The 115,343-nt window shown below is 35.9% G+C and carries 103 protein-coding genes, 1 tRNA gene and 1 other RNA gene (2 of these 105 cut by a window edge); 45 read left to right on the forward strand and 60 right to left on the reverse strand.

The genetic code is table 11. The annotated features are described in order from the left end of the window. The 11 genes from phrB to IE155_RS03500 all read right to left on the reverse strand — a co-directional run. A protein-coding gene (gene phrB, locus IE155_RS03450) for a deoxyribodipyrimidine photo-lyase (RefSeq protein WP_189376707.1) crosses the window boundary here: on the reverse strand, window positions 1–1,156 show its 5' portion. The gene continues 218 nt to the left of window position 1, outside the view; 1,156 of the gene's 1,374 nt are visible here — the first part of the coding sequence; it begins with the start codon at window positions 1,154–1,156; its stop codon lies off the left edge, out of view. A gap of 98 nt (window positions 1,157–1,254) precedes the next feature. Then, window positions 1,255–2,214 (reverse strand): YbgA family protein, encoded by a 960-nt coding sequence (locus tag IE155_RS03455; protein ID WP_189376708.1) that lies wholly within the window; start codon window positions 2,212–2,214, stop codon window positions 1,255–1,257. A 35-nt stretch (window positions 2,215–2,249) separates the two neighbouring features. Then, entirely contained in the window at window positions 2,250–2,948 is a 699-nt protein-coding gene (locus IE155_RS03460; RefSeq protein WP_189376709.1) for a ChrR family anti-sigma-E factor, read from the reverse strand. Next, entirely contained in the window at window positions 2,941–3,558 is a 618-nt protein-coding gene (locus IE155_RS03465) for a sigma-70 family RNA polymerase sigma factor (protein ID WP_189376710.1), read from the reverse strand. Before IE155_RS03465 ends, IE155_RS03460 begins: the two co-directional genes overlap by 8 nt. Before the next feature lie 95 nt (window positions 3,559–3,653). Continuing rightward, window positions 3,654–4,253 (reverse strand): LON peptidase substrate-binding domain-containing protein, encoded by a 600-nt coding sequence (locus tag IE155_RS03470; RefSeq protein WP_189376711.1) that lies wholly within the window; start codon window positions 4,251–4,253, stop codon window positions 3,654–3,656. A 36-nt stretch (window positions 4,254–4,289) separates the two neighbouring features. Beyond that, window positions 4,290–4,844, reverse strand: a complete 555-nt coding sequence (locus IE155_RS03475; RefSeq protein WP_189376712.1) for a DUF3833 domain-containing protein — start codon at window positions 4,842–4,844, stop codon at window positions 4,290–4,292. Continuing rightward, window positions 4,837–5,391 carry a chalcone isomerase family protein gene (locus tag IE155_RS03480; RefSeq protein WP_189376713.1) on the reverse strand — a complete coding sequence of 185 codons (555 nt, stop codon included), beginning with the start codon at window positions 5,389–5,391 and terminating at the stop codon, window positions 4,837–4,839. Before IE155_RS03480 ends, IE155_RS03475 begins: the two co-directional genes overlap by 8 nt. Beyond that, the gene (locus tag IE155_RS03485; protein ID WP_189376714.1) at window positions 5,384–5,878 is read right to left on the reverse strand and encodes a DUF2878 domain-containing protein; all 495 of its coding nucleotides are present in this window, start codon (window positions 5,876–5,878) and stop codon (window positions 5,384–5,386) included. Before IE155_RS03485 ends, IE155_RS03480 begins: the two co-directional genes overlap by 8 nt. Before the next feature lie 144 nt (window positions 5,879–6,022). Next, window positions 6,023–6,589, reverse strand: coding sequence for a CBU_0592 family membrane protein (locus IE155_RS03490; protein ID WP_189376715.1), 567 nt, complete (start codon window positions 6,587–6,589; stop codon window positions 6,023–6,025). Beyond that, window positions 6,586–7,569 carry a substrate-binding periplasmic protein gene (locus tag IE155_RS03495; protein ID WP_189376716.1) on the reverse strand — a complete coding sequence of 328 codons (984 nt, stop codon included), beginning with the start codon at window positions 7,567–7,569 and terminating at the stop codon, window positions 6,586–6,588. Before IE155_RS03495 ends, IE155_RS03490 begins: the two co-directional genes overlap by 4 nt. Window positions 7,570–7,571: 2 nt before the next feature. After that, on the reverse strand, window positions 7,572–8,885 hold the full coding sequence (locus IE155_RS03500) for a hypothetical protein (protein WP_189376717.1): 1,314 nt from the start codon (window positions 8,883–8,885) through the stop codon (window positions 7,572–7,574). Window positions 8,886–9,173: 288 nt separating this feature from the next. Between IE155_RS03500 and ettA the strand changes: the two genes are divergently transcribed. From ettA to IE155_RS03530, 6 genes are all read left to right on the forward strand, one after another. Then, complete coding sequence (gene ettA / locus IE155_RS03505) at window positions 9,174–10,850, forward strand: energy-dependent translational throttle protein EttA (protein WP_189376718.1); 1,677 nt, start codon at window positions 9,174–9,176, stop codon at window positions 10,848–10,850. Between the two features lie 136 nt (window positions 10,851–10,986). Then, window positions 10,987–11,349: a PilZ domain-containing protein gene (locus IE155_RS03510; protein WP_189376719.1), complete on the forward strand. Its 363-nt coding sequence runs from the start codon at window positions 10,987–10,989 to the stop codon at window positions 11,347–11,349. Window positions 11,350–11,417: 68 nt separating this feature from the next. Further along, window positions 11,418–11,915 (forward strand): glycine cleavage system transcriptional repressor, encoded by a 498-nt coding sequence (locus IE155_RS03515; RefSeq protein WP_189376720.1) that lies wholly within the window; start codon window positions 11,418–11,420, stop codon window positions 11,913–11,915. A 104-nt stretch (window positions 11,916–12,019) separates the two neighbouring features. Further along, entirely contained in the window at window positions 12,020–14,140 is a 2,121-nt protein-coding gene (ppk1, locus tag IE155_RS03520) for a polyphosphate kinase 1 (protein WP_189376721.1), read from the forward strand. A 4-nt stretch (window positions 14,141–14,144) separates the two neighbouring features. After that, a complete protein-coding gene (locus tag IE155_RS03525) occupies window positions 14,145–15,668 on the forward strand; it encodes a Ppx/GppA phosphatase family protein (RefSeq protein ID WP_189376722.1) in 1,524 nt (507 codons plus the stop codon). A 173-nt stretch (window positions 15,669–15,841) separates the two neighbouring features. Then, window positions 15,842–16,984 carry an HDOD domain-containing protein gene (locus IE155_RS03530; protein WP_189376723.1) on the forward strand — a complete coding sequence of 381 codons (1,143 nt, stop codon included), beginning with the start codon at window positions 15,842–15,844 and terminating at the stop codon, window positions 16,982–16,984. A gap of 84 nt (window positions 16,985–17,068) precedes the next feature. Here the strand turns inward: IE155_RS03530 and IE155_RS03535 are convergent, their stop codons facing one another. The 4 genes from IE155_RS03535 to IE155_RS03550 form a co-directional block, all read right to left on the reverse strand. Then, complete coding sequence (locus tag IE155_RS03535) at window positions 17,069–18,034, reverse strand: PstS family phosphate ABC transporter substrate-binding protein (protein ID WP_189376724.1); 966 nt, start codon at window positions 18,032–18,034, stop codon at window positions 17,069–17,071. Window positions 18,035–18,280: 246 nt separating this feature from the next. After that, the gene (gene phoR, locus IE155_RS03540) at window positions 18,281–19,585 is read right to left on the reverse strand and encodes a phosphate regulon sensor histidine kinase PhoR (RefSeq protein ID WP_189376725.1); all 1,305 of its coding nucleotides are present in this window, start codon (window positions 19,583–19,585) and stop codon (window positions 18,281–18,283) included. Window positions 19,586–19,660: 75 nt separating this feature from the next. Continuing rightward, window positions 19,661–20,362, reverse strand: coding sequence for a phosphate regulon transcriptional regulator PhoB (gene phoB, locus IE155_RS03545; RefSeq protein ID WP_189376726.1), 702 nt, complete (start codon window positions 20,360–20,362; stop codon window positions 19,661–19,663). Between the two features lie 178 nt (window positions 20,363–20,540). Beyond that, window positions 20,541–21,458: a porin gene (locus tag IE155_RS03550; protein WP_189376727.1), complete on the reverse strand. Its 918-nt coding sequence runs from the start codon at window positions 21,456–21,458 to the stop codon at window positions 20,541–20,543. Between the two features lie 299 nt (window positions 21,459–21,757). Between IE155_RS03550 and IE155_RS03555 the strand changes: the two genes are divergently transcribed. Further along, window positions 21,758–23,494 (forward strand): sensor histidine kinase, encoded by a 1,737-nt coding sequence (locus IE155_RS03555; RefSeq protein ID WP_189376728.1) that lies wholly within the window; start codon window positions 21,758–21,760, stop codon window positions 23,492–23,494. An 87-nt stretch (window positions 23,495–23,581) separates the two neighbouring features. After that, the gene (gene rdgC, locus IE155_RS03560; protein ID WP_189376729.1) at window positions 23,582–24,502 is read left to right on the forward strand and encodes a recombination-associated protein RdgC; all 921 of its coding nucleotides are present in this window, start codon (window positions 23,582–23,584) and stop codon (window positions 24,500–24,502) included. 71 nt (window positions 24,503–24,573) lie between these two features. Here rdgC and rraB read toward each other — a convergent pair whose 3' ends face one another. Further along, window positions 24,574–24,924 (reverse strand): ribonuclease E inhibitor RraB, encoded by a 351-nt coding sequence (gene rraB, locus IE155_RS03565; protein ID WP_189376730.1) that lies wholly within the window; start codon window positions 24,922–24,924, stop codon window positions 24,574–24,576. Window positions 24,925–24,941: 17 nt separating this feature from the next. Further along, a complete protein-coding gene (locus tag IE155_RS03570; protein WP_189376731.1) occupies window positions 24,942–25,655 on the reverse strand; it encodes a 1-acylglycerol-3-phosphate O-acyltransferase in 714 nt (237 codons plus the stop codon). Between the two features lie 253 nt (window positions 25,656–25,908). Here IE155_RS03570 and IE155_RS03575 point away from each other — a divergent pair, with 253 nt between their 5' ends. After that, the gene (locus IE155_RS03575) at window positions 25,909–26,658 is read left to right on the forward strand and encodes a MipA/OmpV family protein (RefSeq protein WP_189376732.1); all 750 of its coding nucleotides are present in this window, start codon (window positions 25,909–25,911) and stop codon (window positions 26,656–26,658) included. On the opposite strand, the gene IE155_RS03580 is transcribed toward IE155_RS03575, so the two are convergent. Both IE155_RS03580 and IE155_RS03585 read right to left on the reverse strand, forming a co-directional pair. Next, a complete protein-coding gene (locus IE155_RS03580; protein ID WP_189376733.1) occupies window positions 26,659–27,246 on the reverse strand; it encodes a glutathione S-transferase family protein in 588 nt (195 codons plus the stop codon). It abuts the gene before it with no gap. Window positions 27,247–27,339: 93 nt separating this feature from the next. Beyond that, on the reverse strand, window positions 27,340–29,121 hold the full coding sequence (locus tag IE155_RS03585) for an acyl-CoA dehydrogenase C-terminal domain-containing protein (protein WP_189376734.1): 1,782 nt from the start codon (window positions 29,119–29,121) through the stop codon (window positions 27,340–27,342). A gap of 229 nt (window positions 29,122–29,350) precedes the next feature. Here IE155_RS03585 and IE155_RS03590 point away from each other — a divergent pair, with 229 nt between their 5' ends. From IE155_RS03590 to IE155_RS03600, 3 genes are read left to right on the forward strand one after another with little or no spacing between them, the layout of a single operon-like run. Next, window positions 29,351–30,817, forward strand: coding sequence for a methyl-accepting chemotaxis protein (locus IE155_RS03590; protein WP_189376735.1), 1,467 nt, complete (start codon window positions 29,351–29,353; stop codon window positions 30,815–30,817). A gap of 9 nt (window positions 30,818–30,826) precedes the next feature. Beyond that, window positions 30,827–31,348, forward strand: a complete 522-nt coding sequence (locus IE155_RS03595) for a DUF6436 domain-containing protein (RefSeq protein ID WP_189376736.1) — start codon at window positions 30,827–30,829, stop codon at window positions 31,346–31,348. A 57-nt stretch (window positions 31,349–31,405) separates the two neighbouring features. Continuing rightward, entirely contained in the window at window positions 31,406–32,362 is a 957-nt protein-coding gene (locus IE155_RS03600) for a hypothetical protein (RefSeq protein ID WP_189376737.1), read from the forward strand. Between the two features lie 55 nt (window positions 32,363–32,417). Here the strand turns inward: IE155_RS03600 and IE155_RS03605 are convergent, their stop codons facing one another. Both IE155_RS03605 and IE155_RS03610 read right to left on the reverse strand, forming a co-directional pair. Next, window positions 32,418–35,693 carry an ATP-binding protein gene (locus IE155_RS03605; protein ID WP_189376738.1) on the reverse strand — a complete coding sequence of 1,092 codons (3,276 nt, stop codon included), beginning with the start codon at window positions 35,691–35,693 and terminating at the stop codon, window positions 32,418–32,420. 163 nt (window positions 35,694–35,856) lie between these two features. Continuing rightward, window positions 35,857–36,882: an NAD(P)/FAD-dependent oxidoreductase gene (locus IE155_RS03610; protein WP_189376739.1), complete on the reverse strand. Its 1,026-nt coding sequence runs from the start codon at window positions 36,880–36,882 to the stop codon at window positions 35,857–35,859. A 153-nt stretch (window positions 36,883–37,035) separates the two neighbouring features. On the opposite strand from IE155_RS03610, the gene IE155_RS03615 reads away from it, so the two are divergent. Together IE155_RS03615 and IE155_RS03620 are read left to right on the forward strand one after the other, a co-directional pair. Further along, entirely contained in the window at window positions 37,036–37,470 is a 435-nt protein-coding gene (locus IE155_RS03615) for an RrF2 family transcriptional regulator (RefSeq protein ID WP_189376740.1), read from the forward strand. Window positions 37,471–37,516: 46 nt separating this feature from the next. Beyond that, window positions 37,517–37,756, forward strand: coding sequence for a hypothetical protein (locus tag IE155_RS03620; protein WP_189376741.1), 240 nt, complete (start codon window positions 37,517–37,519; stop codon window positions 37,754–37,756). Between the two features lie 97 nt (window positions 37,757–37,853). Here the strand turns inward: IE155_RS03620 and IE155_RS03625 are convergent, their stop codons facing one another. Beyond that, entirely contained in the window at window positions 37,854–39,233 is a 1,380-nt protein-coding gene (locus IE155_RS03625; protein WP_189376742.1) for a PhoH family protein, read from the reverse strand. A gap of 450 nt (window positions 39,234–39,683) precedes the next feature. On the opposite strand from IE155_RS03625, the gene rapA reads away from it, so the two are divergent. Both rapA and rluA read left to right on the forward strand, forming a co-directional pair. Beyond that, complete coding sequence (gene rapA / locus IE155_RS03630) at window positions 39,684–42,575, forward strand: RNA polymerase-associated protein RapA (RefSeq protein WP_189376743.1); 2,892 nt, start codon at window positions 39,684–39,686, stop codon at window positions 42,573–42,575. Window positions 42,576–42,604: 29 nt separating this feature from the next. Beyond that, window positions 42,605–43,273, forward strand: coding sequence for a bifunctional tRNA pseudouridine(32) synthase/23S rRNA pseudouridine(746) synthase RluA (gene rluA / locus IE155_RS03635; RefSeq protein WP_189376744.1), 669 nt, complete (start codon window positions 42,605–42,607; stop codon window positions 43,271–43,273). An 8-nt stretch (window positions 43,274–43,281) separates the two neighbouring features. Here the strand turns inward: rluA and IE155_RS03640 are convergent, their stop codons facing one another. Continuing rightward, on the reverse strand, window positions 43,282–43,689 hold the full coding sequence (locus IE155_RS03640; protein WP_189376745.1) for a hypothetical protein: 408 nt from the start codon (window positions 43,687–43,689) through the stop codon (window positions 43,282–43,284). 333 nt (window positions 43,690–44,022) lie between these two features. Between IE155_RS03640 and IE155_RS03645 the strand changes: the two genes are divergently transcribed. The 4 genes from IE155_RS03645 (at window position 44,023) to IE155_RS03660 (ending at window position 47,203) form a co-directional block, all read left to right on the forward strand. Further along, window positions 44,023–44,763 (forward strand): AsmA family protein, encoded by a 741-nt coding sequence (locus IE155_RS03645; protein ID WP_189376746.1) that lies wholly within the window; start codon window positions 44,023–44,025, stop codon window positions 44,761–44,763. Between the two features lie 83 nt (window positions 44,764–44,846). Next, window positions 44,847–45,443, forward strand: coding sequence for an outer membrane beta-barrel protein (locus IE155_RS03650; RefSeq protein ID WP_189376747.1), 597 nt, complete (start codon window positions 44,847–44,849; stop codon window positions 45,441–45,443). Window positions 45,444–45,503: 60 nt separating this feature from the next. After that, on the forward strand, window positions 45,504–47,018 hold the full coding sequence (locus tag IE155_RS03655; protein WP_189376748.1) for a methyl-accepting chemotaxis protein: 1,515 nt from the start codon (window positions 45,504–45,506) through the stop codon (window positions 47,016–47,018). Between the two features lie 23 nt (window positions 47,019–47,041). Further along, window positions 47,042–47,203, forward strand: coding sequence for a DUF3012 domain-containing protein (locus tag IE155_RS03660; protein WP_189376749.1), 162 nt, complete (start codon window positions 47,042–47,044; stop codon window positions 47,201–47,203). 39 nt (window positions 47,204–47,242) lie between these two features. Here IE155_RS03660 and IE155_RS03665 read toward each other — a convergent pair whose 3' ends face one another. The 4 genes from IE155_RS03665 to acs form a co-directional block, all read right to left on the reverse strand. Next, entirely contained in the window at window positions 47,243–47,731 is a 489-nt protein-coding gene (locus IE155_RS03665; RefSeq protein ID WP_189376750.1) for a thioredoxin family protein, read from the reverse strand. Between the two features lie 91 nt (window positions 47,732–47,822). Continuing rightward, entirely contained in the window at window positions 47,823–48,959 is a 1,137-nt protein-coding gene (gene tyrA / locus IE155_RS03670) for a bifunctional chorismate mutase/prephenate dehydrogenase (RefSeq protein ID WP_189376751.1), read from the reverse strand. Between the two features lie 18 nt (window positions 48,960–48,977). Beyond that, window positions 48,978–50,078 (reverse strand): 3-deoxy-7-phosphoheptulonate synthase, encoded by a 1,101-nt coding sequence (locus tag IE155_RS03675; protein WP_189376752.1) that lies wholly within the window; start codon window positions 50,076–50,078, stop codon window positions 48,978–48,980. A 250-nt stretch (window positions 50,079–50,328) separates the two neighbouring features. Continuing rightward, window positions 50,329–52,272, reverse strand: coding sequence for an acetate--CoA ligase (gene acs, locus IE155_RS03680; protein ID WP_189376753.1), 1,944 nt, complete (start codon window positions 52,270–52,272; stop codon window positions 50,329–50,331). Between the two features lie 541 nt (window positions 52,273–52,813). On the opposite strand from acs, the gene IE155_RS03685 reads away from it, so the two are divergent. Next, window positions 52,814–54,391, forward strand: a complete 1,578-nt coding sequence (locus IE155_RS03685; protein ID WP_229816999.1) for a methyl-accepting chemotaxis protein — start codon at window positions 52,814–52,816, stop codon at window positions 54,389–54,391. 167 nt (window positions 54,392–54,558) lie between these two features. After that, window positions 54,559–54,969, forward strand: coding sequence for a type 2 periplasmic-binding domain-containing protein (locus tag IE155_RS03690; RefSeq protein ID WP_189376755.1), 411 nt, complete (start codon window positions 54,559–54,561; stop codon window positions 54,967–54,969). Window positions 54,970–55,074: 105 nt separating this feature from the next. On the opposite strand, the gene rplS is transcribed toward IE155_RS03690, so the two are convergent. The 5 genes from rplS to ffh all read right to left on the reverse strand — a co-directional run bounded on the left by rplS (window position 55,075) and on the right by ffh (window position 58,719). After that, the gene (gene rplS / locus IE155_RS03695) at window positions 55,075–55,428 is read right to left on the reverse strand and encodes a 50S ribosomal protein L19 (protein WP_189376756.1); all 354 of its coding nucleotides are present in this window, start codon (window positions 55,426–55,428) and stop codon (window positions 55,075–55,077) included. A 13-nt stretch (window positions 55,429–55,441) separates the two neighbouring features. Then, window positions 55,442–56,224 carry a tRNA (guanosine(37)-N1)-methyltransferase TrmD gene (gene trmD, locus IE155_RS03700; protein WP_189376819.1) on the reverse strand — a complete coding sequence of 261 codons (783 nt, stop codon included), beginning with the start codon at window positions 56,222–56,224 and terminating at the stop codon, window positions 55,442–55,444. A 30-nt stretch (window positions 56,225–56,254) separates the two neighbouring features. Further along, entirely contained in the window at window positions 56,255–56,785 is a 531-nt protein-coding gene (rimM, locus tag IE155_RS03705) for a ribosome maturation factor RimM (protein WP_373295351.1), read from the reverse strand. A 24-nt stretch (window positions 56,786–56,809) separates the two neighbouring features. Further along, window positions 56,810–57,058: a 30S ribosomal protein S16 gene (gene rpsP / locus IE155_RS03710; protein ID WP_189376758.1), complete on the reverse strand. Its 249-nt coding sequence runs from the start codon at window positions 57,056–57,058 to the stop codon at window positions 56,810–56,812. Between the two features lie 272 nt (window positions 57,059–57,330). Beyond that, window positions 57,331–58,719 (reverse strand): signal recognition particle protein, encoded by a 1,389-nt coding sequence (gene ffh, locus IE155_RS03715; RefSeq protein WP_189376759.1) that lies wholly within the window; start codon window positions 58,717–58,719, stop codon window positions 57,331–57,333. A 215-nt stretch (window positions 58,720–58,934) separates the two neighbouring features. On the opposite strand from ffh, the gene IE155_RS03720 reads away from it, so the two are divergent. The 3 genes from IE155_RS03720 (at window position 58,935) to IE155_RS03730 (ending at window position 62,206) form a co-directional block, all read left to right on the forward strand. After that, window positions 58,935–59,999, forward strand: coding sequence for an SO_0444 family Cu/Zn efflux transporter (locus IE155_RS03720; protein WP_189376760.1), 1,065 nt, complete (start codon window positions 58,935–58,937; stop codon window positions 59,997–59,999). A 66-nt stretch (window positions 60,000–60,065) separates the two neighbouring features. Next, complete coding sequence (locus IE155_RS03725) at window positions 60,066–60,866, forward strand: cytochrome C assembly family protein (protein WP_229817001.1); 801 nt, start codon at window positions 60,066–60,068, stop codon at window positions 60,864–60,866. A gap of 65 nt (window positions 60,867–60,931) precedes the next feature. Then, complete coding sequence (locus IE155_RS03730; RefSeq protein ID WP_189376761.1) at window positions 60,932–62,206, forward strand: HlyC/CorC family transporter; 1,275 nt, start codon at window positions 60,932–60,934, stop codon at window positions 62,204–62,206. Window positions 62,207–62,730: 524 nt separating this feature from the next. On the opposite strand, the gene IE155_RS03735 is transcribed toward IE155_RS03730, so the two are convergent. Together IE155_RS03735 and gshA are read right to left on the reverse strand one after the other, a co-directional pair. Further along, complete coding sequence (locus tag IE155_RS03735; protein WP_189376762.1) at window positions 62,731–63,351, reverse strand: transglycosylase SLT domain-containing protein; 621 nt, start codon at window positions 63,349–63,351, stop codon at window positions 62,731–62,733. Between the two features lie 604 nt (window positions 63,352–63,955). Further along, window positions 63,956–65,533: a glutamate--cysteine ligase gene (gene gshA / locus IE155_RS03740; RefSeq protein ID WP_373295352.1), complete on the reverse strand. Its 1,578-nt coding sequence runs from the start codon at window positions 65,531–65,533 to the stop codon at window positions 63,956–63,958. A gap of 287 nt (window positions 65,534–65,820) precedes the next feature. On the opposite strand from gshA, the gene IE155_RS03745 reads away from it, so the two are divergent. Further along, complete coding sequence (locus IE155_RS03745) at window positions 65,821–66,525, forward strand: TIGR01621 family pseudouridine synthase (protein ID WP_189376764.1); 705 nt, start codon at window positions 65,821–65,823, stop codon at window positions 66,523–66,525. A gap of 54 nt (window positions 66,526–66,579) precedes the next feature. Here the strand turns inward: IE155_RS03745 and IE155_RS03750 are convergent, their stop codons facing one another. The 3 genes from IE155_RS03750 to IE155_RS03760 form a co-directional block, all read right to left on the reverse strand. After that, window positions 66,580–67,926, reverse strand: a complete 1,347-nt coding sequence (locus IE155_RS03750; protein WP_189376765.1) for a sodium-dependent transporter — start codon at window positions 67,924–67,926, stop codon at window positions 66,580–66,582. 456 nt (window positions 67,927–68,382) lie between these two features. Continuing rightward, window positions 68,383–68,922, reverse strand: a complete 540-nt coding sequence (locus IE155_RS03755; protein WP_189376766.1) for a response regulator transcription factor — start codon at window positions 68,920–68,922, stop codon at window positions 68,383–68,385. Between the two features lie 37 nt (window positions 68,923–68,959). Then, entirely contained in the window at window positions 68,960–70,186 is a 1,227-nt protein-coding gene (locus IE155_RS03760) for an ATP-binding protein (protein WP_189376767.1), read from the reverse strand. Between the two features lie 181 nt (window positions 70,187–70,367). Here IE155_RS03760 and msrA point away from each other — a divergent pair, with 181 nt between their 5' ends. Continuing rightward, on the forward strand, window positions 70,368–70,904 hold the full coding sequence (msrA, locus tag IE155_RS03765; RefSeq protein ID WP_189376768.1) for a peptide-methionine (S)-S-oxide reductase MsrA: 537 nt from the start codon (window positions 70,368–70,370) through the stop codon (window positions 70,902–70,904). Between the two features lie 24 nt (window positions 70,905–70,928). Here msrA and IE155_RS03770 read toward each other — a convergent pair whose 3' ends face one another. After that, on the reverse strand, window positions 70,929–71,777 hold the full coding sequence (locus IE155_RS03770) for a tetratricopeptide repeat protein (RefSeq protein ID WP_229817003.1): 849 nt from the start codon (window positions 71,775–71,777) through the stop codon (window positions 70,929–70,931). A gap of 280 nt (window positions 71,778–72,057) precedes the next feature. On the opposite strand from IE155_RS03770, the gene IE155_RS03775 reads away from it, so the two are divergent. Further along, on the forward strand, window positions 72,058–73,452 hold the full coding sequence (locus IE155_RS03775) for a diguanylate cyclase (protein ID WP_189376770.1): 1,395 nt from the start codon (window positions 72,058–72,060) through the stop codon (window positions 73,450–73,452). 49 nt (window positions 73,453–73,501) lie between these two features. On the opposite strand, the gene IE155_RS03780 is transcribed toward IE155_RS03775, so the two are convergent. From IE155_RS03780 to folB, 4 genes are all read right to left on the reverse strand, one after another. Next, window positions 73,502–74,659 carry an acyl-CoA dehydrogenase family protein gene (locus IE155_RS03780; RefSeq protein ID WP_189376771.1) on the reverse strand — a complete coding sequence of 386 codons (1,158 nt, stop codon included), beginning with the start codon at window positions 74,657–74,659 and terminating at the stop codon, window positions 73,502–73,504. A 186-nt stretch (window positions 74,660–74,845) separates the two neighbouring features. Further along, window positions 74,846–75,658, reverse strand: coding sequence for an undecaprenyl-diphosphate phosphatase (locus IE155_RS03785; protein ID WP_189376772.1), 813 nt, complete (start codon window positions 75,656–75,658; stop codon window positions 74,846–74,848). Next, entirely contained in the window at window positions 75,655–76,167 is a 513-nt protein-coding gene (gene folK, locus IE155_RS03790; RefSeq protein ID WP_189376773.1) for a 2-amino-4-hydroxy-6-hydroxymethyldihydropteridine diphosphokinase, read from the reverse strand. The genes IE155_RS03785 and folK overlap by 4 nt, the downstream gene beginning before the upstream one ends. Before the next feature lie 2 nt (window positions 76,168–76,169). Continuing rightward, window positions 76,170–76,523: a dihydroneopterin aldolase gene (folB, locus tag IE155_RS03795; RefSeq protein ID WP_189376774.1), complete on the reverse strand. Its 354-nt coding sequence runs from the start codon at window positions 76,521–76,523 to the stop codon at window positions 76,170–76,172. A gap of 214 nt (window positions 76,524–76,737) precedes the next feature. Between folB and plsY the strand changes: the two genes are divergently transcribed. Then, complete coding sequence (plsY, locus tag IE155_RS03800; RefSeq protein ID WP_189376775.1) at window positions 76,738–77,328, forward strand: glycerol-3-phosphate 1-O-acyltransferase PlsY; 591 nt, start codon at window positions 76,738–76,740, stop codon at window positions 77,326–77,328. Here the strand turns inward: plsY and tsaD are convergent. Then, window positions 77,325–78,338, reverse strand: a complete 1,014-nt coding sequence (gene tsaD, locus IE155_RS03805) for a tRNA (adenosine(37)-N6)-threonylcarbamoyltransferase complex transferase subunit TsaD (RefSeq protein WP_189376776.1) — start codon at window positions 78,336–78,338, stop codon at window positions 77,325–77,327. The genes plsY and tsaD overlap by 4 nt on opposite strands. A 217-nt stretch (window positions 78,339–78,555) precedes the next feature. On the opposite strand from tsaD, the gene rpsU reads away from it, so the two are divergent. From rpsU to IE155_RS03830, 5 genes are all read left to right on the forward strand, one after another. After that, the gene (rpsU, locus tag IE155_RS03810; protein WP_184420901.1) at window positions 78,556–78,771 is read left to right on the forward strand and encodes a 30S ribosomal protein S21; all 216 of its coding nucleotides are present in this window, start codon (window positions 78,556–78,558) and stop codon (window positions 78,769–78,771) included. A gap of 40 nt (window positions 78,772–78,811) precedes the next feature. Further along, a complete protein-coding gene (locus IE155_RS03815; protein WP_189376777.1) occupies window positions 78,812–79,258 on the forward strand; it encodes a GatB/YqeY domain-containing protein in 447 nt (148 codons plus the stop codon). Between the two features lie 191 nt (window positions 79,259–79,449). Continuing rightward, window positions 79,450–81,207, forward strand: a complete 1,758-nt coding sequence (dnaG, locus tag IE155_RS03820) for a DNA primase (protein WP_189376778.1) — start codon at window positions 79,450–79,452, stop codon at window positions 81,205–81,207. 130 nt (window positions 81,208–81,337) lie between these two features. Further along, window positions 81,338–83,185 carry an RNA polymerase sigma factor RpoD gene (rpoD, locus tag IE155_RS03825; protein ID WP_189376779.1) on the forward strand — a complete coding sequence of 616 codons (1,848 nt, stop codon included), beginning with the start codon at window positions 81,338–81,340 and terminating at the stop codon, window positions 83,183–83,185. 349 nt (window positions 83,186–83,534) lie between these two features. Then, window positions 83,535–83,611, forward strand: a tRNA-Ile gene (locus IE155_RS03830). A 206-nt stretch (window positions 83,612–83,817) separates the two neighbouring features. On the opposite strand, the gene IE155_RS03835 is transcribed toward IE155_RS03830, so the two are convergent. Continuing rightward, window positions 83,818–84,120: a hypothetical protein gene (locus IE155_RS03835; protein ID WP_189376780.1), complete on the reverse strand. Its 303-nt coding sequence runs from the start codon at window positions 84,118–84,120 to the stop codon at window positions 83,818–83,820. Window positions 84,121–84,208: 88 nt separating this feature from the next. Further along, a complete protein-coding gene (locus IE155_RS03840; protein ID WP_189376781.1) occupies window positions 84,209–85,348 on the reverse strand; it encodes a transporter substrate-binding domain-containing protein in 1,140 nt (379 codons plus the stop codon). 115 nt (window positions 85,349–85,463) lie between these two features. Between IE155_RS03840 and IE155_RS03845 the strand changes: the two genes are divergently transcribed. From IE155_RS03845 to IE155_RS03855, 3 genes are all read left to right on the forward strand, one after another. After that, complete coding sequence (locus IE155_RS03845) at window positions 85,464–86,873, forward strand: class II fumarate hydratase (RefSeq protein WP_189376782.1); 1,410 nt, start codon at window positions 85,464–85,466, stop codon at window positions 86,871–86,873. Window positions 86,874–87,039: 166 nt separating this feature from the next. Next, on the forward strand, window positions 87,040–89,124 hold the full coding sequence (locus IE155_RS03850; protein ID WP_189376783.1) for a TonB-dependent receptor family protein: 2,085 nt from the start codon (window positions 87,040–87,042) through the stop codon (window positions 89,122–89,124). A 26-nt stretch (window positions 89,125–89,150) separates the two neighbouring features. Beyond that, window positions 89,151–90,602 carry a PepSY-associated TM helix domain-containing protein gene (locus tag IE155_RS03855; RefSeq protein ID WP_229817006.1) on the forward strand — a complete coding sequence of 484 codons (1,452 nt, stop codon included), beginning with the start codon at window positions 89,151–89,153 and terminating at the stop codon, window positions 90,600–90,602. An 83-nt stretch (window positions 90,603–90,685) separates the two neighbouring features. On the opposite strand, the gene IE155_RS03860 is transcribed toward IE155_RS03855, so the two are convergent. The 4 genes from IE155_RS03860 to IE155_RS03875 form a co-directional block, all read right to left on the reverse strand. Further along, window positions 90,686–91,249 carry a PEP-CTERM sorting domain-containing protein gene (locus IE155_RS03860; RefSeq protein WP_189376784.1) on the reverse strand — a complete coding sequence of 188 codons (564 nt, stop codon included), beginning with the start codon at window positions 91,247–91,249 and terminating at the stop codon, window positions 90,686–90,688. 95 nt (window positions 91,250–91,344) lie between these two features. Next, window positions 91,345–94,983, reverse strand: coding sequence for a PKD domain-containing protein (locus IE155_RS03865; protein WP_189376785.1), 3,639 nt, complete (start codon window positions 94,981–94,983; stop codon window positions 91,345–91,347). Window positions 94,984–95,351: 368 nt separating this feature from the next. Then, on the reverse strand, window positions 95,352–96,608 hold the full coding sequence (locus tag IE155_RS03870; protein ID WP_189376786.1) for an NRAMP family divalent metal transporter: 1,257 nt from the start codon (window positions 96,606–96,608) through the stop codon (window positions 95,352–95,354). A 187-nt stretch (window positions 96,609–96,795) separates the two neighbouring features. Then, window positions 96,796–98,091, reverse strand: coding sequence for an amidohydrolase (locus tag IE155_RS03875; RefSeq protein ID WP_189376787.1), 1,296 nt, complete (start codon window positions 98,089–98,091; stop codon window positions 96,796–96,798). A 192-nt stretch (window positions 98,092–98,283) separates the two neighbouring features. On the opposite strand from IE155_RS03875, the gene IE155_RS03880 reads away from it, so the two are divergent. Continuing rightward, a complete protein-coding gene (locus IE155_RS03880; RefSeq protein ID WP_229817008.1) occupies window positions 98,284–99,720 on the forward strand; it encodes a M28 family metallopeptidase in 1,437 nt (478 codons plus the stop codon). 30 nt (window positions 99,721–99,750) lie between these two features. Beyond that, window positions 99,751–101,454 carry a M28 family metallopeptidase gene (locus IE155_RS03885; RefSeq protein ID WP_229817010.1) on the forward strand — a complete coding sequence of 568 codons (1,704 nt, stop codon included), beginning with the start codon at window positions 99,751–99,753 and terminating at the stop codon, window positions 101,452–101,454. Window positions 101,455–101,521: 67 nt separating this feature from the next. On the opposite strand, the gene IE155_RS03890 is transcribed toward IE155_RS03885, so the two are convergent. Together IE155_RS03890 and IE155_RS03895 are read right to left on the reverse strand one after the other, a co-directional pair. Next, window positions 101,522–102,730: an IS256 family transposase gene (locus IE155_RS03890; protein ID WP_189376788.1), complete on the reverse strand. Its 1,209-nt coding sequence runs from the start codon at window positions 102,728–102,730 to the stop codon at window positions 101,522–101,524. A gap of 98 nt (window positions 102,731–102,828) precedes the next feature. Continuing rightward, entirely contained in the window at window positions 102,829–103,692 is an 864-nt protein-coding gene (locus IE155_RS03895) for a PA4780 family RIO1-like protein kinase (protein WP_189376789.1), read from the reverse strand. Between the two features lie 337 nt (window positions 103,693–104,029). Here IE155_RS03895 and IE155_RS03900 point away from each other — a divergent pair, with 337 nt between their 5' ends. After that, window positions 104,030–104,809, forward strand: coding sequence for a transporter substrate-binding domain-containing protein (locus IE155_RS03900; RefSeq protein ID WP_189376790.1), 780 nt, complete (start codon window positions 104,030–104,032; stop codon window positions 104,807–104,809). Between the two features lie 49 nt (window positions 104,810–104,858). Here IE155_RS03900 and IE155_RS03905 read toward each other — a convergent pair whose 3' ends face one another. Both IE155_RS03905 and rnpB read right to left on the reverse strand, forming a co-directional pair. Beyond that, window positions 104,859–105,002: a DUF2149 domain-containing protein gene (locus IE155_RS03905; RefSeq protein ID WP_189376791.1), complete on the reverse strand. Its 144-nt coding sequence runs from the start codon at window positions 105,000–105,002 to the stop codon at window positions 104,859–104,861. A gap of 455 nt (window positions 105,003–105,457) precedes the next feature. Then, an RNA gene (rnpB, locus tag IE155_RS03910) (RNase P RNA component class A) lies at window positions 105,458–105,877 on the reverse strand. Window positions 105,878–106,006: 129 nt separating this feature from the next. On the opposite strand from rnpB, the gene IE155_RS03915 reads away from it, so the two are divergent. Continuing rightward, window positions 106,007–106,660 (forward strand): glutathione S-transferase family protein, encoded by a 654-nt coding sequence (locus IE155_RS03915; RefSeq protein WP_189376792.1) that lies wholly within the window; start codon window positions 106,007–106,009, stop codon window positions 106,658–106,660. Window positions 106,661–106,696: 36 nt separating this feature from the next. On the opposite strand, the gene rsmI is transcribed toward IE155_RS03915, so the two are convergent. Next, the gene (gene rsmI / locus IE155_RS03920) at window positions 106,697–107,548 is read right to left on the reverse strand and encodes a 16S rRNA (cytidine(1402)-2'-O)-methyltransferase (RefSeq protein WP_189376793.1); all 852 of its coding nucleotides are present in this window, start codon (window positions 107,546–107,548) and stop codon (window positions 106,697–106,699) included. Between the two features lie 91 nt (window positions 107,549–107,639). On the opposite strand from rsmI, the gene IE155_RS03925 reads away from it, so the two are divergent. From IE155_RS03925 to dolP, 4 genes are read left to right on the forward strand one after another with little or no spacing between them, the layout of a single operon-like run. Beyond that, the gene (locus tag IE155_RS03925; protein WP_189376794.1) at window positions 107,640–109,496 is read left to right on the forward strand and encodes a penicillin-binding protein activator; all 1,857 of its coding nucleotides are present in this window, start codon (window positions 107,640–107,642) and stop codon (window positions 109,494–109,496) included. Further along, on the forward strand, window positions 109,480–109,875 hold the full coding sequence (locus IE155_RS03930; protein ID WP_229817011.1) for a YraN family protein: 396 nt from the start codon (window positions 109,480–109,482) through the stop codon (window positions 109,873–109,875). The genes IE155_RS03925 and IE155_RS03930 overlap by 17 nt, the downstream gene beginning before the upstream one ends. A gap of 11 nt (window positions 109,876–109,886) precedes the next feature. After that, window positions 109,887–110,477: a phosphoheptose isomerase gene (locus IE155_RS03935; RefSeq protein ID WP_189376795.1), complete on the forward strand. Its 591-nt coding sequence runs from the start codon at window positions 109,887–109,889 to the stop codon at window positions 110,475–110,477. Window position 110,478: 1 nt separating this feature from the next. Beyond that, on the forward strand, window positions 110,479–111,054 hold the full coding sequence (gene dolP / locus IE155_RS03940; protein ID WP_189376796.1) for a division/outer membrane stress-associated lipid-binding lipoprotein: 576 nt from the start codon (window positions 110,479–110,481) through the stop codon (window positions 111,052–111,054). 103 nt (window positions 111,055–111,157) lie between these two features. Here the strand turns inward: dolP and IE155_RS03945 are convergent, their stop codons facing one another. From IE155_RS03945 to rpsI, 6 genes are all read right to left on the reverse strand, one after another. Then, on the reverse strand, window positions 111,158–111,619 hold the full coding sequence (locus IE155_RS03945; RefSeq protein WP_189376797.1) for a ClpXP protease specificity-enhancing factor: 462 nt from the start codon (window positions 111,617–111,619) through the stop codon (window positions 111,158–111,160). Further along, window positions 111,619–112,260, reverse strand: coding sequence for a stringent starvation protein SspA (gene sspA, locus IE155_RS03950; protein ID WP_189376798.1), 642 nt, complete (start codon window positions 112,258–112,260; stop codon window positions 111,619–111,621). Before sspA ends, IE155_RS03945 begins: the two co-directional genes overlap by 1 nt. 101 nt (window positions 112,261–112,361) lie before the next feature. Continuing rightward, a complete protein-coding gene (locus IE155_RS03955; protein WP_189376799.1) occupies window positions 112,362–113,060 on the reverse strand; it encodes a cytochrome c1 in 699 nt (232 codons plus the stop codon). Next, on the reverse strand, window positions 113,060–114,322 hold the full coding sequence (locus IE155_RS03960; protein WP_189376800.1) for a cytochrome b: 1,263 nt from the start codon (window positions 114,320–114,322) through the stop codon (window positions 113,060–113,062). The genes IE155_RS03955 and IE155_RS03960 overlap by 1 nt, the downstream gene beginning before the upstream one ends. Then, window positions 114,322–114,912: a ubiquinol-cytochrome c reductase iron-sulfur subunit gene (petA, locus tag IE155_RS03965; RefSeq protein WP_189376801.1), complete on the reverse strand. Its 591-nt coding sequence runs from the start codon at window positions 114,910–114,912 to the stop codon at window positions 114,322–114,324. Before petA ends, IE155_RS03960 begins: the two co-directional genes overlap by 1 nt. Window positions 114,913–115,223: 311 nt before the next feature. Beyond that, window positions 115,224–115,343, reverse strand: partial view of a 30S ribosomal protein S9 gene (rpsI, locus tag IE155_RS03970; protein WP_189376802.1) — the final stretch only. The gene runs 273 nt beyond the window's last position; the window shows 120 of its 393 coding nt (coding positions 274–393); its start codon lies beyond the right edge, outside the window — the gene reads right to left on this strand; it ends in the stop codon at window positions 115,224–115,226.

A 115,343-nucleotide genomic window follows, 5' to 3' on the forward strand; every position in this document is an offset into this window, starting at 1 on the left:
GAGCATCGCATCCAGTGCTTGCCGCCCATTGCCAGCCGCCATTATTAGATGCTAAATCACCATCAATTAAGTGTTCCATAAAATATTTCTCACCTAATCGCCAATCAATTAATAAGTGCTTAGTTAAAAAGCTAGCAACCACCATTCTTAACCGATTATGCATCCAACCCGTTTGATTTAATTGTCGCATAGCAGCATCAACTAACGGGTAACCCGTTGTGCCTTCACACCATGCTTTAAAAAGTATTGGATCATTGTGCCAATGTATTGCTTGGTATTTTTCATTAAAACATTGGTGCTTACATAATCGTTGTTCATGAAAAAGTAAATGACGATAAAATTCTCGCCATATTATTTCATTTAGCCAAGAAAATTCGGGGCTGTCAGTGGCCAGTAAAAGGTCTGGATAACGATTAAGTAAAGAGAACAAAACAAAGCGAGGGCTAATAACGCCAGCAGCTAAATACGGTGAAATTCCCGAAGTGCCTTTAATTGACGGAATATCTCGATTTGATGAATACGCTGAAATTTTCTCCCCTAAAAAGCGAGACAAAGCATTTGTTTCATATTTTGTCGCTAATGGCCATGCACTAGAACAACTTACACCTTCATCGTTAATAGAAGAATGACCTATATTGCTATGTCGGGCTTTACCTAGATAGTCAAAACCATGTTGACGAACATACTGTAACCACGCTTTTTTAAAGGGGGTGAACACTTTAAACATTTTTCCCGCTTGGTTGAGCACTTTCCCCTTAGGGACAATGACATCAGCTTCAAACAGTGTTAGCGGTATGCCTTGTGATATACATGTTTCATCGCGTTGCCTTTCATTAAGCTCAACTTCACTATTGGCAATGACAGCAGCAATGTTATGTTGTTGGCAGTAATGTTTAAGATAAGCTATTTGAGCGGAAAAATCATCGACAGTAACTAACTCAAGTTCAATATTGTGTGTGGCGAGTTCATGCACAAGAGCTTTAGCATGGCGCATGATAAAATCAATTTTTATCGGTGACCAATCATGTATTTTCCACTGTTTTTCAGAAACAAAAAAAAATGCCTTATTCGATTTTCCTGAATCTCTATTAGCCAAAAAATAGTGTAATGCAGGGTTATCATGTGTTCTTAAGTCATTACGAAACCAAAGTATCAAAATTAATCCTCAATCAACTGCTATAGTTGTTATGTCAATAAAACCACTGAACATTCAAGACAAATAAATATTATTAAAACTGTATTAACCTAATTGCTTTAATAAGCATATCTGAGCTTTAGCTCATCTGGATAAGGAGATAAATATGACTGTTTTGTTAAGTAATCCTTGGGGTACTGCAATAAGTAATGTTTAATTAACGTTAACGGGGCAACTAATGGCACAAGACCTTCACGATAAGCATTAATTTGCTCACAAAGTTCTTGGCGTTCATTAGCTTGTAAATGTTTAGAGAAATAACCTTGAATATGCGCTAACGTATTTGCATGTTTTTTCCGAGTTGCTATAACTTTTAGTGCTGTCATCAAACCCAAAATATATTGCGCTGACATTTCAGCTAATGGTAGATCAGCTCTCGCTAATAACTGCCCTAACTTTTTATATGCAACTAAGTCATGACTCATTACCGTATACTTATATTGGCTATGAAAGGTTGTTAATTTATGCTTTGTTAAACCTGATGCTTTTAAGTTTTGCCAATGTTTGTATGCATATACCCGAGCAACAAAGTTTTCACGAATTAATGCGTCATTTAAGCGACCATTTTCCTCACATGGAAGTAATGGATTAGCTTCCATTATTTCTTTAGTAAACGTCCCTATACCTGTTGAAGGTAAAGCATTGCCCTCTGGCGAATACACTTTTACTCTTTCCATTCCGCAACTTGGACTTTTAGCGCAAAAGACATAACCACTTAATTCTTCACTTATTTTGGCAATTTTTTGCCCATATGCTTTAAGAGCCTCAGTTACATCACCACTACCATCAGGCCTAGAGACACTGATAACATCACCTTTCTTTATTTGACGAATTGTTGGCCTTGGGATAGGTAAGCCTATAGCCACTTCAGGGCAATAGGATTTATACGTAACATGCTTACCTAACTCATGAATACAGAAATTTGACGGTTTATTACTGGCATCAAAGCGCACTTTTTCCCCAATCAAACAAGCACTAATGCCGATCAACAGATCTTTTTTTTCGACAACATGGATCATAATATTTCCTTAATAGCTCACTAATCATCAAAGCATTAGTAAATAAAAGCACCAATAGGATTCAGTAATTTATTTATACCTTGTGTAAAGTGTAGTGCATCATTGGCAACCGTGTAACACAAACACCCTTGTATTGATATTGGATGATGTTGGTGGGATGAATCCAGCATTATAAAGTCGCCTTTAACGTATTCGCCTTGTTCATCATGAAATGAACCATCAAGTAAAACTGTTAATTCGAATCCCTTGTGCGTATGTTCAGGTACACCCCCACCAGGAGAAATATGTAAAAGAGTGGTGTGAATCTCTCCCTCATCAAGTTGAACACGAGCACGAGAAAGCTTACCAATTTGAGCTGTTTTACCTAATTTCATACTATGTAATGCTGATGGAAGTTGATACGTCTTCTCTCTAAAGTTAATGGTTTTCTCAACTTTTGTTTTGGCTACAGCGATTTCTTCAGACGAGGTAATATTGTCTATCATATCGGTAAACTTAAGATCATTATTACTCATGTTGTTATCATCAAAGTCGCTCATATCATCGACAATAAAACGATCCAGGAAGGTTTCTTCAAAACTATTCTCAGCAACCTGTTCTGTTAATTGTGAAATTATTTGTTGGCATTTAGGGCACATGTCAGCATGAATAGCGATACCAGCAGATAAAGATGCGGGTAAATCACCATTTACAAATGATTGAATTAATTCAAATGATGGATGATGCTTAATCATTATTGTCTCCTAACTGCACTTTGAGTTTAGCTAACGCTAAACGCAAACGAGATTTTATTGTACCCAAGGGTAAATTTAGATGTGTTGCAAGCTGCTCTTGTGACATTTCCATGAAGTAGAACCCTTTAACAATTTGCTTTTGTGCTTCTGGTAATGTGTCAATTACACTTAATAATTGTGAGTTTTCAAGGTGATCATCAAAGCACTCTTCATTGCTAATGGACTGTTCTGCTAATGGCCAAATATCATCACTTAAATTATCTTCTCTATTGCCTTTGATTTTACGCAACATATCAAAAGTGACATTACGCATTACGGTATACACCCACGTTGTTGCCGCCCCTTTACTGGCATCAAAAAGGTGCGCCTTTCGCCAAACATTGCTCATTGTTTCTTGTACAACTTCACAGGCTTGTGTTTCATTTTGAAACTTACCATAAGCTATACGCTGAATTTTAGGGGCAAAAAACTGAAAGAGTTGAGTGAATGCTTTTTTATCTCTAGTGGTAGCAACATCGTCTAACCACTGACAAAGCTGGGGGTGATCTATTTTATCTGTCATAAGTGTAGATTTAGCACTTGTCACGTTGCTTAGCAAGTTTGTTTGCATTACTGAACACCACATAAATTTTATTTCTAGGGTGTTATACGAGTGAAAAAAAGTTATAGATCACTCAATGAGTGTTTATTTGAAATTATTTTCGTCTATTTAGCTAATGAAGGGCTATTTAAAAAAATTGATTCAACAAAACCTCTTGCAGCTTCATAATTTTGACTGGTGACAAAAGAGTTTTTTATTTCACTACTCACTGGCAATAACTCTAACCACCGAGCGACTACCCAAACTTCATTATCAATATTTTTTTTAGGGTATAAGGCATCTAATAATGGATTATTATTAAATAAAGACTCTAATGACGTTGACAACTCGCCCAACGGGTAGGGGCTTTTAGTCTGTGACCAATGAGGTAGCTGAATCACGTCACCAAACATTAAATTATCATCATCAACGGTCGTTGATAATATTTCGACTAAAGATTTACACTTAACATCCACTTCTAACACACCATCTTTTGATTGATCGAAGTTGATAATTTCAACGCAACTTCCCCAAAATAAGTTGGATTTATTTGCTGCATCAATATTTTTATCTATGGCAGAAAAAATGACAAAACCTTGCCCTTTTGTCGCTATTTTGATCATTTTCAAATACCGTTGTTCAAAAATACGAAGGCGTGTAATACCTTCCGGTAGAAGATAAACAGGTAAAGGAAAAATAGGTAAATTTACTACAGCTTTAGTCATTAATTGTTCACCTCGTCAATATTTAATATTCTTAACTTAAACAGAGCAAGATGTTGCTGGTAATTCTTTATCAAAGAACAGCGTTATCTCAGCGACTTTAATACCAAACTTCGACATGCTTGTTTTATTTATCACTCGATACTGATCAAGTTGGTACATCCAATCGTCCATAGTCATCTCATAGGTTTTGCCCTCGAGCGATAATTCTAATTGGTACTGAAATTGGAACGCAAATCCCTGATGTTTACCGATAGCCATACCAGAGACATCTTCTGCTGTGCCAAGATAATGGCCTTCAGGTTGTTGAATTAACTGCCAATTTCGATAACTAATTTCACCATCATCAAAATAAAATGTTTCTGCTAATGTGCCTTTATTACCTTGCCATGAACCTATAATTTCAACACAAAAACGTCTTTCAACTTTATTTGTATAACTTTGAATCATACCCCAAGCGGTAACTTCGCCATTAAAATACTTTTTAATATCAAAAGGTTTTTCTACTCTCTCATAGTCTGATAATTCTGTAGAGCAACTAGAGATTGCAAGGTTTAACAACAAAATGCAGAATCTTCTGATAAATTTATCCATAATTATTTCCTAACAGATCTCGCCTTAATAACGGTTGACTCGTTTCTTCAGACAGCCAAATGTCAAGAAATAGCTGTCCAAACTTAGGTGAATCTATAACCCCAATATATGCATCATTAAAATAAAAAACGCTTTTTGCTTCTAAAAGCAAAAGTGCTAACTTGTCTCCTTTTTCTATATCTGGCCATATTCGTTTTAAGTCTGCTAAATACTCTTGATATTGAATTTTAGGTACATTTAAATGCTGCCATTGCTCTACCGTACGTTTAATAAGATCATCGCTGGAGATATTAGCTAAATAGTGAATTTCATAAATTAGCTGTTCTTTTTTATTATCAATTGGATACTTTCCTGTAGTAGTTGAAAGCTTACTTTTATATAAATCCCAGAATAAAATTGAGAAGGTTGCTTTACCAAGATAAACAAACTCACCGTTTTTTATCACCTGTTTCAAATCATGTTGTGTATCAAAAGGTACTGTTCTAGATTTTGACAACACCTCAAATGGAGTAACACTCAATATAATAACAATGATAAATTTAAACATGGCATCCCTCTTCTTGCGTAAAATTTGCTTTTAGATAGAAAAATAAGAGAAACAAGCCTGCCCAAACGACACTTAAGACAATGTAAGTCACTAAAAGTGATTGGCCAAAATCAATAACATTTAGCTTGTAACCCGCTAAATAACTTAAGGGGGCGAATAAAGCACCGACTAACATTTGATATAACTTTGACAAAGTGAGCACTTTCAAACTATGACAAATAGTAGCAGCAAAACATGGCCACAATGTCATTAACCAAAAAGGAAGATGATGATTACTTTCGAATATGAATAGTTGAAAAAACTGTAATAACGAATCGCAAATTATCCCAACAACACTAATACAAACGATCAGCCATATTTCATTTTTAACTTTTGAGATAATAGTGATATGAAAGTATAACGCGATTAATGCCAAAGGAATAAAGCTATCCCCCAAAAGCACCAATCCAAACCAAATTATGTTAAGTCCGACGATATTAAGTATCATTTAATTCAAGTTTATAAACGTTAATATATCAATATACGAAGGAAGGCGGCGTTTGGATTAGTTAATCTATATTATTGATAAAAAATGAAGTATTTCCGCTTCTTATATTGGTAAAAATTATGATTGTTGAATAGGCCGATTAACTTAGTCAATTAGATGAACTTTTTCTATTCTTGAATATAATCCATATACAGAAATTACTGCCCAACAAACCTCAAGGCTAAATACAGGCCAATTACCTTGGCTCCATAAAATAGGTAAAAGTGCGGTAGCAGCATAAGCATTAAAAAGTAAATATTTAATATCGTTTAATTTTTTACTACAAAATAAAAAATAAGATAAGCAGAAAACATAGCTAGAAGACCACCCTAAAACAGTATAAAAATTAATAGATGTTACACTATATTCAAATCCTATATAGGCTGCCCAAGCCAAAATAAATATTAACCCTAAATAAAAAACTCGTTTAGAGAAAGGTATTTTAGCAACCTCAAACTTTACAATTAACAATATTGATATAAAAGCCCAAAATCCATTGATAACAACGGCTTGAGAAGAGAATATCATCAGAGAACTTATCACTAATGACAATGCAGCAATTAAATTACCACCATAATAAATGTTAGGATTCCATTGTTTTACGCTGGATATATATCCATGATTAATAAGGTAAAGTATTGAACCTATCCATCCTAAAATTGCCGCTATCATTGAATTTCTAAATGCATATTTTTAATATAAAGCTCTTTACCCACATGTGGGCCATTAAGCACGACAACATGACTAAGATCAATCATGCTTTTATATAGACGATCCGTACTTGAAGGCTTAAGAATTTTATCACTCCAGCTTAATATAAGCACTTGAGTTCCTTGAGGTAATGTATAGTACTGCGTAATATTACTTAATGAACTTTGACCAACAATAGCAGGATACCCCTCTGCTGTAATTAACTTGGCTATATCTTTAGGTATAAAACGTTCTACAGGGCCAGGTTGTAAACTTTTCACATCTTTTACTTGTTTTAACAATTGATTAACTCTGCTTATTAACAGAGTTCCATCATCTGTTTTAGGGGCAATTAAATGAAGAGTATCATGTTCAACTATTGCTTCAATTTTTTTGATAAGTAATGCTTGATCTCGATAAGTATGATTAAGCAGGGTATTCATCACACTTTCAGTCATGGGTAAAAAGTCTATCTCATTTTTAAATAAGCTTTCTAAGGCATCTATTTCATTAGGATAAATAACAGCATCGGTAAGATAAGCATCAATAACCTCCCCATAACTGTATCCAGAAACGCGTCCAAACTTATGCTTATTTAACTGAGTCAAATCAAAATCATTTTGGCGTTGTCGATTATAGTAAATACTGCTTGTAACACTGAATATTGGTCGAGAAAATAATACAAGTTCCTCTCTTTCAGGTGTTTTAAAATAAGGAAATGCAGCTTCTTGTTTACCTTCACTCACTAACTTTAGCGCTAAATCATAGTTTTGATAATGCCACTGTATACTAATGAACTCTTGTCCCATGACTTGTTGAAGTATATCTGCAGCAGTACCTAGAGGTTGATGTTCAGCATGAATATAAGGAGCCCATTTATTAGTCGACACTGAAATAGAGTTTGCCAATGAACAAAATGGAATAAGTACTAAGGTTAACAGTAATATAATTAATTTTTGCATTGTTAATTTCGCTTTATATAACGGTAAGCAATGATAAGTATCAAAGTTAAGCCAAAACCAAAAGAAAACATTATATCAGCATCTATTTCGGCAATAATCCCCAAGAAAAATGAGCTTTTATTGTCATTATAATCTAGTGCTGGGCGACTCATCATTTCCCGACTAAATTCAGTTAGATAAAGCGAGAGTTCGAATACAGCAAAAAAACTGAGTGTTACAAGCAAAAAGTCCGTCATTACTGTACTGCGTTCGCGCTTTTTATTATCTTCTTCTTGCAAACGCGCATTACACACTTCTATCATCCGCTCTGAATTTTCAACAAGTTGATCAAACTTCCATCCATTTAAGATGCTTTCAAGTAGTGCCCTGCTGGGTCGATTTAAAAATTTAATATTTTCAAAATAGACAATTTGATTAAGCCGACAAGCGGTTCGAGTGTTGGCTAGTAACTTATCTATCCGCTTTTTAGTGCCACGCGAATAAGCTGATTCAATTGCGCCTCGCAATGCATTATTGCAATTTTCTTGAGCCATATAATAATATTGAGATAACACCATTATTTGTAGTCGAGGATCTTCACCAACGGCCTTAACATTTTTAACCGCATAGTTTAACCATGTCATAGCATAGTCTTTTTGATTATTGATCATATCAGCTGCATCTTCAGGCCGACTGGTTTTTTTTAGCCATGAGGTTAATATGCGTTGAATTTTGCTCTGAGTCAGTTGCTCATCATCAATGATCATTGTCCGTGCCACCCAATTAACCTTACTCGCATTAATGTTCTGAGAAAACACAAAGTCATCGCTCAAGTATAATGTTAGTTGCTGTAAGTCTTGGCAAAAATCATTAAAATGCCCCTCTATAACCTCTTCACCTAATTGCTGAACTTTATTTTCAAGAAACTTTACAAGTTCATCGCAAGAATCATTCGGTGTTTCCATATCTGAAAAATCAATTGTTATCTCAACTTCTGCAATTGCAATATGATTTGTAAAAACATGAAACATCACCTGAGTATTGAAAGTTTGATCTTTATCCTCAGCATTTGGCGACCAACACATAAGTCGCATGTCTTTGGAGTTTTGCCCTGTTGATTGATATTGACGGCCTTCGTTTTGAATTCCGCCTAAATTCAATAATTTACCCTGCCAATTTAATTCTGTTACTTTGTCATTAGCTCCATTGAAAGAAACTAAATTAATTTCTTTCAACGATTTAATAAAGTGTTTAGAAAATTGATCAACCCCAAGATGTAAACTTAAAGGCGAATATATAGGTGCAATAGCACGAAATGTTAATTGAGAATCAGACATAACTTATAGAGTTTAATTATCATTATAACAACCATACCAGTTCCATCATGAAATAACCATCAATCTAAAGCTATATAACCAATTGTTTTATATGCTTATATTTTAATCCTACTAAATCGAGATTATTGTACTCATTACAGTAAACATCGTTAAAAAACTTCTAAATTTTCAGTCCATTTTCTTATTATTTTTATTTACTGCAAATGCACAATGTCATTTGCTTGCCCTGCACCTTTAAACTAAAATACTAACAATTTAATTTTCCTGTAAAAATAAGAAGGTTCTTCCATGGCTTTGCCAGATAAATTTATCTATTCAATGAATCGTGTCAGTAAAGTTGTGCCACCAAAACGCACAATTTTAAAGGACATTTCACTTTCTTTTTTTCCTGGCGCTAAAATTGGTGTGTTAGGTTTAAATGGTGCAGGTAAGTCAACCCTTTTACGCATTATGGCAGGAGTGGACACTGAATTTGAAGGTGAAGCTCACGCATTAGCAGGGACGAATATTGGTTACTTACCACAAGAACCTCAGCTTGACGAAAGTAAAACCGTTCGTGAAGTGGTAGAAAGTGCAGTTTCTGTAGTAAAAGATGCAATGGCTCGTCTTGATCAAGTTTACATGGAATATGCTGAAGAAGGTGCTGACTTCGACGCGTTAGCGAAAGAACAAGGCCAACTTGAAGATATTATTAATAGTAATGATGGCCATAATATAGAGAATGCTTTAGAGCGTGCTGCCGATGCTTTACGCCTGCCACCTTGGGATCAAAAAATTGCTGTGTTAAGTGGTGGTGAACGCCGTCGTGTAGCGTTATGCCATTTACTACTACAAAAACCTGACATGTTATTATTAGATGAACCTACTAACCATTTAGATGCAGAATCTGTTGCCTGGTTAGAACGTTTTCTTCATGATTACAGCGGTACTGTAGTTGCTATTACCCATGATAGGTATTTCTTAGATAATGTAGCTGGTTGGATACTTGAACTAGACCGAGGCTACGGGATACCTTGGGAAGGTAATTACTCATCTTGGTTAGAACAAAAAGATGCTCGATTAGAACAAGAATCTAAAAGTGAAAGTGCTTTACAAAAAACCATTAAACAAGAACTTGAATGGGTACGCCAAAACCCTAAAGCACGCCAATCTAAAAATAAAGCGAGAATGGCACGGTTTGAAGAGCTTAATAATCAGGAACATCAAAAGCGTAACGAAACCAATGAGCTTTATATTCCACCTGGACCTCGTTTAGGTGACAAAGTATTAGAAGTGAACAACTTAACTAAATCATTTGGCGATAGAGTACTCATTGATAACTTATCTTTTAGCATACCTAAGGGAGCTATTGTGGGAATTATCGGTGCTAATGGCGCGGGTAAGTCAACCCTATTCAAAATGTTATCTGGTGCTGAAAAACCTGACTCTGGTACCGTTGAATTAGGTGAAACGGTTAAGTTAGCGAGTGTTGATCAATTTAGAGATGATATGGTTGATAGTAACACTGTCTATCAAGAAATATCTCAAGGCCATGAAATATTAGAAATTGGTAACTATCAAATACCGAGTCGCGCATACTGTAGCCGTTTTAACTTTAAAGGTAATGATCAACAGAAGTTTATTGGTGACTTGTCAGGCGGTGAAAGAAACCGAGTTCACTTAGCCAAATTAGTACAAACTGGCGGTAACTTATTACTACTTGATGAGCCAACCAATGATCTTGATGTAGAAACATTACGAGCCCTTGAAGAAGCCTTATTAGAGTTCCCAGGCTGTGCTATGGTTATCTCGCATGACCGTTGGTTCTTAGATAGAATTGCCACCCATATCCTTGATTACCGTGATGAAGGGCAAGTTAACTTCTTCGAAGGCAACTTTACTGATTACAATGACTGGCTGAAGAAAACGCTTGGCGCTGCAGCTACAGAACCTCATCGTATTAAGTACAAAAGAATGACTAAATAAATCTAGTGATGACAATCAAAGGCACCCATACCAATTTATACCCTATTAATATTAAAAGGATTAGTGGTAATTAGGGTGTCTTTTTTTTTAAATACAGCTATGCTAAATATACCCGTAGCTAATTTATACCTATATTATGGAAAATAGACGTCAATTTACTCGAATATTATTTTCAATTAATGCCTCTTTAGAAGTGGAAGAGCAGCATTATCCCGTAAAAATTCATGATATATCGCTAAATGGCGCTTTAGTCAGCCGCCCTGAAACAGAAAATACCTTACTCAAAAAATTAGGTGTACTTCGCTTTGTGCTATCTGAAAGCGAGGTTGATGTAGAAATGCACATTGCCGTTGTTCACCAAGAAGGTGATGAAATTGGCTTACGCTGCAATGCCATTGATATCGACAGCATTAGTTACTTAAAAAGGCTTATTGAACTTAACCTTGGTGACGAAAGTCAATTAAATAAGGAGCTTTCACAATTAACTAAAGCGGTGTAAATTATCCTACAGCTAAACACTCACTTTATTTAGGTAATTCATATTAATTTTCCCAATAAGGACACCTCATGAACCATCTCATTATTTCGTTTACCAGTCCAGACAAGCCCGGCTTAGTCGATAAACTTTCTAAAGTGATTAAACTTAATCACGGTAATTGGCAAACCAGCAGCTTGCACCATTTATCTGGCTTTTTTGCCGGTATTATTGAAGTAGCTGTTACATCAGAACAAACAGATCTACTTATTAATGCACTGAAAAGCATACCAGAATTTAGTTTAAATATTGAAGTAGCGAACGTAGTTTCACCTAAAGTACCTGCAAACTTAGTATTAGAACTAACGGCAAATGACCGTGCAGGCATAATCCAAGAGATTAGCTCGGTCATTCATCAACAAGGCGGTAACTTATTAAAATTAGTCAGCAGTCAAGAAAGCGCCGCACATTCAGGGCAAGACTTATTTAAAGCTAAAGCAACCATTGCTATCGACAAGAGTGCTATAGAGTCTTTGATCACTGAAATTGAAAGTTTAGCCGATGACCTTATGGTTGATATTTCTCGATAATAACGACCTTATTTATGACATATTAAAGCGTTTTGTCTTAAAAATGTCATATTTTTTATATACACTTATTTTATCTAGCTGGATAAAAAAGTGTATATAAGTCAATGTTTGAAGGACAAAGTTTATTTGAAAAAGAACTCAGTTGGCTATCATTTAATGAAAGAGTTCTACAAGAAGCTAATGATGAATCTGTCCCATTAATTGAACGAATCAGATTTTTAGGTATTTACTCATCAAATTTGGATGAATTCTTTCGAGTACGTGTCGCAGGAATACGACGCCGTGCCATACTTGAAACCGCTCAAGGTGAACCTTCAGGCAAATGGAGTCATCTGCAATTTGCAGTCACCGATAAAGTAGAAATACTAACCGCTCAGTTTCAAAAAACATCAACACATGTATTTTCACTATTACAAGCGCAAGGTATCCATACACTATACGATGCGCCCGATGCCTTAAAGTTTGATAAATATCTAACACCCACACAAATTTCTTGGTTAGAACAGGTATTTGACAATAGAATAATCCGTCATATAACGCCGATCGTTATTCACTCTAAAACACAACTCACCCAATGCATTGATGATGATGGCATATACTTCTTAGTTGCTTTAAACAAAGGGATGTCAAAACAGTTTTGCCTAGTAGAAATACCTAGGGTCGACATAGAGCGCTTTATTATTGTACCAACCAATAATGGAGATAATCCTAAATACATTGTAATTTTAGATGACGTTGTTGAATTTTTTATCGACAAACTGTTTGCCGGTATGTTTGATTATGATCACATTGATGCCTACTCACTTAAACTTACTCGTGATGCTGAATATAATTTAACAGATGACTTAGATGAAAGTCTGCTAGACCAAATGTCAAAGGGAATAAAGCAGCGCTTAAAAGCAGATATGGTGAGATTAGTTCACGACCGAAAAATGCCCAAGTATATGCTCAGTTATTTACGAAAGTCATTAAAAATACGTGAGCATGAAAGCCTTTCACCTAGTGTTAGGTATCGTCATTTTAAAGATTTTATGAAATTTCCCAGCTTAAATGAAAAGTGCAGTCAAACAGCTGAAATAAAAGCACTAGAATCTATTAGGTTTAATGCCTTTAACTCGGTTTTTGATGCTATTTCGTATCAAGATATCTTACTTTATTATCCTTATCATAAGTTTAAACATTTTACAGAATTTGTACGTCAAGCTTCATATGACCCTTTAGTTAAGCATATAAAAATTAATATTTATCGTGTTGCAAAAAACTCTCGAATTATTCAATCACTTGTTGAAGCTGTGAAAAATGGAAAACGCGTCAGTGTCGTTGTTGAATTACGTGCCCGTTTCGATGAACAAGCCAACATTGAATGGGCTAAAACAATGAAAGATGCAGGTATCGATGTAGAGTTTGGTATAGAAAGTCTAAAAGTTCACGCTAAATTGTGTGTGGTGACACGACTAGAAAATGAAAAAATGGTCCGATATACCCATATAGGCACAGGAAACTTTCATGAAGCAAATGCGCGTGTTTATACCGACTTTGCTTTATTTACAAAACATAAAGAAATATCACAAGAAGTTGACAATGTGTTTGATTTTATTGAACACAGTTATAAGCGTTTTCGTTTTAACCACTTAATTGTTTCTCCTTTAACTTCTCGCAGACGTATATATCAACTAATAGATAACGAAACAAATGCCGCAGAACAAGGCCAAACAGCAGAAATAAGCATAAAACTCAATAATTTAGTTGATCCTGGAATTATCAATAAACTTTATCAAGCAAGTAATGCTGGGGTAAAAATAAGAATAATTGTTCGGGGGATGTGTGCACTCATCCCAGGAGTGAAAGAATACAGCAAAAATATTAAAGTTATTTCAATTGTAGATAGGTATTTGGAGCACCCACGCATTATGTTTTTTCATAACGCAGGAAATGAGCAGTTATTTATCAGTTCAGCCGACTGGATGGAGCGAAACCTAGATGAAAGAGTAGAAGTCGCCTGCCCAATTTATGATCTCACAATTAAAACCCGAATAATTGAAATATTTAATTTGCAATTTAATGATAATGTTAAAGCTCGCATTATAAATAAAGAGCAAAACAATTTATATGTTAAACAAGGTTCAAACCCACCTATTCGCTCACAAATAGAGATCTATCATTATTTGGTAGAAAAGGAAAAAGAAGATAGTCTATTACTATTAGAAAAGTTGAACGAACAGTAAGTGAATGCAAACCAACACAACAAACTCTGCTCTTGGTAATGATACCTGTGAATATTTAGCCGCCCTCGATATAGGCTCAAACAGTTTTCATTTCGTACTTGCTCGTAATGTAGAACAGCACCTACAAATTGTACACTCAGAGAAGTATCGAGTACAATTAGCACAAGGACTTGACTCAAAGAATAAACTGGATCAAGTAGCCATTGACCGTGGCATTGCCGTATTAGCAAATTTAGCTGCTACCACCAAAGAGCTCGCTCCACAAAACTTTCGAGCGGTCGCAACTTACACTTTAAGGCAAGCGAAAAACGCTGAAGACTTCCTTCATGCAGCAAAAAGAGTATTCCCTTTTGATATAGAGATAATATCTGGTCACGAAGAAGCTAGACTTATTTATCAAGGTGTTGCATTTAACCAAAACAGTAATGAGCAACGTCTTATTATCGATATTGGTGGTGGTAGCACAGAATGCATAATTGGCATCAATCACAAAATAAAAACCTTAGATAGCTTGAATATGGGATGTGTAAGCTACCAAAAACAATTCTTCCCAAATGGAACGATCAACCCAAAAGCATTTGATAAGGCAATCAAGTCTGCAACACATCAAGTAAAATCGATAGCAAAACGCTTTAAAAAAACAAGTTGGGAAAGCACTATAGGGACATCTGGTACCATTAAAAGTATATATTCAGTTATTAATTTTAATGAACCAATCCCACAGCGTGTTTCACTTGAGAAAATTTTGTTGTTAAAGAAAAAGCTGCTTAATTTCCAACATATTGATGATATTACTATTGAAGGACTTAAAGACAGTCGTCGGTCTGTTTTTTGTGCCGGTATATCAATTCTTATTGCAGTAATGGACACCCTAAATATTTCAGAGATAGATTTCTGCCAATATTCACTAAGGGAAGGCGTACTTTTTGAACAACTAAACGACTTTAAAACAGTTAATGTTCGCCAACGCACCGTCAATAGTTTAATTGAACGTTTTAATGTAGATACAAGCCAAGCATTACAAGTAATGCAGCTTTGTCAGAACTGGTTCGAGCAAGTAAAGCACTCTTGGCAACTAGAGCAACCAATATATTTTGAATTACTAATGGCTGCGGCAAAGTTGCATGAAGTGGGGTTTGATATAAACTCATCGGGTTACCATAAGCACGGACATTATATTTTATCACAAGCAGACTTAGCGGGGTTTAACCAAGAGCAACAAACCGCCTTAGCTTGGCTTGTTGGCAATCAACGTAAAAAGATCACCCCATTAACAACTCAACAATGTTATTTACTTAACCGTAAGCAATTGAATCAATTATGTGCGTTATTAAGACTTGCAATTTTATTATGTCAACAACGACAAAATGACAGCAATTTCTCTGAAACAATCACTGTCAAAGATAATATGCTGACACTCTCTTTAGATCCCAATTGGTTATTAGATAGACCTATTGTTGACTCCGAGCTTTCATACGAGCAACATTATCTGCAAACACTAGGTTTAACACTTTCCATTCAAAATTAATATAACGCTTACCCGATGGTAATTTTTAGTCCGCTAAGCCAGTATGATGAATTTATTCATATTTTTAATCGTCATGATTAATTTCAAACGGCTCGTTATACTTTGACATATGTTCAATTAATTGGTTACTATAATTTTTACAGCATAAAAGCGTTTTTAATAAGGATATTTAAATGTTAGTGGAAGTACTATTGTCTATTACTGTTTTTGGTATTTTCGCACTCATTCTGTGGCGACTTAAGAAAATAAGTACCCCAAAAAGAAAGCGTTATGCATATACAGCTCACCACTTAAATAATCAAAAGCAAAACGTTTCTTTCAATTACACTCCCTTATCACGTGAATTAACTGATAATAGTGCTAAAGAGTTTAATGTTGACGACATTGTGCTACCTGAAGAATTTATCGCCCTAAAGCTATTAACTTCTGAAATAAATAATACTGAACAACAACAAACTATTGAGCAAATTTGTCAAAGCTTTCGGAAACCACATCCATTATTGTTACCATTAACACAAAAAGCATTTGAACCAAATGAACTCTTCGAACTGATCAGAACTGATCCACAAATAACAGCAAAAGTAATTAACCGTGTTAACTCTTCCGCCTTTGCTTTAACACAACCGATCACTAGTATTAATCATGCGATTAACTATCTAGGTATTGGCACTGTTAAAAATATTGCTATGCATTTTGCGATGGAAAACGATGATAAATTTGAAACACAACAACAACAGCAAGCTTATCAAAAACTATGGCATGCTAGTTATTTAGCAAGTAGTTTAGGCTTATTGTTTGCAAAAGAATTATTAATGGAAGATGCCTCTGATATTTCTACACGGTGCTTGTTAAATTATCTGGGCGATATGGCGATCTTATCTACTTATCCCGACATGAGTAAAGTCTATCAAGAACAGAAATCACTTTATCAACGTGTCATATATTGCCAAACACAGTTGTCTATTAATACACAAATTATTGGCAGTAGTCTTGCGCGATATTGGCAATTACCTCGAAGCTTAGTTCGTAGTATCGAAAATAATTTATCTTTATTAATAGTTAAAAATGATCTCTCGGAAATTGATAAAAATGAAATGCTTAAATATCAAATTTGCTATACAGCGTGTCGAATAGCTGACTTAGCGATTATTAACGAACAGCCTTGTATTGAAACAATGAGAGACGACCTGACCCAGCAACTTGATTTTTACTCTTTATTTAAAAACGATTTGCATCCTAAAATCAAAAAACTATTTAACTTATTTCATGATGTTAGTTTTAGTAAAAAAATGAATGGACTGTTACTAGTCAAATAATTGCCTGGCTAATATTGGGCACAAATAAAAATCCCGAGAACTTGCGAATCTCGGGATTTAACTAGCATCTGCTAAATTATTAACTTATAGACTAAGACCTAACTTCTTATATTCTCTTTCTACTACTGAATTAGGCACTGGAATATATCCATCTTTTTCTACAATTTTCTGGCCTGATTTTGACAGTATCATTTTTAAGAATTCTGCTTCCATTGGCGCTAATGGCTTATTAGGATGCTTGTTAACGTAAACATACAAGAAGCGAGATAATGGATATTTATTCGAAACAGCATTCTCCATTGTTGCTTCAACGAATTTATCCCCTTTTTTAGACAAAGGTAATGCTCTCACACCTGATGTTTTATAACCAATGCCAGAATAACCAATACCATTTAATGAAGCTGATACAGATTGAACTACAGAAGCTGATCCAGGTTGCTCATTCACATTATTTTTAAAATCGCCTTTACACAGGCCTTTACTTTTAAAGTAACCGTAAGTGCCTGATACAGAATTACGACCATATAACTGAATATCTTTACCTGTCCATTCGCCTGTTAAACCTAGATCTCCCCAACGATCAATATCATCAACTAGGCCACATTTGCGATTATTAGAAAAAATTGCATCAACTTGATCAATACGCAAACCTTCAAGCGGGTTATCTTTATGAACAAAAACAGCTAACGCATCAATAGCGACTCTTACGGCTGTTGGCTTATAACCATAACGCTTTTCAAACGCCTCAATTTCGCGAGATTTCATTTTACGGCTCATAGGGCCTAAGTTTGAAGTCGCTTCAGTTAACGCTGGTGGCGCTGTAGAAGATCCCGCCGCTTGTATTTGTATATTTACATTAGGGTAAGTACGCTTAAATTCTTCTGCCCAAAAAGTCATCATGTTTGCCAATGTATCAGAGCCAACTGATGATATATTTCCAGATATACCACTGACTTTATTATACTCAGGTAAGTCTTGATCAATAGCAGCAGCTGATAAGCTCACCATACTTGTTAAACTGATCACGCTTAATAAACGTTTCAAACTCATAATATTCTCCAATGAGAGTTGTAATGCCACTGCCATTTGTTTAAATAATTTACGTATTAACGGCAAAAGCTAAATGATTTATGAACACTATAAAAACTTTATGTGACAATTATATTTAAACTTTATGACACTTATATGACAGAAAGGTAATTAAATATTGGTTGCTACTGAGTATTTATGCGTCAGAAATTAAATACCACGAGGAGATTCTTCGACAAAAATAGGTGTTAAAAAGCGCAAGTTAGCTTAATTACATAATTGTTGAGGCTTAAGTTCAAAAAAAATTACAAACTCACTGCCTTCACCTAATTGACTATTAATTGATAATTTAGCATTGTGATGATTGAGGACATGTTTAACTATAGCTAGACCTAAACCAGAGCCTCCTGTATCACGGGAGCGTGATTTATCTACACGGAAGAATCTTTCTGTTAGGCGATGAAGATCTTCAGGACCTATGCCTGCGCCATTATCTTTTACAGAAAACTTTGCTTTAGCATCGACTTGTTTCCAGCTGATCTCGATTTTTCCATTTGCAGGAGTATAGGCAATGGCATTAGCGATAAGGTTCGAAAATGCACTTTTTAACTCACTTTCAATACCATTTAAATTTAATGACTCATCGATATCAGCAGTGATTTGATGCTGCTTGTCCTGATTCAGCCAATGCGCATCTTCTAATAAGCCATTAAGTAATTTAGGTATATTAACACTTTGTTTATCTTCTTCATCTGCTTGTATTTCTACTCGAGAAAGCACTAAAAGTTGCTGTACTAAGCGATCCATACGAGTTACTTGACTTTCTATGGTAGAAAAAGCCTTACTCCACTGAGGATCGAGAACATTCTCTGTTGATTGCACCATTTCAACATATCCACGAACAACAGTCAGTGGCGTTTTTAATTCATGAGAAACATTAGCAACAAAGTCTCTACGCATTTCTTCCAGTCGAAATATTTTACTGACATCTCTTGCCAATAATAATATTTGATCGGTTCCATAGGCCATTAGCCTTAATTCTATTCTTAACTCGTTGTTATGAGGTGAGGGAATATGGCATGGGTGTTCAAATTGGTTTGCTTCAAGGTACTGGGTAAACTCAGGAAATCGTAGCAAATTATCTATTCTTTGCCCCATATCGCTTGGCCAACGAACACCAAGAATTTGTTGCGCTTTTTTATTTCCCCATAAAATAGTTAGATCATTCGAAAGTACTAATGCAGCATCAGGTAAAGCTTCTGCTCCATCTCTAAATTGCCGTACTTTACTATTTAATTGCTTAAGCTTTTTACGGTGTTGTTTTTTTTGTCGATAAAGTCCGTCATAAATACGCCCCCAAACCCCACTAGCTTGAGGAGGGAAAATCGTTTTACTGCGCCAAAGCCATTTAATTAGCCTAAGTAGTTGGTAATAATTCCAAAATAAATAAGCAAGTGCACAAAGGCACAACATTAAAAATGTTATGCCTAAAAAATACCCAAAAATACCACTTATTAATAAAGCGATTGCCAGCTGAGAAAAAATTTCTTTTGCCGATAAACTGAAATGCATTGGTGTTAGTTAACCTAATTTAGAGCTTATAAATTTACACGAACTATAATATAACTCAGCTATAATGGATCAATACTATGCGCTTGATTTAATTTTTCCTGAAAATCGGTAACCTGAACCACGAACTGTCTGTATGAAATCTTCATGTCCTTCGCCGGAAATCGCTTTTCGTAAACGTCGAATGTGAACGTCTACTGTTCGATCTTCAACATAAACATTCGTTCCCCAGACATTATCCAATAATTGCTCTCGACTATACACTCGTTCAGTATGTGCCATAAAGAAATGTAATAATCTAAATTCTGTTGGGCCTAAATCTAGGTTTTTATTATTAATTGAGACTCTGTGTGCGACAGGATCAAGTTTCATTCCATGAAACTCGATTGATTCTTCTAAAGCTGTTGGCGATACTCGTCTTATAACAGCTTTAATACGTGCTATGAGTTCTTTAGGTGAAAAAGGCTTAGTTACATAATCATCTACGCCAACATCAAAGCCTTTAACTTTGTCTTCTTCATCGGCTCTTGCAGTAAGCATAATAATGGGTATATTACGTGTGTATTCATTTTGCTTAATAGTTTTTGCTAATTTAACACCCGTTCCACCAGGTAACATCCAATCTAATAAAATAAGATCAGGATAAGGCTCAACTATTTTTGCTTTCGCCTGTTCAAAATCTTCAGCTTCGATTGTATTAAAACCATTTTGTTCTAATACAAACGTAATCATTTCACGAATTGGTGCTTCATCCTCAACTACCAAAATTTGTCTATTCATCTCAACTTCCTGATTCAACCCTAGATTAACTAATGAATATTGTGATAACTTTTTATGACAATTTTATGAAACACCATTCATTTAATTTTAAAAATACAAAATAAAAGCTAAACCATTAAAAAAATGAATAAAATTTAGCATTACATTTTTTGATACTATATATAAAACAAGCCCTCAGTTAAAACTGATAGTCGATTCCTACCCCTAGGTAATCTTGATCAGAGCTACTATCCATATCAAATGTAGTATAAAATCCGTAAAGTTTTGTACTATTTGATAACTTATAGTCAGCTCCTGCAGTAAAGCCCGATTTATCATCACCATCATCATAATTAGCCGTTTGGAATTGTCCCTTCAACGACAAGTTATCAATAACATATTTAGCTGAAACTAAAGCCCCATCCATTTCAGCACTACCATCAATTTTCTCTTGTGATTGCACCATGGCACCCAAAATAAAACCAGCAACTTTACTTTGCATGGTAACTCGCATGGTATCATATCCATTGACTTCTGAATCCATAGCAATAGCAGCATAAACCTTGGCTTTTTTAAGATTTTTATCACCATATGATAAAGCCAGTGAATAAGCATCTTCAGCATCAACACTATCGGCAACAATATAAGTTATTCCCGCTTGAAATCCTGAAAACTTTGGCGATTTATAAGTAATGGTATCGCTCATACGGTTTTCACCCTTCCATAAGGTTTTAATATCACCGTTTAGATCGTTAAATAAATCAACTTTACCTTGAGATTGCTTTAATACCGTGTCATTTTTGCCCAATAAAACCTGTCCAAAAACGCCTTGTAAACCAATATATTGATTGCGTTGGCTAAATGTATCACCATCTCCGTCTATATCAACTTGAAACTCGGCTTGATAAATAACTTCTAACTCATCTGATAAAGTATGTGTACCTTTAAAACCAATACGTGACGAATTACTTTTTATTTCAGTATATGAACCTTCACCATCATCGGAAGACTGTGCAGATACATTTGCTTTACCATAAAATGAGACATCAGCAGCTAATACATTTAATGATAATGCTGAAAATAAAGCGATATTTACTATGCTTTTTGATAGTTTCATTATTATACCCTTGTTAATCATTTGGTTGATAAATTGCCGCGCATTGTGCACTCATTAGATGACACTTTTGTGACAAAAAAGACATTAGTTTGCATTTTTATGACAGAAAAAAGTAATTATGATTAATTTTATAGGTCATTTTTATGACATAAGTTTAACGGGTTTTCTTTAAAATTATAGACAACAATTAAATTTTTTTAAAAAATGATTAAAAATTCATGCCTTATATGAAAAAAAGCTTTTATCAATGAGCAAAAACGATAGAATCAAAGTACGTAAAATAATCAAAGAAGCGTTAAATGAAGGCCACTAATCTCTCCCGTACTTTACTCACTCGCGTATTATCTTTTTATTTTGTACTCACTTTTTTGGTCACTTGCGTGCAAATAGGCGCAGAATATGTCAACACTAAAGACAATATTAAAAAAGAATTATTAACCATTGAAAGAACCTTTAGTAGTAGTTTGACACGCGCGGTTTGGGAGCTTAATACCCAGCAAGCCGTTGATATTGCACAAGGGCTAGTTGATATCCCTACAATTAAAGGCATTAGAGTCACCGACGAAAATAATCAAGTAATTACACAGTTAGGTGAAGTTAGTAACTCAACAGAATATCAATTACTTAATGAAAACGATGGCTACCTGCACATAAATTCCACATCTGATGGCTTATTTGGCCATAGTTTCTCTCTAATTTTTGAGTTTTCAGGTAGAACAACCAAAGTAGGCTCTGTAACCTTACTCTCAAGTAATCAAGTTATTTTTGACCGTATTGAAGTGGGTATTTATTTCTTAATTGGTAACGCAATGGTTAAAACGGCAGCGTTAGTATTTTTATTTACCATTGCTTTCAATAAATTACTCACAAATCCACTTAATGAGCTTACTGAACAAATTAATCAATTTGATGTTGACGATCCAGAAGCATCAAAATTACATATTATTAACTATGAAAACAATGAATTAAGTGTCTTACAAGACTCCTATAATAATTTAATCTCCGAGTTAGTCCGGCATAAAGAAGAGCTTGCGAGTGCCCAACTCGAAGTTATGTCGACCAACAATAAGCTCGATGAGCAAAACTTAATACTCGAACAAGAGGTTGCACGTAAGACATCATCACTGAGTAATACAATGTTGAAAATGGAAACTCAACAACGTGAATTATTAGAGCAACAAACTCAATTAAAAGCTGAAAACTTGAGACGCAGTAATACGGAGAAAACACTTACACAAACTAATAAAGAGCTTAAAAATTCAATTACTGAATTGAATAAAGCACAGGAGCGATTATTAGAGGCAGAAAAAATGGCACTTTTAGGTAGCTTATCTGCGGAAGTTACCCATGAAGTCAATACACCTATTGGAGTTTCTATTACATCTACAAGTTACCTATCTGACTTATTAAGTTTTCTTAAAAATGATATACAAGAGAATAAATTAAGTAAAAAAGGACTAGAAAGCTTCGTAGAAAAAGCAGAGCAAAGTTTGGAATTACAACTTAATAACTTAAATAGAGCCTCTGATTTAATTTCAAGTTACAAACAAGTGGCCGTTGATCAAACTAGCGATAAAATTAGACAAATTGATTTAGTAAAATATACTCACGAGATCGTTAACTCGTTAACGCCAAAAATTAAGAAAACCAACCATGTGATCAATATTAATTGTGCTGAAGCTGTAGAAGTATACTGTCACGCTGGCGCGATATCACAAATATTTACTAATCTTATTATCAACTCACTTAAACATGGTTTAGAGAATGTTGACCACGGTGAAATAAATATTGAGATATCCAAACAGAATAACACAATACATATCCGCTTTTCAGATAATGGCATTGGTGTCCCTGAGGAGCAATTAGATCATATTTTTGAACCTTTCTATACCACTAAAAGTGGTGAGGGCGGCACAGGGTTAGGTACTCATATTATACATGGTTTAGTTGTTGATACGCTTAATGGAAAAATAGAAGCATCTTCACCAGAAGGACAAGGACTTACTTTTGATATTAGTTTTGACAATATGCAATGACATTATTGATGATCATCACGACTAATTACGTTAATATGACGACCCTTTTGTATTTCAGCCCTTAATTTTGGGCAAAGGATTATTTTCATGTGGTTTAAAAACCTATACTTTTTTGCCTTTACTCGTCCTTTTGAATGGTCCGAACAAGATTTAGAAAAGAACTTATCAGAACATTTATTTACGCCTTGTGGCTCAACCGAAATGTCACATTTTGGTTGGGTAAATGCGCTAGGCAAACATGGGCATTCTACTGTTCATGCTGTAAACGGTAATTTTTTGTTATGCGCTCGTAAAGAAGAAAAGATACTTCCCGCTCCTGTCATCAAAGATATGATTGAAGAAAAAGTAGCGCATTTAGAAAATGAGCAAGGTCGCTCCGCAACTAAAAAAGAAAAGGAACAATTTAAAGAGGATATTATTTTTGAATTACTTCCTCGTGCTTTTTCTCGTGTAACCGATACTCATGCCTATATCAATGCAGAAGAAAATATCATTGTGGTGAATACCAGTAGTAGAGGCAAAGCTGAAGACTTCCTTGCTTTATTACGTAAGGTCTTAGGCACACTGCCAGTGACCAGTTTATCGCCTGAACGTGCACCAGATGAAATTATGACGGATTGGTTAACAGAACAAAGCTTAACCGAACCTTTTCAATTAGGTATGGAGGCAGAGTTTCACGCTTTAGGTGACGATGGCGCTGTTGTACGTGTTAAAAATCAAGATTTAACTAGTGATGAAATAAAAGCGCACTTAGATGCTGATAAATTCGTTGTCAAAACAGCTTTAGAGTGGGATGACGCAATCTCATTTATTCTATGCGACGACCTTGCTATTAAACGCCTTAAGTTTTTTGATGTTTTACAAGAGCAAAATGAAGACATCGATAAAGATGATATGGTAGCTAGGCTCGATGCAGACTTTTCGTTAATGGCGGGAGAGTTAAACCGATTAATTAAGGATCTTTTAGCGCAGTTCTCATTAAAATCAATAGACTGCCTAGAAAAATAATTTCTTTGTTGAATATAAATATCTAAAAAGGCGCTAATTAAGCGCCTTTTTATTGTAAGTAGTGACTAACATTACTCTTCGAAGTATGTTCCCCAGCCATCATAATCAACGTTGTTTTGTTTGGCTAATTCAAACATATTTTTGGTTTCATCAGCGATAATATCAAAGTCTAACGGTTGCTCGGTAATAATATCAAAAGCAAAAACTTTTTCTCCAGTTTCAAGTTCAGCTTCCTCTGGCTCTTCTATTTCAAGGCCCATCTTAAATGCAGCAATTGCCGCTTTTTCTAATAAATTAAAATCAGCACTAGAAAAGTGATGCTCAATGGTATGATGTACTTCTTCATTAGTACCATCTTCAATTAAAGCGTTAATTAAATTTTCTGTGTGTTCTAACCACTGCGTTAAATCTTCATCATTCATAGCCAGTCTCTTCTTCTCTATTTAACTTCTGCACTAATTGCTTCGATCTTTTCCGCCATTAAATCGCGTGTTTGATTTGCTATTGATCTAATGTTTTCACTACTAGAATCATCTAAAAAAATAGGATCTAAATATTCAATAATTAACTTACCATTATTCCATCGGTTTAAATGAATTTTATTATGTAAGTTACTCGTACAAATAGGCACTATTGGTACATTTGCTTGCATTGCAGTTCTAAAGGCTCCAGTTTTAAAAGCTAATAAACCACGGCCATTACTACGAGTACCTTCAGGAAATAGCCATACTGATAATTGTTTTTCGCGAATTTTATTTGCCGTTAAGGCAATAGTATTCATTGCTTTATTTTTATTATTACGGTCAATTAAAATATTACCTGTCAGCCAATACATTTGACCAAAAAAAGGGATCCATTTTAAGCTTTTCTTCCCTACACTTACTGTACCTGGCCTAACAGCATTACTCACAGTAAAAATATCGTAGCTATTTTGATGATTACAAATATACACTACTGGTGAAAGGTTTTTCACTGACTCGGGGATCCTCACTTCCACTGTTAATCCAAGAAGTTTCGAGATCTTGCCCATAACCTTAGCTGTATGGAAAACATTGTTTCGATGAAATGGTCTTAATAAACTATAACAACATGAGAAAATTGAAATAATAACAATGGCTAACGCCATTAAAATAATGCGAACTAAAGCTAACAACGCAAGTTCCTAATGAAAAATAAGAGCGCAAGTATACCTTAATGTTATGAATGCTAAAACAATCGTGAGAGTAAAACACTTAACCATCTGATAAAAATAACTTTAAAGTGTATAAAACATACCTAAAGGAAATACAAATTGATGTAAAAAGCACAAAAAGGCTTTACTTAACATTTAATTATTAATTTTTATCTCCAATCATTTTATTTTAGCTATAGTTAATAAGAAGCCAATTTTTTTAGGAGAGATAATTATGTACTATTTGTTGCTAGCAATTCTTGTATTTACATTATCTTTTCCTGCAATCTCAAATACCCAATTAATAAATTTTGATAAAATTAAGAAAACGAAAGTAACCAATTTCTCCCAACAACTAGGGATGGCCGCTATTACTATCCCTGCTCGAGTATCAGGCCAACACGAAAAATTTTTATCGAATATTTATGAAGTAAATGATGAAGCCCTAACTCATTATAACCGAGCAGGGAATTGGTTTTATCAAAGCCCAAAAGCTAATGTTTGGTTCGGACGGTTATCACCTGCAACTATTAATGTAACTAAAGAAATTTCAAACAATGAACGACCGAATACCCAAGGCCTAAATGCAGCAATTAATTATGGTCGATTTAGTATGGAAACAGCCCTTATCACTGAAAATAGTAATATTAAAGATAGCGGTACTTTTTACTTACAAGGCGCATACACCTTGCTAGAAAAATCACCATTTAATATTGCTATCACAGCCAAAGTAGAAACATTGAGTGAACATAACGTGAACTATTATTTTGGCGATAACAATCAACTAGAACAAGGCCAATCTTTAATTGATTATCAAGCCAAAAACACCACTTGGGGTTTAATTGGTACTTATGAAGTCACACCTAAGTGGACGGTGATCGGCGCATTCACTTCAACTATACTTGATAAAGATATAATGCAAAGTCCTCTTGTTAGTGACAGCAATATTAATATGGCGTTAATTGGCACTAGCTATTCATTTTAACTAAATTCGAGGGACAGTTTCTTTAATTCCTTTCTGATATTTTGCTTTCTCAAAAAAGTTTAAAAGCGAGTTATGATCTTGCCAAAAATAAATTTCTCTAAATGATAGCCAATCGAGTAAACAATACAGAGAAATAGCAACATAATCCCATTGCTTAATGACATCATCAGCAACGGCTTCATTCAAACTATCGAGTATTTTGCCAACACGCTCTTTTTGCAAATTAAAAAATAAAGCATCTTGTTTAACATCAATGCCTGATCGCATCAGTAGTAGCATTGAGACCATTGAGTCATTCGCAGCGTCAATTTCTGTTAACAAGTTCTCTTGCTGCCAAGTAAGTGCTGGCTGATTAAATTTTTGCGCTAAGTATCGATAAATCACACCCGAGTCATTTATAACATTATCATCATCAATTAATACTGGAATTTTTTGAGCAGGATTATTTTGAGTTAAAAATGCACGATCTTGAGTATCAAAAATATCTAAGTTAATAAATTCACATGCAGTCTCAGTAACTTCGATATTAATTAAATAAAGTCTGATACGACGTACAAATGGTGAAGTGGTAGAGCCTAAAAGTTTCATATTAAGTGTAAAGTCTCTTCAAAAATTAAAAACTGAAGAGACCTTACCTAGACTACCATTAAATTACTAGAGGTATGTTACTAAAGTCACAGATCAAAATAATGCATCATCAATAGCAAACATTGGTTCAGGACCCGCTTTAATCGTGGCAATTAATGAAAGTCTGCGTGGTAATAAACGAGCAAAGTAATACTTAGCAGTTAAAATTTTACTTTGATAATAAGGATCATCAGAAGGTTGCTTTTCTAATGCCACCTGTGCCATTTTCGCCCACACATAAGCCATTGCTGTATAACCAAATAAATGCAAGTAATCATTAGCGGAAGTACCTAACTCTTCTACATTAGAATTTGCTTGTATTAAAATATGTTGAGTTATGCTCTCCAAGTCTGACACAGCTTCAGCTAATGGTGTAATAAACTCTTCCATATTTTCTGCTGAAGTGTCAGCAATATATTGCTTCACTTCATCCGTAAATACTTGCAACATAGCACCTTTCGAACCAGCAACTTTTCTAGCCAGTAAATCCATAGCTTGAATACCATTAGTGCCTTCATAAATTTGTGCTATTCGTGTATCTCGAACCAGTTGTTCTTGTCCCCACTCCCGAATAAAACCATGCCCACCAAATACCTGTTGGCCAGCAACAGCTGACTCAAAACCTAAATCAGTAAAAAATGCTTTGGCAATAGGCGTCAATAAAGCAACCAATTGGTCGGCTTTTTTCTGAGACTCACCTTCACCATAGGTTGCAATATCTAGCTGCATCGCAATATAAGTAGAAAGAGCTCGTGAACCTTCATTTTTAGCTTTCATATCTAATAGCATGCGACGAACATCGCCATGAACCATTATTGAATCAGCCGCTTTATCTGGTGACTTAACACCTGATAATGAACGACTTTGCACACGATCTTTTGCATATTCTAATGCATTTTGGTAAGAACGTTCTGCTGCACCTAAGCCTTGAATACCAACACCAACTCTCTCAAAGTTCATCATAGTAAACATACATGCTAGGCCTTTGTTTAGTTCACCAACTAAATAACCTTTGGCACCATCAAAGTTAATGACACAAGTTGCGGACGCGTGAATACCCATTTTGTGCTCAATAGAGCCACACGATACTTGATTAAATTGACCTATAGAACCGTCATCATTAACTTGATATTTAGGTACTAAGAAAAGAGAAATTCCCCTAGGGCCTGCAGGTGCATCTGGTAATTTAGCTAATACTAAATGAAGAATATTTTCAGTTAAATCATGCTCTCCACCCGTAATAAATATTTTATTACCTGTAACTAAGTAGCTTCCATCATCTTGTGGTATAGCTTTGGTACGAATCATTCCCAAGTCTGTTCCCGCATGAGATTCTGTTAAACACATTGTTGCTGACCAATCTCCAGCATACATACGAGTAAGGTAACGTTGCTTTAATTCTTCACTTGCATGTTTTGCGATAGAAAGAGCTGCACCGGCAGTTAGACCTGGATACAAGCTAAATGAGATATCTGCCGAGCAGAGCATTTCTTCATGAAATGCCGTGATCACTTTAGGCATTCCCATACCACCATAATTTGGATCACCACCAAGTGACGTCCAACCACCTTCTACATAGGTATTAAATGCTTCTTTATAACCAGGGGCTGTTGTGACCTTACCATTATCAAAGCTAACACCAACTTCATCACCTTGACGAGAAATGGGTGCAATAACTTGCTCTGCTATTTTGGAGCACTCTTGCAAAATTGCATCTGCCGTTTCTACATCAACGTGCTCAGAAAGCTTAGGTAGGTTTTGCCATAAGTTTCCTACATTAAACACGTCGTGCAATAAGAAATTCATATCTTTTAACGGAACACGATATTCGGCCATAAAATTCTCCAACTTGAAATAGCTTTAAACAACTAATTTAAACAACTGTTTGAATATAACGAAATATAAGAAAATGTAAAGGATTAAAAATTTAATTCCATAGTTTAAATTCACTTCCTTTAGAGCCTTTTATTGCTATAATAAATTTATAGATTATTTTTTTTCATGTATAAAATGGCATAGCTAGTACAAGGACATTGAGGGCTATAGCAGAGCAGGTTGAGGTTATATGAATAAAAACAACACTTTATTTACCTATCTTTTTAGCGTCTTATTTGCTGAATGTATCCTATTAGGTTTTATTTATGACACTTTGTTATCAGGTATTGTAATAGGTTTACCAGCCTTAATTATTCCCTTATATTTTTATAAAACAGCCCCTCAAGCAGCAATAACAAAGCATGTATCAGCACTTGCTTCTATGATATTTGCTGCGTTACATATCCATCAAGCACATGGGCTTATTGAAGTTCATTTTGAAATATTTATCTTGATGGCTGTTTTAATTATATTTCAAGATTGGCGAGTATTTATTACGGCTATTTTAGTGGTTGCTGTTCATCATTTGTCTTTTTATTTCTTACAAGTAAATAATACAGGCGTCTACATTTTTGATGCCAATAGACTCGCTTTCACCACAGTACTAATCCACGCGATTTATGCCATTGCAGAAGCCATTATTACTGGGCTTATCGCAAAATCAATGAAAAAAAGAAGTGAAGCAGGTAAAGAGCTTTCAATTGTTGCTGAAGCATTAACCGCTGATAAAAACTCTATCGATTTAAGCATTAGAACATCCGCAGAACAAAATAAAACATTACTGTCATTCAATGAACTATTAATACTTTTAAATACTATTATTCAAAGCGTTAAAAATGAAGTCATAGAGTTAAATAACAATGCAACTAACCTAATAAACACTAAAGTTGATTTAGAAGAGTCATCAGCACAGCGACAACAAGAGACGGACAGTATTGCCAGCGCAGCAGAAGAGATGGCAACAACAGTCGCTTCGATTGCTGAAGAAACTAATCAACTAAGCACTCAAATGCAAGAAGCAAGTCAATTCACACAAGCTACAAATTTAGATATTTTAACGATTAATCAACAAAATGAAGCCTTAACTTTAGCATTGACCAAAACTAGTGAACAAGTCAACGAATTAGCCAACTCAACTGATGCTATCTCTACCCTATTGTCCGACATAAGCAGTATTGCCGAGCAAACAAATCTGTTAGCCTTAAATGCTGCTATTGAAGCGGCAAGAGCCGGTGAACAAGGTAGAGGATTTGCTGTAGTAGCAGATGAAGTTAGAGCGTTAGCTAATCGTTCTAAAGAAAGCACCGATAAAATAGGAAAAACGCTCTCACTATTAAATAGTTATTCAAAATCAACCACAGAGTCAATGACTCAAAGTATTGATATAGTTCAATCTGTCATAGTTAGTGCAAATAAAGCACAAGAGCAAATTAATCAGGCGTCAGATCTCGTTGAGCAAGCCAGTGCCGTTTCTATTAATTTAGCTGCTGCGTTAGAACAGCAATCAATCACTACAGATAGTATCGCAAAAAGTTCTGAAACTCTAAGGGCGACAATGCTAACTGACATTGAGAAGGTAGAAGTCCTTGGCCGCGAAGCAAACAGAGTAAGCCATGCTGCTAGCGAAATGGCAAGTAATATTACTCGTTTTAAATAACTTAAACTCGTGAAAAGTAACATTACAATTAAACGTCAGTATCTCATTTTATCTCTCTGGATAATCTTTACAATATTGGCGTTTAGCTATTTTATTAATGCCCAACTTATTAATTTTGATGCAAATAAAAAATTAGACAATATTAACCACAATGAACTAAGCACTTATTTCTCTGCGTACATAGACGATAAAGAAATCGGGGGTAAACAGACGATCATACATTTTTCAAAACCTAATTGTTCATGTCAGCAATATAGTAAACAACATATGAAAGATATTGATAAACTTGCATTTGAAAATGACTTTAATATTAAAAATATTATAATCAATAAAGACACTATAATTCCATCGACCCCTTCAGTCGCTATCATTAATAAGATAGGCGAAGTGATGTACTTTGGTCCCTATGGTCAAGGTATTGCTTGCTCCCAAACTTCAGGTTACGCACAAACCATACTTAATAATCATCTCAAAGGGTATACGGCCAATATTATCATTAAAGAAGCTAAAGGTTGTTATTGTGCGGTATAAAAGGCAGGATATATTCTATAATTATATTTTTCTTTGACGGAACTCAATACTAACTAAATGAAATTTAATGACATATTATTTATTAGTACTTTTTCAATATTAACCATCATCAGCAAATACTCTGTTGCTGAGCAGCTTTCTTTTCATAAATCCAAACGTGATGACAATTATTTATTTGAGTATAGTTGGCGCGATATTAATCACCAAAAACAATCCATAGAATTTTTATTACCTAAAAAAAGCTTATTTACACGTTTTCGTACTTTCAAAACTTATAAAAAGGCTATGGCATCTGAGTTCGTAAAACTATCATTAAAAAAACATCTGCGCGATCAGCCTATAGATAAAGTGCAAATAGAATTTTCAGATCAAAGCGCAGAACTACAAATAAAAGTATCGGGTGAAAGTAATATAGAGGTTAATAACGCCTATCAAAAAATAGAAAAGCTTCAACAAGAATATATGCAGACGTATTTAACCGATAACTATTATCACTTATTTACCATGAATAATGGTATACAAGGTATAAAACCTGATCATACAAGAATTGCGAATGAGTCAGTAGATGACTTAAAAACAGTAAAGCCAGTTATTCTAGAAAAAGTTACCGTTAAAAACATCCGGAAAGTTACTAATTATATACTCGGGTTTATTCAAACGATTCCTTATGAAACATTACAATCTAGAGCCACATCCTCAGGATCCGGCTTTAACACCCCCTTACGACTATTATGGGAAAACAAAGGTGACTGCGACAGCAAAGTTACTCTAACTGTCGCACTGTTACGTGCCTTAATGCCCCGCATAAAAATAGCATTAATATTTATCGATAATCATGCAATTTTTGGTATTGATATACCTGCTGAAAATAATGAAACTACATTGTTATTTGGCGGAACAACATACGTTCTTGCTGACCCTACAGGCCCTCGACTAATGAATGTAGGACAGTTAAGTAATGAAACTAAAAATATTGTGTTAAGTGGCCTATATAGCATTGAAGTTTTTGAATAAAGACTTCTCAAAAGTTACCCTTAGCCAAGGGAAGCGTATAGCTAACACTCTATTCTCAGAAAAAAGATAAAATACTATTAAGTAATATTTCAGCTTTAACGGGTTTCGCAATATGCATATTCATACCTGCCTCCATACTTTGTTTTCGATCGTCTTCTCGGGCGTGGGCTGTCATTGTAATAATCGGTGTATTTACATATTTAGAATGTTTACGAATCTCACGAGCCGTAGTTAACCCATCCATTACAGGCATCTGGATATCCATTAAAATGAGCGAGATATTTTGCTCCGTTGATAATATTTCAAGCGCTACTTGCCCATTTTCAGCAATAATAACCTCTGCTTGCATACTAATGAGTAGTTCCTTGGCAACCAGCTGATTAACTAAGTTATCTTCAACTAATAAAATAGTTAAACCCAATAAATTAGCTTTATCTGCGTTTGCAGTAACTTCTACACTTGAAGTTATATCAGGAGGCGTTAGCGCAATAGTGTGATTCTTATCTCGTAGTAAATCAAAAATATGCAATAAACAATAGCGATACAATGGTTGTTCACATACTACATAAGGTAAATTATTTTCATCAAACCATGCTAAAGCGTTATTATTTTGAACTTGATATGAGTTTTGAAATAACACAAATAAGTCAATATTAATGGCATTATTAAATGTCAGTTGCGTAATAAGTTTATAGGCGCTTTCTGTAATACGTTCACTATCTAGAAAAATGACTAATGGGGATGATTGCTCGCATTCTGGCAGCATTGGTATTTCACTTAACTGTTCGACACAAGTATATAAATGCTCATTCGCTTTTATACTTTCAGGAAAACATTCAGGTAGATCTACAGCAAAATTAACAAAAACGAAATGCTCATCAAGTTGAAAACGATCTGTATGGGATAGATCAACAGCAAGCGGCAATACAAAACAAAATTCAGCACCCTCATCTATATTACTAACAATCTTAATGTCTCCATCCAACAAATTAACAATATGTTTGCAAATAGACAGTCCTAAACCTGAGCCTCCATATTGTCTAGTCATTGACTCATCCGCTTGATGGAATGCTTCAAACAAGTTGTGCTGTTTATCTTTAGGAATCCCAATCCCAGTATCTTTAACGGTAAATTTAATCAGCGCATTATTTTTTTCTGATACGGTATTTTCAATAATAATGTTAATTTGTCCTTGGTGAGTAAATTTAACGGCATTACTAAGTAAATTTGACAGTACTTGTACAAGACGCATCTCATCCGTGATCACTTGCTGAGGCACGTTTGACTTAATATCCACATTAATCTGCAAACCTTTATGCAGGGCAATTCCTATGTTTAATTTAACCGCCTGATGGATAATGCGATCTATACTGCAACTTGCTTTAATAATTGACATATTACCTGATTCAATTTTAGCTAAATCAAGTAACTCATCGACTAAATGTAGTAATGCTGTAGATGCGATCTGAGCATTATCTATATGTATCTTTTGTCCGCTTGATAAGCCTGACTGCATTAGTAGAAAATGCATCCCTTGAATAGCATTAATAGGTGTTCTAATCTCATGACTCATGTTTGCTAAGAATTGGCTTTTCGCAAGGTTGGCTTTTTCTGCTTGAATTTTAGCCTGCTCTAGTGCAGAAGTAATTGCTGTTTGTTCCGTTACATCACGAATAATAATAATCGTTCCAAGTGACTCTTTTTCGCTATTGTAAAATTTTTCTATAAATACCTCATAAGTATTCTCTAGTGTTTCAACTACATTAAGAGTCCCTTTGTCTTGTACTGTATTATAAGGATTTGCATTAAGTAACTGACTTAATTCTTTAGGAAGTAAATCACTTGCTCTATTACCAATAATTTGACTTTCATTAGCCCCTATAAATTTTTCAAAGGCTAAATTACAACCAATAACTTGATGATTCAGATCATTAAAAATTAAGTAATCGGGGATTGCATCCATCACAGAACGTAGAATGCCGTAGTCACGTTGATGTTGATTACTTTTTTCCAAAAGTGCTTGGGTTTTTTCATTTACTCTGATGTCGAGCAATGTATTTTGATCTTTTAATTGCTGTAGTAAACTTCTGTTTTGACTAAAAATATTTTCAACTAATTGAAACCAATGCTCCCAACCTTTAGGCGGTTTAACTTTTCCGTGATCTCCTTTAGCGCTATATGCTATATGTGAAATAAACTGTTGTGTAGGTTTAATAAATGTTCTACGAGTGACCATATATATTAAAGCTAATAAAGCCAGTAAGGCTAAAATAGATAAAATTAAACTCGTAATAAAACGTCCCGTCACATTACTAACAACATCTGTATAAGGTTGATAACTTAGAATAACCCAATCGTTGACAGGCACACGCTTATGTTGAATAAAATAATGCCCAACCCGCTCACCTTGATTATCATTATATAAAGCCTGATAAGTTAATCCTGTTAACTCCTGCGGTAAGTTCTTATGTTTACTCACATTGCCTTTAATTTTTTTATTTTCTATTGTTTTATGAACTAATATATTGTCATTCTTATCGATAATCGCGAGACCATGATCGAAAAGTTCTATTGTGGCTAATTTTTCATGGATTTTACCCAAGCTAATATCAATAACTACAGCCCCAACGGCCTTTTGATCACGAAACACTGCGGCAGCAACAGCGGTATTAAGACCTTTTTCGGCTGCATCCTCATAAGGGAAGGACCAAAATAACTCTTTATTACCTTCTTTTGCTTTTTTAACTCTTTGAATATGAGGATTCTCTATGGTACGCGCGGAATACTGCCATGTTTCACGACTAATCCACGGATATAAGCTTATAAATTTAGAAAAAGACACATAGTAAAACCAATTCGCATCACTATTAGCCTTTTCAGCGGCTGCAAATGCTGGGGTAAGTGCATTAGCCATAGTCAGCTCTTCTTTAACGTGATCTGACAATGTTGCTAACTGCCCTATTCCAGTTATGTTTACACTTAAAGGCTGGCGATAATCAATAACGTCATGCGAGGGTTTTTCTAAATAAAATCGTTCGTTATCTTGAAGTAAACGAGGGAAAGTTGCTGATAGTTCTGTCGGATTATCTAGGTAGTAATTAGCAAAATCACGCATGCCTGAAAGCGCATTAACTGACTGAGACAATATGTTATTGAGAAAAACAGTTTCTTTACTGAGTGTTTGAAATTGCGTTTTTTTATAATTTTCTAGTTCACCTAAATATTTAATTCCCGCCAATATAAATGCAGTGACAACTAGCACGAAAAACACAAAAATTATTGAAGTATGATAACTAGAAACTAGATTGTTTTTAGATTTTAAAATTGCCATAGAACTTAATATAATCCTTTTCTTAAGTTTTACACTATGCCATATTCGAGAATAAAAACACCACTTTTGACTTTTTAAAAAGCCTTATTTGATATCTTTATCGCTATAAATATTTCATTACCTCGTGAATCACTTAATATTCAAAGCAGTTGATGACATTAAATTATGTTTCGGTATTAATTAACTTATGAAGCACTGGGCTTGTAGTTGTATAAAGTGTCGCTACTCGTTTGGTTGTATCCATTGCTTGTTTAATCGCAAACGCAGCAAGTGCTGCTTCATGAAAACCACTTAATATAAGCTTTCTTTTACCTGGATAATCATTTATATCACCAACGGCATAAATTCCTGGAATAGATGTTTCAAATTTTTCTGTATCGACACAAATTTGATGATGATTCATTTCTAAATTCCAATTAGCAATGGCTCCTACCTTGGGAGATAAACCAAAAAACACAAGTAAATGATCAAGGTCGACGCTTCTTTTAATACCTGCTGATTGCACAATAACTTTGCTAAGCAAGCCTTCTTTTTGTTGATAATCGACAACTTGACCACATAAAAATTGCATTTGATAGTTGTCACAAAGTTGTTCCATTTTAGCAACGCTCGCTTGAGATGCTCTAAAGTTACTACTTCTATGAATGAGTAATACACTTTGCGCTATTGGCTGTAAATTCAACGCCCAATCAAAGGCGCTGTCACCGCCGCCTAAAACAACAACATTTTTGTCTTTAAATAACACTTTATCTTTAACATGATAAAAAAGTTGTTTATTTTCAAAATCTTCTATGCCTTTAACTTTTAAACGCACTGGCTCGAAAGCACCATTTCCTGCAGCTATGATTACAGCTTTACATTGAACTAATCGGTTTCTATCCGTTTTTACAGCAAAGTTCCTTTCACTTTCTTTGTTCACCTCGGTCACTTTTTCAGACATAAGGTATGTAGGCATAAATGGGGAAGCTTGTTTGGCTAGGTTATTAATGATGGATTGTGCCGATGCTACTGGGATAGCAGGAATATCATAAATAGGCTTATCAGGATAAAGCTGTGAACATTGTCCGCCTATTTCTGGAACACTATCAATAACAACAGCTTTAAGTCCTTGTAATCCTAATTCAAATATTTGAAATAGCCCAACGGGGCCTGCACCAATAATCACTACATCAGTTTCTATTATTTTCATAAATACTCCTTTGTAAATTGACTTTACCGATAATCTTATATAACAACCGATAGATACATTTTATATGCATGTTATAACATACATTTTATATGATGCATATTAAATGTATGTTATTATTTTTTAGTAGTGCCAATTAAGATTAAAGGACTTTACATGCAACTCACTCGTCACACAGATTACGGTATAAGAATTTTGATTTATCTTGCTCTTTTACCTAAAGAAGATAAAGCCAGTATAGATACAATAAGCGCCCTATACGATATATCTAGAAATAATGTGAATAAAATAGTTCATCAATTAGGTAAAGCAAAAGTTATCGAAACTAGACGAGGTAAAGGCGGCGGTTTTTTTCTAGATCAACATCCTGAAAATATCAATTTAGGTGACGTAGTCATGCTATTGGAAAATACCCTAGAAGTTATCGATTGTGAAAATCAAAAGTGTCGGATTCTGCCAGCTTGCTCATTTAAAGGCATAATTAATGAAGCGAGCACAGCTTTTATTGATGTGCTAAGAAAGTATACGCTTGATGATTTGATTAAAAGTTCTAAACAAGATTTTACTACTATTTTTAACTTATCGTTTTAAACACACTTTTTAATCTAATTAATTTACCACTAAAAAGGATTAATCCATGAACAATAAGAATCAGTCGTACTTATCAAACTCTTTGATAAAAAAGAGTCTTATTTCAACTGTAATAATGTTTTTAGCTTGTTTATCTGTTCATTTACTCACATTATTGGGGTTAGCTGGTGCTATTGCCTATATTGGGGAAATAGAGCACGCACTATTATTTTTAACGATAACCAGCTTTTGTCTTACGATTATTGTCATATATAAACATAAGAAAAATGGGAAATGTCCACATTAAAAATCACTGAATACTAAATAAGTATAGCGCTTAAATCAGCAAAGCACAGCGTTATACTGTGCTTTGCTAATGCATTAATTTCAGATACAAAAATTTATTATAAATTTTCTTCAGCAAAAGATGCTAAGCGACTTCGTACCACTCCGTTAAGGTTAATAGTCGAACTGCCGGGGAAGTCTTTAAAGCGTTCAACTATATAAGTTAAACCTGAAGTTAACGCATTTAAATAGTTACTATCAATTTGCGCAAGGTTTCCTGAACAAATAATTTTAGTACCTTCACCACAACGGGTAATTATAGTTTTTAATTGAGAGGCTGTAAGGTTTTGACACTCATCAAGTAATACAAATGCATTTTGAATACTTCGGCCTCGCATAAAGTTAACACTCTTAAATTGAATATTAGCTTTGTCCATGATGTAGTTCAAACTACCTTTCATATTTTCATCTTGTTTGTGCAGCACCTCTAAAGAATCAGTGATAGCCGCTAACCAAGGCGCCATTTTTTCCTCTTCCGTTCCAGGAAGAAAACCAATAGATTCAGCAATTTCAGGCGTGCTTCTCGTGACAATGATTTTATCGTATAACCCACGTTCAACAACCTGTTCTAGTGCTGAAGCTAATGCCAATAATGTTTTACCGCTACCTGCTGGCCCGGTTAAAATAACTAAATCAATAGCAGGATCTAGCAAAGCATCCATCGCCATGCCTTGATAAATATTTTTAGGTGATATCCCCCAAGCATTTTTTGCCATTAAACGCTCACGGCTTAGGTCTGCAAATGAGAAATTGTCTTCATCATACCCGGTAATTTTACCGGCAAAATGTTCACCTTCATCAATCAAATATTCATTCATATATACGCTTGGTAAAAGTTCTCGTTTAACATAATGGGTTGTATTTCTCCCTTCTGTTTCACTTTCACAACTTTGAACATTTTCCCAGAAATCACCATCGAACGTGTGATAGCCTTTAGTAAGAAATTGAATATCATTAATAAGTTGGTCGGTACGGTAATCTTCAACATGAAGTAAACCAGCCCCCTTAGCTTTTAGACGCATATTAATGTCTTTAGTTACTAAAACAACTTTTTTACTTTTTTGAGTATTTTGGATATGTATAGCAGTGTTAATAATACGGTTATCGTTTTCATTATATGACAAATTTCCCGTTACACGCTCCAAAGAAAAGTCATTAAAAATAGATAAACATCCACTTGCATTAGTCTCAGTACTATTCGGTAAGGGTACACCAGCAAGAACCTGCTCTGGTGTTGCATTGGCTAGCGCATCTTCAAGTGCTCTTATAGCAACTCGTGCATCACGGCTAACATCTCTTTTTCTATCTTTAATTGAATCAAGTTCTTCTAAAACGGTCATCGGCACAACAACGTCGTGCTCTTTAAAGGAAAGAAATGCAAAAGGTTCATGGAGTAAAATATTCGTATCTAAAATGTAGATTATTTTTTCTTCATTCATATAAAGATGTCCAAATTCAGTAATGAAAATTGGTCAACATTTATCTTAGATAGCGAGTTGAATAGCGCCTTCGTCTCGCTTAAAAATGTTGACATTAACTAGCCTAACAATCTGAGTCCTTGAGAGAAGATATATCCACTTTGCCACCTTATTACGACGGTGGCAAGGCTAATGCCCATAGATTTATTAAATATTTTTTTCTATTAAAAAACGCTTTTTTCACTCTACACATTATGGCAGTATGAGGGGTTAGTTCGATTTGATTTATAATGTAAAACTTTTACCTTTTACAGAAATATTCCTCCCTTTACCGTAAAAATTCAGAATTTTTTAATGATCACAACTATGATTAACGTTACCATAGCGCCCTTTTTTCGCCTTATGCTAATTAGATTAAATTATTGTCAAATTAACATCATGCACAAATGCTAGTTTTGGAGTTATTTTTTTATGTCGTTTTACCCTGGTCAACGTTGGATTAGTGATGGAGAGTCAGATCAAGGATTAGGTACTGTAACTACAGTTGAAGGTCGTTTTGTAACCATTATGTTTACAGCAACCGGCGACATTAGAAAATACGCCATAGAAAACGCCCCCTTAACACGAGTGATTTTTAATGAGGGCGATACAATTCCCAGCCATGAAGGTTGGAAGTTAACCATTGAAAATATTGATGAAGGTTCATTAATTACTTATCACGGCACACGCTCAGATACCGGCGAAAAAGTTAGCTTAAAAGAAGTGATGATAGATCACTTTATCAAATTTAATAAACCGCATGACAGATTACTTAACGGACAAGTTGATAGACTTGATTGGTACCGTTTACGTAAAGACAGTTTGCAACATCAATTTAATCAACAACAATCAGAATTAACTGGACTTACTGGTGGGCGCGTAAGTTTAATTCCCCACCAATTACATATTGCAGAAGAAGTTGGTACACGATTCGCACCACGTGTATTACTTGCCGATGAAGTTGGTTTAGGCAAAACCATTGAAGCTGGACTTATTATTCATCAACAATTGGTTACTGGGCGAGCACAACGTATTTTAATTATTGTACCTGAATCATTAATGCATCAATGGCTTGTTGAAATGCTCAGACGCTTTAACTTAAAGTTTAGTATTTTTGATGACAGTCGTTGCCAAGAAAGCGATCAAGAAAACCCATTTAGTTCAGAACAATTAGTACTGGTTAATTTAGACTTTATTACTAAAAATCCACAATGGTACGAAGCACTAATTGAAGAAGAATGGGATCTAATGGTCGTAGATGAAGCCCATCACTTAAGTTGGCAAGTTGATAATATCAGTACTGAATATTTATGTATTGAGCAACTCGCACAAACAGTTCCTGGTGTATTATTATTAACGGCAACACCCGACCAATTAGGGCATGAAGGCCACTTTGCGCGCTTACGCCTACTTGATCCTGATCGCTTTTTTGATTACCAAAAATTTATTGAAGAAGAGCAACATTATACTGAAGTTGCTGATGCAGCTAATGCCCTAGTTAGTAAGGAAACGCTTACCAACGAACAAAAACACACCTTAACGAACTTGTTAAAAGAAGGTGATATCACAAGCTTACTAGTACAATTAAATAATGCGGAGCAAAATATCCAAGAAGATGCTCGTCAGCAATTACTCAACCAGTTACTCGATCGACACGGCACAGGACGTATTCTTTTTAGAAATAGTAGAAATACCATAAAAGGCTTTCCTACAAGACAACTTAATGCGCAAGCATTAGTAATGCCTGAAGAGTACCAAGAAAAAATTGAAGACTTTTTATTAAGTGGTGACGTTAACTCTAGCAATCCTAAAGCTAAGTATATTTATACGCCTGAAATATTATATACCCTTGATAGTCATGACAATTGGTATGATATAGACCCACGAGTAAACTACTTAATTGATCTATTAAAATCGCTTAATAAAGATAAAGTTTTAGTGATTTGTTCAAACGCCCAAACGGCCATTGACTTAGAAGTTGCTTTAAGAGTTAAAGAAGGTATGCGGGCTGCTGTATTCCATGAAGGGTTATCTATTTTTGAACGAGATCGCGCAGCAGCTTACTTTGCTCAAGATGAAGATAGTGCCCAAGTACTGCTATGCTCTGAAATAGGTAGCGAAGGTCGTAATTTTCAGTTTGCACACCATTTAGTGCTATTTGATTTACCCAACAATCCTGACCTATTAGAGCAACGAATTGGCCGACTTGACCGTATTGGTCAAACCGATACTATTCAAATTCACGTGCCTTACTTTGAAAACTCTGCACAGCAAATTTTATTTGATTGGTATCAACACAGTCTGCAAGCTTTTGAACACACTTGTATTACAGGTCGTGCAGTTTATGAAGCGTTCAGTGAGCAATTATTTAAATTATCACTTGAAGCTGATCCGCAATCAGCTGAAAAAATACAACTCATTGAAGAGTGTAAAACGCTGCATTTGTCCATTAAAAAAGAACTAGAAACAGGTCGAGACAAACTATTAGAACTGAACTCTTCAGGGCAAGGCAAAGCCGCCAGCTTGGTTGAGCGTGTAGAAAAGCAAGATAACGATATTTATTTACCACAATATATGTTTCAAGTATTTGATGTATTTGGTATTGCTCAAGATGACAAGTCAGATAATGCTATTGCGTTACAGCCAACAGAGCATATGATCTGCGCTAACTTCCCATACTTACCAGAAGACGGTACAACAATAACCTTTAATAGAGATACCGCGCTAGCTTGTGAAGATTATCAATTATTAACTTGGGATCACCCCATGGTAAAAGGAGCGATGGATCTTGTTTTATCTGATGAAACAGGTAACTCAACTATAGGACTGTTAAAGAATCCCGCTCTTCCCGCAGGCACATTCTTTTTAGAGTGTTTATTCACCATCGAAGCAATGGCACCGAGTAAACTACAATTAGGTCGCTATTTACCTATCACTCCACTAAGGGTCTTAGTTGATAAATCAGGTAATAATTTAGCGGATAAAGTCAGCGAAAATGTGCTCGACCAACAACTATCTCCAGTAAAGAAACAAATTGCGTTACAATTAGTTAAGGCCTTAAAAGATCAAGTAACTCCTTTGGTTACTAAGGCAGAAAGTCATGCACAAAAATTAGTCGAAGCTATTCAAACAAAAGCCTTAACAAGCATGACAACTAAACTCAGCCAAGAGCATGAAAGATTAACAGCACTAAAAGCAATCAATCCAAATGTACGACAGGAAGAGCTAGACTTTATTAACCTTCAACAAAAAGAATTAAGCCATTACATCAACAATGCTCAATTAAAATTTGAAGCTGTGCGCTTAATTGTTGTTAGTAATTAAATGTTATACCTAAACCGTAGAGCGTACTAATGGCGGCTAACCCAGATTTTATTTATCAACCCCCAATGTCACCCTATCTTGATATTATTTATCAAGATAGCGATATTGTCGTTTTAAATAAAAGTAGTGGACTACTTACGGTACCTGGTCGACTCGACGAACATAAAGACTGCTTACAACATAGAGTTCAGCGAGTTCTTCCTACAGCAACAATTGTTCATCGTTTAGATATGGCAACTTCCGGCATTATCATCATGGCATTAAATAAACCTGCTCATGTTGAAATAAGTCGGCAATTTGAGAAAAGATTAACCGAAAAAAGTTATATTGCTCGTGTGTATGGGAAATTAAAAAATCAAACCGGCACTGTGGATAAGCCTCTTATTTGTGACTGGCCTAATCGTCCAATGCAAAAAGTGGACGAGGAACATGGTAAAAAAGCACTAACTCACTACAAAGTACTTGAGTATAGTGAAGAAAGCACTCTTGTTCAGCTCATACCTGTTACCGGACGTTCACATCAATTAAGAGTACATATGCTTTCACTTGGTCATCCCATTCTAGGCGACAGGTTATATGCCCATGAAAAAGCATTAACCATCAGTCCTCGGTTGCAGCTACACGCATACGTATTAACGTTATTACACCCTAAAAGCCAAGAAAAAATGACATTCAAAGTTGATTGTCCTTTTCATTAACCCAAAAATTAAGCTGTTTTTGAACTCTTCTTTTGTCGAGAAATTCTAAAATATACAGCCGTAAGCACTAAAATAAGAAAAGTAGGAATTGCTGCGTATAACATTGAAGGTAGTAATTCAAAAGCAGAAAATGCTGTTAAGCTAATCAGGTATATCGAAGGTAAAGCCAGCCAAAATGGGTGTTCGCTTGCACAAACATTAAAGCCTTTGGTCATTATCACAAGTAATATTCCAGAGAATAAAATGGCTAAACTCGCAGTTACACCACCAGAATAATGAGCTATAGAAAAACCTGATGGGGGGGGAATAGTATCAAAAAAAGACGTTGTACTACCGATATTCACCAACCATATGTACGATGCCGCAAATACACAACCAAACACTAAAGAACCGAACTTTTTATTCACTTTAAACAAGCCAATATTCCTTTTAATTATTGTTATTATTTGCCTCGTTTATATATTAAGTTTATTTTTCATGCAAGAAGTATGTAAATTGAGCTATTCGTTTAATTAAACAACACCCCTTAATTAAAGTAATACTTAATTCACTTAAACTTCCCAAATAAATATAGCTTCATATGCCTCAACTAAGCTAAATCCCTCTATAAATCAGCAGATAATATTAAAGTTTCTACCGAATTTTACATATGTAATAAACTCCTCAGAAAAAATAGATAAATTAAGCTAAGATTGTCATATAATTAAGGCATTATTGTCTTTAAGTTTATTAAATTAGGTTATTTAATTATGAAAATTATTGCTACATTCTTAGTTGTTATATTAATGTTATTGGGTGGTGCTTTGTGGTTTTTAGCAGACGGATCACTTAATGAATTTGTTAAATCACAAATTGAAAAAGTAGGCTTATCTGTAACAGAGCAAAAAGTCAGTGTTGATACCGTTGATATTAGGCTTACGGAAGGTGCCGGTACCATCAAAGGATTAAAGCTACCTAATCCTACCGGCTATGATTATTCAAATGCGTTTACTTTAGGTGAAACGACTTTAGACTTAAATTTAAGTAGTCTAACCAAAGAGCCCATTATTATTGACGCTGTCATTATAAAAGCGCCAGAGGCATTTGTTCAATTAAAAGCAGATGGTAGCTCTAATATTAAAGACTTAATTGATATTATGAATAAAAATATCGGTAGTAATAGTGCTGAAGTTGAAACATCAGACTCAACAGCACCTGAGCCTAAAATTGCTGTGACTAAAGTTATATTAGAAAATACCAATCTTACACTTGATTTAACGGCTTTTGGTAATAAAGCACATAAAGTCACTATGCCTAATATTTATTTAAATAACATAGGTGGTACGGCAGGATTACCTGCGAGCGAACTTGGCTCTGCGATTGTAAAAGAAGCGTTATCAGCAATTTGGAAAGAAGCCAAAAAAGAGCAAGAAGAAGCTCTTAAAGATAAAGTGAAAGAAAAATTAAAAGATAAAGCAAAAGAAGAACTAGGTAAGTTGTTTGGTAATTAATCAACAATAATAAAAGTATTTACTTGAAAAGGATAATAACCATAGTAATCTAATGGTTAAATTTGGTAAAAGGATACCTAAGTATGCCTCAGAATAAAGTTATCTTGGCACTTATATTAAGTTTATGTTTATTAAGTCTTAAATCTTTAGCAACAGACTTTGAAATAACACCCTTCGTTGGTCAAATGAAAAGTTCAGATTTAGTTATGACTTCTGTTGACAGTGATATATCACTGTCAACAGGGACAAATATTGGTCTAGGTATCGCATGGCAAGATACACCAAATGGTCAAGGACAGATTTTAATAAACTTTGTAAATCACGATTTTACCGGAAGTGTTAACCAAGAAAAACAGTCGCTTGATATTCTCTATACTCACTTTAATGGTATCGCACAATTTCGCCAGCAAAATTACTTAACAACGCTTTCTTTAGGGTTAGGGGGGGCGTATTTTCAAAGTGATCACGATGAAGAGTTATACGCTTCAGCCACTATAGCAGTTGGTACACAATATAAAATCAATGACAACTTTTCTTTTGTAACTGAGTTAAGAGGTTATGCAACACTCGTTGATAAAGAAGATGCATTATTTTGCCAAGCTGAACAATGCCATGCTCAATTTGAAGATAGTGTATTCATGGAAGCTAATATTTCTATTGGTATTGCTTATAAGTTTTAGTTTGTCACTACAAATTTTCACCAAAATTAATTTAGATTATTAATAAGAGCTTTCATAAAGATGTCAACTTTACAATTTATCTATGTAACCGATACTGCAGGCCAATACACTTACGTTAATGATAACTTTTGCAAAATGAGTCAGTATAATGAGCAAGAGTTACTATCTATGTATAGTAGTTCATTAACTCATAGCGAAATGCCGACAGCGGTTATCAGAGAAATACAAGGCACTCTATCTCAAGGCTATTCATGGCAAGGGATACTAAGAATAAAAGATAGTTCAGGCGATAGCCAGTGGCTTGATGCGTTTATCACACCACAGTATCAACAAGGTACAATTGTTGGTTATCAAACCATCTGCCAATTAGCTAGTAAAAAACGAATAGCAAAAGCACAAAAGATTTATCAAGGGCTAAATAATAATAGCTCTTGGGTTACATTCGAATTAACCAAAAATCATAAATTTATATTTTTAGTTATTCTTACTTTAATTGGTCAAGGAATTATTTTTGTCAAACTTGGTTTAGCCACATCGATTATTGTTGCTTGCAGTGCGATGGCTCCAATACTCATTTTTTGGCAAGATATAATACCGACCGCGATCAGAGCCCAAAAACTACAATCAATTTATGATTCTATATCTAGAAAGGTCTATTTTGGCTCAGGCACAGCCAGTGTATTTGATTTTAATTTTTCAATGATTAAAACTAAATTAAAAGCTATTTTAGAACGTACACTAGATGCTTCTTCACCAATTAAAAACGTATTAGCTAAAGTGTTGTCTGGTATAGACTTAACACGAAACAATTTACAGCACCAAAAAGATAAAATTGATTTACTCGGTGGTGCTATGGAGCAAATGCAAGCATCTACTACAGAAATAGCTAACAGTACGATCACTGCCGCTAATGATATAGATGACACATACAAACAATGTGAATTAGCAAAAAATGGCATTGATGATACAACAAATAAAATTAAACACTTAGCATTAGCAGTTGAAAACGCTTCAGCTTCAGCGGGTAATTTAACCGACTCAGCCAACAATGTGGGTGAATTGATGGAAGGAATTCAATCTATAGCCGACCAAACAAATTTATTAGCGTTAAACGCCGCAATTGAAGCAGCTAGAGCTGGCGAGCAAGGTAGAGGATTTGCTGTCGTTGCAGACGAAGTAAGAAGCTTATCGTCGCGCACACAAGACTCAGCTAAACAAATTCATGAACGCCTATCAATTATGTTAGCAACAATTGAAGATTGGGTTAACTTAATGAATAAAAATAAAGAAGAAGCTGAATTTTGTGTGGCAACTGCAGATGAATCGAATATAAAAATTACTCAGGTCGTAGAACAGTTAGAAAAAGTGAATAGCACAGCCAACCGCATAGCAAGATCCGCAGAAGAACAAAATGCTATTTCAAATGAAATGAATAACCATATTCTTAGCGTTAAAGAAACCATTGAACAAACTTGGTCACAGACCGATGTAGTTGCTGAGCAAATGACAACGTTAGAGCACACTGTTGATGAAATAGCCAATGTTGCCAGTACATTTATACCTAACAAACACTAAATAAGTTTACGGAGAAAGTTAAAATGAAAAAAGCGATTATGACCATTTTTTGCTGTGTTACTCTAATAGCATGTGCTCCAGAAGTTGGCACTAAAAAATGGTGTGAACAATTAAAAGAAAAGCCTAAAGGTGATTGGACAGCAACTGAAGCAAAAGATTACACTAAACATTGTCTTTTCAAGTAATATCTTTTCAGCGCGACAGATAAAAATAAAAAGAGGCTATCAAGCCTCTTTTTTAATTAAAATGTTTATATCTTCAACCAAACTCACACTAGGACGCTCTACAATTTTTCCAATAAGTTTATTATCTAGGAAAATCAAAAACGTCGGTGTAAACTGTATTTCAGCTTCAACAGCTCGCCCTAATGGCTCTGTTTTTTCATAGTCTAAGGCAATTAATTTAATTGCTACGTCATCATTCATCGCTTTTAATAATCGTGGCACTTCCCTTTCGCTATCATGGCACCAAGTACCAAAAAAAACCTCAACTCTCATATTTTTCGGCCAAGACTTAACTAAATCAGCGTCTTTATTTGATAGAGTAAACATTTCATACTCTTCATTAAATGTATGATAAGTAGAGAGCAATTGTTTTACTGTTATATCACCAGTGGCCATAGGCGGTATTACTCTCTGTTGACCGCCAAAGCATGCACAACCACTTATCGTTAAGCAAAGTACAATAAGTAAGGTTTTTATATACGTTTTCATAAAAAATAATATCTCTAAAAGGGAAATCTAACCGTAAGCTAGTCTAACAGTTAGATTATCATTGGCAAGGTTAAGAGTGACGGCTACTATACTACTTCTTAAGTTCATTTGCTTTTAACAGCATACCTTTACTTTCTTGTAAAAATAGTTCTGCATAATCACCAAACCAATCAGCTACTTGATTAAACATCGTCACAAAGGCAGCTTTATCTGACATCTCAACATCTTCAAGTAATTCTAAAAATCGATAAGCAAAGCGCTTCATCATTGCTACATTATCTTGATTAGCAAAAATAATATCTGTGTATAGAATTGGATCTTGAGCAAATAAACGCCCAACCATAATTAATTCTAAACGATATATAGGCGAGCTCATTTCAACTAGCTGAGAAATATCAGCACCTTCAGTCATTAAATGATAACCATAGGCTATTGTTGAAAAGTGTCGCATTACTTGCACCATAGACATGGCTTGATCATGTGTAACAGCTTCTACCGGATAAATTTTCGCTCCCCATACTTCAAATTGCTCTAATAACCATTGATAATTGTTAGCTTGGCGCCCATCACAAACAATAATAGTTTGTTTTATCAACCCTGACACATCAGGACCAAACATAGGGTGTAAACCTAAGACAGGTCCAGTATGTACTTTCAGCATTTCATATAAAGGCGACTCTTTAACACTTGTTATATCAGCAAGAATACAGTCTTCAGGTAAATTATCGAGTTTTTGAATTACTGTAGATGTTAAGCGAATTGGCACAGCAACTATCACTACACTAGCATCACGTAAAATTTCATCACTGTGCTGCCAATCATCTTGCTCTAATACCGCCACGGTATAATTTGAGCGCTGAAAAAGATCTACAAACACATGGCCTAATTGCCCTTTTCCTCCAATAACCACCACTTTACGACAAGCACTATTAACACAACGATAACCACTAGCATCTTGACTAACGTATGAATCTCGCATTAATCGTCGTAGCACATCTTCAATTAAATCTGGACTCAAACCAACGTCTGATGCCTGCTGTCTACGTTTAGCTATTAATTGAGCTTCTCGATCTGGTGCAAATATTGGCATCCCGACTTTTGACTTTAACTCACCTACTTTAGTCGTTACCAACCTACGTTTTGCTAATAGTTCAACCAACTGACTATCAATCTCATCTATTTCTTCTCTTAAACTTGATAGATATTGGTCAACTTCTTTTTTATCCATAAATTGTGCTCTTTTTCACTAAGCATTAATTCGTGCGGTTAAAACTTTTGATAATTTTTCACTCGCATTAGCAATCAAGGCTTCTGTTTTTGTAAAGTTGATACATGCGTCTGTCACAGAAACACCATATTTAAGTTCACTTTTAGGTAAATCTGCACTTTGATTGCCCTCGTTCAAGTGACTCTCAAGCATAATACCAATAATAGAAGTATTTCCTGCACATATTTGATCAAAAACATTGTCAGCTACTATTGGCTGACGACGATAGTCTTTATTTGAGTTTCCATGCGAGCAATCAATAACAATCCCAGGAACTAAACCTTGTTTAGCAAGTGACTCTTCACATAAAGCAACATTTTCAGCGTCATAATTTGGCTTTTTACCTCCGCGTAATATGACATGGCCATCAGGGTTTCCTGAAGTTTTTATTAAAGCTACCTGTCCCTTACGGTTAATTCCCATAAAGCGATGTGATGAGGCCGCAGACTGAAGTGCGTTTATAGCCACATCTAAACTGCCATTAGTACCATTTTTAAATCCAATTGGCATAGACAAACCGCTCGCCATTTCACGGTGGGTTTGTGACTCGGTGGTACGCGCACCGATTGCAGACCAACTAAATAATTCAGCTAAATATTGCGGGCTAATTGGGTCTAATGCCTCAGTAGCTAAAGGCAAACCTATTTCTGTTAGATATAATAACAACTCACGTGCTATTTTTAATCCAGACTCAACATCAAATGTACCGTCCATATGCGGATCATTTATTAACCCTTTCCAGCCAACTGTAGTCCTTGGCTTTTCAAAATAAACACGCATGACAATGTATAAACTATCTTGGTATTTATCATGTAGTACTTTAAGTTTTCTTGCGTACTCTTTGGCAGCTTCCAAATCATGCACAGAGCATGGACCAGCAATAATTAAAAGTCTCGGATCTTTCTTATGAATAATATTTGAGATCACCTGACGAGCGGACTCTACAAATGCTCGACCTTTAGAAGGGAGCGGCAAAGCTTCCCTTAATTGGTTGGGTGTGATTAATACTTCTTCAGCATTAACATGTATATCATTTAAGGTGCTCTTATGAGCAGATGATTGTGAGGTTATCTTTGACATATGTGTTCCAAAATTTTACAGCGAGTGTTGAATAAATATAGATTAATAAAGCTAAAAGCGCGGCTTAAAGCAGACTAACTAAAGAAAGGATAATATCGATATGGTGAATTAAACATGAGACTTTATTTTTGTAAACTTTTATTTACTTGATTTGTAATGAATATCTTACACTTAATTTTACAACTTGCAAAGACTTTAAATAAAAAATATAAAAAAAGCGCCCGAAGGCGCTTTATAGAAAGCTTTCTGTTTAACCGTGTACAATACGATTTGCAATTAAGTTATCGACAACTGCAGGATCTGCTAATGTCGAAGTATCTCCCAAAGTATCAATGTCATTTTCAGCAATTTTACGTAAAATACGACGCATTATTTTACCTGAACGCGTTTTAGGTAAGCCTGGGGCATATTGAATATAATCAGGCTTTGCAAATCGCCCAAGTTCATTAGCTACAAATTCAGTTAACTCTTTTAATAATTGCTCTGACTCTGATGCATTTGCCATTAAAGTCACATAAGCATATACACCTTGTCCTTTAATTTCATGTGGATAACCAACGACAGCCGCTTCAGCAACAGCAGGGTGAAGCACCAAGGCACTTTCTATTTCAGCTGTACCTAGGCGATGGCCTGATACGTTTAATACATCGTCAACGCGGCCTGTTATCCAATAAAATCCATCTTCATCGCGACGAGCACCGTCTCCAGTAAAATAATTTCCTGGGTACTGGCTTAGATAAGTTTCATAAAAGCGCTCATGGTTCCCATAAACACTTCTTAGTTGTCCCGGCCAGCTGCCAGTCATCACTAATAGACCTTGATTTTCACCTTCTAGAGTATTACCATCTTTATCAAAAAGGGCTGGCTGAACACCGAAGAATGGCTTACCAGCAGCTCCAGGTTTCATGTCTACAGCACCAGGTAAAGAAGTAATCAAAATACCACCAGTTTCAGTTTGCCACCACGTATCAACAATTGGGCAATTACCTTTACCTACAATTTCATAATACCAATGCCATGCTTCAGGATTAATAGGTTCACCAACAGTTCCTAAAAGTCGCAATGAAGAAAGATCCGATTGGTTAACTAATTCATCACCAACACTCATTAATGCCCGAATTGCTGTAGGAGCTGTATAGAAAATATTGACTTTGTGCTTTTCACAAACTTGCCAAAAACGTCCGGCATCGGGATAGGTTGGTACACCTTCAAAAACTAAAGTGGTAGCGCCATTAGCTAACGGACCATAAAAGATGTATGAATGACCCGTTATCCAACCAGCATCTGCAGTACACCAATATATTTCACCTTCTTTATAGTCAAATACATATTTATGGGTCATTGCTGCATATAATAGGTATCCGGCACATGTATGTAACACACCTTTAGGCGTACCTGTAGAACCAGATGTATATAAAATAAATAAAGGATCTTCAGCATCCATTTGCTCAGGTTCACAAACCGCTGGTAAGTTGGCTACTGCTTCTTCATATTTAACATCAATTTTATCATTCCAAGCAACATCGCCGCCGGTACGTTCAACTACGATTACCGTATGTACGTTTTCACAATCAGCAACCGCCGCATCAACATTTGACTTCAATGGAATAACTCTGCCACCACGTAAACTTTCATCAGCGGTAATAACAACTTGGCAATCAGCATCAATAATACGTGAACGAATTGCTTCTGTTGAAAAACCACCAAATACTACGGAATGTACTGCGCCAATTCGCGCACAAGCTAGCATTGCATAACCAACTTCAGCAATCATAGGCATATAAATGCACACACGGTCACCTTTTTTAACACCGCGTTTTTTTAATAAATTAGCAAAGCGACAAACATTATCATGTAATTCTTGATAGGTTATTTTCTTATCTTCACTCGGATCATCACCTTCCCAAATAATTGCAACGTCGTTCGCTTTTGTCGCTAAGTGTCGATCTATACAGTTATAACTTACATTTAGTTTTGCGCCGGAAAACCAATTAATCTTAGCCGCTTTTAAATCAACTTCACTTACCGTATCCCATGACTGAGACCAATCCAAAAATGCATTAGCTTGCTCAGCCCAAAATTCATCTGGTTGCTCAATTGATTTCTTGTACATGGCATCGTAAGTAGCACTGTCAATATGCGTATGAGCTTTTGCCTGCTCTAATATAGGATAACAACTCTTTAATTCTTTCATGGGAAGTCCTTCAATTTCAACTTGTTATATTTTTAGTTTTTATAAGAGCTCAAAAACAATTACGATTGATTCAAGCAAAAGAGTAAATACTCTTATTTAATATTTCAATATCATATAGCAACTAAACACATCCGCCTACTCAACTAAAGTCGAATAGTAATGCTTTTGTTGATATGAGGTGAAAAATTATTAAATTGAGATTACCATTACCCCCAACGAATGACAACGCTGTCACTTGTTGCTCAAATTATTAAGAACTTATTATTTTTAATAAGATATAATAAAAAAATGAATATATTCAGCTCGTTTTTAATCAAAAATTTAAGTATGCAAAAAAATAATCAGTGTATAGTTAACTACACAGATGCTTTGAAATAAGCCCTTCAAAGCATTAAAGTACTAAATATAATGAATAATCTCTAAACAATCGCACTATTTTTTAGACAATTAAAAAATATGTTCTATCTTTTAATTAGATACACTTTTTAGAATGAGACCTATGAATTTTTTAAACAAATTATCAATAACCAAGAAAATTTATTTGATCCCTATAATTGGCTCAATTAGTTTCATCTTTTATCTCACCTTATCAACGATTACAGCAAATAAAAACGTACAAATGCTTTCAAAAGCTAAAGATGTCCAATTTCCAGTAGTTCAATACTCGAAAGAAGTCTCTGTATCTATCGTCCGGATATCTGAAATGTTAAGTGGAGCGGTGACAACGGGTGAAATTGATACAATTGAAACGGCTAATAAACTAGCCGATGAAATTAATAATTTGATCGATAAAGTAGGAGCAATATCACCTGAATTTTCAAGCGACAAGCATAAAATGAAAACTCAGTTTGAAAACTATTACAGCCAAGCTAAGAATTTATCAGTGGGTATGATTGATGGCACCATTAATTACGAGAAGTTACCCGAAATGGGTAAAGAAATGAACGATGCATACCAATTAGTAACATCTACAGTGGAGCAATTTAATAAACAAAATGTTGAGAAATTTGAAAATGATATTTCGAACGCGAATGAATCTGCTGAAAACTTAGTGAGCACCGGCTATATTATGGGGGTTATTACTATCTCATTACTATTTGGTGCTGCCATTCCAATTGTTGCAGGCATAACATCTTCACTCGGTAATGTAATTAACTCACTCCGAGATTTAGCTGAGGGTGAGGGTGATTTAACCATAAGACTCGAAACAAAAACTGACGATGAAGTAGGTGAGCTTGTTATCTATTTCAATCGCTTTATTGAAAAATTACAAATAACTATCAAAAAAGTTGTTGATATAGCATTACCATTATCAACTATGGCGACTACGGTAAGTTCAACTGCTGAAGAAACCAATAGCATCACTATGACACAGCAGCAAGGCACACAAAATGCAAAAGCCGCTGTTGAAAGCTTAAATATTAGTGTGCACAGTGTAGCAGACAATGCTGCACAAGCTGCTTCAGCATCAACCGAAACTTCAAAAATATCGAGTCAAGGGGCAGATGTTGTTGAAAGAACCGTTTCTACTATTCACAAGCTTGCTGAGACCGTAGAACGTTCTTCTGATGTTATTGATCAACTAGATAATGACGCAAATCAAGTAGGTGTTATATTAGATGTTATTCGAGGAATTGCTGAGCAAACCAATTTGCTTGCACTGAACGCAGCTATCGAAGCTGCTCGAGCTGGTGAGCAAGGTAGAGGGTTTGCAGTTGTCGCTGATGAAGTAAGAACATTAGCATCAAGAACGCAAACCTCCACAGTTGAAATCCAAACAACAATTGAAAAATTACAAGCAGCAGCTAAAGAAGCTGTAAATGCAATGAGTAGCGGTAAAGAACTTGCCGAAGATAGTGTAGAGCAAGTAAGCGCTGCAGGAAAATCATTAGAAGATATAACAAACTCTGTCGCTCAGATTAACTCTATGACAGCAGATATCGCTAGTGCTACTGAAGCCCAATCTGATTCAGCAAAAGAGATTGTTTCACACGTTGATGATATTAGTTCGAGCACAGCAAAAACCCATCAAGCCTCAGAGGAACTAGCAAATGTTAGTGGCGAGTTAGCCCATCTAGCAAATGATCTTGAAGTGCTTGCGAAGGGATTTAAAGTTTAATTTTAGCGTTTATACAGATAACAAGAAAGCTGATGTAACAACGAAATGACAGTATTTTAACTATGAGTTGCCATATAATTCTGGTGAAACAGTTTAAATAAGGTACATTAATTATTTTTATAGAATTTATTCAGCTTATTAAAGACTTTGTATTTTAGGAGTAATAAATGAAAAAACTATTAACACATACTCTCATTGTTTTATCACTGAGTTCTTTTTATGCTTCAGCAGTATCAGTGGTCGTTCACCCATCAAATAGTGCTAGTTTAGATGAAGGTGATCTGAAAAAGATTTTTTTAGGAAAAAGCAAAACATTTCCGAATGGTTCACAAATTGTACCTATTGATTTATCGAGTGGCATTGCTAGAGATGAATTTGTTAAAAATGTTTTAGGAAGATCCGAAAGCCAAATAAAGGCTTACTGGTCAAAGCTTATTTTTACAGGTAAAGGGCAAGCTCCTAAAGCAGTAGATAGTGAAGCCGAAGTAATTAAATTAGTAAGCCAAGATCCTAATGCTATTGCTTATGTCAGTGACGGCGCAGTTACAGATGCAGTAAAAGTAGTAGCTAAGTTTTAACCCTTATTTTTTATAGTTAGATAGACTACATATTTAAAACATAAAAAAACCTACATCAAGTGCAGGTTTTTTATTTTGGAAATAAAATAATTTATAGTAACTAAATTATCTTTTTGCCAATTTTTCTTTGATACGTGCAGAACGACCTGAACGCTCACGAAGATAGTAAAGCTTAGCTTGACGAACATCACCGCGACGTTTGACTTCAATAGAGTCAACGATTGGACTATGTGTCTGGAATACACGTTCAACACCTACACCGTTCGAAATTTTACGAACAGTGAACGCTGAATTGATGCCACGGTTTTTAATAGCAATTACAACACCTTCAAATGCTTGAAGACGTGATTTATCACCTTCTGTAACTTTAACTTGTACTACAACAGTATCACCTGGAGCGAATACTGGTACATCAGTTTTTAATTGCTCTTGTTCGAGCATTTCAATAATTTTACTCATATTTACCTTCTTCCTAGGTTTCACAGTCATTAACAGTACTATGTTTCGCTTTTATTAAAGCTAACATTTTTTCCTGTTCATCTGTCAGAGCTAGGTCAGTTAAAAGTTCTGGTCGTCTAGTCCACGTTCTTTCTAGCGACTGATATTGGCGCCATTGCCGTATTTGTTCATGATCACCACTTAGTAGCACTTTAGGAACCGACTTAACGCCTCCTATTGAAGTATCGAGTACTTCTGGCCTTGTATAATGAGGGCAATCTAACAAACCATCAGAAAATGAATCCTGCTCAGCCGATAAATTATGACCCAATACACCTGGCACAATACGCGCTACGGCATCAATTACGTTCATAGCAGGTAATTCCCCACCACTTAACACGTAATCTCCGACAGACCATTCTTCGTCAATATCTGACTCGATAAGTCTTTCATCTATGCCTTCATAACGTCCTGCTATAAATATCAGTCGGTCATGTTGTGCTAATTCATGTACACCAACTTGGTCCAATTTCCGTCCCTGAGGTGATAAATAAATAACCTTAGCATTTCCACCATTTTCAATTGCCGCTTGTTTAGCTGCAACAATGGCATCACGTAACGGTTGAACCATCATTAACATCCCTGGACCACCACCGTAAGGTCTGTCGTCTACAGTGCGATGTCGATCATGAGTAAAGTCTCTTGGATTCCATTTATGAAATTCAATTAACCCATTACGAATTGCTCGGCCTGTCACCCCATACTCAGTAATAGCATCAAACATTTCTGGAAATAAACTTATAACGCCTATCCACAGTTTATGGTCAACAATGCTGTTACTCACAAGTTAGAAACCTGGATCCCAGTCAACACAAATTTGTTTATTTTCAATACTTACCGATTGAATCACTTGTTCAAAAAGATACGGTATTAAGCGCTCTTTTTTTCCAAAACCATCATTTCGGTTCGCTTTCACAACCAGTACATCATTAGCGCCTGTTTCTAATAAATCAGAAACAATCCCAAGGTCGTAACCTTCGGTAGTCATAACTTTCATTCCCATTAGATCTCGCCAGTAAAATTCACCATCAGGTAAATCAGGCAAAGCCGTTTCTTTGACTAAAATTTCTGAGCCAACCAATGCTTGCGCTTGGTCACGATCATCAATTCCACCCACTTTAACGATGAGTCCGTTGCTATGTCTACGCCAATCAGTAATTTCTACTAATTGTGTATTATTTCCTAATTTTAATGACCAAGGAAAATAGTCAAGTATGGCTTCTTGTTCATCTGTGAATGAATGAATTTTTAACCACCCTTTGATTCCGTAAACTGCGCCTACTTTACCAAGGGTAATGTCTTTAACTTCTTCCACAATGACTCCTAAAACCTACCAGATTAATTAAGCTGCCGCTTGAGCGTCTTTAACTAATTTGGCCACACGATCAGATACAGCTGCACCTTGACCAACCCAATGGTTGACACGGTCTAAGTCTAAACGTAATTTTTCCGCTTGACCTTGCGCTGTAGGGTTGAAGAAACCAACTTTCTCGATGAAACGACCATCGCGAGAGTTACGGCTATCTGCAACAACAACCTGAAAGAATGGACGCTTTTTAGCGCCACCACGAGCTAAACGAATGGTAACCATATCGTCCTCTATATAATTTAAGTGTTAAACAAAATATCCAGACACTTCCTGTACCCATAGGTAACAGAAAAGCTCGCGTATTCTACGCTTTTTCAAACGAAATGCAAGTATTACTAGGTACGATGAATAAAAAATATGCAAGTGTAAGTTGGTTATTACAAAAGAGAATGATAGATAAGGAATAGTATCTTAAGTAAACTAAAAATTAATGACTAAAAGGCAGCATACTACCTTTTAGTCTAATTTTTAGATAAGAACAATATTAATCGCGACTATCGCCCAAACATGCCACCTCCAGGGCCGCCCATGCCTCCTGGAGGCATCATACCTTTCATAGAGCGCATCATTTTCTGCATACCACCTTTCGCAGACATTTTTTTCATCATTTTCTGCATTTGAGTAAATTGTTTCAATAATTTATTAACATCTTGTATTTGTGTGCCAGAACCTGCGGCGATTCGACGCTTACGAGAGCCTTTAATGATATCAGGGCGCTGTCTTTCACCTTTAGTCATTGAATTAATAATGGCTTCCATTTGAATGGTTACTTTATCACCCATTTGATCTTTAATTTTGTCAGACATATTACCCATCCCTGGTAATTTATCCATCATTCCCATCATGCCGCCCATGCTTTTCATTTGCACCAATTGGTCACGAAAGTCCTCTAGATCAAATCCCTTTCCACTTTTAACCTTATTTGCTAATTGTGCGGCTTTTTTACGATCAACTTTTTGTTCAACTTCTTCGATAAGTGATAGTACGTCGCCCATACCAAGAATACGTGAAGCAATACGATCAGGGTGAAACGGTTCAAGGGCTTCTATTTTTTCACCTACCCCCATAAACTTAATAGGCTTACCAGTTAAATGACGAATTGACAAAGCAGCACCGCCTCGGGCATCACCGTCTGTTTTCGTTAAAATAATGCCTGTAAGTGGCAATGCATCATTAAAAGCTTTAGCTGTATTAGCTGCATCTTGACCTGTCATAGCGTCAACAGTAAACAATGTTTCAACAGGATTAATGGCAGCATGTAACTGCTGAATTTCTCCCATCATATCTGAATCTACATGTAACCTACCTGCCGTATCAACAATTAATACATCAAAAAATTGTTTCTTAGCATGAGCTATTGCCGAGGTAACTATATCTATAGGTTTTTGATTGATATCACTCGGGAAAAACTCAACGTCTACCTCTTTTGCTAATGTTTCAAGCTGTTTTATAGCCGCTGGGCGATAAACATCAGCACTAACAACTAATACTTTTTTCTTTTCTCGCTCTTTTAAGTATTTAGATAATTTAGCAACTGAGGTTGTTTTACCAGCCCCTTGCAAGCCTGCCATTAACACAACAGCAGGAGGTGTTGCTTTTAAATCTAAAGCTTCATTCACCTCCCCCATCGCTGCTTCGAGTTCTTTTTGTACAATCTTTACAAACACTTGGCCAGGAGTTAGGCTTTTAGAAACATCCTGCCCTACCGCACTTTCTTTAACTTTCGCAATAAACTCACGAATAACAGGTAAAGCAACATCAGCTTCAAGCAAAGCCATGCGAACTTCACGTAAAGTTTCTTTAATGTTGTCTTCAGTTAATCGGCCTCTGCCACTGATATTTTTAAGCGTTTTGGTTAAACGATCGGAAAGATTTTCAAACATGAATAGCTCTACGGTTGATTACAAGATAAAACAGTACTCCATTATACTCGCACGATTAATAAGCGAAAGGGGAAATTTGAATAATGCGACTTACAACAGTAATAAATAATCTAATGATGGAGTAAGTTAATGTGATATTGGTAAAAACAAGATTATCGAATAATGCATAGGTTATGGTAAACTTGTCACATTCTTAAAAAAGTGTTCTATCTATTGTGCCGCAGTTAACTTTATTTTTTGAAAACTTTCTATTTATCGCTAATGATGCCAGCCCTTGGTTGTTACTTGGATTAGTTATTGCTGGATTAATGAAATCATGGGTGCCCAGTGCAATATTAAGCAAGCATTTGGGCTCAGGAAAAATGGCAATAGTAAAAGCTGCACTTATTGGTGCGCCTTTACCTTTGTGCTCTTGTGGTGTAATTCCAGTTGCAACAGAATTAAGGAGAAGTGGTGCCTCAGCCCCAGCAACTTCTTCATTTTTAGTTGCCACGCCTGAAACTGGAGTGGATTCGGTTACCGTTTCATACGCATTACTAGGACCTATATTTGCAATATATCGCCCAATTAGTGCCATATTTTCGGCTATTATTACGGGTTTATTAGTATCAACAGTTAAAGAGCCTCTTTCTGCTAAGCAACATAATAAAGTTTCATCTTGCTGCACAAAAGAAACAAAGGTTCAAGCGGTGACAAGTAGTTGCTGTGAGGCCACGAAAGTGAGTGAACCGAGTGTATTCCAAAAAACCTTACATGGACTTCGTTATGCAGCAACTCAATTAATAGATGATTTAAAAATTTGGCTATTTATTGGTTTGCTATTTGCTACTATTGTAAAAACCTTTATACCTGAAACATTTTTATTGCAATATGGTAGTGGTGTAACCACCATGCTACTTATGGTAGCTATTTCAATTCCTATGTACATTTGCGCAACAGCTTCAACACCAGTAGCCGCAGGTTTTATAATGGCAGGAATATCTCCAGGCACAGCATTAGTTTTTATGATGGCCGGGCCTGCTACCAATATTTCAACATTAGGTGTTATAAGAAATGAAATGGGTAATGCCGTATTAATTAGGTACTTATTAGGGATTAGTTTGTGTGCCTTAGGCTTTGGATTATTTTTTGATTGGTTATTGCAATTTTTTCATATTAATATCAATGAACAAATGTCTCATAACCATGAATTATTACCCTACTGGATTGGAATTTTTTGTAGTATTTTATTTGTTTTATTATCAATTAAGCCTTTGCGCAAATTAATTATTAAAACCTAGCCTATGTGTTTTATTCTGATAAAATTAAACATTTATTAATTATTCATTTTATATACGGAGAATTGAGTGGATCTTTTCAGTATTAGTGCCATAGTTGCAGCTTTTTGCTACTTTATTTGTGTAATTGCTGTTGTCACTCGGTTGTTTACTCCTAAAGGGCCTAATTTACTACTCATATTGTCGTTCGCTGGTTTATCTATTTTGGCGCACATGGTCTCTAGTAACCAGTTAATTTTCGCCCAAAACCAAATTAATTTTGCCCTACCCAATGTTATATCACTAGTAAGTTTAGCGATTTGCCTTACTGTTAGTATTCTTGCATTACGATATAAGATTAATTTACTACTCCCTGTCACCTATTTTTTTGCCGGGTTATGGCAAGTAGCAATGCTTTTTATTCCGCATCACAGTCAAATACCCTTAGCAACTGATCAGCCAATACTATTCATTCATATCACCTTAGCACTAATTGCATATTGTGTGTTAGTCATAGCCACACTTTATGCTTTTCAAGTCGCTTATATAAATATGAAGTTAAAAAGTAAAAATCTTCAAGCTGTAAGCCACTTACCTCCTTTAATGCAGGTAGAAGGCCAACTATTTATTATACTTGCTATTGGCACTATTTGCCTATTTATGAGTCAAATTTTAGGTATCGTATTTATCGAACATTTTATTCGTAAGGATAATGCTCATAAAACGGTATTATCACTACTCGCATTATCTTTTTACCTATGGATTTTATGGGGGCATTACAAAAAAGGTTGGCGAGGACATCGTGTGTTAATTTTAACAATAGTCGCCACTTCATTGCTTACATTAGCATATTTTGGCAGTCGTTTTATCAAAGAGTTTCTCTTATACTAGCTTTTAGGGTATAAAGAGACTCTCAAGTGTAAAAACAAATTGACTAGGTAAAGTAGGAACCCTTTTTGGATAGCATTTCAACTAATATGTTGTTTGTCATTTTAGGCATACTCATATTCATTTCAGCCTATTTCTCGAGCTCAGAGACAGGCATGATGTCACTTAATCGTTATAAGTTAAGGCATTTAGAAAAAGAAAAACACAAAGGCGCACGGCGTGTAAGTAAGCTTTTAAGACAGCCTGATAAATTAATTGGATTAATTTTAATAGGGAATAATCTAGTTAATATATTTGCTTCTATCATTGCGGGTATTATTGCAGAACGTTTGTATGGTGATGCGGGGATATTTTATGCAGGATTATTACTTACCTTTGTCATACTTGTTTTTGCAGAAGTAACACCTAAAACATTAGCTGCACTATACCCAGAAAAAATAGCCTACCCAAGCTCAATCATATTAACAATATTATTAAAGTTACTGTACCCTTTAGTGGTTGGTGTGAATTGGATAACAAATGGTATTTTAATGCTTTTAGGTATTAGCCATGAACAGCGTGAACAGCATAGCTTAAGCTCAGAGGAGCTGCGTACGGTAGTTAACGAATCTGGTGTTATGTTGCCGGAACGTGATCAAAATATGCTTGTTGGCATCCTTGATCTAGAAAATGTTACTGTTGAAGATATTATGGTTCCTCGCAACGAATTAGTTGGTATCGATATCAACGAGAACTGGAAAAAAATCCAAAAGCAGCTGACCCAAGCAACACATACTCGTGTACTTCTATATAGAGATTCTATTGATGATGTTGTCGGTTATGTGCATATGCGAGATGCCTTAAAACTTTTATCAAAAAACCAATTTACAAAGGCCACCTTATTAAGAGCGGTAAGAGAGCTATATTTTATTCCTGAAGGAACGCCACTCAATGTACAACTGCTAAAATTTCAACACGCTAAAGAGCGTTTAGGGCTTGTTGTTGATGAATATGGTGATATACAAGGCCTTGTGACTCTTGAAGATATTTTAGAAGAAATTGTAGGTGACTTTACCACAACAATGACTCCTGCCCCTTCAGATGAAGTAACTAAGCAACCAGATAATAGCTATCTCGTTGATGGCAGTGCAACAGTAAGAGATATTAATAAGGAAATGAATTGGCATTTTCCTACCGATGGACCTAAAACATTAAACGGCTTAATACTTGAATATTTAGAAGATATTCCTGAAGCAAATTTAAGCGTAAGAGTTGCGGGTTACCCCGTTGAAATAATTGATGTAACCGATAATATGATAAAAACCGTTAGAGTGATTCCTGAATACTATAATAAAAACCACTAAACATCTCTCCAGGTTATACTCAAAAAAAGCTAAATGATGTCATTTAGCTTTTTCTATCTTTAATTTTATTGCTAGCATTTCTGCTAATATTTTTTGTTTTGTGGATAATTGATAACCCAAACAATATTATCAACAAAGTTATTCACAACCTATGATCGATAATTTAATTTTCCACAATTTCTGTGGATAACAAAGTCAAGACCAATGAAACAAAGCCTTCTAATTTTGCAAACTTTTTTTACCAAAAAATGACGATTTTTTTACTGTTTTTAGAAAGTATATACACCATGTGCCTTAGCGATAAATTAGAGGTAAATTTATGTTTTTGGCAAGAAATATGCAGATAATGATTTGTAGGAAACTAAAAAAAACTGGTAATAAATTCCTTTTCACATTTAAGTTTTTTTGGCATATTTATTGATTGGTAATGTTTGCACTATAGCTAAATTATCACGTAAGATAAATTCTCGCTTTAGCGCTATTATTTGACAGAAAACAAGGGAAAAAATTATTCATAAAATAAGTTATCCAAAAAATAAACGCCACAACCAGCTTTTATTTAAATCAGCTTCACAGTGTTTTAACTGACTACTATATTTTCGGGCACGGTTATCTACTTTACGTGCAACTTTAACTAACCAGCCTTTCTTTTTATAAGATTTACGCTTAAAACCACCCCAACCCTCATGGTAATTTAAGTATTGATTATAGCCATCCCATTTAGAAATTTTATTAATCTTTTGAGTTTTGAAAATAAACCATGCCATAAAATCAATAGCATCATCAAAGTCATCTCTATCGGCGCCAGAGTTACCTGTTTCTTTTATGTAGTCACTCCAAGTCATAGTCTTAGCTTGTGAATAGCCATATGCAGTACTTACTCTGCCCCAAGGAATAAAACCAAGTAAATAATCTCGTGGGGGTAGAGCATTAGCCTTAAATGAGCTTTCTTGATACATCATACTCATAGGCACATGAATAGGTACACCCCAACGTTCACGTGCGTCTTTGGCAGCAAAATACCAATCACGATGTTCAAAAAATATTTCACATAGGTTTTCAGTGTTTTTGGGAGGAGATGTAGCGCAGCCAGATAAACTAGCCGTAATAATACTTGCTAAAAGCACCACTCTTATATTTAGCATATTTTATATTGCCTAAGTAATAACAACGCTATAGGTGAAAGTTTCATGATGCCAGAAATTAATGAATAGTGCAGTATCAGAAGAATAAATTTATTTTTAAATAATTTTGAACTTATTTGATGTAACTCCGTCTTAACTTACAAGACATGATGTTATGTTTTCCCTTGAACTAATTTTTAAGCACGTTGTATACGTGCTTTTTTTTTGGGATTTTTCTTTAGGCTGAAAATTAATTAATAATTAACGGAACTTTTTGTTAATCCTATACTCTTACTTTACGAGAGCTTTATTTCCCTTAGTGTTTCATGTTTTTATAGCGCATTTTGATAATGCGCTTTTTTTTGTCTGTAAAAATTTTTATAAAAAATGGAACTTTAAAGAAAATCGACACTCTTACTTTATGAGAGCTGATTTCCCTTAGTGTTTCATGTTTTTATAGCGCATTTTGATAATGCGCTTTTTTTTTGTCTGTAAAAACTTTTATAAAAAATGGAACTTTAAGGAAAACCAATACTCTTATGTTGTGAGAGCACAAATACCTCCCTGGACTGCTTTCTTATCTTAATAGCGCGTACTTACGCGCTTTTTTTTACTTTCAAATATATTATTTAGTAAAATACTCTTTAAGAAAATCATCAAAGCTTAATACATCACTTTCTTCTATTTGCTTCTGTTGTTGAAATGATAATTGAGCTTGTTCTTTAAAATATTCATAATTAAAGAATTGATAATCTCGTGACTGTAAATCATCTTTAAATTTATGAGCATTCTCAAGAGCTAACTGAGTTAAACTTCCATCTTGATTATTCAAATAATCCAATAAAATCGCTGAAGGGGTTAAATTAGGGTTTAATATTTTTTCTTTTTCAATGGTTAAAGCCTTAAAGTATTTATCAACACCATTGGCTTTATCTAACAATTGGGCAACATAAGCCATATCTTCAAATATGCTCACTCCCCATTCTTGTACAGATTTTTCAACACCACAGTCATTCAAGCGCAATTGTGGATCCCTTCCCCTAACAACAATTTCATCCATATTACGCTGTAAAGTGTTTTGCTGATCACAGTCTAATTCTTCACTTGGTTTTAAAGCACAGTACGCTAAAAACACTTCTAAAAATAAGACTTGTTGTAATTCGATTCCTGTAGGTGAAAAAGGGTTAACATCAAGTGCTCGTACTTCAACATACTCAACTCCCCTATTCAATAATGCTTGAGAAGGCTTTTCTCCTGATTTAGCTACCTGTTTTGGTCGAACGGGAGCGTAAAGTTCATTTTCAATCTGTAAAACATTCGCATTTAGCTGTTGGTACTTACCGTCAACTTTCACACCAATTTTTGCAAATTTATCTGAAGATAAATTAATTGCTTCTTGAACACCGGCCACATAACCTTCTAAGTTGTTATAACAAATATGTAATGAAGATTGTTCACTATTGGTATAGCCTAAATCGCTCATTCGTAATGAAGTGGCATACTCCAAATATACATAACCTTTAGGTGATTTTTTAAAGGGTAAATTAGTATTTTTGCCTTTCAAAAAGGACGGGCATAATGCAGGCGAGCTTCCATATAAATAAGGAATAAGCCAACAAAAGCGTTTATAATTTCTTAATAACGCGAAATATTTGTCTGAGATATAATCTTGCAATGGTAATTCATTATTTTCAAATGATTGAAACTTCAACCAGAAATCTTGAGAAAAAGAAAAATTAAAATGAATGCCTGCAATAACTTGCATCATGCTTCCATAGCGATTCTTTAAACCTTGACGATACACGCTTTTCATTTTACCAATATTAGATTCACCATAATAAGCAAGTTCGATACTGTCTTCGCAATCGACAAAACAGGGCATGCTCATGGGCCACAACAATTCATCGTTAATTTCACTCAAAGTAAATTTTTGAATATCTTCTAACTGAGTTATCGTTTGTTCAGGTGAATGGCTCACTGGTGTTATAAACTCCAGCAAAGGTTCCGCATAATCCGTTGTAATATTTGGATGTGTCAACGAAGAACCTAATGCGCGATAATGTCGCTTATCAGAAAGCTTACCTTGCGGTAGCACTCTAAGGGTTTCACGTTCAACACCGTAGCCAAAGTTGGTTAATGCATTAATATTTTCATCCAACTCGAAAGCTGAAAGTAGTTGAGTAAATGATAGTGACAAAGTAATCCCTATAGCGTGACGCTTAGTAAGTACCCTAGATTTAAGGGTCAAATATTAAATTTCAATGGGTAACTCGAAAATGATTAAGTTATTACCGCCTGCTTAGTAGTTACTTCTATTAAAATAGAAGTAACTACATGTGTATTGAATAAGCTAACAACTAATGTTTTGACCGTAATTTAAGGCTTTTACTTTCAACTAGCCATAATTTATCTGAGACACTGCAAGTTTTACATTAATTTTAGTTCACAAAAGATATAATAACTTAGCCTATAAATATTTATTAGAACATAATGACAATCAATAATAGTCCAATTATCTTAAATGTGCTCGAAAATAATGTGAATTTTATTGTGGTTAATAAACCAGATAACTTCAATTTTCACGACGAAGCACTATTAGGTGAAGGTTTATTCAATCAAGTCAAAGAACAAATGCAACTCTCAACCCTTTATCCCGTGCATAGACTTGATAAAATGACATCAGGATTGATAATTTTTGCTAAAAATTTAGCTTGTGCACAATGGTTTCAACAGCAGTTTGAACAGCATACCATAGACAAGTACTATATTGCCTTGAGTGATAAAAAGCCTAAGAAAAAACAAGGCCAGATCAAAGGTGACATGGTGAAGTCTCGACGGGGCACATGGAAGTTAATGCGTAGCCAGAACAATCCTGCAATTACACAATTCTTTAGCTTCGGCTTAAGGAATAAAACGCGATTATTTATTTTAAAGCCTCATACAGGTAAAACCCATCAATTAAGAGTCGCTTTAAGTAGTTTAGGCTCACCGATAATAGGTGATACCTATTATCATAGTTCAGTTGCTCTCGAACGTGGGTATTTGCATGCTTATGCATTAAAATTTATTTACGATGGCGAGCAGTTTGAATTTATATCCAGACCAGAAAGTGGCGAGCTATTTAACACAACAGAATTCATCAAGATGCTTAACGAAATTGGCAAGCCATGGAGTTTAAAATGGCCGAGAATATAACGAAGAAGATGGAAGGTAATAGGTAGAAACCCATTACCTAAACACTAAAACTATCTACAATGAGTGAATGAAAACAATCGCTATTGCTGTAGGACACACAAACTTAGTATACCAAGGCCAAACCATCCAGAAAAAGCTAGTTTCGACATTGTCATTACCTTGCTTAATTTCTTGCAATATCTCATTACGATGCCAAATCCAACCGACAAACACACAACACAACATTGCAATTAGTGGTTGACCATATTCAGTTGCTAATGTTGCAACAAAATCTAGCATAACGCCTATATTGCTAATAATTCCTATACTTATCAAGAAAATAAGAATACCAATAATAGTTGTCGCTTTTTTACGTTCCACATTATGACGTTCCACAACAAAAGAGACTGGTCCTTCTAACATAGAAATTGAAGAAGTTAATGCTGCAATTGTCATTAGAATGAAAAAAGCGGTTGCAACGAACAATCCCCCTGCGCCCATAGTATCAAATAACGCTGGTAATACAGTAAAAACCAATCCTGAACCAGAAATTAAGCTGCCATTTTCAGCAAAAATCGCAACCCCTTGCGCTTGCGCAACATACATTGCAGGAATAATTAATAATCCAGCTAGAAATGCAATAGACACATCAATTAATGTCACTTGCGCGCCTATGGTCACTAAGTTTTCTTTTTTAGAGATATAAGAGCCATAAATAATCATGACACTTGTACCTAAAGACAAAGAAAAGAATGCCTGCCCTAAAGCACTAATTAATAAATTAGGTTCTAATACTCGAGAAATATCAGGATTTAAATAAGCCAACAAGCCTTCGCTTGCTCCTTCTAAAGTAAAGACATAGCCAATTAAAAGCACGAGTATTGTAATGAGCATTGGCATTAAACGTTTTGACCATTTCTCGATACCATCTTCAACACCACGGCGAATGATAAAAATGGTTAAAAACATAAAGAGCCCTGTAAATAACACATTTCGTGATGTTGATTGAGTCACAACCCATTCAGCTGTATTACTAACGCCTGCGATATTTAATACTGGCTCAAGAGCGTATGACATCATCCATCCAGCTATAATGCCATAAAAACTCAAAATTAAGGCGGCGCAAATAATACCAGAAAAGCCTACAAGAAAAGCAAAGCGTTTATGAAACGCTGTCCGAGACATTTTTTGTAGAGATGTTACCGCATTAGCTTGACCATAGCGGCCGATCAATAACTCTGCCATAAATGCAGGATAGGCTAAAGTAAACGCCAATACTAAATAGACAAGTACAAAAGCCGCGCCTCCATTACTTGCTGTTTGTGTTGGAAACCCCCAAATATTACCTAAACCAACTGCAGAACCAGCCGCAGCCATGATAAAACCTAAACGAGAGCTAAACTCCCCTCTTGAAACAGACATTCATTACCATCTTTATTATTATAAATTCACTTTAATTTACTTAAACTAACAACAAAAAAACAGTGTTTTGTGCTAACTGGTCATTTTTATAAGGTGAAGTATTTCATTTTTTGTAAAGAAGATGTTACCTAATCCGCATTTAATAGCGCTACATTATTTTATATCACTAATTTTATTTAATTAAATTTCAGTTAGTTAAAATTAGAAACTTTTGCAACCATCGATAAAAATCAATTGAAATTGATCTTACATCTCACTTTAAATGCAAATACGCTTAAAGGATAAAAAATAAGAATACTGTGGTATTTTGTCGCACTTTATGAGTTTATCCAAGATTAACTCATATTTTATGGCACACTAAATTCTAGAGACTTGATTGATGCTACACATCACTTACGGGCTCGACTCCATTCCTTAATTAAGGAATATTTGTTTTATGTTATATTTATATGCCTGCTATGCCTTTTGTGTAGCAGGTTTTTTTTGCAATTTACGCTGTAATGTTCTTCTATGCATTGATAGTTGGCGTGCAGTTGCCGAAATATTACCATTATTAACTTTCAATACCTGCTGAATATGCTGCCATTCGACTTGCTCTGCCGATAATACTGTTTCTTCAATAGCCTGCGTCTCAATGGGCATGCAATTACCATCAAGTAAAGTTGATAGTAAGGTTTGTGTATCAACAGGTTTTGCTAAATAATTATCAGCTCCAAGCTTAATTGCATCTACAGCTGTCGAGATGCTCGCAAAACCTGTCAATAATACTATTTTGGCTTCAAGTAACAGATTACGTATTGGCTTTATTAACGCTAAACCACTTTCATTTTCCAGCTTCATATCCAGTAAGACATATTCAGGCATGTAACGATGACAAGCTAATAAAGCATCACTAGCCGTAAAACAATTAAAGACTTCAAACCCATGTTTTTCCATACGCCTTTTCATTGTTTTGGCTAATGCAATATCATCTTCTACTATTAATAGTTTTCTCATGTTTCCTTCCATAACATACACATAAGAAGCTCTTTGATTATAAAACTAAAGGTAAGCTTATTGTTGCTATAGCACCTAATTCGTTGTGGTTAGTTAATACCAACTTACCACCTAACCTTTCAAAACTAGAATGACTCAAAAGCACTGCCATACCAAACCCTTGATCACTCGCAATGGGTTGAATACCTAGCTGCGCTAACTTTTCCTGAGTAAATCCTTTACCAAAATCTCTTATTTCTAACGTTAAATATTCATCATCACAAGTCGTCTTAATTTCAACTTTTTGACAATTATTCGCTTGAGTCGCTCGGATAGCATTATTTATAATATTAATTATCGCTGGCAATAAAGAGCTATTAGCTTGTACGTTTCTATCATCACCTTCGCTACATTCTACTGTAACTAACATTAACTCAGGATGATTTAGCGCAATATAATCTTTAATATCTGCACAAATTCTCGTTGCTGAAATAAGATAAGTATTTTGTTCTTTAATATCAAATACCATTTGACGAAAAGATGACAAGCTATCCGTACATCTTTTTAATTCGAATTGTAAGTCATTTATTAAATCAGAGGTGGGTGAAAGCTCTTTCAACTCATCAACCAACATACAAGCCGTTGAAATAGGAGTTGCTAATTGATGAGTAACTTGAGCAGAGGCCACCCCTAAAGAAATAACCTTTTCTTGTTTAAGTTGTTCTTCCCGGTATTGAGCGATAGCTTTATCTTTTATGCGATTATTAATTGCCATACGACCTACAACTAATGCAACAACTAACGCTGAAAATAAAAAGTTTATCCACATACCGATAAAGTGCCCTTCCATATTACCATGCATGACACTCATAGGCATTAGCCATAGCTGAACTGAATAGCTAGCAATGGCTAAACAAGCGACAAAAAATAAACGTGGCGCAGATAAAGTAACAGCGGATATAGCAATAGGAATAAGCAACAAGGAAACAAAAGCATTCGTCGCACCGCCACTATAACTAAGTAAAGCAGAAAGAAAAATAACATCAGCAATCACTTGCCAAGATAAAGACTGTTTACTCACATGTTGTTTTTTTCTAAAGTACCAATAACTGCCAAACGTAAAAATCACTTCACAACAAATAATTATTACTAATTCAAACCATGGTAAATGATAGTGAAGTACAAAATGAACAAATAATAGCAGTATAATTTGAATTACAATCGCTACCGTCCGTAACGACAACACCATAAAAATAGGGTTTAATTTAATCGAATGTGACAGCATCGTTTTACATACACTTATTAACTCAAGATAACGAACCACAAGTGTATTGATTAATACAGATAATTGGTATGACTTAGCACATAAAAATTTGATAAAACTAAAATCATGATAGACAGCCGTCTATGCGCAAAATACAATGAGCTATCATAAATAAAGTATATAAAACGTTAATAGGGTCACTATGAAAACTAATTTAATCACCTTAGGCGCTGGATGTTTTTGGTGTACAGAAACTATATTTTCAAGATTAAAAGGTGTTATTACTGTGGTTAGTGGCTATGCTGATGGCGATATAGAAAATCCGACTTATGAGCAAGTTTGCTCAGGTACCACTAATCATGCCGAAGTTATTCAAATAGAATATGATCCAAACGTTGTGTCTTTTGACCAATTATTAGATGTTTTTTTTGCTATTCATGATCCAACAACACTAAACCGTCAAGGTGATGACATAGGAACTCAGTATCGTTCCACTGTACTTTATCATAATGATGCACAGCGCGTTGCCACACTCGAAAAAATCGCACAACTCAGCCAAAGCGGGGAATATGAACAAGCTATTGTTACCAAAGTTGCCGCTTATTCAAATTTTTATAGTGCAGAAAGCTACCACCAAAATTACTTTACAAACAACACTGATAACCGATATTGCCAACTTGTTGTGGCGAAAAAAGTACAAAAATTTCTAACAACTTTTTCTCATTTATTAAAAGCATAGAACCTAGGTTCTATGCTTTAAACACTAATACATCATTGAAAATAATTTACGGCGATATTTAGACGCTAACGGATCTCCCTCTGGTAGCGCCTTTAATACATCAAGTAAAAAATGCTTACTTTCCCCTTCATCTACATTTTTTTGCACTAAAGTAAAAAGAATAGCTAGCGCTTCTTCATAGCGATTTACTTGGCTGTATTGAGCCGCTAACTTCTTTTGTAATTCTATATCATCAGGTGACTGCAATAACTCTTCTTCAAGTGCTTGTATTTCGGGAGAGTCAGCAGCTTCCATCGCTAATTCAAGTTTAGCAAGAATCGTTTGATAGTAACTATCTTGATCAACCATTTTTATGCTTGAAATTAACGACTGTGCTTCAGATAATTTACCTATTTGAATGGCGCATTCTGCCAGTAACAATTTGATATCAGCGCGATCATTGTTTAACTGGTATGCGCTACTAATACTGGTATATGCTTCGTTAATTTTCCCTTTTGAAAATTGCTCTTTAGCTATTTTTAAGAAGTTATCTTCAGCTTTAGGTAAGTATTTATCTAAAAAAGTCGCTATTGACTCATCAGTTTGTGGACCAGAAATGCCGTCAATGGGTTGCCCATCTTTTATCAATACGGCAGTAGGCAATGATTGTAAACCAAACTGAGAAGCTATTTCTTGCTGCGTTAAGCAGTCAACAGTCGTTAATAAAATTGTATCTTTGTGTTCAGCCAATTTAGTCGTCAATAAATTTTTTAACTCAACACTTTCAGGTACTTGTTCCGCCCAGAAGTCAACTAACACTAGGGTACTTTTAGACTGCTCAAGAATAATTTGTTGAAAATTCTCTAAGGTAATTGCTATTGGGTAATCTGTCACTGTTCTTTCCATTAAATAGGCGTAATAATGCAATTATTCATTTGGTTTAAAAAGCATATACCATTTGAATTTTTGTCATATTAACTTTGCTTCTGTATAACAATTAATTTGGGGCTTACTTTATTTAAACAAGGGGTTATATTAAAACTTTTATTTTTCCAATATAAGCCTATAGTTAATTTATGCATTCCATTATTCATTGAGCGAATAGTGAGTTACATACCAAAAGGTATACGTCAGGATTAAGTTAAACAATTAAATACATTGTACTGGGATACAGGTGCTAAAGCATTTACTAATAATAATCTATAGTTCTCTCATCGCATCTAGTTATGCGGAGCAGAAGTTATCTGTTAACTATTGTGTTGATCCTAATTGGGCCCCTTATGAGTCAATAGTTAAACAAAAGCATACTGGCATTTCTAAAATTTTTGTGGATCTTATCGCGGAAAAATCAAATATAAACTTTATTCTTGTACCCACGTCCTCTTGGGAAGAAAGCTTAGAATTCGTTAAATCTGGTCAATGCGATCTAATTCCACTTATTAATACTAGCGAAAAACGTCGACAATATTTATCTTTCAGTGATGATTATTTTAGAGCTCCAAATGCTATATATGCTCATTTCAAAAATCCTATCATAGGTAACTTGTCCGGCTTAACTAATCAATCAATTGCGGTGGTTAAAAGCTATCGTCTACATCACCACTTAAGTAAACACTTCCCAAATACCAATTTAGTTCCGGTAGAAAATGGATTTCTTGGATTACAAAAAGTCGAGAATAATGAAGTGGATTACTTTGTTGGTTCATTTCATGCGGCTAATCGTATTATTCAAGAAAATAATTTCAGTAATATTAGAATAGCTGGTATAGCGAACTTAGAAGATCAATTACGTATTGGAGTTGCAAAAGAAAAAGAGTATTTACTCCCTATTTTTAATCAAGCAATAGCTCAAATAACTAAAGAAGAGCGCAAGAAAGTCACACACTATCTAAAATCAATTAAAATAATTGAGCCACCTAATTATAGAATAGCTCTTCAAGTTAGCTGTTTATTTTTAATAATTGTAGTTATATTGTTGATTCGTTATTTGCAATTGAAACAACATGGTAGAGCCCTTGCAGATAAAAATATGAAACTTGAAGAACTCCATCACACGTTAGCTGAGAAAAATCTTCAATTAACAGAGTTAGCAATGAAAGATCCTTTAACCGGTCTATTTAATAGAACTCATCTTTCCAAAATTATTGAACAACAAATTAAGCTTACCGCTCGTTACCAAACACAAGTATGCATGCTCATGATAGACATTGATGACTTTAAAGCTATCAATGATAACCATGGACATACTATTGGGGATAACATTTTAAAAAATATCGCAAAAACTCTACTATCTATAGCAAGGGAAACTGATATTGTGTCACGTTGGGGAGGAGAAGAATTTGTTGTAGTTTGCCCAGAAACATCATTAGAAGAAGCATACAAACTTGCCGAACGTATCCAAAAAGGAATGACTAAAATTCATATTGATGAAATCAGTGGGGTGACTTGTAGCATTGGCATTGCCGAATTAGAAAAGGGGATTACCGCTTCAGAATGGTTTAAATATGCAGATAAAGCTATGTATCAGGCCAAATTTAAAGGTAAAGACTGTATCCAGATAATGAGTTAATAATAGCAATTAACTGGATACTTCACCCCTTTCAATCAACATAAGAGAATTAGCTGACCTGTTTTAATAACTCTCTAGCAATAATCACTTTTTGAATTTCACTAGTGCCTTCATAAATAGTCGTCACTCTGACATCTCGTGCTAATCTCTCTAGTGGATATTCTTTAATGTAGCCAGCCCCACCCATTAATTGCAGTGCATCATAGCAAGCTTTATTCGCTTTCTCTGTAGCAAAAAGCTTTGCCATTGAAGCTGCCATTCCAAAAGGCTGGCCTTGATCTTTAGTGAATGCAGCTTGCATTAACAATAATCGTGCAGCTTCTAAATCTGTGTAACGTTCTGCCAACATCCATTGTAACCCCTGAAAATTAGCTAGTGGTTGACCAAATTGTTTACGTTCCATTAAATGCTCTCTTGCATAGTCTAATGCCGCTTTACCAACACCTAACGCCAACGAACCGATACCTATTCTGCCACCCGCTAATTCACCAACAGCTACAGAAAAACCTTTGTTTTCTACCCCCATTAACGCTGTTGCAGGAATATGACAATCTTCAAAATGTACTTCATTCGTGGGCGATGCTTTTTGTCCCATTTTCTCTTCAGCTTTAGCAACCGTGATACCAGGTGTATTGGCTTCAACTAAAAAACATGAAATACCTTTACCTTTCGGTGCGTTAGGATCCGTTACCGCCCAAACAACAAATATATCCGCAAAACTTGCACTAGTAATATAAAGCTTACTACCATTTAAAATATAACCATCACCGCTTTTAACTGCGGTTGTTTTCATGCCAGCAGGATCAGACCCTGCACTTCCTTCAGTTAAACAGAATCCACCGGCTTTGTATTCACCGCCACAAAGCTTAGGTAAATAGTTCTGTTTTTGCTCTTCATTACCGACAGCTTGAATGACTTCTGCAACCATATTAGTGACCGACGTGGTCACAGCTGTTGAGGCGCAGGCTTTAGCTATTTCAGTAATTGCTAAACTAAACGCCACACTTCCGGCTTCAACACCGCCGTATTCAGCTTTAATATTAAGTCCCATAAAGCCTAATTCAGTTAATTTGGCTAAGTTTTCTAAAAATAAAGGTTGATTAGCATGTTCGTCTAACTGTGCAGCAACAGGCGCAAGTTCACTTTCAGCAAACTTACATGCCATATCCTGAATCATCATTTGTTCTTCAGTTAATGAAAGATTCATATCTGTCTCACTATCAAAAAGTAGAAATATTATGGCGCTATAGTATACAAAACCATGTTAATTTACACGCCAACTTAACGTTTACGTAAACTTAAAGCGTTCTTAAATATTTACAATAAAAAAAAGCGCCTTCAATTTTTATTAATAGGCACTTTATGCATAGGTGATTAAAATTTATTTAATTGACTAACCCAGTAAAAACCAAAGCAAGCCAAACCCTAAAATCAAGCGATAAATAACAAACGGCATCATGCCTATTTTATTGACTAATATCAGAAAATAATGAATACAGGCGTAGGCGCTAAAAAAAGCGAGCACACTTCCTAAGCCTAATACTTGCCAATCAACGGCTTCTGTTGATGAAATTAACTTATAAGTTAAATAGCCGCCTGGCATAATGATCCCAGGTATAGACAAAAGAAATGAAAAACGGGCAGCATTTTCTTTGGTTAATCCTAACATCATACCCAGTGTCATAGTTATTCCGGAACGTGAAGTACCGGGAATTAGCGCTAAGGCTTGAGACAAGCCAATAATCATTGCACCTTTAAAACCTAAATTTTCAATGCTGACATTTTCTTTCGCTTTAATATCAGCAAAACCAAGTAACAAACCAAATCCAATGGTTGTCGCTGCAATAACGGCAGCTGAACGTAAATTAGCATCTATAAAATCGTGACCAAGAAAGCCAACCAACCCCAAAGGGATTGACGCTAGTAGTATCCACCACGCTAATGTACCGTCAAAACTTTTTTTATTTTTTTCAGGCCCTATACCAATAGTGCCAAACCAAGCAACCGCCATTGAAGCGACTTCTTGACGAAAATACATTACAACAGCAAGTAAAGTTCCCACATGCAATGCAACGTCTAATACTTGCCCTTGATCTTGCCAACCTAAAACAGCAGAAGGAAGAATTAAATGTGCCGAACTTGAAATAGGAAGAAACTCTGTTAACCCTTGAATAAGGGATAAAATGAAAACTTCAAATATACTCATAATTTTACGTTACCTGTGGATGGATTCCATTGAAATGGAACTTTTTCAATTTGTTGTAAATTTTTATCGAATTCGTCCCATAACTCATTAAAACTTTGCTGTTTTTGTGGGTGTTTTAAATTACCTGCAATCTCAGCTAACGGCCACAAAACAAAAGCATTAGTCAGAATTTCATGCCGTGGAATTTGAATGGGTTCCACCAAAACAATGTTATCGAACAACAAAATATCTAAATCTAAAGTACGAGAACTAAATTTTTTTGCATCAACAGGTCGACCAAAGCGTATTTCTATAGCTCGTAATTGCTCAGCCACTTCATTAAGTGATTGCTGAGTATCTATTCCTATCACCATATTAAAAAAACTATCGCCTACAAATCCTACTGCTTGGCATTCATATAAAGAAGATAACCTTAACGTCCCGTAAACCTGATGAAGTGCATTTAGACCGTTAGCTAAGTTTACTTTCTTATTAATGTTTGAGCCGAGAGAAATATAAACCTGCGCCATTATTATTGCTTACCCCGTTCTATTTCGACCCCAACCGTAATCGCATTGTGAACAGCACCTGGCTTTCCTATTGTTAACTTTAACCAAGGTATGTGATAACTCGACATTAAATAATTCGCCAATCTTTCAGCAAGTGTTTCAATTAAATCGACAGAATTATTATTCGCAAACTCCGCCACTTTTTCTGAAATTTCAGCATAATCAAGGGTTTTAGCTAGTTCATCGTTTTCAGCGGCAAGTGCTGTATTCCATCCCATCATTAAGTCAATGACTAACGTTTGTTTAATTTCTTTTTCCCAAGGATAAAAACCTATGGTTGTTTGTATACTGAGTCCTTGAATAAATACTTTGTCCATGACTAGTCTCACTAAAATAACAGCTAAAAATATATTCCGACTTAAAATAGTAACCAAATAAGCGAATAATAGAAATAAATGGCGAGTTTACCTGCCAAGGAGTAGAAAAACTAGCAAAGTAAGGGATAGAATAAGGAAACTTTTCTATTTTATTTTTTCTGGCGGAGAAATTGATTAAAATAATGGCGTTTACTTTCAGGGATAGAAAATAATTATGTTGCTATTAACAATTATTTTGATAATTTTTGCTTATTTATTAGGTTCTATTTCTAGCGCCATTCTCATTTGCCGACTACTTAACTTACCCGATCCTAGAACTGAAGGCTCAAATAATCCAGGCGCAACAAACGTTTTAAGAATAAGTAATAAACGTACTGCGGCTACTGTATTAGCTTTTGATGTATTAAAAGGTACTATTCCTGTATGGGGCGCATACTTTTTTGGCATTGAGCCAATCTATTTAGGCGCTATCGCACTAGCCGTTTGTTTAGGGCATATGTACCCTATATTTTTTCAATTTAAAGGTGGGAAAGCCGTTGCTACAGCGTTTGGCGTTTTACTTCCTATAGGGCTAGATTTAGCCGGTTTACTGGTTTTTACATGGTACTTTGTTGCAAAAACCACTCGATACTCAAGTTTAGCAGCTATTATTACTGTAAGTTTAGCTCCCTTTTACACTTGGTTACTTAAACCCCTTTATACTTACCCTGTTATTATGTTATCAGTGCTGATTATTTTAAGGCACAGAGCAAACTTAGTACGCTTACTTAAAGGTACTGAACCTAAAATATCTAAGAAATATTAAATAGCGGCTAAGGTATCTAACGGCCAACGTGGCGTAGCTTTAAAAGACAAATCAGCAAATACGCCTGCTTTTAATCGTTGCATACCGGCATAAGCTATCATCGCGCCGTTATCTGTACAAAACTCTGGTCGAGGATAATAAACTTTGCCACCTAATTTAGCCGTAATTTGTTCAAGTTTAGCGCGCAATTCAGTATTAGCACTCACACCACCAGCAATAACTAAACGCTTAAGCTCACATTGAAGTAATGCCCTTTTGCATTTTATTGCTAAAGTATCAACTACAGCTTCTTGGAAGGCATAAGCAACATCCGCATGTGTTTGCTTATCCATTTCTTCTTTATGAATGGTATTAGCGGCAAAAGTTTTTAGACCACTAAAACTAAAATCTAAACCAGGCCTGTCAGTCATTGGGCGAGGAAATTTAAAACGCCCTTTTTTTCCTGTTTCCGCCATTTTTGCTAGCGCAGGTCCACCGGGATAATCTAAACCTAGTAGTTTTGCTGTTTTATCAAAAGCCTCGCCGGCCGCATCATCAACAGACTCACCCAGCAGCTCATATTGGCCAATACCATCGACTCGAACCAACATAGTGTGACCACCTGATACGAGTAATGCAACAAAAGGAAAGTCCGGCACATCATCCTCTAACATAGGCGCTAGTAAATGACCTTCCATATGATGTACAGGCACCGCAGGTAAATTCCAACCGTATGCCAAACTCCTTCCAATAGAACACCCTACCAGTAATGCGCCAACTAACCCAGGGCCTGCTGTATAGGCAACACCATCTAAATCTTTTGCCGTTAACTTAGCATCAGCCAGTACTTCTTTAATCAAAGGAATTGTCTTTCGTACATGATCACGTGACGCTAATTCAGGTACAACACCACCATAATCAGCATGCACTGCTATTTGGCTATAAAGGCGATGAGCTAATATCCCCTCTTTTTCATCATATATGGCAATACCAGTTTCATCACAAGAGGTTTCTATTCCTAAAATTCGCATATGGCTTCTAACTATGATCATGGTTAAATGTTAAGGGACAGCGATTTTACCTAGCATTTTGTAATTAAACTAGTCCAATTATCATTTAAAACTTTACATTAATAGGTCATTAGCCTTAGAATACGGCACCAATTTTTGATAGAGCGGGTGTAAGTTAGACTAAACGAGTCGAAACGGTCACCGATTTATATAGATATAAACTAAGGTAAGAGGCAACATGCCAGTAATTAAAGTAAGAGAAAACGAACCATTTGACGTAGCATTACGTCGTTTTAAACGTTCATGTGAAAAAGCAGGTATCCTTTCAGAAGTTCGCCGTCGCGAATCTTATGAAAAACCAACTTGGGAACGTAAACGTAAAAAAGCAGCAGCTGTTAAGCGTGCAGCTAAAAAAGTTTCTCGTGAGAATGCTCGTCGCATTCGCATGTACTAAGCCGACCTTAGTTTAGAATACTAAAATTGAGTAATAACAAGTGACATTACTTGAACAACTCAAAAATGAAATGAAAAATGCCATGCGCGCTAAAGACAAATTACGTCTTGGCGTTATTCGTATGGCATTATCTGCTATCAAGCAAGCTGAAATCGATCATAACACCGAAGCAACTGACGAGAATGTTCTTCCTGTTTTAACCAAAATGGTTAAACAGCGAAAAGAGTCAATAAAAATGTTTTCTGAAGGTGGTCGCGACGATATGGCTGAAAATGAACAAGCAGAAGTGGCTGTGTTAGAAGAGTTTCTTCCGCAACCGCTTACCCCAGAAGAAATTAATCAATTAATTAGCAATGCTATCACTGAATCCGGCGCCACTTCTATGGCTGACATGGGTAAAGTAATGGCAATTTTAAAACCTGCAATGCAAGGTAAAGCTGACTTAGGAGCCGTAAGCGGCCAAATAAGAGCAGCATTAAATAGTTAAACTAATTGTATTATTGAAAAAGCCGCATATTTACTGAATATGCGGCTTTTTATTATCATTAACTCGTTTTATTTAATATCACTGTCCCATTAATATCATTTCAATAAAGATATAAATAGAGATTGAGATCAGAATCATCTCGGGTGTAAACTACGTTCCCGATAAAATTTTTGTAGAGGTTTTTACAGTTAATGGCCGGTATGATCCCTCGACAGTTTATTGATGATTTACTAGCACGAGCAGACATAGTTGAGCTTATTGACTCACGCGTGCCATTAAAAAAAGCAGGTAAAAATTATCAAGCCTGTTGCCCTTTTCATACAGAAAAATCACCTTCATTTACCGTAAGCCAGGATAAACAGTTTTATCATTGTTTTGGCTGCGGAGAGCATGGCAATGCCATCTCATTTTTAATGGAGTTTGATCGCCTTGAATTTCCTGATGCCATTGAAGAGTTAGCCTCTCATTACAATATGGAAGTACCCAGAGAGCAGCAAAACCAAAGCCCTGCTCAGCTTAAGCAACAACAACAAGCCTACTTGCAAAAGCAAGACGACTACGAATTAATGGCGAATATTAGTCGTTTTTATCAACAACAACTCAAAGTCGCTCCCGATAAAGATATTGCTATTGACTACCTAAAGGGTCGAGGGTTAAGCGGTGAAATAGCTAAACGTTTTGGCATAGGTTATATCAGCGATAACTGGGATGGCATGATGAAACTGTTCGGCAGGAATGCCAATGTTAATCAGCAACTTATTGACTTAGGCATGGCAATTGAAGGTGATAAAAATAGACCTTATGATCGTTTCCGTGGCCGTATAATGTTCCCTATTAGTGATAAACGCGGGCGCATAGTTGGGTTTGGCGGTCGAGTACTCGGCGATGGCACGCCTAAGTATTTAAACTCTCCTGAAACTCGCATATATCATAAAGGACAAGAACTTTACGGGCTTTATGAAGCAAAACAAGCCAATAAAAACTTACAACGATTAGTTGTAGTTGAAGGATATATGGATGTGGTAGCGCTTGCTCAACATGGCGTTGATTATGCTGTTGCATCACTTGGTACAGCAACTACACCTGAACAGTTACAAACACTTTTTAGAACTGTAAAAGAAGTTATTTGTTGCTATGACGGTGATCGTGCAGGGCGAGAAGCTGCTTGGCGAGCAATGGATAACGCACTACCTCTAATACAAGATGGATATTCGCTTAAATTTGTATTTTTACCTGACGGTGAAGACCCTGACTCATTAATTCGTCAGCAAGGACAACAAGCATTTGAAGATATAATTAATCAAGCGACACCTTTATCAAAGTTTATATTTGATCATTTACTTGCTCAGGTCGACATTCAAACAGCAGAGGGTAAAGGCGCATTAATAGAATCATTCCAGCCTTATTTAACAAAACTTCCTGCCAGTACGTTAAAGGATACAATCTTAACTCAATTAGCCAATCATTTTGGCCATGGTAACGAGCAACAACTCGCGAAACTCAATAAATCATTTGCGACACAAACATCAATAAAACCAAAGACTAAGCAACAAAAAGTCACTCCTGTACGTTTAGCTATTGCATTATTACTTGAGTATCCCCATATAGTAGGATCATTACCTGAGCCGACCATGCTGCAACAAATAGATATACCGGGTCTTCCGTTATTGAATAAAATTATTGCTATATGTTTGCAAAATGAAAATATAAAAAGTGCTCAATTACTCGAACACTTTCGAGAAACAGATGAAGGTAAGCAACTTGCCAAACTAATGTGTTGGCAACATCATGTTGTAAAAGAAGCCGCAGAAGGCGTTTTTTTAGACAGTATTGAAAAAATATTAGACAGTTTTGTAGAACAAAGAACAGAACTATTATTACAAAAAGCACGCACAGGTGAAATGAATACGCAAGAAAAGCAAGAATTACAGGCGTTATTAAATGCATAAAAGCATAAATAAGCAATGAGTCTTAACTCAACTGCTATAATTTAACTACTGGTAATATATCAAGCATTTTGCTATAATTTTCAGCTTTACTGTTCGTAATTTGATAGCCATAAAAGGTGGACAATCGTCAATGGATCAAGCCCCACAATCTAGACTTAAAGAGCTCATAACCAAAGGTAAAGAGCAAGGTTACTTAACGTTTGCCGAGGTTAATGATCATCTCCCTCAGGATATTATCGATTCTGATCAGGTTGAAGATATCATTCGTATGATTAACGATATGGGTATTCAGGTATTTGAAAACGCGCCTGATAGCGATACGTTAATGATGAGCGAAGCTAATACCGACGAAGATGCCGCAGAAGCAGCCGCCCAAGCACTTGCTACTGTTGAAAGTGAAATAGGACGTACGACGGATCCTGTCCGCATGTATATGCGTGAAATGGGTACTGTTGAACTATTAACCCGTAAAGGTGAAATAGTTATTGCTAAGCGTATCGAAGAAGGGATCAAAGAAGTTCAACGTTCGGTATCAGAATACCCGCCAGCCATTAATTACTTGCTGGAACAGTGGGACAACTTTGAAGCAGAAGAAGGTCGTTTAAGCGATATCATCGTTGGCTTTTTAGACCCAGATGCTGAAGAGGAAGAGATTCCAATTGCCGCTACACACATCGGCTCTGAATTATCAGAAGAAGAACTTGATGATGAAGATGACGACAATGAAGATGGCGACGATGAAGATGAAGAAGACGTTGATACAGGGCCAGATCCTGAATTAGCACGCGAAAAATTCACATTGTTACGTGCCGCATATGAAAATGCTAATAATGTAATTGCTAGCAAAGGTCGTGGCCATGCCGAAGCGCAAAAAGCTATTGATGAACTAGCAGAAGTTTTTAAAGAATTTAGATTAGTACCAAAAGTATTTGATCGCTTAGTTAAAAATATGCGTTCAATCATGGATCGTTTACGTGTTCAAGAACGTTTAATAATGAAGCACTGTGTTGTTGGCGCTGGTATGCCAAAAACTACTTTCATTAAAATATTCCCAGGTAACGAAACCTCTAAAAACTGGTTTGAAGAGCAAAAAGCGGCTGGTGAACCTTATTCTGCAAAATTAGCGGACATTGAATTAGACGTTGAACGTTGTATCTACAAGTTAAACCAACTTGAAGAAGAAACTTTCTTAAACGTACATGGCATAAAAGACATTAACCGTCGTATGTCAATTGGTGAAGCAAAAGCTCGCCGCGCGAAAAAAGAAATGGTGGAAGCCAACTTACGTTTAGTGATTTCAATTGCGAAAAAATACACCAACCGTGGTTTACAATTTTTGGATTTAATCCAAGAAGGTAATATTGGCTTAATGAAAGCTGTTGATAAATTTGAATACCGTCGCGGTTATAAATTTTCAACGTACGCCACATGGTGGATACGCCAAGCAATAACGCGTTCAATTGCTGACCAAGCACGTACCATTCGTATTCCAGTACATATGATTGAAACGATTAACAAACTTAATCGTATTTCTCGTCAAATGTTACAAGAAATGGGCCGCGAACCAACACCAGAAGAATTAGCAGAACGCATGATCATGCCTGAAGATAAAATTCGTAAGGTATTGAAAATAGCAAAAGAACCTATTTCGATGGAAACACCAATTGGTGATGATGAAGATTCACACTTAGGTGACTTTATTGAAGATGGTAGCGGTGAATTGCCAGTTGATTCAGCAACAGCTGAAAACTTAAAACATGCTACACATGAAGTACTAGCTGGCTTAACGGCCCGTGAAGCTAAAGTACTTAGAATGCGTTTTGGTATTGACATGAATACTGACCATACGCTTGAAGAAGTAGGTAAACAATTTGATGTTACCCGTGAGCGTATTCGTCAAATAGAAGCCAAAGCATTACGTAAATTACGTCATCCTTCTCGTTCTGAGCAACTGAAAAGTTTCTTAGATGGTGAATAAGCTTATAAATAGCTAAAATTAAAAGCCCCTTAATGGGGCTTTTTTGATCTCAGAGCGACATACGATACAAAAGACATTACATTCTAGCTTATAGCTTTTGAAGAAATCCCCCTTAGAATGCCCTTAAAACTGAATGACTGCCTAACATTTAAGCTATCAGTCTTATTTTAATGACTTTTTAAACTTCTAATAGTGACAACAATTTAAAAAATGCTTATACTGCACGCCGTTTCGTAGAGAACACCTCGGAACAGAATATAACTGCTTAGCTTAGTTTGTTAGAACATTCGATTTATATCAACTGGTTTAAAGTAGTTATAGAAAAAAGTTAGTCCAAATTTGTGAAAATGGGCCCGTAGCTCAGTTGGTTAGAGCATCCGACTCATAATCGGCAGGTCCCCCGTTCAAGTCGGGGCGGGCCCACCATTTTCACGAATCATACGACTTATATAGTAGTGCCATCTAAATTAATAGTATTTTACCTAAGAAATTTCCAAGTCCTACCAACACAAATTTAAACCACACAGTTTCCTGTGTATTTTAAAAGACCAAGACACCACTAATTAAAACAAATAACCTTATAAAAAAGCTGTAATTAAGTTAGTTTGAACATAATAAGATAAATGGTGGTATTAAATTTTCTGTCTTTCGTAGGCAGGTATATCAAAGTAGCTATCATCTCTAGTTTTTAGAGCTTCTTTAAATGCTACTTTTTTATTTTTTCTCTCATTAATATTTTCACCAAAAACTTGAAAGTGAGCTTCTTCCATAATTTGAGTGGAATGTTCTCGATTGATAATAGATAAAACCTCACCTGCATGGATATAACCTTGAATACGGTTTTTCAACTCCCTATCAGGGACTCTTGTGGAAACTGATTCGAAATATTGAGTAAATAACGCACTCAGTTTATTTATATACGTATGCTCATTCATTGATTTTCAACACCCCACTCAAGTTATGATTAACCTGAAGATAGTAGTAATTATAGATAAAACAAAAAACTCATCATCAGTACTTTGATTACTTATCACCATCAAAATAACTGGCAACTCGTTCTGGCCAATCTGGTGAATTAATTCTTTTTAACAAAGACTCATTAATTGATTCACGTATAAGGCTACTATCAGGTAATGCAAATACATAATCTTGGCGGGCTAAGGTTATAGGTAAAACTTGTAATTCTCCTGCATACTCTTGCTTAATAGTCCAACGCAATAATGGTGCGTCATAAACAACTACATCAACTTTACCGTCAGCTAGTTTTTGTAATGCTTCACTTAAACTGTCATTGTTTTCAAATTTTAGTTTACGGTTTTGTAACCAACTAGCACTAGTACTGCCATTTACACTTGCTATATGCATACCGACTAAGTCATCAGCATTGTTTAATTTACTACTAAGTTGACCAATGGTAAGCGCACTTGTAATGGATGCGGTAAAGAAAGATACAATAATCAGTGCCGTTAACATCCACACCATACCGAGTAATCGGCCCCCAATAGTACGTGGCGCAACATCACCATAACCTACCGTTGTCATGGTAACCATTGCCCACCAAAAACCGGAAAACAAGCCATTGGCGCGGCTACCACCAAACTGCTCCGGATTTGCTTTTCGTTCAAGCAGCCAAGCAACAAATCCAACACCTAACAATAATAATGTCAGCATACCAATCACTTTTAGAAAAGCGGGAGATGCTAGCGCTGCCAATACGGCTAACCAACCAGATGACCATTCATTACGTACCGCAACCGATAACCCTGAACTAGTAATGGTATGTGTAAAATCCATTTTTTTTGCGCGATCTGCTGTAGCCGTAATCGCACCTAACCCGACATCAAGCTGCGCATTAGATGTTGCACTTAATAATCCATCTAAATCATATTCTTGAAACCGGTAATCCCACCCTTGTTCTTCAGCTATTTCTTTCCATAAATCTATGGCTAAGCCACTAAACGATTCGCCTTCTATTTTCGCAAAAGGCGGAGCTTCTTTTACACCTATTACTAAGGTATTGTTCGAGGTACTTTGCTCTTTAAGAATTGTTGTTGCATCAACTTCGGTCGTATTTTGTCCGTAAGCTATACTCGACATACATAACGCAATTAATGTAAGTAAGCCGCACAGCCACATTGGTTTAATTATCATTTTATTTATCATGTGGTTACTCCGTAGTGATTGAAGAGCACTTATGTTAACGTAATATTATCATCGTTGCACTTTCAATAATTTTATTCGCAAGCAAAGGTATATAAAACATTAAAGGCTACAGTTTATGAAACAAAAAAGCGTAGATAATATTCAACAAAACAACGGTACAAAAAACAGCCTTTGGGGAAAACAAACACAGTTATCTTTGCAGTACTTTACTATTGGATCGCACTGTTTCTCTATGGATTTCATTAATTCACTCATTAATATTAAAAAGGCTTGCGCACAGGTTAACTATAATGAAGGTCTTTTAGACAAAGATATCTATCAGAGTATTCTTCACGCCTGCAGCGAACTACAACTTAATGATTACTCTATACAGTTTCCTTTGAGCGTTTGGCAAACTGGATCAGGTACTCAAACTAATATGAATGTAAATGAAGTTATCGCTTCATTAGCAAATACCTTTAAAGCTAAAAAAATTACTGATGCTCAAACAAAACAACAATTAAGTAGAACAATACATCCTAATGATCATGTCAATTTATCGCAATCTTCTAATGATGTATTTCCTAGTGCGATGCACATTGTGGTTGCCGTACTAACTCATAACCGTTTATTAAAATCGCTTGCTCATTTAAAAAGTTCACTTAACGAAAAACAGCAACAATTTAAGGATGATTTTACGGTGGGTCGTACCCATCTTATGGATGCTTTACCGCTATCAGCAGGGGCTGTATTTTCGGGCTATTATGAGCAGTTATCGCAAGCAAATAATGCAATTTTAGACAGTTTACCAACGATTTATCAGCTTGCGTTAGGCGGCACAGCCGTTGGTGGTGGTGACAATGCACCTATTAATTTTGGACAAAAAGCAGCAAAAGAATTAAGCGAATTATATCAGTTACCTTTCACCGCAAGTAATAACACTTATGCTGCCGTTTCAGGTGAAGATGCTATCATTCGTTACAGTAGCGCTTTAAAGCAACTGGCAAGTGTATTGTTTAAAATGGTAAATGACTTTCGTATGCTTGGCAGTGGCCCGCGATGTGGCTTAAATGAATGGCTATTACCGGCAAATGAACCAGGGAGTTCTATTATGCCAGGTAAAGTAAATCCAACACAATGCGAAGCCTTATCTATGGTTTGTTTACAAATATTTGGAAATGAGCTAACTGTTTCACTTGCTGCCTCCAATGGGCAATTACAACTTAATACCTACCGCCCTGTTATCATTCATAATGTAATGGAAAGTATCGAATTATTAACCGATGCAATGACTTCCTTTGCGGATCACTGTGTAAGCGGCCTTGAACTGAACAAAACTCAAATCAACACTAATATGCAGCAAAACTTATCTGTTGTGACTCTGCTAGCACCAACGCTCGGTTACGATGTAGCCACTCAAATAGTGCATGTTGCAAACGATAATAATCTCTCGTTAGCACAAGCGGCTGAAAAACTTAATTTATATAGTATTACTGAATTTGAAGTTCTGTTATCTCAATCATTACACAACAAAAATACAAACTAATCACTTCGCTTAATATAAATAAAACTAAATGATTTATTTAACAAATTATGTGCATATTCGTTCAACACAAATGCGACATTTTGTCACATACCGCTGCCAAAGTTTCTCCTGTATAGTTCTGCATACTTTTGTTCATTCATAACATGTTGTAAAGCAAGGATAACTTATGCTTCTTTTTCGATATAAACCACTCTCAGCTTGTTTTAGCCTAAGTTTAGCTTTGCCATTAATTACTTTTGCAAATGAAAATAATACGGTTAACACATCAGATGAACAATTAGAAAAAATTGTGGTGTTGGGAACACAAAGTAAGTTGGAAATAGAAACAGAACAAGCGCTAACACCAGGCGGAGTTTCTATTATTGATAGTGATGAGTTCTACAAACGAAATGTTTCAACACTTGCTGATATGCTACGTTTTGTACCTGGAGTGTGGACAACTAGCGGTTCAGCTGGAGACTCAACATTTTTTTCGAGTAGAGGGTCTAACCTAGACGCCACTAACTATGACGGAAACGGAATAAAGTTATTGCAAGATGGGCTTCCCGTCACCGCGGCCGACGGCAATAATCATAACAGAATAGTAGACCCATTAAGTACGCGTTATGCCATTGTAGCTAGAGGATCAAATGCACTTACATATGGTGCTAGCACTCTTGGCGGAGCAATCAATTTTATTAGTCCTACCGCTCATGATATGGAAGCATTTCAAGTTTATCTAAATGCTGGAAGTCATGGCAAATTAGAAGGACGAGCAACAGCAGCAACTGTTAACGGCGACTTCGATGCCATAGTTACATTAGAGAAAAAACGCTTAGAGGGTTATCGAGGGCATCAAAATCAGGAACGTGATGGTTTTTATTTAAATGCTGGCTGGAAGTTTAATGAAGACGTACGAACACGTTTTTATTTTACTTACATCGATAATAACCAAGAACTCCCTGGTGGGCTTAGCCAAGAGCAGTTTGATGAAGATCCCTATCAAGGGCATAATTCGGCAATTGTTGGAAACTATCAATATGATGTAGAAATGTGGCGTATCGCTAACAATACCATATGGAACATTGACGAAAACAGTAGCCTTTCAGTGGGTATCTCTTACGAAGATCAAGCGCTTTACCATCCTATTGTCTACAACCCTTATTTCAGTTTATTAATCGATACTGATCAAAAAAACTTAGGTACGTCGTTACGCTATAACTTTACTTTAAATGAACACAATATACTCTTCGGTATAAATTACGCAGAAACAACAGTAACTGGTGGCAATTACGAACATGAGAGTGGAATACACAAAGGTATTTCAACCATTGTTGATAACAAAGCTGACAGTCTCGAAGTATTTTTAGTGGATAGGTGGCAATTTGCCCCCAATTGGAAACTTATTTATGGCATACAAGCAGTTTCAGCTAGTCGAAACGTAAAAAATACGAATGCACAAAACAATACCGTTTATAACCCTAAAGCTGATTACAATAGTATTAATCCACGTGTTGGTTTGATTTATCAATGGTCAGACAGTGTCGAGTTATTCGCAAATGTCAGTCATCTTTACGAACCGCCAACAAATTATGAATTAGAAGATGATGCAAGCCCAGATAATAAAGCACTTAAAGCCATGCAAGGGGAAGTTATTGAAATAGGTACACGCGGTAAAGAAACATTTCAAAAATCTAATTATTGGCATTGGGAATTGGCGTTTTATTATGGAAAATTGCAAGACGAAATTCTTTCAATTGACGATCCAAACGCACCTGGCACTAGTTTGTCATCAAACAATGACGATACCATTCACGCAGGTTTTGAAGCATTACTTGGGGCCAGCTTTGTGCTTGATAATAAAGAAGTACATAAGATTGAGCCCCTATTAAGTTTGACAATTAACGAATTTTCTTTCAATGATGACCCTATTTATAAGAACAACCAACTCCCAGCCGCTCCTGGTTACGCAATAAAAGGTGAAATACTTTATCGTAACGCTAATGGATTTTTTATTGGCCCAACATTCGACATTATTGACGAACGTTATGCTGACTTTAGCAATACGTATACTGTGGATAACTATACATTGATAGGCCTACGTACAGGTATTAGCGGTGAATCATGGGAGGCTTTTGCAGAAATGCGAAATATTACAGACGAAGAGTATGTTTCACTATTTAGCGTAAAAGATATCGCTAAAACCAGTGATGCTATTTTACAAGCTGGCGAACCTAGATCTATTTACATTGGGGTGAAATTCCATTTTTAGCTAAATGACCGTTTAAAGTAACTACTATGAGAAATGATATGTTAAATAATGAAGCAAATACGCCTGTTAAAACATACAACTTCTATAGTTCTGTATGGCGTTGGCACTTTTATACGGGGTTATTTGTTATCCCGTTCTTATTGATTTTATCGCTAAGTGGTTTATTAATGTTAATCACTAAGCCAGTAGAAAATTGGCTTACCCAACCCACTATTTCTATTCCTGCTGACACTACAAAGCTTTCTTCTACATCGCTACTAAACATAGTGCGTACTAACTACCCTAATACCACGGTACTCTTATTCGTTCCACCTAAAAGCAATGAAGATTATGCTCAATTTTCTCTTAAACAAGCTTCCGCACATGGGCATTCTGGTCATAACGCACCAAGTACTACCGTTCAAATAAACCCATACAGTGGCGAAATACTAGGAGAACTAGACTCAACAGCTAGTATTTACGAAAAGATAAAAACACTTCACGGCAGTCTTTTCTTGGGTTCAATTGGTGATAATTTAATTGAAATAGCTACAGGCCTTAGCATAATGATGATCCTTACAGGGCTTTATATGGCATGGCCTAAAATTAGTTGGCGAACATTAGTACCTAACTTTATATTCAAAACACAAGAAGATTGGCGTCGATTGCACAAAAGCCTTGGGGTGCTCATTGCAATTCCTTTGCTACTTTTTTTATTTTCGGGGCTTGCTTGGACCGATATTTGGGGCGGAAAATTAGTTCAACCATGGAGCTATTTGCCAGGTAGTAACTTCAAAGCACCCAAAGTGTCAGATCAAAATGTAGCTAATCAATACATTGAATCAAAAATAATTAAAGTCCAAAAAAATGAACATAATCATGAATTAATGAATCATGCGGCAGTTTATCAAGTGCCTTGGGCATTAGAAAAAATTCCTCTTCCTGAATCAATAAAAAGCAGCGACAATATTGATTTAGAAAAAGTAATTAATATTGCAAAAGAGCAAAATTTTAACCAATATCGAGTACATTTCCCCAAAGATGAAACAGGGGTATGGACTATTTCAGCAACAACCATAGCTGGCGATATTACTAACCCTAGTATGGAGCGTACCTTACATTTAGATCAATCAAATGGTGAAACATTGGCCGATTTTAAATTTGAAGATTATTCTGCTTTAGGTATGGCAATGTCGGCATTTATCCCTTTTCATCAAGGTGATCTAGGTCTTTGGAACTGGTTATTAAATGTTGCTATTGTACTGCTTGTTCTCCTGTTAATTATCAGTGGTGCAACACAATGGTGGAAACGTCGACCTAAAAACAAAAGAAAAATAGGTGCGCCTTCTGCGCCAAAAAGCGCTAATAAAATTGTTATATTAATTATGCTACTTGTATCAGTCTTTTTCCCACTTTCAGCAGCAGCATTATTATTGATCATTTCCATTGATATCTTATTTATTAGCCGATTGAAAAGCTTAAAAGCCGTACTAAAATAGTTGGATATAAAATTCTGTTATTGATTTAACAAATAAATAATCCCCTGCATTTGTCAGGGGATTATGTTATTACCAATGACTAACTACTTAACCTTACGACTTGCTGACATAACAAAAGATGCCAATGCTAGTAATGCTATGAATAACGTACTAGGCTCTGGTACTGATGTTGCTTCACTTGAAACAGTATTCCCATTACTAAAATTAACAATATAAGATGGTGTAATATTAAAGTCGGTTGCAAAACCATCAAGTCCTGAAATATCAAAAAAACTGGTTCCTACCGTTTCAGCAACTAACTCAAATGTCGCAATATTAAAATCACCTGATACTGGGGCGAACATATCAGAAAACAAAAAACCTAAACCAAAACTTTCGCTGGTGATGCCTAATCCGTCAAATAAACCTAAGCTACTATCAACCAATATTAGTTCGCTTGTTAAATTTGCAATATCGAAAGAAAATATTGAGTTATCAAAATTAAAGTCAAACCAAAACATATCACTTTCGACAAAATTTGAGCCATTTATTTCGACACTTATAGCGCTACCAACAGCAACTGTATCTGAGCTTATGTTTACTGTAATTAAACCCGCATTAGCTTTCATGCTGAACATTAATAAAATGCATATTATAAAATTTTTCATTGTTACTTCCTTAAATTTAGTAGGTTAAACGAATTTGGTTATTGTCAAATTGCTAACAAAGTACAACCAAATTCATTTATTGTTTATTAGCTAGTTTATTCCGCTAAAGTACGGCAACCTTGGGTATCAAAATCTGCCACTATTGTTGCACCTTGAACATCTCCAGTGATCTGAAGGTAACCCCAGTAATCCATAGATGAATCTAATTCGATATATAGACAAGCACTATTGCTTGCATCAACTTTTTTATCGTAAGTACTTGAACCTATCGACGGCCATGTTCCATTGTTGTAATACACTTGAAAATCACCCTCTGCAAAACCAATAGTCAACGCAAGTGTGCTATGTCGATCCATGCCAGGAATTGAGAAATCAAATCGAGTTTTATCACCAACAACACAATTAATTTCACTTGCCTCTAAAGTATTACCCTCAGCAGGTTGTTGATTTGCACAACTATTAACAAGATCGGGGAACGCCACATGAATGGTTTCACCTACCGTTGATGTAAGCCCTTTATTATTGACTAACGTCAGTGACACATCATAGCTACCAACCGTAGAAAATGTATGGCTAGGGTTTTTCTCTGTACTCGTCGTTCCGTCTGCAAAATCCCATAGATAACTATCGATGTAACTATATCTATCACTTGGATCGGCTATTGACTGTTCACTGTTAAAGGTAACTTGCTGATTGACCACAATTGATTCAGGTAGCGTTATTTTTGCTTCTGGCTGTTGAGCTTGGGGAGCAACATTCGCACAGTTGCTATAAGAACAAAGCACTCTAAAAGCTCTGACATCTCTGGTATCAATACGACCATCATTATTTAAGTCAAAGCTACTATCTAAACTATCGCCACGACGTAACGCTAAAATAAAGTGTTGTAAGTCATCTTTATCAACATCACCGTCACCATCCATATCACCTGCAGGCAATATAGTTACTTCAAAACTCGTAGAAGCTTGCGCATCATTATTATCTTTAACGGTTAAAGTAACGGTATATTTTCCATACGAATTATAGCGATGCTGCGGGTTAGCTTCCGTAGAAGTCGCGCCATCACCAAAGTTCCAAGAATAGCTAACAATATTTCCATCTGGGTCACTTGAATTATCACCGATTAAGGTTGTTAAACTTCCAGCATAATGAAGACCAGTACTTTCAATTTGAGCAATTGGTAACTGGTTAGGTAGTGAATTATCCGCATCATATCGAATATCATAATAGGCTTTAAAGGTAACCTGACTATATGCTGCAAATGCTTCTATCATGACGTTATAAACGCCACCCTCTCTAAAATGACAAACTTCAGCAGCGCCCGGCCCTTCCCACGGACGACAATCATAAACGCTTGTTGAAACCGCTTGATTTTGACTTACGTGTAAATCAGGATCGCCGTCATAGCCACCAACAATTTCAATAGCAACTAATGACGCAGCATTAGGTACAAGAAATTGATAGTCTCTTGGTGTATCACCAGCACCTGCCGATAGATCAATTTCTTCGGCTAGATAGACGCGATAACAGTTATCACATAAGGTTTCATCATCTGGATTAAGTAAGGTAATACTGGCATTTGCCGTTGTGATGGCTGAGATCCCTTGATTATCAGTAATGGTTAAGCTAACCGGATATTCACCTATCGTGTTATATACATGAACAGGATTAATTTCAGAACTTGTTTGTCCGTCACCAAAGTTCCAAAGGTACTGTTCAATGCTGCCATCGACATCTATTGAACTATTGCCTTTAAAATGAATTTCATGTTCAACAACTGCATTATAATTTGGTTTTGTAATCGCAATAGGCGGTTGGTTAGTTATATCTCTAGTTTCATAATAGATATGTAATGTACTGTCCCAATACTCTGAGAACGGATCAATCGCCACATTAATTTCACCACCATGGGAAAATTCACAATATTCAGCTAATTTAGCAGCACTAAATGGTACGCAGTCATCAAGCTCTTGGTCCATAACTACCGGCTTATTTACACTGACAAACATATCAGGATCACCACCATATTTTCCGGCAAGAACCGCTACCATTTTTTCTGCATTTGCAGGTATATTAATTTTATATTGCTTAGGCGCTTTTCCCTGAGGCGACCAAATACCTTTTTCAATATAAACATGGTGACGCTTACTACCTGCAGGTAATAATGGATCATCAACCGCTATCGCTTGAAAATTAGCATTGTTGTAATCTGAGAATGCATCAATAGCAATATGATAAGCTTGTTCAGTATCTGGCGACAAAACACCAATAAATTCTGGTGTGCCTGCTGCCTCAAATGAGATGTAATCGGCAATCCAGCTGCCATTTTCGTCTTTTTCAGGCGATTTTCCTAACGACGCATACATATCAGGGTCTTCTTGATAGTTCGATAGATAAAAACCCACAGCTTCAGTATCCGAAGGAATACTGACTTGAAGGGAATTTATATCTCCTTCAATACCCGAAAGGTTTAGATGGCTAGCAATAACCTCACCACTTGGCGCGGTATCAATACCCGAAATACCATCCCAATAATGGTCCGCATTATGGGTGTATTGATCAAGCCCCGTCACCAATAAGTTGCTGTTCGACCACAAAGTACTACGCATTGGTGTATGCAAAGCAGCGGTAATACGTTTGACCTGATCTTGAGTCAACATGGCATAGTTGCTGGTATAATGCATGAAGTTTTCAGTATTGGTTTTTACACCGAGACAATTTAATGAGTTATCATACATATCAGTACTAAGTGACATCTGTGGCGTATCACAACTTCTATCACCAGTGAGGCTACAGAAAGTTTCATTTTCTAATGAACACGTGTCTCCTGCAAAAGTATGAGGAAGGTTTAACCAATGTCCAAACTCATGGGTAAGCACAGAGCGGAAGTTTTCATCTGTATTATCCCCAAGATATAAACCATTATAAACAACACGAGATAAATTATTATCACTCATAGAAGACTCTGGATACCAAGCGACTCCTGAGTTGTTAGTTGACCCATCATCGTATAAATCTTTCATGATATATACGTTCATGTATTTGTAGTTATCCCAAGCATCTCCAGCTATTTCTGCATCGAAACCAGAACCATTACCATAGCCTTTCTGCTCTCGTGAATGACGAACTATACCTGTAGATACTTGCCCTGATGGATCTTTCTTAGCAAGCACAAATTCGATGTTTGGATAATCTCTAATCGCCTCAAACATCGGGTCTATTGGCCCATCTTGCGTGTTAGTTCCTAAAAAATCTTCATTGGTACGCTTAAGCGCATCTATTATTTTTTCATCGGTTAAGCATGCTTGGTTTGGATCGTCACAATTAAATTCTTCCCCATAAATATGAAAAACCACCGGAATGTAGTAACGGCCAGCAATACCATTATCTTCATATTCGTTATTTGCTTGGCTACGAAACTTAGCGCTTTTTTGCTTTTTAGCTAAGGTGACTTTTTTTAATTGTTTCTTTAAAACATTTTGTAACTTAGCCCAATCTTGCCCATTATCATCAATGGCACACACTTGATGCGCCGCTTGTTCTGTTTTACTTAACTCTGACGTTTTAAATGATAACTTGTTTGAATGAGATTTTTTTGAAGCAATAATCTCATTCATCGTTGTTAATTTTTTATTAAATTTTTTGGTTAACTTATTATTGCTTTCAACGTTCGACGCCACCACTTGCAACGAACTAAAGAGTACAAGTAATAAGCTTATTCTTTTTATAATCATAACCTTATACCTTTTTGTTATTTTAACCACTTACCATCAAGAAACCCCTGATTAACATTAAGATAACATCAGGATATAAAGTATACAATTTAAATATGAGTTATTAATACTATTTATAGTAAAAATAGGAATAAAGGTTGAATTAACGGTAAGAAATAAGAATCGGATGAAAATAAAATTGATAAAAGTGTTAAAGCTTGGGTATGAAAAAATACAGGTTGTTAAAAATCAAGATAGGCGCAGAAATTAGTATCCGGATAAAGTTAATATCATATCAACACGGCTTTATTCCACACAGAGTATTATTATTGACTCTATTAATCGTAAATATTAATAGAGTCAGATGGTTATATAGAGTTAATGTAGCATTATAAAATAAATTTCCACCATAAAAAGAATACGCTAAACAGAGTTAATACCGTCAAACAAAAAAGCGTATATACCTTAAACCAACCTTGGGGTTTTTGATCTTCAGAAACATCAGTTCCCATCATGACTTTATAATTTAGCCACGCGTAGATCGGCGCACTTACAAATGAGACCGTAGTTACAAAATCAAGCAGTGCTTTGATATCAGCACTAAAGTCATTAATTATCCACCAACTACCAATCACTAATAATGTTAATGAAACAATATAGGCTTTATTCGCATTAGTGGTAGATTCAGCTTGTTCTTTCTCGTCCAATAATAAAGCAGCACGCTTCCATACTTGGGGAAAGCCATCGGCAACTGCAAATGTAGTTGAAAATAAGGCAATAAAGGTGACTAATGCCATAAGTAGCCAACTCCACTCCCCTAACGCTTTGCTATATATTCCAACTAATTGCCCTGCAAATGCCGCGGCAGAATTAGCAAAGCCCTCACCTTGCCCAAACATTAATAAAGCACCTAGCCAGAGAAAAATAATCGCCAATACAAAACTTGTCGCATAGCCAATATTAAAATCTATTGTGGCATTTTTTGCCGACGCTTTACTTGCATTACTTACGCGAGATGTTGTCCATATAGAGTGCCATACCGAAACCTCGATAGCTGTAGGCATCCAGCCAATCAATGCCACAATAAAAGCAATGCTTGCTGTCGAGGTTAGTGAAATTACAGGGGCTTGCGCTGAAGGGCTAAAACCTAAACGGTTAACTGCGGCAAACCATGCAATAAGGCTTGCAATGACTAAAGTTAACATCATCCACTTAAGTAAGTTACTTAACAGTTTGTAATGACCAATAATTAACACTGCGCTGACAATAACAAGGGTTAACGCCGCCCATTGCGATAATGAAAGCACATCGCCAAATAAATTCATTGCTAAAGCTGCTGTAACAATTGTTACACCCGATTGAACAAAAAACATGGTGATAAATGTTAAAAATAAAAACAAATAAAAAGCCCAATTTCCAACGCTTTTATAACCATCAAGCAAGCTTTTACCCGTAAGCCCAGCATATTTAGGACCAAACAAAAAGAAAGGGTATTTAATAACATGGGCAAGAATAATAAATCCTAGCAGTGCAAAGCCAAAATCAGCTCCCGCACGTGTTGCTTGCACAATATGAGAAACCCCAATACTAGTAGCTGCCCAAACAATGCCAGGACCTAAAAGGGAAATTATTTTAGTTATATTCATAATATTCAATAAGAGAAGTTAAAACACATAGCGTTAATGTACATTAGGTTATTCTAAAAATCCCTTTATAGTTTAGTTGGTTAACATTAACTAAGGTAGGTGCATTACCAATTTTAAAGTAGCAATATAATAGCTCGCTCTTCAAAGAAGGTTACAAGACTATTATATTACTAGCGCTACAAGGTAATTATTTCGCTTGTGCCATATAATCTAAAGTAAGTTGAGTAAGTGTTGCTGTTCCTACTTTAAATGATGATTCATCAGCAAAGAAATAAGGGGAATGATTACTTGCCGCTTTTTTAGGATCCTTACCTTCAGGTGTCCCACCCAAAAATACAAACAAACCAGGCACTTCTAATGCGTAGAAAGAAAAATCTTCAGCACCCGTAATTTTAGGTAAAAATTTAACATTATCTTCACCTGCCACATTTTTGAGCGTTGGTAACATCTGCTCGGTTAATTTTGGATCATTAATAGTGACAGGGTAGCCTTCATAAATATTGACATCGGCTTTAGCACCAGATGATGTAGCAATATGAGTTGCTGTCGTATTAATTTTATCAAAAATTTGCTGACGGTTATCCATATCAAAGTTACGAATGGTACCAATCATTTCAACTTTATCAGGAATGATATTATTTCTAACGCCTCCTGAAATTTTACCGAACGACACTATAGCAGGTTCTTTAGTAATATCTATTTGACGACTAACAATATGGTTAACTCCTGTAACTATTTGAGCTGCCGCCCCGATAGGATCAACGCCTGCCCAAGGTGTAGAGCCATGCGTTTGTTCGCCATGCACGGTTATTTCAAAGCGATCAGCACTGGCCATAAATGGACCACTACGATAACCGATACTACCGGCCGGTAAACTAGAAGTAATATGTAAACCAAAAGCAACTTCAGGTTTATGCTTTTTAAATATTCCTTGCTTCAACATCAATTCAGCACCCCCTTCTTCTCCTTCAGGCGCCCCCTCTTCAGCAGGTTGGAATACAAACATTACTGTACCTTTAAGCTCATCTTTTATACCTGCAAGTACTTCTGCCGCTCCCATTAACATCGCAATATGGGTATCATGACCACAGGCATGCATTATGCCAACATCAACACCACGATAGTTAGTTGTTTTCAACGATTTAAACGGCACATCAGTTTTTTCAGTTACAGGCAGAGCATCCATATCAGCACGTAACATTACCGTTGGTCCCGGCTTACCACCTTTAAGAATGCCAACAACGCCTGTATAAGCAATTCCTGTTTCTACGTCCATGCCTAATGCTTTTAAATGCTCAGCTACTATTTTTGCTGTACGTACTTCTCTATTTCCCAGCTCAGGGTTTTCATGAAAATCACGCCGCCATTCAATAACCTTACTTTCTACTTCCTTGAGTAGTTTTTGTGGTTTAATTTCAGCGTTAACCCCAAAACAAGACATTAATCCAAGTGCGACACAATAAGAAACTGCTAATTTTTTCATGCTAAATCCTCTATTTTATTTTTATTTACAATAACAGACTTTGTATATTCTCCAAATTGTTACCTATACAATCATAAATATTATGGAAAGTAAGTTAAAAAGAACCATTAATAGGATAAATGAACTCATTAACACGACCAGTTGTGATAATCTTTTTATAAGACATTAATACCAATTAATAATAGGCCCCATATGTTGACTACGCTAAATAATATAAAAGATATAGCACTAAATTTATTTCAACAAAAGTCGTTAAAGTTAGTTGCTTTAGGTACTTTGTTGTTCTCATTTTTAATACCGGCTCATGCCAATTCAATTGTTCCTCCTAATGAACAAATGATATTGCGCGATATTCAACAGCAAGTCAGCGCTGAAAGGCTTAAAAAAGATGTTACTACGTTAGTCAGTTTTGGTACTCGCCATACTCTGTCTGAAACGAAATCAGACACCCAAGGAATTGGCGCCGCACGTCGATGGATAAAATCGGAATTTGAAAAAATCTCAGCTCAATGCGGTGGCTGCTTAGAAGTGACTTACCAGAAGCAGACGTTTTCAGGAGAAAAAAGAATTCCCGAACCGACCGAGGTAGTCAATGTAATAGCTATCCAACGCGGTAAGCTTGACCCGAATCGTTATATTGTAATGTCAGGAGATATTGACTCAAGAGTTACCGACCCACTTAACTTTACTAGTGTATCCCCTGGAGCAAATGACAATGCTTCTGGTGTTGCTGGCACTATTGAAGCTGCAAGAGTGCTGTCACAATATGAATTTGCAGGAACTATTGTTTATGCCGCACTGTCTGGTGAGGAACAAGGATTATTTGGCGGTAAAATTATGGCAGGCATAGCAAAAAAGGAAGGTTGGCGTGTTGAAGCCGTAATTAATAATGACATGATCGGTAATATTTCAGGCATCAATGGCGTGATTAACAATACAACAGCAAGAGTTTTCTCTGAAGGTGTTAGGTTTGTTGAAACACCTGAAGAAGCCCGAAAGCGACGCTTTACTGGGGGTGAAGTTGATTCCCCTTCTCGCAATGTTGCGCGCTATATAGATACCATTGCCGACCAATACATACCTAATTTAGATGTTATGATGGTTTACCGTTTAGATAGATTTGGCAGAGGCGGACATCATCGCCCATTTAATGCTGAAGGTTATCCAGCGGTACGTATAATGGAAACCAACGAGCACTATGACCGCCAACATCAAGACCTAAGAACTGAAAATGGCCGTGCCTTTGGTGATGTTATTTCAGGTGTCGACTTTGATTATAATGCTAAGTTAACGTCGTTAAATGTTGTTACTATGGCAGCAATGGCTTGGGCGCCGCCGCCGCCAGCAAATACTGAAATATCGGGAGCAGTTAAAGCATCAACAACTCTAAAATGGCAACGTCCAAAAGGTGATATGGCAGAAAACTTAGCAGGGTATCGTGTTCACTGGCGTTTAACTACCGAGCCAACATGGACAAATAGCCAATACGTAGGTGATGTCACTGAATTTGAATTAAAAAATATAGTTATTGATAACTACTTTTTTGGTGTCAGTAGCGTTGCTAAAGACGGCTTTGAAAGTCCTGTTGTTTTTCCAGGTCCTGCTGGTTCATTTGGTGGCTATAAGTAACGCCCATTAACAATAATAAAAGGAAAAAACATGAAAAAATCAATACTCCCCCTTATTCCGCTTGCACTGCTTTTTGGTTGTAATGAATCAGTTAAGCAAGAAACACAAACAACCGATATGACAGTAGTGGAATCGAAAAAACAAATCAGCGATAGCCTCAAAAAAGCTACGGGTGCAATAAATGAAGCAACTTATACCGCTAACATAAAAACTTTAGCTTCAGATGAATTTGGCGGTCGAGCTCCTGGCACAGAAGGTGAAGAACTTACCGTTAACTATCTAGCTTCAGCTTTTAAAACAATTGGTTTAGCACCAGCCAATGGTGATAGTTATTTTCAATCTGTACCGTTAACGTCAGTAGAAGTAACTAATAAACCTACCTTAACCTTTACAGATAATAACGGAGAAACAACTACATTAAATTACACTAGTGACCAAGTAATGTGGACTCGACAACAAGTTGAAGCGTCCTCTATCACTGATAATGAAATGATATTTGTAGGCTATGGCATTAATGCCCCTGAACGTAACTGGAATGACTATCAAGATATTGATGTAAAAGGTAAAACCGTAGTTATGTTAATTAACGACCCTGGCTATGCTACACAAAATGAAGCATTATTTAACGGCAATGCCATGACTTATTATGGTCGTTGGGATTACAAATTCGACGAAGCATCGAAACAAGGAGCTTCAGGGGCCATCATTATTCACGATACACAACCAGCAGCTTATGGTTGGTCAACGGTAAGCGCTAGTTGGACAGGCCCTCAATTTGATATGGTTCGAGAAGATAAAGGTGAAAATCTAGCTTCTATGGAAGCTTGGATAACGATAGACCAAGCTAAAACCTTATTCGCTAAATCTGGATTAGACCTTGACGAAATGTATAGCAAAGCGCAAACACAAGGTTTTAAAGCCGTTCCATTAAAATCAACCGCAACAGCATCGATAAAAGCAAAAACCAACAATATCAACTCACGTAATGTTGCTGCAATAATTAAAGGCACCGAATCTCCTGAAGATGTATTCATCTACATGGCACATTGGGATCATATTGGTACAGATCCAACGGCGGAAGGCGACCAAATCTATAATGGCGCATTAGATAATGCCACAGGCACTGCTGGTTTAATTGAATTAGCCAAAGCCTACGCTAAATTGGAAGAAAAACCTAAACGCTCTGTAATGTTTTTAGCGGTAACTGCTGAAGAGCAAGGACTTCTAGGTTCAGCCTATTATGCTGCCAATCCATTAATGCCATTAGCGAATACTATTGGTGGTTTAAATATGGACGGTTTAAATAACTATGGCCGTACAAAAGATGTCTTGGTGATTGGCAAAGGCATGAGTGAATTAGAGCCCTATTTAGCCAAACATGCAAAAGCACAAGGTCGTTATTTAGCTGAAGATCCAGCAGCAGAGAAAGGTTATTTTTATCGTTCGGATCATTTTGAATTAGCAAAGTTCGGTGTGCCAATGCTTTACCCTAATGCCGGTTATGATCATATTGAAAAAGGTATGGCTTTAGGACACGAAAAAGCCAAAGAATACATCACGAACCACTACCATGGTCCGAGTGATGAATATAACGACAGTTGGATCATGGATGGTGCGATTGAAGACTTACAGCTATATTTCTTAACTGGCTTAGATATAGTCAACTCTAAAGAGTGGCCAAATTGGTACCAAGGAACAGAGTTTAAAGCAGCAAGAGACGCTTCGAGAAAGTAAGGTTTGTATAGACACTCATAAATTACCATTTGGCGACCCTGTAACACATTTTGTGTAACTGCCAAGTTTAAATAACATCTTTCAAACGGTCTTCGAATTCAATCATAAATCGATTCAAGGCCGTTTTCCAATTTCTTATCGGCATCGTCCATTTTTTCGATGCTTGCTCAATCGCTAAATAGATTACTTTCTTCGCTGAATCATCATGAGGAAATAACTTACGCTTTTTAATCGCTTTACGAATAACACTGTTCAGTGACTCAATGGCGTTAGTGGTATAAATTGCTTTGCGTATATCCTCAGGGTAATTAAATAGCGTACTGACGTTTTGCCAGTTATTACGCCACGAGCGCGATATGTTGGGGTATTTGCTATCCCAGCGCTGTTCAAATTGCTCAAGTGACAACAAAGCGTCATCTTCAGTGACGGATTGGTAAATACGTTTTAAATCGGCTGTGATAGCTTTGTAGTCTTTCCAGGGCACAAACTTCAATGAATTACGCACCATATGGACAATGCAGAGCTGAATTTGCGTATCAGGGTAAACGGTATTAATCGCATCAGGAAATCCTTTTAGCCCATCAACACAAGCGATGAGGATATCTTTGACGCCTCGATTTTGCAGCTCAGTGAGCACATTGAGCCAAAACTTAGCGCCTTCATTTTCTGATATCCACATGCCAAGCAATTCTTTATGGCCTTCAACATTGACGCCAAGCGCAAGGTAAACGGCTTTATTGATAACTTGTTTGTCTTGCCTGATTTTAACCACGATACAATCCAGATAAACGATGGGGTAAACGGCATCGAGTGGTCTCGCTTGCCATTCAACCACTTGTTCAATAACCGCATTGGTCACTCTAGAAATAAGTGTTGGTGAGACATCAGCATCATACATTTCTTTGAACGTTGCGACGATATCTCGCGTTGTCATACCTTTGGAATACAGGTATAAAATCTTGTCATCCATCGAAGTAAAACGGGTTTGGTTTTTCTTAACGAGCTGAGGCTCAAAACTGGAGTCTCTGTCACGAGGTGCGTTTAAATCAACCTCGCCATCTTCTGTACGAATGGTTTTAGGTGAATAACCATTACGGTAATTCTGATGCTCAGATTGTTCATGGCGGGCATAACCAAGGTGTTCGTCTAATTCAGCGTTAAGTGCTGCTTCAACCGTTACCTTAGTTAGCATTTTACGAAAGTCAGTTAAGTCTGCTTCGGTTTTAATCGATTTAGCGGCTTGCTTCGCAAACGCTTCAAGTTCTTTCTTATTCATAGTATGCCTATCCTAAACCCTACATGGGTATTAATGATAGGCAGTTACACAGATTTTGTTACAGGGTCCATTTGGCTAATTATGCCAAATGGTAATTATTACTCCATCTCGTCAGAATTAGCCTGCCGAATTCGTTCAATTCGCGCTTCCTCTTCTAAAAATGCTGCTTTGATTTCTTCAAGAACGGTATCAACATCAGCAGACTCAGTGTTTTCTTTAAAGTAGCCTGTTAATTCTGTATCGGGGGTCAACTCACCTTTTTCATAAAGCGCCCACATTTCATCGGCATAGCGCGTTTTTAATAATTCAGGGGCATATTGACTATAATATGTGGTCATATTCATTACGTCGCGATCTAGCATACTTTTAGCATTATTATTTGCCGCTGCGTCTACCGCTTGTGGTAAATCAATGATCACTGGACCATACTGATCAACTAATACATTAAATTCAGATAAATCACCATGTATAATGCCAGCACACAGCATTCGCATGATATACACCATCATAACATCGTGATCTTCAATTGCTTGTTCCGCCGACATGCTAATGTCATTTAATCGTGGAGACACATCACCATTTTCGTCGGTAATAAGTTCCATCAATAAAACACCATCAAAGCAACCAAAAGGTTCTGGTACTCTTACGCCAGCAACAGCCAGTTTATACAAGGCATCAACTTCAGCATTTTGCCATGCATCTTCTTGTTGAGCACGGCCAAATTTGGAACCTTTTTCCATGGCTCTTGCTCGACGGCTATTACGACTTTTACGTCCTTCTTGATATTGTGCCGCTTTTTTGAAACTACGTTTATTCGCCTCTTTATAAACTTTAGCGCAGCGAATAGTATCACCTGAACGAACAGTATATACCGTAGCCTCTTTGCCACTCATCAATTGCGAGATTACTTCATCGACTAGTCCATCATCAACTAAAGGTTGGATTCTTTTTGGAATTTTCATTGAGTAATCAACAGCGGTTTAAAAAATAATTATTTAACATTACGACCAATTTTTACTTCATGTTTGATGTTTTGACACCATCAAAGAAATTTTGATGAATTTTTCAATTTTCTATAAAAAACAAATACAGTATAAACGATCATAAAATATTTTACTTTCTATAATATGTTAAACCCTGCAACAATATTATAGTGGCACATAGAAACAACCTTAATCGATTATTTTCTTTGCTAATCACTTTTATTTGCCTTACCAAAAGCGCATAATGCATCAGCTTTATCAGTTGTATTAACCCTTTTATAATAACTTTACTATTAGATTACGCTTTCAACTTACTATGAAAATATTTATTTTCTTACTTCTTTTTCCTATTTTTAGTTTTGCTGAAAGCATATCTGTAGCGCTTTATGCTAATCATGATAATCACATCAAGTATTCACGTTCATACAATCTCACTTGGCAACTTTTTCAATTAGCAGCAAAAAACGAAGGTATAACTTTAAAAACTAAACAATATTTATGGCTAAGGGCTTTAAATGCTATTGAGAAGAAACAACTTGATATGCTAATTGCTGGCTACTATACCCATGAACGTGAAAGGTTTAGCGTTTTCAGTCAACCATTATCCTTTGATAATCTTTATTTGTATTCTTTTCAGCCAGAATCATTGCCACTGGAAGAGATTAACAAAGAACATAAAATAATTGGTACTACTACAAAATCAGTTGCTGATGGTTTAGCTAAAAGTATTGGCTTTAATAGTATTTATCAAAAAAGTAGCTCCGAGGAATTATTCGATCTACTCGTTAAACAAAAATTAGACTACGCTATTTTTACTGAATCTCTCGCCAACACATATTGTACAGTGAGAGCAAAAAAAATATTAAACAAAAACTGTATTTTTGCAGTTCAGCCTCCTTTGGTCACTAAAACCATTCATACTATCTATAATCAAACACCTAGAATGATTAGTATTGCGAAACGTATTGATTCAGCTATCGAAAAATTGATTAGTACAGGGAAAGTAAAACAATTATTTTTAGACGTAGGGTACAATGAAAAAGAATACATCAATTGGCTTGAAGAAAGAGATAAATGGATTAATAAAAGTACTTAACGTTTCCCTCGTATTGCTGCGAAGGAAAACTCAAAAGCCCAAGTAATCTCTATAAATCGCCATCAGGAATATAAATAATTTCGCCATTACCCAATTGATAAGCGGAACCAACTTTTTTCCCTTTAACTTGAGAAACGTTATCAGAGCTTTCTGCTTTATAGCGTACAATTTTCCCTTCTTCTTTGGTATGCAACAATATAGCTTAACTGGAGACTTAGTTAGAGGCATTATTACTTTAAACAACGAAATTAAAATAACAAAGAAAATATTATCAACAAAATTTAAACGTAAATATAAAAAAACATCTAAAATGAATTAGCAGCCACAAATAGATTAGGTAGTTTATTCAAAAATAAAAATGCACAGCATATATCAAAATACTTAGTACCAGCAATTACTTTCATTTAACTTAGTTGAATAATGCACCGTTAATCAAAACGTGTACCAAATTATTACTATTTGAAATTGTGTATAAGTCATATCAGGCAAAAAGTGTTGCTAAAACATATTTCTATGTGAATTTTTGAAACTGAAAAGTTGAAATAGGAAACAAACCGTATATCACGCCATGTACTATTCTTTGAATCTAACAATTTGAAGTGTAATAGGTTTTAGTAAGCCGCTTGCAAAAACAAGCGGTTACTAAAATTAGTGAGCTGACACATAAGCCGGGTTCTGTAGCTTTTCAAAAGAAAAGTGACAATCATTCGTCTAGGCCTTAAATCGCTCTAAGGCTCAAGCAACCTACCCGGTTTCCACGCGAGCCACGCGTATACTATTTAAAGTAATGAAACCCTATTTGGTCTTGCTCCGGGTGGAGTTTACCCTGCAACCAGCTGTTACCAGTGGTCCGGTGCGCTCTTACCGCACCCTTTCAGCCTTACCTGTGAAATCTCGAAAGATAACCATCGGCGGTCTTCTCTCTGCTGCACTTGTCGTAGGCTTGCGCCTCCCAGGCGTTACCTGGCACCCTGCTCAATGGAGCCCGGACTTTCCTCCCCTTTACCCGTATATCTAATGCCGAAACAACAAATACAACGATAAAGCAGCGATTGTCTAGTCAACTCGCGGCGGATAATACCTTAAAAACAAGTTAATACCAATGAGTAAATCATCTCAAGATAATTTCCTATAAAAATCAGTAGTGATATATTAGCCCACATTAAAATGGTAGAAATAGCGATAAGAGCTACATAAATGACGATTAAACTTTGGCATTGCCACAACACTCGTTCTTTACGCGTACTTTGGGCATTGGAGGAAATGCAATTACCTTATGAATTACATTGCCTACCTTTTCCACCTCGCGTATTAGCAAAAGAGTACTTAGCATTAAACCCTTTAGGTACAGTGCCTTTGTTAATAGACGACAATACCAATCTAACAGAATCAAGCGCAATGTTATTGTATTTAGTTGAACACTATAACCAAGGTCATTTTGGTGTTGAAAATAGTAATAAAAATTACGGCGATTATTTAAACTGGCTTTTTCAAAGCGATGCTACTTTAACCTTCCCACAAACTTTATTATTACGATATTCACAATTTGAACCCAAAAACCGACAAAATTCACAAATTGTTCAAGACTATAAAATTTGGTTTCTATCACGACTTAAAATGGTTAATCAACGCTTAATTGAGCAAGAGTACTTGGTTAATAATAGGTTCACCATTGCCGACATTGCTGTTGGGTATGCACTTTATTTGGGTGAGTTATTAGGTTTAGCAAGTAACTATCAACCACAAACCTTAACTTATTTGCAGCGTTTAAAGTCACGCTCTGCTTTTCAACGCTGTGTTAAATTAGGGGCTGATATTGCTAATTATTCCATTACGCCATTGGAGAAGTAACCTTTCGTGTTTAGCTTTTAGATTCGAGTCGACACCCTAATCTTTCAGTTCTAAAGCTATTTCATAAAGTGAATTCTTTTTAATGTCATAAATATCGGCAATAATTGCGCAAGCAATTTTAGGTTTCATATGGGTAAGCAATATTTTGAGTGTTTCTATTGCTTTGTTAGGAATAGCATTAGGATCAGCTTTAAAACCTTCAATTATTAATACCATTTCGCCTTTTAGTTGATTGGGATCTTGCTCAAGCCACTTTAAAAAGTCACCCGCAGTATCACTATGAATAGTTTCAAAGGTTTTGGTTAATTCTCGTGCTATTACTATTTTTCTATCACTACCAAAAACTTCAACAATATCGCCTACCGTATCAATTGCTCGGCGTGGTGCGTCATAAAAAACCATGGTACGTGACTCATTAACCAGTTCAGTTAATACTTTTTGTCTAGCACCTTGTTTAGAAGGTAAAAAACCTTCAAAAGAGAACTTATCTGTAGCTAATCCGGCGGCAGACAATGCTGTTATGGCAGCACATGCTCCCGGAATAGGAACAACTTTATGATTAAGTTGTTTTAAATAGCTCACAATATGATAGCCAGGATCACTAATTAATGGAGTGCCTGCATCTGACACTAAAGCAATACTTTTGCCTTCATTAAGCATTTCTTCTATTTGCGTTTGTCGATAAGTTTCATTATGGTCATGTAACGATAACGTTTTATTTTTGATCGAATAAGCAGATAATAATTTTTGGGTGTGTCGAGTGTCTTCACAAGCAATAACATCAACATGCTCTAATATAGTTAATGCTCGTTGACTAATATCAGCAAGATTGCCGATTGGCGTTGCCACTATGTATAATGTGCTTGGTTCGACAAATGTAGTAGTCATATGAATTACTTATATTGAGACTCAAAGAAATGACGTTTATTATATACCACTACTGCTTATATACCACTATTGCAACGCGCAGGATTTAACTTTGAGCTTTTATAAAATAAATTGTAGTTTACCCAGTTTTTTATGCGTCATTTTAACAGGCTGCGTACTTATCAGTTGTTCTTCAAATCAACCGAGTAAAAGAATAAAAGTATCAGAACAAATTACGAATATTCATCAAGTTCAATCATCTATATTAAGTGCCTCACAGTTAATTCAAAATGCACAAGATCTGCCTGTTGAGCAAGCTAGTATTGAATTAATTTCTGCTAGTGAGCAGTTGCTAATTGAGCAGCAATATCATCAAGCTATTTGGTTAGCTCACCAATTATTAACATTTATTGAAGAGCCAGATAAGAAAATACAATTACAATTAATTAAATTGCAAGGGCTAACTTCATTACAACAAGTCGAAACCGCAACTGAAGTATATAATCTAATTGAAGAACTTCAACACAAATACTCTATTGAGCCCTCATTGCGCTACCTAACTTTAAAACAAGAATTACTTATATTACGTGATGATATTATTAGTAGCGTAGACGCGCAATTACACGCATTTGCTAAAAACAATAATGTAACAGATAACGATGTAAATTTTATTTGGCAACGTTTATCTCACCTATCTAATTGGCAAATTGAGCAATTAGCTATGCGTAATCCTCCTTTTTTTAAAGGTTGGCAACAATTAATCAACTTTGCTTTTAAGTTTGGTGATAACAATGACACGTTTCAACGTTATTTGACCCAATGGCAGAGAAGTTACCCAACGCATCCTGGCAATATAATTGTTCAGCAATTACAAACTACTTTAATTAATTCACAAATTAATAAACTTGAAAATATAGCAATTATATTACCATTGACAGGTAAGCAGGAACTCGCTGGCAAGGTCGCTCAGCAAGGAATATTAGCGGCATTTAATAATGATAGTGAGAAAACACTACATTTTATTGATGCAGAGCAACTCGATATGGCGCAATTACCCCAACAGTTAACAGAACTTAATGTTGATTATGTTATTGGACCATTATTGAGAGAAAACGTTGATGCTTATTTAGCGTTAGAAGAATTAACTATACCAACTTTACTACTGAATATTCCAAGTGAGTTAACATTAAAAGCGCATCAAGTCGCCTTTTCAATGCGTCCCGAAGATGAAGCTATTCAAGCGGCTACAACATTAAGTAATAAACAGTTTAAGCACCCATTAGTATTAAGCCATCGAGATAATGTTAGCCAACGCATTACTCAAACCTTTTTAAATACATGGCAAAAAATCACATCAACGACACCTGATGTCGTATACTTTGATCGTGATAAAAACATGCAAAAGGTATTAAAAACCAGCTTAGGTATTGATAATAGTGAAACGCGTATCAATAGAATTAAATCTCGCATTAAACAAAAATTAGGTAGCGAACCAAGAAATCGTCGTGATATAGATATGATTTATGTCGTTGGCTCAGTATCTGAGACTCGGTTACTTAAGCCATTTATTGACGTCAATATTAGCCCCTTTGCTAAACGTATTCCTGTATATGCTAGCTCTCGCAGCCATAGTGCTCAATCTGATGCCAGTGACTCAAGAGATTTAGCGGGGTTAATATTCACTGAAATGCCTTGGCTTTTATCTAGCTCACAGCAAAACACTTCATTACACCAACTTAGCCACAAACTTTGGCCAAACCGAAGTGATGGCCTGGAGAGAATCTTTGCAATGGGTTACGACAGCTTAAGCCTTATAGATAAGATATTTGCTATGCAACAGCACCCATATGTTCGCCATTTTGGGCAAACAGGTATATTGCAATTAAATACTAACAATATTCTCAGCCGAAGTTTACTTTGGGGAAAATATCAAAACGATAAGGCAGAAGAAATTGCGATGGATCGCTAATAAAGATAAAAATTATTCTAATACACACGGACAACTTGCGGAACAAATTGCTAAAGAACATATCCAAGAGGAAGGTTTAATTTTTATTGAGCAGAACTTTCATAGTCGTTGGGGCGAAATAGACCTAATAATGAAAGACAATGAGGTATTCGTTTTTATTGAAGTAAAATACCGAAAAAATACGGTATTTGGCGGCGCTATTTCTGCCATATCAACTAAGAAGCAACAAAAAATTATCAAAACTGCGGCTATTTATCTCCAACAACATGGATTAAATGAATATAATACCGCTTACCGTTTCGATGTGGTTGCTATTGAAGGCAATATTAACAGTATTGCAAAACCACAAATTAACTGGCTTAAAAATGCCTTTAACTGAGAGTGATACTAATGTTAGATCGAATCAAAAGTAACTTTACAGAAAGTATTCAAACCAAAATTGCTGCCAGTGAGGTCCTTGCCGCACCACTAGAGCAAGCCGGTATGATCATGGTACAAAGTTTACTTAATGGTCATAAAATTCTTGCTTGTGGTAATGGTGGTTCTGCTGCTGATGCTCAACATTTTTCTGCTGAATTACTTAATCGATATGAGACTGAACGCCCTAGCTTACCCGCCATTGCCTTAACCACTGACAGCTCGACCCTCACCTCTATCGCTAATGACTATCATTGGGATGAAGTATTCTCTAAACAAGTACGAGCATTAGGCAACCAAGGCGATGTTTTATTAGCTATTTCAACAAGTGGTAACTCTAGTAATGTTATTAAAGCCATTGAGGCAGCACTAGCTCGAGACATGCCTATTGTTGCGTTAACCGGTAAAGACGGTGGAGACATTGCCGGTTTACTTGGAGAGAATGATGTTGAGATCCGTGTACCTTCAGGTCGTACCGCACGTATTCAAGAAGTTCATTTGGTCGCAATTCATTGTTTATGCGATATGATAGATACTACCTTATTCCCACAAGAAGAAAGCTAATATGAAACTATCTAAGAGTATTGTAGTACTAGCTACGGCGGCAATATTACAAGGCTGTATGGCTGCTGCTGTTGTCGGTGTAGTTGGTGGAGCAGCTATTGCTACAGATAATAGAACAATTGGTACACAGATTAATGATCAACAATTAGAGTTAGAAGCCCATAGTGCTTTAAGAAAAGTTGAAGGTTTATCTGATAATACAAATTTACAGGTCGTGAGTCTTAATGGCAGTGTTTTAGTTGTTGGCCAAGCCACTAATGCTTATTTAAAAGAATTAGCGATTAAAACTATTGAAAAAATCAACGGTGTTCAACAAATACATAATCAAATTCGTATTAGTAATTTAACGGCCATTACAACGCGTAGTAACGATGTGTGGATTACATCAAAAGTTAAAACAGCTATTTTCAAAAGTAACTCTCTTGATGCATCAAACGTTAAAGTCATCACTGAAAATGGGGAAGTTTTTCTCATGGGCCTAGTGAAAAAACAAGACGGTGATAAGGCTGTAGAAATAGCTCGTAATGTTGGCGGCGTTAACCGCGTATTTAAAATGTTTGAATATATCAGTGAATAAGTTCTTACTGTACTCGTCTTAAAGTTCACTAAAATTAGCGGCTTAAATATAAAAATCCACCAAAAAGGTGGATTTTTATATTAAGTAATACGCTATAGTTCAGCTATTTAATCACTTTTAAACTCGGGCGTGACTTTTCACTTTTAGACTTAGTTTCAGCTTTACTTTTTTCACTTGTTGAGCAGTCAACACTCTTTAATTCACTGGCTATCGTTTTTGACGACGCCTGCTCTTCAACTTCAGGGTGTTCAATTGGTAATTGAGTACCAGCACCGTTTTCTTTCGCATAAATTGCTGCTACAGCACCATAAGGAATAACTAAATGTTCAAGTTTTCCTGCAAACCGTGCACTGAATTCAATTTGATCACCCAGCATTGAAATTGCACCAACAGCTGAAGATGAGATATTTAAAGTTATTTGACCATCATTTACGAAAGCCATCGGCACTATCACGCCATAAACTGAAACATCAGCAACAATGTAAGGTGTTAATTCATTATCTGAGATCCAATCGTAAAAAGCCCTAACAATATAAGGCTTAGTCGATGTCATTTTATCTGTCATTAACCTTCATGACCAAAACGTAGTTCACGCTCAGCTTCTGTTAATGAAGCTTGAAATGATTCACGTTCAAACAATTTAAGCATGTATGACTTCATTTCTTTAGAACCCTGTCCATCCAACTCAATTCCCATTGCAGGTAAACGCCATAATAAAGGAGCTAAATAACAATCCACTAAACTAAATTCTTCACTCATAAAATAAGGCGCTTCATTAAGAATAGGCGCTACGCTCAATAAGCTTTCTTTTAATTCCAAGCGAGCTTTTTCAGCTTCATCTGCAGGTCCATCTAAAATAATTTTAGCTAGACTATACCAGTCATTTTCAATGCGGTGCATCATTAATCGACTACGACCACGTGATACCGGATAAACAGGCATCAATGGTGGGTGAGGAAAGCGCTCATCTAAATATTCAATAATAATTGAAGCTTCATATAATGCTAATTCTCGGTCAATTAAAGTAGGAACTGTACCGTACGGGTTTAGATCTAAAAGATCTTCAGGCAAATTAGCCAAATCCACTAAATGTATGTCTACACCAACGCCTTTTTCCGCCAACACAATACGTGTTTGATGGCTATACATATTATCTGCATGTGAATATAACGTCATCACAGAGCGTTTGTTTGCAGCAACGGCCATTTCGCCTCCAATAATTCAAATAATGTAAAACTAATAAAGGGGGCTATATGCCCCCAAAGAAAGATGTTATCTCCACTTATATAAAAGTGGATTATTCACATTTAGTGAACATCTCTCCAATATTCAACTTTTAATAAATACGCAAAGATTAATAAGATAAATAAGAATCCAATTACCCAATAGCCTAAAGCTTTACGCTCCAGTTTATTTGGCTCTCCAACATATTCTAAAAAGTTGGTCAAATCACGAACAAAGTTATCATATTGCTCTGGTGACATTGTTCCACCAGTTGCAGCTGATAAATTACCGTGTTCATCCATTGTTCTCACACCTTGCAAATTTTGCAACACATGAGGCATACCCACATCTCTAAATACTTTATTGTTAACACCGAACGGACGGTTTTCATCAACATAAAAAGAGTGTAAATATGTATAAATATAATCTGGACTTCTAAAGCGAGCTTCTAATGTTAAATCAGGTGGCGCAGTACCAAACCATTTCGCCGCTTCTTTTGCTGGCATATTGTTAGTAATGTGATCACCTGGCTTTTCACCTGTAGGCATCCAGTTAGCAACACCTTCTTTTTCATCGATACCTAAATCGGCGAACGTACGGTTATAACGTTGATACTTTAATTGGTGACACGCAAGGCAGTAATTAATGTACGATTGAAAGCCTCGTTTTAAAGACTCTTTATCCGCTAGGTCGTTATTCGCACTATCAAGTTGTGCGCTAGGGCCTGCTGCAAATACCAAAGTAGGTAAAATAGCTAACACTGCAATAATAAATTTTTTCATTATCCTGACACCCTCTCTGGTACTGGCTTAGTTTTTTCATTTTTACTGTAAAACCAAAGCGCAATAAAGAAACCAAAGTAACCTAAGCTAGCTACACGACCAACCATATTTAAGAAATCTGTTGCTGGAAGCGTACCTAAAATACCTAAAACAATAAAACTAATAGCAAACTGTGTTAAGTTCAAAAAGTGTAGCTTACTACGAAAACGTATTGATTTAACAATACCGCGGTCAAACCAAGGTAACGCAAATAACATTCCAATAGCAGCAAACATACCAATCATACCAAATAATTTATCTGGGATAACTCGTAAAATGGTAAAGAATGGGCCAAAATACCATACAGGTACAATATGCTCAGGTGTTTTTAATCCGTTAGCTGGTTCAAAGTTTGGCGCCTCAATAAAGTAACCACCACCTTCTGGGATAAAAAACATGACCCAACAAAAAACAATCAAGAAAATAACAACAGCGACTAAATCTTTCACTGTGTAATATGGATGAAACGGAATCGCATCAACAATATCGTACTTTTCAGAATATTGTTTATGAAATTTAAATTTACTTAACTCTTCCGGAGGAACACTACCTTTAGGTTTTTTAATATCAGTGCCATCAGGGTTGTTAGAACCAACTTCATGCAAAGCAAGAATATGTAAGAAAACAAGTACTACAAGTACTAATGGTAACGCAATTACATGTAATGCGAAGAAGCGATTTAACGTTGCTCCAGAAATTACATAATCACCTTTGATCCAAATAGTTAACTCTTCACCAATAACAGGAATTGCACCAAAGAGCGATATAATAACCTGAGCTCCCCAGTAAGACATATTACCCCAAGGTAATAGGTATCCCATAAATGCTTCAGCCATCAACACTAAGAAGATGAACATACCAAAGATCCATAATAATTCGCGAGGCTTTTGATAAGAGCCATATAATAAACCACGGAACATATGCATATAAATAACGATAAAGAAAGCCGATGCCCCTGTAGAGTGCATGTAGCGTAGTAACCAACCGTAATCAACATCACGCATGATATATTCAATTGATGCGAATGCCCCTGCGCCAGAAGGTTCGTAGTTCATCGTTAACCAGATACCCGTTACAATTTGGTTAACTAAGATAACTGACGCTAGAATCCCAAAAACATACCAAAAATTGAAGTTTTTCGGTGCAGGATATTGTGCCGCATGCTTATTCATGGCATCCATGAGAGGTAAGCGCTTTTCGATCCAAGCCATAAAATTATTCATTATGCTTCTCCTTGACCGACACCGATAAGTAAGGTGCCTTCCGTTGGGAATGAATGCTCAGGTACAACAAGATTTAATGGTGCTGGTACCCCTTGAAATACGCGACCAGCCAAATCAAACTTAGAACCATGACAAGGGCAGAAAAATCCACCTTTAACACCTTCAACCATTTCAGAGAAGTCATCTTTATGGTAAGTAGGAGCACAACCTAAATGAGTACATACCCCTAACGCCACCATGAACTCAGGTTTAATAGAACGGTATTCGTTAGTTGCATAGTCAGGTTGTTGAGGTTCAACTGACTCAGGATCACGTAATTGATCTTCATGATTGGCTAATGCTTTTAACGTTTCTTCGGTACGACGTATTACATAAATAGGCTTACCGCGCCATTCAGCACGAATTAATTGACCAGGCTGTACTTTGCTGACATTGATCTCAACTGGAGCCCCCGCAGCTTTCGCTCGGGCACTTGGGTTCCAGGATCCAATGAAAGGCACAGCTACACCGACAACACCTACACCACCTACTACCGAAGTAGCCGCGGTTAAAAAGCGTCGACGGCCGTTATTCACGGGCGCATTGCTCATCCAACATCTCCAATTATTATTCTATCTAAACAAAACATTTCGTTAATTAACTTAAATAAAGTAACACCGCATTTTATTTAAGCAAACTAGCGACAAAAAATTTTTACGATCATAAAGAAAAGCCCTATTTTTTACAAGGGAAATTTCACTGGAACCTCAGTTAGATATGAATAAAAAGATGTTATGGTGACTTTCTATGAACCTTTATTGTAAATGATTCTTTTTTCAATTAAAAATTGAGAAGTTTTACGTTAAAAATGTCAATAAAAAAGCCAGCATAAGTGCTGGCTTTTTGAACGATAAATAAAATATTAACGTTTTGAAAATTGTGGCTTTTTACGAGCCTTGTGTAAACCAACTTTCTTACGTTCAACTTTACGAGCATCACGAGTAACGAAACCAGCTTTACGTAAATCAGCACGTAAAGTTTC

The organism is Thalassotalea profundi (assembly GCF_014653195.1).
GTDB lineage: Bacteria > Pseudomonadota > Gammaproteobacteria > Enterobacterales > Alteromonadaceae > Thalassotalea_B > Thalassotalea_B profundi.

Excerpts from the sequence above, each read along its gene's own strand:
- rraB (WP_189376730.1), bottom strand. The coding sequence starts at position 24,924 with ATGAATGATGAAGATTTAACGCAGTGGTTAGAACACACAGAAAATTTA.
- rpsP (WP_189376758.1), bottom strand. The coding sequence starts at position 57,058 with ATGGTTACCATTCGTTTAGCTCGTGGTGGCGCTAAAAAGCGTCCATTC.
- IE155_RS03935 (WP_189376795.1), top strand. The coding sequence starts at position 109,887 with ATGTTAGATCGAATCAAAAGTAACTTTACAGAAAGTATTCAAACCAAA.
- msrA (WP_189376768.1), top strand. The coding sequence starts at position 70,368 with ATGAAAACTAATTTAATCACCTTAGGCGCTGGATGTTTTTGGTGTACA.
- IE155_RS03900 (WP_189376790.1), top strand. The coding sequence starts at position 104,030 with ATGAAAATATTTATTTTCTTACTTCTTTTTCCTATTTTTAGTTTTGCT.
- IE155_RS03485 (WP_189376714.1), bottom strand. The coding sequence starts at position 5,878 with ATGATACTTAATATCGTCGGACTTAACATAATTTGGTTTGGATTGGTG.
- IE155_RS03750 (WP_189376765.1), bottom strand. The coding sequence starts at position 67,926 with ATGTCTGTTTCAAGAGGGGAGTTTAGCTCTCGTTTAGGTTTTATCATG.
- ppk1 (WP_189376721.1), top strand. The coding sequence starts at position 12,020 with ATGTTTGAAGGACAAAGTTTATTTGAAAAAGAACTCAGTTGGCTATCA.
- IE155_RS03510 (WP_189376719.1), top strand. The coding sequence starts at position 10,987 with ATGGAAAATAGACGTCAATTTACTCGAATATTATTTTCAATTAATGCC.
- rpoD (WP_189376779.1), top strand. The coding sequence starts at position 81,338 with ATGGATCAAGCCCCACAATCTAGACTTAAAGAGCTCATAACCAAAGGT.
- IE155_RS03605 (WP_189376738.1), bottom strand. The coding sequence starts at position 35,693 with ATGGCAATTTTAAAATCTAAAAACAATCTAGTTTCTAGTTATCATACT.
- folB (WP_189376774.1), bottom strand. The coding sequence starts at position 76,523 with ATGGACAAAGTATTTATTCAAGGACTCAGTATACAAACAACCATAGGT.
- rplS (WP_189376756.1), bottom strand. The coding sequence starts at position 55,428 with ATGAGTAAAATTATTGAAATGCTCGAACAAGAGCAATTAAAAACTGAT.
- rdgC (WP_189376729.1), top strand. The coding sequence starts at position 23,582 with ATGTGGTTTAAAAACCTATACTTTTTTGCCTTTACTCGTCCTTTTGAA.
- tyrA (WP_189376751.1), bottom strand. The coding sequence starts at position 48,959 with ATGGATAAAAAAGAAGTTGACCAATATCTATCAAGTTTAAGAGAAGAA.
- IE155_RS03590 (WP_189376735.1), top strand. The coding sequence starts at position 29,351 with ATGAATAAAAACAACACTTTATTTACCTATCTTTTTAGCGTCTTATTT.
- IE155_RS03955 (WP_189376799.1), bottom strand. The coding sequence starts at position 113,060 with ATGAAAAAATTTATTATTGCAGTGTTAGCTATTTTACCTACTTTGGTA.
- IE155_RS03745 (WP_189376764.1), top strand. The coding sequence starts at position 65,821 with ATGACAATCAATAATAGTCCAATTATCTTAAATGTGCTCGAAAATAAT.
- IE155_RS03875 (WP_189376787.1), bottom strand. The coding sequence starts at position 98,091 with ATGAAAAAATTAGCAGTTTCTTATTGTGTCGCACTTGGATTAATGTCT.
- dnaG (WP_189376778.1), top strand. The coding sequence starts at position 79,450 with ATGGCCGGTATGATCCCTCGACAGTTTATTGATGATTTACTAGCACGA.
- IE155_RS03865 (WP_189376785.1), bottom strand. The coding sequence starts at position 94,983 with ATGATTATAAAAAGAATAAGCTTATTACTTGTACTCTTTAGTTCGTTG.
- IE155_RS03525 (WP_189376722.1), top strand. The coding sequence starts at position 14,145 with ATGCAAACCAACACAACAAACTCTGCTCTTGGTAATGATACCTGTGAA.
- tsaD (WP_189376776.1), bottom strand. The coding sequence starts at position 78,338 with ATGCGAATTTTAGGAATAGAAACCTCTTGTGATGAAACTGGTATTGCC.
- IE155_RS03535 (WP_189376724.1), bottom strand. The coding sequence starts at position 18,034 with ATGAGTTTGAAACGTTTATTAAGCGTGATCAGTTTAACAAGTATGGTG.
- IE155_RS03885 (WP_229817010.1), top strand. The coding sequence starts at position 99,751 with ATGAAAAAATCAATACTCCCCCTTATTCCGCTTGCACTGCTTTTTGGT.
- plsY (WP_189376775.1), top strand. The coding sequence starts at position 76,738 with ATGTTGCTATTAACAATTATTTTGATAATTTTTGCTTATTTATTAGGT.
- IE155_RS03465 (WP_189376710.1), bottom strand. The coding sequence starts at position 3,558 with ATGCAAACAAACTTGCTAAGCAACGTGACAAGTGCTAAATCTACACTT.
- IE155_RS03455 (WP_189376708.1), bottom strand. The coding sequence starts at position 2,214 with ATGATCCATGTTGTCGAAAAAAAAGATCTGTTGATCGGCATTAGTGCT.
- folK (WP_189376773.1), bottom strand. The coding sequence starts at position 76,167 with ATGGCGCAGGTTTATATTTCTCTCGGCTCAAACATTAATAAGAAAGTA.
- sspA (WP_189376798.1), bottom strand. The coding sequence starts at position 112,260 with ATGGCCGTTGCTGCAAACAAACGCTCTGTGATGACGTTATATTCACAT.
- IE155_RS03475 (WP_189376712.1), bottom strand. The coding sequence starts at position 4,844 with ATGGATAAATTTATCAGAAGATTCTGCATTTTGTTGTTAAACCTTGCA.
- IE155_RS03785 (WP_189376772.1), bottom strand. The coding sequence starts at position 75,658 with ATGAGTATATTTGAAGTTTTCATTTTATCCCTTATTCAAGGGTTAACA.
- IE155_RS03495 (WP_189376716.1), bottom strand. The coding sequence starts at position 7,569 with ATGCAAAAATTAATTATATTACTGTTAACCTTAGTACTTATTCCATTT.
- dolP (WP_189376796.1), top strand. The coding sequence starts at position 110,479 with ATGAAACTATCTAAGAGTATTGTAGTACTAGCTACGGCGGCAATATTA.
- IE155_RS03840 (WP_189376781.1), bottom strand. The coding sequence starts at position 85,348 with ATGATAAATAAAATGATAATTAAACCAATGTGGCTGTGCGGCTTACTT.
- IE155_RS03850 (WP_189376783.1), top strand. The coding sequence starts at position 87,040 with ATGCTTCTTTTTCGATATAAACCACTCTCAGCTTGTTTTAGCCTAAGT.
- IE155_RS03660 (WP_189376749.1), top strand. The coding sequence starts at position 47,042 with ATGAAAAAAGCGATTATGACCATTTTTTGCTGTGTTACTCTAATAGCA.
- IE155_RS03575 (WP_189376732.1), top strand. The coding sequence starts at position 25,909 with ATGTACTATTTGTTGCTAGCAATTCTTGTATTTACATTATCTTTTCCT.
- IE155_RS03665 (WP_189376750.1), bottom strand. The coding sequence starts at position 47,731 with ATGAAAACGTATATAAAAACCTTACTTATTGTACTTTGCTTAACGATA.
- IE155_RS03550 (WP_189376727.1), bottom strand. The coding sequence starts at position 21,458 with ATGAAACTATCAAAAAGCATAGTAAATATCGCTTTATTTTCAGCATTA.
- IE155_RS03675 (WP_189376752.1), bottom strand. The coding sequence starts at position 50,078 with ATGTCAAAGATAACCTCACAATCATCTGCTCATAAGAGCACCTTAAAT.
- IE155_RS03625 (WP_189376742.1), bottom strand. The coding sequence starts at position 39,233 with ATGAATGAAGAAAAAATAATCTACATTTTAGATACGAATATTTTACTC.
- IE155_RS03855 (WP_229817006.1), top strand. The coding sequence starts at position 89,151 with ATGAGAAATGATATGTTAAATAATGAAGCAAATACGCCTGTTAAAACA.
- IE155_RS03690 (WP_189376755.1), top strand. The coding sequence starts at position 54,559 with ATGAAAAAACTATTAACACATACTCTCATTGTTTTATCACTGAGTTCT.
- IE155_RS03480 (WP_189376713.1), bottom strand. The coding sequence starts at position 5,391 with ATGTTTAAATTTATCATTGTTATTATATTGAGTGTTACTCCATTTGAG.
- IE155_RS03615 (WP_189376740.1), top strand. The coding sequence starts at position 37,036 with ATGCAACTCACTCGTCACACAGATTACGGTATAAGAATTTTGATTTAT.
- IE155_RS03610 (WP_189376739.1), bottom strand. The coding sequence starts at position 36,882 with ATGAAAATAATAGAAACTGATGTAGTGATTATTGGTGCAGGCCCCGTT.
- phoR (WP_189376725.1), bottom strand. The coding sequence starts at position 19,585 with ATGCATTTCAGTTTATCGGCAAAAGAAATTTTTTCTCAGCTGGCAATC.
- IE155_RS03845 (WP_189376782.1), top strand. The coding sequence starts at position 85,464 with ATGAAACAAAAAAGCGTAGATAATATTCAACAAAACAACGGTACAAAA.
- IE155_RS03620 (WP_189376741.1), top strand. The coding sequence starts at position 37,517 with ATGAACAATAAGAATCAGTCGTACTTATCAAACTCTTTGATAAAAAAG.
- IE155_RS03890 (WP_189376788.1), bottom strand. The coding sequence starts at position 102,730 with ATGAATAAGAAAGAACTTGAAGCGTTTGCGAAGCAAGCCGCTAAATCG.
- IE155_RS03490 (WP_189376715.1), bottom strand. The coding sequence starts at position 6,589 with ATGATAGCGGCAATTTTAGGATGGATAGGTTCAATACTTTACCTTATT.
- acs (WP_189376753.1), bottom strand. The coding sequence starts at position 52,272 with ATGAAAGAATTAAAGAGTTGTTATCCTATATTAGAGCAGGCAAAAGCT.
- IE155_RS03530 (WP_189376723.1), top strand. The coding sequence starts at position 15,842 with ATGTTAGTGGAAGTACTATTGTCTATTACTGTTTTTGGTATTTTCGCA.
- IE155_RS03650 (WP_189376747.1), top strand. The coding sequence starts at position 44,847 with ATGCCTCAGAATAAAGTTATCTTGGCACTTATATTAAGTTTATGTTTA.
- IE155_RS03945 (WP_189376797.1), bottom strand. The coding sequence starts at position 111,619 with ATGACAGATAAAATGACATCGACTAAGCCTTATATTGTTAGGGCTTTT.
- IE155_RS03895 (WP_189376789.1), bottom strand. The coding sequence starts at position 103,692 with ATGAAAATTCCAAAAAGAATCCAACCTTTAGTTGATGATGGACTAGTC.
- IE155_RS03470 (WP_189376711.1), bottom strand. The coding sequence starts at position 4,253 with ATGACTAAAGCTGTAGTAAATTTACCTATTTTTCCTTTACCTGTTTAT.
- IE155_RS03585 (WP_189376734.1), bottom strand. The coding sequence starts at position 29,121 with ATGGCCGAATATCGTGTTCCGTTAAAAGATATGAATTTCTTATTGCAC.
- IE155_RS03835 (WP_189376780.1), bottom strand. The coding sequence starts at position 84,120 with ATGAATGAGCATACGTATATAAATAAACTGAGTGCGTTATTTACTCAA.
- IE155_RS03655 (WP_189376748.1), top strand. The coding sequence starts at position 45,504 with ATGTCAACTTTACAATTTATCTATGTAACCGATACTGCAGGCCAATAC.
- petA (WP_189376801.1), bottom strand. The coding sequence starts at position 114,912 with ATGAGCAATGCGCCCGTGAATAACGGCCGTCGACGCTTTTTAACCGCG.
- IE155_RS03915 (WP_189376792.1), top strand. The coding sequence starts at position 106,007 with ATGACGATTAAACTTTGGCATTGCCACAACACTCGTTCTTTACGCGTA.
- IE155_RS03860 (WP_189376784.1), bottom strand. The coding sequence starts at position 91,249 with ATGAAAAATTTTATAATATGCATTTTATTAATGTTCAGCATGAAAGCT.
- IE155_RS03755 (WP_189376766.1), bottom strand. The coding sequence starts at position 68,922 with ATGAGAAAACTATTAATAGTAGAAGATGATATTGCATTAGCCAAAACA.
- IE155_RS03760 (WP_189376767.1), bottom strand. The coding sequence starts at position 70,186 with ATGCTGTCACATTCGATTAAATTAAACCCTATTTTTATGGTGTTGTCG.
- IE155_RS03500 (WP_189376717.1), bottom strand. The coding sequence starts at position 8,885 with ATGTCTGATTCTCAATTAACATTTCGTGCTATTGCACCTATATATTCG.
- rpsU (WP_184420901.1), top strand. The coding sequence starts at position 78,556 with ATGCCAGTAATTAAAGTAAGAGAAAACGAACCATTTGACGTAGCATTA.
- phoB (WP_189376726.1), bottom strand. The coding sequence starts at position 20,362 with ATGAATAGACAAATTTTGGTAGTTGAGGATGAAGCACCAATTCGTGAA.
- IE155_RS03460 (WP_189376709.1), bottom strand. The coding sequence starts at position 2,948 with ATGATTAAGCATCATCCATCATTTGAATTAATTCAATCATTTGTAAAT.
- IE155_RS03960 (WP_189376800.1), bottom strand. The coding sequence starts at position 114,322 with ATGAATAATTTTATGGCTTGGATCGAAAAGCGCTTACCTCTCATGGAT.
- IE155_RS03580 (WP_189376733.1), bottom strand. The coding sequence starts at position 27,246 with ATGAAACTTTTAGGCTCTACCACTTCACCATTTGTACGTCGTATCAGA.
- rsmI (WP_189376793.1), bottom strand. The coding sequence starts at position 107,548 with ATGACTACTACATTTGTCGAACCAAGCACATTATACATAGTGGCAACG.
- rapA (WP_189376743.1), top strand. The coding sequence starts at position 39,684 with ATGTCGTTTTACCCTGGTCAACGTTGGATTAGTGATGGAGAGTCAGAT.
- ffh (WP_189376759.1), bottom strand. The coding sequence starts at position 58,719 with ATGTTTGAAAATCTTTCCGATCGTTTAACCAAAACGCTTAAAAATATC.
- IE155_RS03780 (WP_189376771.1), bottom strand. The coding sequence starts at position 74,659 with ATGAATCTTTCATTAACTGAAGAACAAATGATGATTCAGGATATGGCA.
- IE155_RS03645 (WP_189376746.1), top strand. The coding sequence starts at position 44,023 with ATGAAAATTATTGCTACATTCTTAGTTGTTATATTAATGTTATTGGGT.
- IE155_RS03880 (WP_229817008.1), top strand. The coding sequence starts at position 98,284 with ATGTTGACTACGCTAAATAATATAAAAGATATAGCACTAAATTTATTT.
- IE155_RS03515 (WP_189376720.1), top strand. The coding sequence starts at position 11,418 with ATGAACCATCTCATTATTTCGTTTACCAGTCCAGACAAGCCCGGCTTA.
- IE155_RS03600 (WP_189376737.1), top strand. The coding sequence starts at position 31,406 with ATGAAATTTAATGACATATTATTTATTAGTACTTTTTCAATATTAACC.
- IE155_RS03735 (WP_189376762.1), bottom strand. The coding sequence starts at position 63,351 with ATGCTAAATATAAGAGTGGTGCTTTTAGCAAGTATTATTACGGCTAGT.
- IE155_RS03555 (WP_189376728.1), top strand. The coding sequence starts at position 21,758 with ATGAAGGCCACTAATCTCTCCCGTACTTTACTCACTCGCGTATTATCT.
- IE155_RS03870 (WP_189376786.1), bottom strand. The coding sequence starts at position 96,608 with ATGAATATAACTAAAATAATTTCCCTTTTAGGTCCTGGCATTGTTTGG.
- ettA (WP_189376718.1), top strand. The coding sequence starts at position 9,174 with ATGGCTTTGCCAGATAAATTTATCTATTCAATGAATCGTGTCAGTAAA.
- rluA (WP_189376744.1), top strand. The coding sequence starts at position 42,605 with ATGGCGGCTAACCCAGATTTTATTTATCAACCCCCAATGTCACCCTAT.